Genomic DNA, 115,343 nt, shown 5'->3' with positions numbered 1-115,343 from the left:
TTAACATGAAAGCGACTACAAAAAAGAATGCGCTAACCTGGTTAAAAGAGGGCGGCATTTATGTCGTTCTGCTGGTATTGCTGGCTATTATTATTTTCCAGGATCCGACATTTTTAAGTTTGATGAACCTGAGTAATATTCTGACCCAATCTTCGGTGCGCATTATTATTGCACTGGGTGTGGCGGGTCTGATTGTGACCCAGGGTACTGACCTGTCAGCCGGACGTCAGGTTGGCTTAGCGGCGGTCGTTGCCGCAACGCTGTTGCAGGCGATGGATAACGCGAACAAAGTCTTCCCGACGCTGGATACCGTGCCGATTCCACTGGTTATCCTGACGGTGTGCATCATTGGCGGTGTAATTGGTCTGGTGAATGGTGTGATTATTGCTTACCTGAAGGTAACGCCATTTATCACCACGCTGGGCACCATGATTATCGTTTACGGTATCAACTCACTCTATTACGACTTTGTGGGTGCCTCACCGATTGCTGGCTTTGACGCAGGGTTCTCGAAATTTGCTCAGGGTTTCTTACGCTTTGGTGATTTTAAACTCTCGTTCATCACGTTCTACGCTGTGATTGCCATTATTTTCGTCTGGATTCTGTGGAACAAAACCCGCTTCGGCAAAAACATTTTTGCTATCGGCGGTAACCCGGAAGCGGCGAAAGTGTCAGGCGTGAACGTGCCTTTGAACCTGATCATGATTTATGCCCTGTCAGGTGTGTTCTACGCCTTTGGCGGGATGCTGGAGGCGGGTCGTATCGGTTCTGCCACCAACAACCTTGGCTTTATGTACGAGCTGGATGCGATTGCGGCCTGTGTGGTCGGCGGCGTTTCCTTCGCCGGTGGTGTGGGTAGTGTGGCGGGTGTCGTCACCGGTGTGCTGATCTTCACCGTTATCAACTACGGTCTGACCTATATCGGCGTGAACCCTTACTGGCAGTACATCATTAAGGGCGGCATCATTATCTTCGCCGTGGCGCTGGATTCCCTGAAATATTCTCGTAAGAAGTAAGTCTTATTCAACGCTAAAAAAGCGACCTTCGGGTCGCTTTTTTTATGGGGAGTGCTGGGGTTGTTGCTGTAAGACGGAGTCTGCGAAGGGAACACGGTCAGATCGGAAAGACGCAACAGCCGTCATCCATGACATGCTCGGCTCGCGCTGAGCCTTGCCTTAGAGAGCGTCTTTTACGTCTTTGCGAAAGGCGTATGCTCTCTGAGTCTTGTACCTTGCTGCCAGACTGCAGCTCAGCACATATAACAGTTTTCAGCACAGTTTCATTAAGCCGTTGAGCGCCAGCTATTTCCGCAGCTTCTGTTCCAGCTCCAGCAGCTGCTCCGGCGTCACCGCCGGATAACTCTGCGCGTCTTCAGGAACATCGTGTACGGCAGGAATTGGCACCAGCGGGCCTAAGAAACGGGGTTCACGCTTAAGCAGGAAGAGGTCCGCCAGTGCACCCAGCCGGGCACCGACCTCACGGAAGCGCACGCTCAGCATGTTTTTCGGTGAGGGCACCGCATAGCACTGGGCCTGAATGCCCAGTTGCAGGGCGATAAACAGCGCGCGCTCACAGTGGAAGCGCTGCGTGATAATAATGAAATCATTGGTATCAAACACTTTGCGGGTGCGCACAATCGAATCAAGCGTCCGGAACCCGGCATAATCGAGCACGATATCAGCCGGATCGACACCGGCTTTGATAAGATCGCGGCGCATCGTCATCGGCTCATTATAGCTTTGCAGCGCGTTGTCACCGCTCAGCAGCAGATAATTCACCTTGCCGCTGTTATAGGCATTAAGCGCGCCCTGCATACGATAGAGGTAATACTGATTGATAACGCCTGTACGATAATATTTCGCCGTCCCCAGGACCACACCTACCTGACGATGCGGCAATGAAGCGACATTTTCGTAGATAAAAGGCGCAGTTTTCCAGCTGATCCAGCGATCAAGGCCGAGCGCCGTTGCCACCATCAGTAAGATGATGAAAAGCAGACCAATGAGAACGCGTTTCAGCATGCGCCTGGAGACTCGATGTCAAAATAGTGAGATGGGACAAGGCTACTTGAGCAGCCGCAGCGAAGCAAGTGACTGCCGGCTGGCTGTACGTTTTTTGAACACTGCCGGACCAGAGGCGATCCGGCAGTGGGAAGATTAAATCGAGGTACGACGATAGTGACGATACTGCGGCAGCCAGAAGTTGTTGGCGATAGCCTGTGACAACACATCTTCAGAGGTCACCACGGCGACACCCGCCAGTTGAGCAGCTTTACCCACTTCCATCGCTATGATTTTCGACACGCCCTGGATATCTTTAATCTCAGGCAGTACCGGGCCTTCACCTTCATTCACCAGCGGAGAACAGTCAGCGAGCGCGCGGCTGGCGGTCATCAGCATGGTATCGGTAACGCGGCTGGCACCCGAAGCAATCACACCCAGACCAATGCCCGGGAAGATGTAGGAGTTGTTGCACTGCGCAATCGGATAGGTTTTACCGTTCCAGCTCACCGGCGAGAACGGGCTGCCGGTTGCGACCAGCGCGGCACCGTCAGTCCAGGCGATGATATCGGCTGGCGTCGCTTCCACGCGTGATGTCGGGTTCGACAGTGGCATCACAATAGGGCGCTGACAGTGCTTGTGCATCTCGCGGATGATCTCTTCGGTGAACAGGCCCGGCTGGCCAGAGACACCAATCAGAATATCGGGCTGCGCATTGCGCACCACGTCCAGCAGCGAGATGGAATCATTGGTGACATCCCACTGCTGCAGGTTTTCGCTCTTCTGCACCAGCTTGCTCTGGAAATCGAGCAGGTTAGGCAGCTTGTCCGTCAGCAGACCAAAGCGATCGACCATCATCACCCGGCCACGTGCTTCCTCGTCGCTCAGGCCTTCTGATTTCATCTGCGCGATGATCTGTTCAGCGATACCACAACCCGCGGAACCGGCACCCAGGAACACCACTTTCTGCTCGCACAGGCGGCTACCGGCTGCGCGGCTGGCGGCAATCAACGTACCTACCGTAACGGCTGCAGTGCCCTGAATATCGTCGTTAAAGCAGCAGACCTCATCGCGATAGCGGTTCAGCAGCGGCATGGCGTTCTTCTGGGCGAAATCTTCAAACTGCAGCAGAACTTTCGGCCAGCGGCGTTTAACGGCCTGGATAAATTCATTGACGAACTCGTCGTACTCTTCGCCGGTAATGCGCGGATGACGCCAGCCCATATAGAGCGGATCGTTCAGCAACTGCTGGTTATTGGTGCCGACATCCAGTACCACCGGCAAGGTGTAAGCCGGACTGATGCCACCACAGGCGGTATAGAGTGAAAGCTTACCAATCGGGATACCCATGCCGCCGATGCCCTGATCGCCGAGGCCCAGGATGCGCTCGCCATCGGTCACTACAATCACCTTCACATTCTGCTTGGTGGCGTTTTGCAGCATATCTTCGATGCGGTCACGGTTAGGGTAGGAGATGAACACGCCACGCGCACGACGGTAGATCTCAGAGAAGTGTTCGCAGGCTGCGCCCACAGTCGGGGTGTAGATAATCGGCATCATCTCTTCAAGATGATTATCCAGCAGGCGATAGAACAGCGTTTCGTTGGTGTCCTGGATGTTACGCAGGTAGACATGCTTATCGTTATTATTTTTGAAGTCCTGGAACTGACGCCAGGCACGCTGCGCCTGCTCTTCAATCGATTCCACTGCTTCTGGCAGCAAACCGTTGAGGTTGAATTCATTACGTTCTTCGATGCTAAAGGCGCTGCCTTTATTCAGCAGGGGAAATTCCAGCAAAATCGGGCCAGCATAAGGGATATACAGCGGGCGTTTACTTTCGTAGTCGAGTTCCATGCGGTAATGCTCCGGTTGCAGTGTTGTCTGGCGTCACGCCGGAAAGGTAGCGCCAGTTTTCTCACCCGTTATAGCTCAGACTGCAGGTCAGGCAGCGGCAGGGTAACCGCTGCGGAAACATTCACGACCGTGCTGCTATCCTGCAACCTGAATTATTCAGAGTAATTTGTAATTGCGTGAATTCTGGCGCCAGATCCTATGAAATTTCCCGCAGAAGTACAGCGTTTGTTCACAAAAGCTCACAAAACTGTGGCTTCTCTGACAGCGGGTTATGCTTTGTACAGCGTTACCTGCAGCAGCTCACCGCAACCAAATGTCTCAAGCGTCGCCTGCGTGGCGGCAAACTGGCTTAACGTGGCATTTTCCACTTCGGCCAGTACCGCTTTTTTTATCTGACGAACATCGCCGCCCTGCATGTTCAGCAAGACCAGTGCCGCCTGAAGCGGCGGGAAGCTCGGGTTAAACGCGGCATTTTCGGCATAGCGACCGGCGACAATCGCGCCATCCGTGGTCAGCAGCGCAACACCCGCGTGGGACTGGCTGTAAGGCGCGTGGCTGGCATTGGCAGCGGCAACCGCAGCCTGCACCAGTTCATCGCCTTCGGCCACATAGCCGTGGTCCACCTCGTCCATCAGGAAGGTCGTAATGTCCAGATCGCGCGGGCCAAAGGCATCCGGCAGATAATCGGCCAGGGTGCTGATTGCGCGTTGTGGCAGGCTGATGCGAATGTTGGTGCCGCTGTTCAGCTCGTTCATGAACTGACGGCAGTGACCGCACGGCGTGTAGTTAACGGTGATGGTCTCAAGCTGGCGCTCGCCGCGCAGCCACGCATGGGTAATAGCGCTCTGCTCAGCATGGACGGTCTGCTGCATGGGCGTGCCGACAAATTCCATGTTAGCCCCGAAGTACCAGTTGCCGCTGACGCCGCGGGCTATCGCCCCAACGTTAAAATGCGACACGGTAGGAACGGCACAGGAGGCCGCGAGGGGCAGCAGCGCCAGCGCCAGCGCATCGGCCTCCATTTGTGTCTGTTGTTGCAGTGAGGTGACCTGGTCGGCGCTGATCACCGCATGAAAGTCAGGATCGTTCAACAGGGGAGCAAGTGCAGTTTGCAGCGTTGACGGCAATGCCTCAAAAGCAGAAAGGAAACGGGAATGCATGTGAGCCTCATTAAATTCAGCAGGGCGATGTGCCAGTCACCGGTTTATATGTGATCCACATCGCTCTGACAATGTAACATGTGTTGCATGTTTCAACTTTGCGAGATCTCTCGCAAACTTTCAGCCAAACCAGTGCATCAGCAGCGGAAAAATAAACGGTGCCAGCAGAGAGGTGATGATGCCGCAGATCACCAGCGCCAGTGAGCTGAATGCTCCTTCCTGATAGTCCAGTTCCGCGGCACGCGCCGTGCCCAGCGCATGCGATGCATTGCCAATTGCCAGTCCGCGCGCCGCTTTCGATTTTACGCCCAGCAGATTCAGCAGCGTGTGTCCGAATACCGCACCCAGTACTCCGGCAATCAGCACGCAGATGGCGCTGATGGCGGGAATGCCGTGCAGCGAACCGGAGACGGCCATCGCGATGGGCGTGGTCACGGATTTAGGTACGATGGTGGCGGCAATTTCAGGTGTGGCACCCATCCACAGGGCAATAGCGGTGCCTGAGATCATGGCGGTCAGGCTGCCGATAAAGCAGACGCCAATAATCGATTTCCACCGGGCACGAATCTGATGCATCTGCTCATACAGCGGCAGTGCCAGCGCGACCACAGCCGGTTGCAGCAGCTGATTAAGAATCTGGCTGCCGGCGAAATAGCGCGAGTAAGGAAGCTGCAACAGCAGCAGTATCGGGATAATCATCCCCATGGCGACCAGTAGCGGATTAAGCAGCGAGATTTTCAGTCGTATCGCCAGCTTGCGCGCCAGAAAAAAGGCTGCCAGCGTCAGTGGCAGTGACCACCACATGTCACTCATCGGCTGACTCTCCGGCAGGACGGCGGCTGTGAAGCCGGTGGGCGCTGACGCCGACAATGGAGAGTACCAGGAAGGTACTGACAACACAGGAAACAACAATCGGGCCAAACTGGGCGGTGAGTATATCGGTGTAACTCATCACTCCGACGCTGATTGGCACAAACAGCAGCGCCATGTAGCGAATCAGCAGATGGCAGCCCGGTTTTACCCAGCTGACCGGCAGGATCTGCGACGCCAGCAGGCCGAACAGAATTAACATTCCCAGGATGCTGCCTGGCAGTTTAATGGGCAGCAGCGAAGCGATGCCGATGCCAGCGTATAAGCAGAGATAAATGATGATAAAGGCGCGAAGATAACGTCCGCAGACAGACAGCACGGTGAGCATGGCAGGCTCCTGTTTTCACTGAGCTTCATCATACGCATTAACCGCTTAGCGTGCTAGCGATCACATTTATGCCGCAGAGTAGCAGCAACGGGCAAAGCGTTTCAGCAGAAGGAAGCGGGGTAGTAGCGGTGAGAATGCAAAGGGGGAAAAATAACCCTTCGCGCCAGTGATACGGCGCGAAGGGTTGAGGACGGCACTTCGCTTAACCTGTTAAGCGTCGGCAGGCGATTACTTAACCGGCATACCCGGCACAGCACCGCTGTCGACGGAGAGCACGAACAGATCTTTGCCGCCCGGGCCCGCTGACAACACCATGCCTTCAGAGATACCAAAACGCATTTTACGCGGGGCGAGGTTAGCCACAATAATGGTCATTTTACCGACCAGCACGGCGGGATCAGGATAGGCGGCACGAATACCTGAGAAGATCTGACGCTTCTCACCGCCCAGGTCGAGTTGCAGACGCAGCAGCTTGTCCGAACCTTCCACCAGTTCCGCCTGCTCAATCAGCGCGACGCGCATATCCACTTTGGCGAAATCATCAATGGTAATGGTTTCACCGATCGGTGCATCGGCCAGCGGGCCCGTGGCGGGCGATGCACTGGCCGCAGCGGCATCCTCTTTCGAAGCCTCAATCAGTCCTTCGACTTTCGCCATTTCAATGCGGCTGTAGAGCGCTTTGAACGGTGCGACCTGATGATCCAGCAGCGGCTGCGCGATGGCATCCCAGCTCAGTTCACAGTTCAGGAAGCCTTCTGCGCGGGCGCTCAGTGACGGCAGTACCGGCTTCAGCCAGGTCATCAGAATGCGGAACAGGTTAATGCCCATGGAGCAGATTGCCTGCAGATCGGCATCACGGCCTTCCTGCTTCGCCACCACCCACGGAGCCTGCTCATCGACATAACGGTTCGCCAGGTCAGCCAGCGCCATGATTTCACGGATAGCACGGCTGTATTCACGACCCGCCCAGGCGTCACCAATCTTCTCTGACGCATCCACGAAGGTCTGATAGAGCGCCGGATCGGCCAGGTCTGCCGCCAGTTTGCCGTCAAAGCGTTTGGTAATGAAGCCCGCGTTACGTGACGCCAGGTTAACCACTTTGTTAACGATGTCAGCATTCACGCGCTGGACGAAATCTTCCAGATTCAGGTCGATATCGTCAATGCGTGAAGAGAGTTTCGCCGCGTAGTAGTAACGAAGGCTGTCGGCATCCAGATGCTGCAGCCAGGTGCTGGCTTTAATAAATGTGCCGCGCGACTTCGACATCTTGGCACCGTTGACGGTGACATAGCCGTGTACAAACAGGTTGTTTGGCTTGCGGAAGTGACTGCCTTCCAGCATCGCTGGCCAGAACAGGCTGTGGAAGTAGACGATATCTTTACCGATGAAGTGATACAGCTCGGTCGTCGAGTCTTTACGCCAGAATTCGTCGAAGTCGATGTCGCCACGCTTGTCGCACAGGTTCTTGAACGAGCCCATGTAACCGATAGGCGCATCCAGCCAGACGTAGAAATATTTGCCTGGCGCGTCCGGGATTTCAAAGCCGAAATAAGGCGCATCGCGGGAGATATCCCACTGCTGCAGGCCCGATTCAAACCACTCCTGCATTTTGTTCGCCACCTGATCCTGCAGCGCACCGGAGCGGGTCCAGGCCTGCAGCATGGCGCTGAAGGACGGCAGATCAAAGAAGAAGTGCTCGGAGTCGCGCAGGACTGGCGTCGCACCGGATACCACCGATTTCGGATCGATCAGCTCGGTCGGGCTGTAGGTCGCGCTGCAGACTTCACAGTTGTCGCCATACTGATCAGGTGATTTACATTTCGGGCAGGTGCCTTTCACAAAACGGTCCGGCAGGAACATCCCTTTTTCCGGATCGTAGAGCTGGGAGATGGTGCGGTTTTTAATAAAACCGTTCTCTTTCAGACGGCCGTAAATCAGCGCTGAAAGCTCACGGTTCTCGTCGCCGTGGGTCGAATGATAGTTGTCATAGCTGACATTAAAACCGGCAAAGTCGGCTTCATGCTCGCTTTTCATCTCTGCAATCATCTGCTCCGGTGCAATGCCCAGCTGCTGAGCTTTCAGCATGATCGGCGTGCCGTGCGCATCATCGGCGCAGATGAAATAAACCTGATTGCCACGCATTCGCTGATAACGCACCCAAATGTCTGCCTGGATATGCTCGAGCATGTGGCCGAGATGGATTGATCCGTTCGCGTAAGGCAGTGCGCACGTTACCAGAATTTTTTTAGCGACTTGAGTCATAGTTTGCGTAGCTTTCTGTTGATTGAAAAAACGGGCTTAGATGGTAACTGAAGGCTTCACCTGCGTAAACACAAGGGATTCACCCTGCCAGTCGCCGCAGATCCACGAGCATCTGATATCATTGACAATACATCGCTGAAACACAGCGTAAGCACAGCAGAAATAAGGAGCAGGGGATGACAGTACAATCCCGGGAACCGCATACGCCAGAAGGCCTGCGCGCCATCGTGGCAGGCGTATTGAGAAGCTTTGAGCATCCGACCCTTAAGCAGAATCTCACCGCCCTGAAGGCATTGCACCATGTGGCGCAGCTGGATGGAACGCTGCATGTGGAACTGGTGATGCCGTTTGCCTGGGCCAGCGGATTCGACGACCTGAAAGAGCAGGTCAGCGCCGAACTGCTGCGCCAGACCGGCGCACGCGCCATCGACTGGCGGCTCAGCCATGATATTGCCACCCTGAAGCGGGTAAAAAACCAGCCGGGCGTTAACGGCGTCAAAAACATTATTGCGGTCAGCTCCGGCAAAGGCGGCGTGGGAAAATCCAGCACCGCCGTAAACATGGCGCTTGCGCTGGCAGCAGAAGGCGCGCGGGTCGGGATTCTGGACGCCGATATCTACGGCCCGTCTGTGCCGAACATGCTCGGCACTCAGGATCAACGGCCAACCTCGCCAGATGGCACCCATATGGCACCGATCATGGCGCACGGGCTGGCCACCAACTCCATTGGTTATCTGGTCACGGATGACAATGCGATGGTGTGGCGCGGGCCGATGGCCAGCAAAGCGCTGATGCAACTGCTCAACGAAACGCTGTGGCCGGAGCTGGATTATCTGGTGCTGGATATGCCGCCCGGCACCGGCGACATTCAGCTGACGCTGGCGCAGAACGTGCCGGTCACCGGTGCGCTGGTGGTGACGACACCGCAGGACATCGCCCTGATTGATGCCCGCAAAGGGCTGGTGATGTTTGAAAAGGTCAATGTGCCGGTGCTCGGCGTGGTGGAAAACATGAGCCTGCATATCTGCAGTCAGTGTGGCTTCCACGAGCCCATCTTTGGCACCGGCGGCGCGCAGAAACTGGTGGAGGATTACCAGACACAGCTGCTGGCCCAGCTGCCGCTGCACATTGACCTGCGCGAAGATCTTGATGAAGGTGAACCGACGGTGATTCGTCGTCCCGACAGCGAATTTACCGCGCTCTATCGCCAGCTGGCCGGACGCGTTGCGGCTCAGCTTTACTGGCAGGGCGAAGTCATCCCCGGCGACATCGCCTTCCGCGCGCTTTAAGCCCGACCCGACCCGCTGGCATAGTGTGAGGCCAGCGGGTAATGCATCAACACGTAGCCGCCGTGCTCACCTTCGCCCTGTGAAATCATTTTCCAGCCGTGTTTCAGGTAAAACGCCTGTGCCGCTTTGTTCTTCTGCAGGCACTTCAGCGCGCCGGTTGAGGTAAAGCGCGCTTCGACTGCTTCCAGTAAAGCGCTGCCCACGCCGCGTCCCTGCCAGTCAGGATCGACATAAAGACTGTGCAGGAAGTTGTCGTTCTCCAGCAGCCCGGCAAATCCGACACGCTGCCCCTCTGCTTCCGCGACCAGCACGGTTTCGCCCAGAATCACGCCATCAAAATCTTCCAGCTGCCACTCGCTGCCGTCAAGCCAGCGCCAGTTGTGTCGTCGCGCCGCCAGAAACAGCGTGCGCAGGAAAGGACGATCGGCTTCCGTAAACGGACGAATCTCCACAGGTCAGCTCCCTTATAATCCGGTCTTACAAAACTAGCAGTGATTCGCGAAGACAGGCGAAAAGATAAAGCGGGTTAAATGTCACGAAAATCGCTGTACACTGCCTGCCGGGCCAGAGAGCATCAGGCTTTCAGCGTTTGATAGCTTTCGTTTATCAGATTGATAACGACCGCGTATTAGATGTTGGCCCGAAAATTATGTAACCTGCATCACATATTTTAACGGAGGCCACAGATGTCTATTATCAATACCAAAATCAAGCCGTTCAAAAACGCAGCATTCAAAAACGGCGAATTCATCGACGTAACCGAGAAAGACGTTGAAGGTAAATGGAGTGTGTTCTTCTTCTATCCAGCTGACTTCACCTTCGTCTGCCCGACCGAACTGGGCGACGTGGCTGACCACTACGAAGAATTCCAGAAACTGGGCGTAGATATCTACTCCGTTTCTACCGACACCCACTTTACCCACAAAGCCTGGCACGGTTCTTCAGACACCATCGCGAAAATTCAGTACGCGATGATTGGTGACCCGACTGGCGCGCTGACCCGTAACTTCGAAATCATGCGTGAAGACGAAGGTCTGGCTGACCGCGGTACGTTCATCGTTGACCCGGAAGGCGTTATCCAGGCCATCGAAATCACTGCTGAAGGCATTGGCCGTGACGCCTCTGACCTGCTGCGCAAAGTGAAAGCGGCTCAGTACGTGGCTTCTCACCCAGGTGAAGTGTGCCCGGCTAAATGGAAAGAAGGTGATGCAACTCTGGCTCCGTCTCTGGACCTGGTTGGCAAAATCTAATTCCGCTTCGCCCTTTCGACCATTCTCCAATCGGGTGCTGCGGCACCCGATTTTTTGACCAGGATATCACTATGCTCGACACAAATTTGAAGACGCAGCTCAAGGCTTACCTTGAGAAATTAACCAAACCTGTTGAGTTGATCGCCACCCTGGATGAGGGTGCAAAATCAACCGAGATTCGTGAACTGTTGGTTGATATCGCCGGCCTGTCTGACAAAGTCAGCTTCCGCGAAGAGAACGATCGTCAGGTGCGTAAGCCCTCATTTCTGATCACTAACCCAGGTTCGAACAGCGGCCCGCGTTTTGCCGGTTCCCCACTGGGTCACGAATTTACCTCACTGGTGCTGGCGCTGTTACAGACCGGTGGGCATCCGTCGAAAGAAGCACAGAGCCTGCTGGATCAGATCGCGGCGCTGGACAGTGACTTCCATTTCGAAACTTACTATTCACTCTCATGCCATAACTGCCCTGACGTCGTACAGGCGCTGAACCTTATGGCGGTGATTAATCCGCGCATCAGCCACACCGCTATCGACGGTGGCCTGTTCCAGAACGAGATTCAGGAACGTAACGTGATGGGCGTGCCAGCGGTTTACCTCAATGGTAAAGAGTTTGGTCAGGGTCGCATGAGCCTGGCGGAAATCGTCAGCAAAGTGGATACCAATGCGGATAAACGTGCGGCAGAAGAGCTGAACAAGCGTGACGCGTATGAAGTCCTGATTATCGGCAGTGGTCCGGCGGGCGCAGCGGCAGCCATCTACTCAGCACGTAAAGGCATCCGTACCGGCCTGCTGGGTGAGCGTTTTGGCGGCCAGGTGCTTGACACGGTCGATATCGAAAACTATATCTCCGTACCGAAAACCGAAGGGGCAAAACTGGCCGGTTCACTGCGCGCACACGTGGATGATTACAACGTGGACGTCATTGAAAGCCAGAGCGCCATCAAACTGATCCCGGCAGCGAAAGAGGGCGGAATGCACGCCATCGAAACCGCCTCCGGCGCAGTATTGAAATCCCGCAGCATCATCCTGGCGACCGGCGCACGCTGGCGTAACATGGGCGTGCCGGGTGAAGAAGAGTATCGCACAAAAGGCGTGACCTACTGCCCACACTGCGATGGTCCGCTGTTCAAAGGCAAACGCACAGCGGTGATCGGCGGCGGTAACTCCGGCGTGGAAGCGGCCATCGATCTGGCCGGTATCGTTGAACACGTTACGCTGCTGGAGTTTGCCGGTGAGATGCGCGCCGATCAGGTGCTGCAGGATAAGCTGCGCAGCCTGAAGAACGTTGATGTGATCCTGAACGCGCAGACCACTGAAGTGAAAGGCGACGGCACCAAAGTGACCGGCCTGCACTATATCGACCGTACGACGCAGACCACCCACGAGCTGCCGCTCTCCGGTATCTTCGTTCAGATCGGTCTGCTGCCGAACACCCCGTGGCTGGAAGGCGCGGTTGAGCGCAACAAAATGGGTGAGATCATCATCGATGGTAAATGCGAAACCAGCCTGAAGGGCGTGTTTGCTGCGGGCGACTGCACCACCGTGCCGTACAAACAGATCATCATCGCCAGTGGTGAAGGTGCTAAAGCCTCACTGAGCGCGTTTGACTATCTGATTCGTACCAAATCGGCTGAATAACATTTAGTTAGCCAGACAATAGCCCTTCAGCACGCCTGCTGAGGGGCTTTTTTTTAGCCTGTTAATAGCCCGCCAGTGTCATCAGCATCATCCATATCGGCGTCGTCACCGCCGCAAATACCGTTGAAAACAGCATACTCGCCGCCGCCGGGCCGGTAATGACATTGAACTTCTGCGACATCAGATAGACGTTAACCCCGACTGCCATCGATCCCAGCAGTACCACCACTTTACTCTCCAGCGGTGGCAAATCGGTCAGCCACGCGATAGCCCATACCGTCATCGGCTGCAGCACCAGCTTCAGCAGGCAGAGGGTATAGCTCTCTTTAAGTCCTTCCCGCACCCGATAATGCGCCAGGCTCATGCCCAGCGTCACCAGCGACAGGGGCGCGGCCAGTGAAGCCAGCATCTTTAACGGTTCTGCGGCCAGCATCGGCAAAGGACGCTGCAGAAAACTCCAGGCCGTCCCGCTGAGAATGCCGATGATGAGTGGATTCTTTACTACCCCAATCAGGGTGCGCCACACGCCTTCCAGCGAGAAGCTGCCCTGTTTCGCCCATTCGACCGAAACGGTGAGTAAGGTCCAGAGGATCAGGCTGTTAAATACCAGAACCAGCGCCACCGGGGGCAGGGCTTCTGGCCCCAGCAGTACTGTGGCCACCGGGATCCCCAGCATCACGTTATTGGAAAAGATGCCGCCCAGCGCAAAAACCGACGCCGCTACGCCATCCAGATTGAACAGCCTTGTTGCCAGCAGTCGCCCCACGATAAACACCAGCAGGCAACTGCCGAAGAAGGCCAGCAACAGGCGCGCATCCACCGGCGGACTTTGCGAGAAGGTGCTCATCACCCGAAACAGCATGCAGGGCAGCGCGACGTTAAACACAAAGCGGTTCATCCCTTCGCTGATGCTGGCGGGCCATTTTCCGAGGCGCGTCAGACAGTATCCCAGCAGGATCAGGATAAACAGCGGGGCTGACAGATAAATTTGATGGCTTAAGCTTTCAAACAGCAGTGGCATAGAGAGAGTCTGGTCAGGCGATCATTAGTTACCAGACTAACAAATTGCTAACTAACTGTTAACTTGAACTGTGTCTGGAATGACCGTTGCCCGGACACTAACCTAACCAGCGGCGTGCCTGTCTGTCACTGATATCCCGATAATAGACGCGATGAATAATTTCGCCACAGCCTGTGCAGCGGGCGGAAAGATAGGTGAAGAGGTACTGTCTGCCATTGGGTGCCACGGCACCCTTGCGTTCAATATTAATCTCCTGCCATCGATGACGGTGTGGAATAAGCGCTAAAAATCGCATCATACGTCCTGAATAGTATGAAGTTCCGCTTCAGAAGTTTTTTAACTCCATGAAATAACGTATTTTTTACGATAATGCTGCGAGCAGGTTAGTTATTATGGGGTCACCAGAGTCACTGCGGGAAATATTATTCCTCAGGGTAATAAACACTTCTACTTATAAAGAGGTATTCCGATAGCCCGCAGCATTAAGCCTTTTTTTGTACTGCTGAGAGTTGATCGGGATCATGTGAATTGTTTCAGTTCCGATTATTTTCCAGGCTTGCTTTAACAGTACGGCTTGCCTATGCTGCAAGCCGTAACACGACTCGGGGTGCCCTTCTTAAATGAAGGCTGAGAAATACCCGTATTACCTGATCTGGATAATGCCAGCGTAGGGAAGTCTGATGCCTGACCGCATTCGCCTTCTTGTTCGCCGGTTGGGAGCTACGATGACACATCAATCTCCACACCTTTCTGCTGCGCACTTCGCGCCCGTTCTGCACACTTTCCGCCGTCAGTCACCGCTGGTGCACTGCATGACCAATGACGTGGTCCAGAACTTCACTGCCAATGTGTTACTCGCGCTCAATGCCTCACCGGCAATGGTGATCGATGCTGACGAAGCGGCACAGTTCGGCCGCTTTGCCGATGCGTTGCTGATTAACGTGGGCACGTTAACCCGCGAGCGCCAGCAGGCGATGCAGGCTGCCGTTATCGCGGCTAATCAGGCGGGCACCCCCTGGACACTCGATCCGGTTGCCGTCGGCGCGCTGACGCTGCGCAGCGACTTCTGTCAGCAACTGCTCAGCCAGCAACCGGCGGTGATTCGGGGAAATGCGTCAGAGATTCTGGCGCTGGCACAACAGGCCGGCGGCGGGCGCGGTGTCGACACGCTGCATCAGGCGGATGCAGCACTCAATGCGGCCCAACAGCTCGCGGAAACCTGGAGCACGCTTGTGGTCGTCACCGGTGAAGTGGACTACGCCACCGACGGCCGGCGACTCCTTGCCATAACCGGTGGAAGCCCGTTAATGACGCGCGTGGTCGGAACCGGCTGCGCACTTTCTGCTGTAGTGGCGGGATTCACTGCTCTGCCAGGCGATCGGCTGATGAACGTGGCGGCGGCCTGTCAGATAATGGCCCTGTCGGGTGAAAAGGCAGCGGCGCAGGCAGCCGGACCCGGCAGCTTTGTCACGGCGTTTATTGATGCACTCTGGACGCTGGAGGTAGAGCATGAAGCGCATTAATGCTCTGACGATTGCCGGTACCGATCCCAGTGGCGGCGCGGGCATCCAGGCCGATCTGAAAACCTTCTCAGCTCTGGGTGCCTACGGCACCAGTGTGATTACCGCGCTGGTGGCACAAAACACCCAGGGCGTGCAGTCGGTTTATCGCATTGCGCCTGACTTTGTTGCCGCCCAGCTCGATTCGGTACTGGATGATGTGCGTATCGACAGCGCAAAAATCGGCATGCTGTCTGAAACGGCCATTGTGGAACAGGTTGCAGCCCGGCTGAGGCGTGCTGAGATCCCGTTTGTCGTGCTGGATACGGTCATGGTCGCGAAAAGTGGTGATGCGCTGCTTTCGCCAGACGCCGTGGCCAGCGTACGGGAGCAGTTATTACCGCAGATGTCGCTGATCACGCCAAATCTGCCGGAAGCGGCGGCGTTGCTGGATTGCGCTATCGCCACCAATGAGGCAGAGATGCGCGAGCAGGGGCGGGCCTTGCTGGCACTCGGCTGTCAGGCCGTGCTGATGAAGGGCGGTCATCTGGCGGCGTCGGAGAGTCCGGACTGGCTGATTACTCACTCAGCGGAACAGCGATTCAGCACGCCACGCGTGCATACCCGTCATACCCATGGCACCGGCTGCACGCTGTCGGCCGCCTTAGCCGCGTTACGTCCGCGCCATACTGACTGGGCAGAGACGATTGAGGAAGCGAAAAACTGGTTGCAGCAGGCGCTGTTACAGGCGGATTCGCTGGAGGTCGGGAACGGCATCGGACCGGTGCACCATTTTCATCAGTGGTGGTGACGGCGAAGGTCCGCATCGACCTGGTAATCAGGCGGTGCGGGCAGTTTCCGTTTCAGGGCGCTTCAAACCAGGCGCTGTTACGCTCGGCAATCGGGGTGATTGAGAAGATCATCTCCTGCAGGTGACGACGCATCGCCGCTTCGGCGGCATCGGCGTCATGGCGCTTCAGCGCGGCAAAAATCTCTTCATGCTGCTCAATCAGCCTCTCCGGTGGTGAGACTTCACTCAGCGTCAGAAACCGCACCCTGTCCATAGCCGCTTTTATGTTTTCCACCGTCTCCCAGGCGAGCTTGCAGTCAATGCTTTCAGCGATCAGGCGATGAAACTCATCGTCCAGAGTGAGGAAAGCCTGGCTGTCATGCCGCTCAGCGGCCATGCGCTGCAGCTGCAGATTATGTTCCAGTGCCATCAGGGCGGGATCGTCAATCTCCACCGCTGCCCGCCGCACTACCGACACTTCCACCGCCTCACGGATAAACCGGCCATCCGCGACACGTTTAGCGGAGATTTTGCGCACGAAGGTGCCGCGCTGCGGCAATACCTGTACCAGTCCGGCTTCAGCCAGCTTAATGAACGCTTCACGCACCGGCTGGCGTGAGACGTTGAAGCGTGCTGAGACCTCTTTTTCAGAGAGCAGCGAACCTGGCTGAATTGCGCAGGTAACAATATCTTTGCGCAGATAACGGTAAATCTGCTGATTTACCGGTTCGCTGGTAGTAATGGTATAGGCGATCGACATGCAGCAATATCCATATTACGGCTGACCGGGGCCAGCGCGATGGGAAAGTGTCAGTCTAATCAGCGCGCTGCGTCTGCGCCAGCGCTTTTAGCCGCGGTTGAGACACTGATGCACTGTGGCACGCGCGCCCTGGGTGGTGAGTTGCTGATACCAGACAGTCAGTCGGGCAACCACGTCGCTATTCTGCGCCAGATCCTCGCCGAATACTTCGCGGATGGCGAGCAATGCCCGCACGCGAGACTCACCTTCTTCACTGGTGGCAACGCACTCTGCGAGCTGCGCTTTCAGCGGATCGCGGATGTCGATCGGCTGACCCTGTTCATCGACGCCGCCGACATAGCGCATCCAGCCCGCTACGCCCAGCAGCAGCAGGTCGCAGTCGCTACCGCGCTGCAGGTGCCAGCGCAGGCTATCGAGCATACGCTGTGGCAGTTTCTGTGTGCCGTCAGTGGCAATCTGTCCGGTGCGATGTTTAATGGCGCGATTTTCATAACGCGCAATCAGTGAATCGGCATAGGCGTTGAGATCCACGCCCTGAGTGCGCAAAGTAGGAGCCTGCTCATCGATCATCAGTGAACGGGCGGCGGCGCGGAAATGGTGATCGGCCATGCAGTCGCTGATGTATTCATAACCGGCAAGGAAGCCGAGATAGGCCAGGAAAGAGTGGCTGCCATTCAGCATGCGCAGTTTCATCTCTTCATAGGGCAGAACGTCACTGACCAGTTCTGCGCCCGCGTTTTCCCACGCCGGACGACCATTGACGAAGTTATCTTCAATCACCCACTGGAAGAAGGGTTCCGCTTCAACCGCAACCGGGTCGCTGGAACCCAGGCGCGCGCTCAGGGCCGCAAACGCCGCATCGGTCATCGCCGGAACGATGCGATCGACCATGGTTGAGGGGAAGGTAATGTGCTGCTGAATGTACTCTGCCAGCGCCGGATCCTGCTGCCGCGCCAGTTGCACAATCACGTTGCGGGTGACATGACCATTTTCCGGCATGTTATCACAGGACATCACGCTGAAGGCAGGTAGCCCCTGGTCACGGCGGCGGCGGATCGCGGCCAGAATCAGACCTGGCAGCGAGCGTGGCGCATCCGGATGCTGCAGGTCATGGACGATATCGGGATGATCGGGATTTAAATTGCCACTGGCGGGCTGATGACAGTAGCCTTTTTCAGTGACGGTCATGGAGACAATCGCCACTTCAGGCTGACTCATGGCGTTAATCACCGCCTCAATACCGTCACTTTTACCGTGCAGCGCCTGGGTAATAACGCCAATTACCCGGGTATGCAGGGAATCATCAGCCATCTCGGTGAGGGTATAGAGCAGATGCTGCTCACGCAGAGCCTGAATCAGCGCGCCGCTGTTGAGGTTCACTTCGCAGTATCCCCAGTCGCTACCCTGTTCAGCCAGCCTGTCGCTGCAAAGTGCCTGATGAGCGCGATGAAAAGCACCAAAACCGATATGCACCATGCGGGTTTTTAACTGGCTGCGGTCGTAAGCGGGGCGCCGGACCTCAGCGGGGAGGCAATCAATCTGTAACATAGTCCGTCCTTATGGCAAACGGGGCGCAAAGCGCCCCAAAACATCGTTCTGTTAGCGGAACAACACTCAGACCGAAACCGGTTTATCCTCAGGTTTCGGACTGCGAATCACAAACAGCACCAGGAAAGCCCCCAGCGCGGCGACACAACCCGCCAGCACAAAGGCGCTATCGAATTTACCGGTATGCTGAACAATAAAGCCGGTGACGATCGGCCCGATGATGCCGGAAAGGCTCCCCACCAGATGGATAAAGCCGCTGATGCTGCCGATACGACTTTTGTGCACCACATCCTGAATAATCGCCCAGTAGATCGCGCCGGTGATGTAGAGGAAGAAAATCGACACAGACATCATAATTACCGCAGGCACCACATCTTTTATCGTACCCGCCAGCGCCACACAAATTGCGGCGGCCAGCAGTGAGACCACCAGCACAATTTTGCGGGACAACAACAGCTTGCCGGTGATGTTAAAGATCTTATCGGAGATCCAGCCACCCAGTGCCAGGCCAACGAAACCGACGATCCACGGGATCATGGTGGTGATGCTCATTGATTTGATATCCAGGCCGTGCGCCTGCACAAGGTAGGCCGGGAACCAGCTCAGGAAGAAGAACAGGATGTAGTTGTAGCAGAAGAAGGCAAATGCCGTGACCAGGATAATCGGCTGGCGCAGGTAGTAGCCAAACGGATGTGACGTTTCTGACAGGTCAACCTCATCATTCGGGCTGGTGGCTTTCAGGCGATCGATCAGCTGACGCTCTTTTTCGGTGACCAGTTTGCTCTTCGCCGGATTATCAGCGGCAAAGAAGAGCCAGAACGCCATCCATACCAGACCGATACAGCAGACGATCACAAAGGCCGGACGCCAGCCATAGGCCAGGGCCAGATAACCAATGATCGGGCCGGCGACTGCGCCACCTAAAGGTGACCCGGCACTAAGTAAACCCATCGCCGTGGCGGCCTGTTTCTTCGGGAACCAGCCATTAATCGCTTTGTTAGCCGAAGAGCAGATCGGGCCTTCAGCCATGCCGAACAGCACACGCAGGATCAGCAGCGACCAGAAGCCGGTGGCCAGCGCGGTCATGCCGCAGAAAATGGACCAGGCACCCACCGCCACGGCCAGTACGATTTTTGGACCATAGCGGTCAGTGGCAAGCCCGCCAAGGAAGTTAAACAGGGCATAGCCAAAGAAAAAGCTGCCGAAGATCATGCCAAACTGCTCAGCATTAATCGCCAGATCTTTCTCTACCAGCGGTACGGTCAGCGACAGGGCGACACGATCGAGGTAGTTAATCATGTAAACCAGGAACAGCAGCAAAACGAGGGTCCAGCGCAGATTCTTGAACATACAAACTCCGTGATCTGTTTTATCTTTATAGTCATGCCGGCGGGTACGCACCGGCTGAGGAGACCTGGTGTTCAGCGGATAATTAACCCATCTGAAGTATGACTTTGCAGCAGGTGCGCGGATCTTTTTCGAACAGGGTCATCGCGCGTTCAATTTCATGCAGCGGAAAGTAGTGAGTGACCAGCTTCTCTGGCTGGATTAACCCTTTTTCCATCCATTCGATCACCTGTGGGAAACGATTGCTGTTAAGACGTGAGGTAAACAGCGACAGCTCCTTACTGGTCAGGCTCTGCTGAGTAATGCTGCACGGCTCGCCGGAGAAGCCCAGCAGACCGATGCGCGCGGCGGGTGAGGCGAGGGCAGCTGCTTCAGCCAGAATGGTGGGATGGCACGCCGCGTCGATAATCAGCGTAGGCTGCACGCCCTCAAGTTGTGCCGCCAGCGGGATTTCGCTGTTATCGAACAGTTGATCGGCACCGCTCTGTTCTGCAAGTGCCAGCCTTTCCGGCAGGCGATCCACCACCATCACCTTTTTAACCTTATAGACGCCCTTCAGCACCTGAATCGCAGTAAGCCCCATCGGACCGGCGCCGTAAATCAGCGCCACATCGTCTGGCTGTGGCTTGAGAAACGCGGTGATATTGGCGGCAATAGTGAAAGGCTCAATCAGACTGGCGAGCCGATCGGGGATGCTGTCCGGCAGGGAAAAGGCATTTTTCGCCGGAGCCAGCGCAAACTCGCTGAAGCCGCCATCACGGTGCACGCCAATCACCTGCAGTGTGGTGCAGACATTGGGACGGCCTACCGAGCAGGGATAACAGCTGCCGCAGCTCACCACCGGATCCACCGCCACGCGGTCGCCCAGCCGGGCCGGATCAACACCGTCGCCCACCGCGTCAATCACGCCAAAAAACTCGTGACCAATCACTCGCGGATATTTGGCGAACGGGTTATGACCGTGCCAGATATGCACGTCCGATCCGCAGATGCTGGCATAGGCCACTTTAATACGGACTTCGCCCGCCGCGGGTTGTGGCCGTGGACGTTCAGCCACCACCAGTTCACCCGGCTGTTCAATAACAACGCTTTTCATCAGCTTCTCCTCACCAGTTCCACAGGGTGCCATCTTCAAGACGGGCAACCGGGAGATAGGCAGGTTCATAGGGATATTTCGACGCCAGTTTCTCGTTGAATTCAATGCCGAGACCGGGTTTGTCGCCTGGATGCATGTAGCCCTGGTCAAAGGTCCAGTTAGCCTCAAACAGCTCCATCATCTGTTCGGAGAAGCCCATGTACTCCTGCACACCGAAGTTCGGCACCCAGAGGTCAAAGTGCAGTGCAGCCGCCATGCAGATAGGGGAGAGATCAGAAGGACCGTGCGAGCCGGTGCGTACCTGATAGAGCGAGGCAAAATCAGCGATACGCCGCATACCGGTAATGCCGCCCGCATGCGTAATGGTGGTGCGGATGTAGTCGATCAGCTGTTCTTCAATCAGCTGCTTACAATCCCAGATGCTGTTGAACACTTCCCCCACGGCAATCGGCGTGACGGTATGCTGGCGGATCAGGCGGAAGCACTCCTGATTCTCAGCAGGCGTCGGATCTTCCATCCAGAACAGGCGATAATCTTCCACGCTCTTGCCAAAACGCGCCGCTTCGATTGGCGTCAGGCGATGATGCATGTCATGCAGCAAGTGCTCATCGAAACCAAACTTGTCACGGATGGCGGCGAACAGTTTCGGGGTGAAATCGAGGTATTTCTCGGTTGACCAGAGCTGCTCTTCGGGCCAGTTACCTTTAGTTGCAGGCTCATAGGCCAGACCTTTGCCTTTCGCCATGCCGTAGGTGGTTTTCATGCCCGGGACGCCGCACTGCGCGCGGATCGCTTTAAAGCCAAGCTCTTTGTGCTTCGCGTAGTCATCCATCACTTCATCAATGGAGTGGCCGGTGGTGTGGCAATAGACCATCACGCCGGTGCGTGATGCGCCACCCAGCAACTGATACACCGGCATATTGGCGGCTTTGCCTTTGATATCCCACAGTGCCATATCGACGGCCGAGATAGCGGACATGGTGACCGGGCCACGACGCCAGTAAGCGCCCTTGTAGAAATATTGCCAGATGTCTTCGATCTGATGCGCATCGCGGCCAATCAGCTGCGGGCAGACATGATCTTTCAGGTAGGAGGCGACCGGCAGCTCGCGGCCATTCAGCGTGGCATCACCCACGCCGGTCAGACCCTCATCGGTGGTGATTTTGAGCGTGACAAAGTTTCTGCCTGCGCAGGTTACAAATACTTCCGCCTTAACAATTTTCATCCTGGTTGCCTTTCAGTCAGCGTTCAATGACGAAAAAGTACGCGCTTTAATACTACCATACAAGTTAGTCTGGCAGAGTTGTGAAGCCAGTCACAGACTGTTTTCTGGGACGAAATGGGGTAATGAACTGGCGTATTATTTGGCGACAAAAAGGGCGGCGTGGTAGTAAAACGACGGGCGGCCAGCGTGAAAAAGGGGCTTTCGCCCTCTTAAGGTTATTGACAGCGTCTGCCCCTGCTGGCTGTAAGACCCAGCCGACGAAGGGAACACAGTCAGATCGGAAAGTCGCAAAAGCCGCCATCCCTGGCATGCTCGTCCCGCGCGATTACGCACCTCATCCCTGAGGTGCGCCCGTAACCGGGCCAACGCGTTGCGTTGTTCAAAAACGCTCCCGGCGTTTTTGTCCCTGACGCGGGACGCTTCCCTCCTCTGCCCGTGTTCCCTACGCTTTAAGCTAATGCGTTGCTGCTAAATTCGTACAGCTGTGAGTTTGTCAGTAATCTGAAGGGGCTTTCGCCCCCTGACCCATGCTCAGGAAAGGAGTTCACACTGTGGTGGCAGGCGACAGCTCAGCGCGCCCGCCATCACCTGAATCACGAATTCGCGCCCGGAGAGCGGTTCGCCATCAAGGTTAAAGGTCATCTCGTGCGGAGAGCGAATCGTAAGCGACTCCAGCTGCGTGGTGACGATGCCGGGATTGTCATCGTCGCCGGTCAGGGAGTGCAGCAGCGTCGGCAGCAGCTCCTGCGCGGTGACAACACTGACGTCCAGTCGGCCATCATTGATCAGGGCAGAAGGGCATAACCGCTGACCGCCGCCCGCCTGACGACCATTACCAATACCGATCACCAGCGCATCACCCTGCCAGGCGAAATCGGGGCCGCTGATCTCGCAGGTATCGGGTTTCAGGGTATCCATGCGCATCAGGCCGTGAATAAAGTAGGAGACGCCACCCAGCGCCGACTTCAGCTTTTCCGGCGTTTCAGTCGTGATACGGGTGCCAAACCCGCCGGTCGCCATATTGATGAAGTAGTGGCTCTGATTTACCCTGGCCAGATCGATGGCACTAGCTTTGCCCTGAATTGCCAGTCGCAGTGCCGGTTCCATCTCTTCCGGGATGCCGACGCTGGTGGCAAAATCGTTGGCGGTACCCAGCGGCAGGATGCCCAGCACCGGGCGATGATCCGCTTCAGAAGAAGCCAGCGCTGTCGCAATTTCATTGATGGTGCCATCGCCACCACCGGCCACCACGGTCGCGGCCTGCAGCGCAATGGCCTCTTTAACGTACCTGTCGCCGTCACCTTTTTCAAACGTGACACGCACCGCAATGTCGAAGCCTTCTTCACGCAGAGTCGTAATAGCTTCGCGCAGATCATCATTACCCGCGCCTTTCCCATTCAGGATGAGCAGCGTAAGCGGTTTATTATCCATTTTGCGTTCCTTGAAGATCTACAGAGTAAGAAGGGATTTATAACACAGCTGCCAGCAGTAAATTATTGGCGAAAGAGAGAAAAAAGAAAACCCGCACGGGGGAGCCGGGCGGGTAAATGAGGTGGTTCCTGGTAAATCTGCCGTTTGTTGTTACTCGTTAGCAGCAGGCGGGACTATAAAGCAGCGCTGCGCAGGGGTCTGTGATCCTGTTCTGATTTCCTCAACATGTTTCCGTTGGTAAACGATTATGAGGGTCCCGGGTATCTTCACCGTGATCAAAATTGCGCAGCAGCAGTGCAAAACGCAGATCCACCTCCTCGGGCACCCGCAGCCAGACGCGATGGCCATCGCCCGGCGCAACTTCAGTGGGTTCGCCGCGCGCATTCTGCAGCGCGTCCAGCTGGCAATTCAGATTCCCTTGGGGCGTCATGATCTCCACGCTGTCGTGCAGCATAAACTTATTCTTCACCGCTACTTCAGCCCATTCGCCCCGGCGTTCGCCGGTGAATTCGCCGACAAACTGCTGGCGGTCGGACACCGAAAAGCCCTGCTGATAATTCTGGTAACTGTCGTGAGTGTGGCGGCGCAGGAAACCTTCGGTGTAGCCACGATGGGCCAGGCCTTCCAGCGTTAACAGCAGTGAGGGATCAAACGGCTTACCGGCCGCGGCATCATCAATCGCCCGGCGATAAACCTGGGCAGTGCGGGCGCAGTAGTAGTAGGACTTGGTGCGTCCCTCAATCTTCAGTGAATGTACGCCCATCTCGCTGAGCCGCTCCACGTGCGCCACTGCGCGCAGATCCCGCGAGTTCATGATGTAGGTGCCGTGTTCATCTTCGAACGCACTCATCACCTCGCCGGGCTTCATCTTCTCTTCCAGCAGAAATACCTTGTCGGTGGGCTGACCGATGCCCAGCGTGGGCGTCACATCCTGTACCGGAATAGGCTCATGACTACCGACGATATTCCCCACTTCATCCTGCTGGCCTTCCGCCACTTTATACTCCCAGCGGCAGGCGTTGGTGCAGGTGCCCTGATTCGGATCGCGTTTGTTCATATAGCCCGACAGCAGACAGCGACCGGAATAGGCCATACAGAGCGCACCATGAACAAAGACTTCCAGCTCCATCTCCGGCACCTGCTGGCGGATCTCAGCGATCTCCTCCAGTGACAGCTCGCGTGACAGAATCACCCGGCTCAGCCCCATCTGCTGCCAGAATTTTACCGTGGCCCAGTTGACCGCATTGGCCTGCACCGACAGGTGAATCGGCATCGTCGGGAAAGCCTCACGTACCAGCATGATCAGGCCGGGATCGGACATGATCAGCGCGTCGGGCTGCATCGCCACCACCGGCGTTAAGTCACGAATAAAGGTTTTCAGCTTGGCGTTGTGGGGCGCAATGTTCACCACCACGTAGAATTTTTTACCCAGCGCGTGCGCTTCATTAATGCCCAGTGCGAGATTCTCGTGGGTAAATTCGTTGTTGCGCACGCGCAGGCTGTAGCGTGGCTGGCCGGCATAGACGGCATCGGCACCATAAGCAAAGGCGTAACGCATGTTCTTCAGCGTGCCGGCGGGGGAAAGCAGTTCGGGTTTCATGATGTTCTCACTGATGTCAGGTCAGTATGTCGCCTTAAGCGGCAGAAGCAGAGCCGTTAAGAGCCTATCCCATTCGGCTATTTTATTTGTCAGTCTGAACCTGGGCAGTGCTCACAATCCTCACGTACTACGTGTACGCTCCGGTTGTTCCGCGCTGTCCGTGTCCAGACTGCCTGCAACAATTACGCCTACTGGGATAGGCTCTAAGCCCTGCAAAAGGTGCGGAATTGTAGGCAGTGAGAAAAGGGAAGTAAATTGATCGGGATCAAACTAGATCAAATGACAGGCATCGGCTTCCCAGCGATAGCCCATGCCGTAAACGGCACGGATAAAGGGTTGCTCGCTGTCGAGATTCTCCAGCTTGCGCCGCAGATTCTTGATATGGCTGTCGATGGTGCGATCCGTGACCACGCGATAGTCATCATAGAGATGGTTGAGCAGCTGTTCGCGTGAAAAGACCTTGCCCGGCTCCAGCGACAGGGTTTTCAGCAGCCGGAACTCCGCCGGGGTAAGATCCAGCGGCTTTTCACGCCAGCTGGCGAAGAATCGGCTCTCATCAACCCGCAGTAACGAGGCGCTCTGCGGCTCCTCCGTCGACCGTTTTATCCGGCGCAGGATTGTTTTGACCCGCGCCACCACTTCACGCGGGCTGAAGGGTTTACAGATGTAGTCATCCGCGCCCAGCTCCAGCCCCAGCAGCCGATCAATCTCCTCGGTGCGGGCGGTGACCATAATAATCGGCAGCTCGGAATGGCGACGGATTTCACGGCACAGCGTTAAACCGTCGGTGCCTGGCAGCATTAAATCCAGCAGCATCAGGTCGGGTGGCGTCTGGCGCACGTAATCCAGTACCGCGTTGCCGTCGGCGATGTGATGGGTACGGTAGTTCGAAGCGTGCAGATAATCGATCATCAGCTGCGCCAGTTTCGGCTCATCTTCGACCACCAGAATCAGCGGGTCATGGTTTTCCTGGCTCATAAGCGTTTACACAGGGGGAACATAGCGCAAGTGTAGCGCGATTTTCAGTCCACCTAAATCAGAGTGCGTCGCATGAATATCGCCGCCGTGGGCGTCTGCGATATTTTTACAGATGGCCAGGCCCAGGCCCGAACCGCCGCTGGCGCGATTGCGCGAGCCTTCGGTGCGGAAAAAGCGCTCAAAAATCTGCACCTGATGTTCTCTGTCAACGCCGGGTGCGCTGTCATCAAACTCAATATGCCAGTGAGGGGCTTCATACTTCAGCGTCACTTCAACCCGGCCACCGCTGTCAGTGTAGCGCAGGCTGTTCTCCAGCAGATTCGTGAACAACTGCATCAGGCGGTCGGGATCGCCAAAGAAGGGAGCGTTGTCGGGCAAATTCAGCTTCAGCGTCAGGCCATGTGCGCGGTAGCGCTCGGCAAAGCTGCCCGCCGTTACTTCCAGCAGTTGCACCAGATCGGTCGCCTGCTTGCGGTAGGCGAGGGCACCCACGTCCGACAGCGACAGCTGATGCAGGTCTTCGACCAGCTTGGTCAGCACCACCACTTCACTCTGGAGTGAGGCGATCGCGTCTGGCGTCAGTTTGCGTACGCCATCCTGCATCGCTTCCAGTTCACCGCGCAGGATCGCCAGCGGCGTGCGCAGCTCGTGGGAGATATCGGCCATAAAGGCGCGGCGCATGCTTTCGTTTTTCTCCAGCGAACTGGCCAGCAGGTTAAAGTCACCGGCCAGCTGGCCAAGCTCATCCCGGCTGCTGACCTCAACGCGGGTGGCAAAATTACCAGCCGCCAGATGATGCGTGCCATCGACCAGCCGCTTGACCGGCGCCAGCAGGCCACGCGCCATCAGCCAGGTCGCCAGCGCCGCCAGCAGCGTTGACAGCCCCACGATAATCCAGCTGGTGCGCCGCTGCTGTTGATCAAAATTAATGTCGGTACTGCGCGTCAGCCGCTCCGGCGGCGAGCCGATGACCCAGCCGACCACTTTGCCGGTGCTGGTGGTAATGTTGCGGCGCGTCCCCTCCGGCGGCACCGGCGCACGCGGCCCGACCATCACTTTATATTGTTGATCGAGGATCCAGAACTGGGTGCGCCAGCCGTGTGGCGGCAGCTGGCTGTTGCTGTCGGGATTCTGCTCCAGTGAGCGCAGCATGGTGAAGACCAGCCGATCGTTGTGGCGTAAAAAATCCCAGTTCCCATGCTGCTCATACTGATCGGCCAGCGCATCGCTGAGCAGATTTAACCGCTGCTCATTGCCGCGCTTAATGTAGTCGACAAAGCCGTGTTCGAAACTGAGGCGAACGCCCCAGTGCATAGTGATCAGCACCAGCATGCAGGTGGCGAAAATCGCCATAAACAGTTTGGCCCCGATTCCCAGGCGCAGGTTAACACTCATTTTTTTCTCCGGCGTCGCAGATCAACGTTGGTACTCACCTGTGGCGGAACGCGCCAGAACACCAGCGCGGGCAGGATGATAATCAGCGACATGCAAAGGTAGGTATAAATAAACATCTGGTGTTCCGCTGGGCTGTTTGCCGTACTCTGCTGGGCAAACGCGCCCAGCAGCAGCCCGGCCACGGTGACGCCAATACTCATCGACAGCTGCATAATCATCGACAGCAGGCTGTTACCGCTGGAGGCCAGCTCATCGGGCAACTCCTTCAGCGTCAGGGTATTCATCGAAGAGAAGCGGATGGCGTTGACCATACCCTGCAGAAACAGCACCAGCGGCAGCAGCCAGACCCAACCCATGAGCGCCACCAGCGGGAACAACAGGACCACCAGCGCCAGCGCTACGGTCGACATCACCAGCACATTACGGTAGCCATAGAGATTGACGATGCGCACCACAATGCGCTTCATCCCCATATTCCCCAGCACCATCGGAATCATCATCAGACCGGCGTGAAACGGGCTGTAGCCCATGCCGAGCTGCAGAAAAATGGGCGTCATAAAGGGCAGCATGCCGCTGCCGATGCGGCCGGTAAAACTGCCGAGCAGGCCAATAGAGTAAACGCGATGATCAAACAACTTCAGGCTGAACAGGGCGTTATCATTTCCGCGCGCATGCATCAGGTAAAACAGCAGAGAGAAAATGCCAGTGAGGATCATGGCCCCCAGCAGCAACGGCGAACCGCCGCTGCTGCGCTGACCATCCAGCGCCAGTGTCAGGGTAGCCATACCGGCGGCCAGCAGAATAAAACCACCGAAATCAAAGCGGCGCGTCTGCATGCTGTAGTTGGGCATCAGCATCAGGGTGGCGATAGCGCCTGCGATACCGACCGGAATATTAATCAGAAAGATCCAGTGCCAGCTGGCGTACTCGACCAGCACACCGCCCAACGCCGGACCCAGCAGCGGACCAATCTGGCCAGGCAGGGTCACAAAGGTCATGGCGGACATATACTGTTCTCGCGGCACGATTTTCATCACCGTCAGGCGACCCACCGGCACCATCATGGCCCCGCCAATCCCCTGAACCACGCGCGACAGCACCAGCTGATCCAGCGTGCCGGACAGGGCGCACAGTAGCGAACCCAGGCTGAACAGCACAATCGCGCAGAAGAAGATGTTGCGCACGCCAAAGCGATCCGCCAGCCAGCCGCTGACCGGCAGCATCACGGCCACCGTCAGCACGTAATAGACGATCACCGAGTGCATGTGCAGCGGGCTGACGCCCAGGTCGTGTGCCATCGACGGGATCGCGGTATTGACGATGGTGGTATCCAGCGTCTGCATAAAGAAACCGATAGCAACAATCCACAGTTGCCAGCGGACGTTAGTGCTTTGCGTAGTCATCAATCCCCCCGATCAAGGCGTCACATTCCCCGTCTGTCGCCGCCAGACCCATTACGGCTGCTGCGCAGCGGCCAGCGGGCGTTTTCTGCGCCGCAGCTTATCCATCATTAAATAGACGACCGGCGTCGTGAAGAGCGTCAGCAGCTGACTCATCACCAGTCCGCCCGCGATGGTAATCCCCAGCGGCTGGCGCAGTTCAGCACCGTCGCCGCTGCTCAGCACCAGCGGTAGCGCGCCAAACAGCGCCGCCAGCGTGGTCATCATAATGGGCCGGAAGCGTAACAGGCAGGCCTGGAATATCGCCTCGCGCGCGCTGAGCTGGCCGTTTCGCTCTGCCTCCAGTGCAAAGTCGACCATCATGATGGCGTTCTTTTTCACAATGCCGATGAGCAGCAGAATCCCGATCAGCGCAATCAGGCTGAAGGGCGTATCAAACAGTTCCAGTGCCAGCAGCGCGCCGACACCCGCCGAAGGCAGGGTAGAGAGGATCGTCAGCGGATGGACATAGCTCTCATAGAGGATCCCCAGCACGATATAGACCGCCGCTATCGCCGCCAGCATCAGCCAGAGCTGGCTGCTCTGCGACTGCTGAAACACCTGCGCGGTTCCGGCAAAGCTGCCGCGCACGCTGGAGGGCACGCCAATCGCGGTCATGGTGCGTTCAATTGCCTCCGATGCCTGCGACAGCGACACACCTTCCGGCAGGTTGAATGAGATGGTCGAGGCGGCAGACAGCCCTTCATGATTGACCGAGAGTGGCGCATTCGCGGGCTGCCAGTGGGCGAACCACGACAGCGGAATCGCTTTACCTTCGCTGTTTATCACGAACATCTGCGACAGGGCGCTGATATCCTGGGTGTAGCGTGGATCGACCTCCATCACCACTTTGTACTGGTTAAGCGGCTGGTAGATGGTGGAGATCTGACGCTGACCAAAGGCGTTATTCAGCAGGGCATTGGCCTGAGAGACATCGATGCCGAGCCGCGCCATGCTTTCCCGGTCATAGGTCAGCGCCATCTCGCTGCCTTTATCCTGCTGATCGGAGTTCACATCCGCCAGCTGCGGCAGGGCAGAGAACGCCTCGCGAATTTTCGGCTCCCACGTCCGCAGCGCGGCGAGATCGTCCGATAGCAGCGAATACTGATAACCGGCATTCGACTCCCGGCCACCTGCGCGCAGATCCTGCACCGCATTCAGATAGAGGCTGGCACCCGGCTCTTTCGCCAGCTTTGTACGCAACCGGGCGATGATCTCCACGGCACTCTCTTTGCGCTCTGACAGCGGCTTCAGTGAGATAAACATGGAGCCACTGTTGGTGCGCATGCCACCGGTAAAGCCCACCACGCTGTCTACAGCGGGATCGGCACCGACGATCTCCATAAAATCCTGCAGTTTACTGCGCATCGCCTGAAACGAAATGCTCTGGTCAGCAGAGATAAAGCCGGAGAGTCGCCCGGTATCCTGTTCCGGCATAAAGGTTTTCGGGATATGAACAAACAGCCAGCCGGTCAGGAAGATGGTGGCGAAAAACAGCAGCATGACCCAGCGTGCATGGTTCAATACCACGTTAAGCGAACGACCATAACCCTGCTGAAGCGCCATCAGCAGCCGGCCCGCGCCGCGGCGACGGGGCTGGCTGCGCGGCCCGTGGGGCTTCAGCAGATACGCGCACATCATCGGTGTCAGGGTGATGGAGATAAACAGCGAGATGATGATAGACACCGACAGCGTAATGGCAAACTCAGAGAAGAAACGGCCAATCAGGCCGCCGATCATCAGCAGCGGCAGGAACACGGCAACCAGCGACAGGCTCATCGACAGCACGGTAAAGCCGACTTCCCGTACCCCTTTCAGAGCGGCGGCCAGCGGTTTCATGCCCGCTTCGACATGGCGGGCAATGTTCTCCAGCACTACGATTGCATCATCCACCACAAAGCCGGTGGCGATAGTGAGCGCCATCAGCGACAGGTTATTCAGGCTGAAGCCGCACAGGTACATCGCGGCAAAGGTGCCGATCAGCGAAACCGGCACGGCGACGGCGGGGATCAGCGTGGCACGCCCCGAGCGCAGGAAAACAAACACCACCAGGATCACCAGCGCCACGGCGATTAACAGAGACTGCTCCACTTCATGCAGCGAGGCGCGAATGGTGGGCGAGCGATCCTGAGCAATCTGCAGATCGATGGCGGCCGGGATCACCTCATGCAGCAGCGGCATTTCGGCACGGATCCGGTCAACCGTATCGATGACGTTGGCTTCAGGCGTTTTGCGGATCAGCAGCAGCACCGCGGGTTTACCGCGCGACATCCCGGCGTTACGCACGTCCTGCACCGAATCCTCGACGGTCGCCACATCGGACAGCTTCACCGCTGCACCGTTTTTGTAATGCACCACCAGCGGCTGATACTCACGGGCGGTCTGCAGCGCGTCATTGGTACGCAACTGCCAGCGCTGCTGCGCGTCATCCAGTGCGCCCTGCGGCCGACGCTGGTTGGCGTTCGAGATCGCGGTGCGCACCGCATCCAGCGACACGCCCTGATTAAACAGCGCCTGCGGATTGAGCGCCACACGCACCGCAGGCAACGAACTGCCGCCCACGGTGACGTCGCCCACGCCCTCGATCTGCGACAGCTTTTGTGCCAGCTGGGTCGAGGCGTAATCATAGAGCTGACCAGGATTGTAGGTATCCGAGGTCAGCGTCATGATCATAATTGGCGCATCAGAAGGATTTACTTTGCGATAGGTGGGACGCGACGGCATGCCTGTGGGCAGCAGGCTCTGCGCCGCATTGATCGCGGCCTGCACATCGCGCGCCGCGCCATTGATATCGCGATCAAAATCGAACACCAGAATGATGCGGGTGCTGCCCAGCGAACTGGTGGAGGTCATTTCACTGACGCCCGCGATGCGTCCCAGCGAGCGCTCCAGCGGCGTGGCCACCGACGACGCCATAATCTCCGGTGAGGCACCCGGCAGTGATGCCGAGATGACAATCACCGGGAAATCGACCTGCGGCAGCGGTGCTACCGGTAGCAGCCGGAAACCCAGCATGCCCGCCAGGGCGATGGCCAGCGTCAGCAGGGTCGTCGCGACGGGCCGGTTGATGAACAGGGCAAAAAACTTCACTCTGCGGCCTCCGTGCGGCCAAAGCGGCGACGGGTGGCGTGCGCCAGACGATCAAACAGCAGGTAGATCACCGGCGTGGTGAACAGCGTCAGCACCTGGCTCAGAATCAGCCCGCCGACCATGGCAATGCCCAGCGGATGGCGCAGCTCAGCACCGACGCCGGTGCTGAGCATCAGCGGCAGCGCGCCGAGCAGGGCGGCCAGCGTGGTCATCAGAATCGGGCGAAAGCGCAGCAGGCAGGCCTGATAGATGGCATCAACAGGCTTCATACCCTGTTCACGCTCCGCCGCCAGCGCAAAGTCGATCATCATGATGGCGTTCTTTTTCACGATGCCGATTAGCAGGATGATGCCGATAATCGCCACAATATCCAGTTCATTGCCGCTGAGCATCAGCGCCAGCAGCGCGCCAACACCCGCGGTAGGCAGCGTCGAGAGAATGGTGATCGGGTGAATAAAGCTCTCATAAAGCACGCCCAGCACGATGTACATCGCCACAATGGCCGCCACCATCAGCCAGACCGTGCTGCCGAGCGCCGCCTCAAAGGCCAGCGTGCTGCCCTGGAACTGGGTCATCAGTTCGGCAGGCATGCCAAGCTGCGCTTCTGCCTGTGAGACGGCTTTTACCGCATCTTCCAGCGAATAGCCGTCAGCCACGTTGAACGAGAAGGTCGCCGACGGGAACTGGTCGAGATGGTTAATACTCAGCGGCGTGTGGCGCTGCTCGATACGGGCAATGGCACTTAGCGGCACGCTGCCGCCGTCGCTGCTGTTCAGGCGAATAGCATCCAGACTCGCCAGCCCTGGCGTGGCGTTATTATCCTGCTCCAGCACTACACGATACTGATTCGCCTGCGTATAGATGGTTGAGATGAGCCGCTGCCCAAAGGCGTTATAGAGCGCGTTATCGACGTCCGCCATGCTGATGCCAAGCCGGCTGGCACTGTCGCGGTCCACGTTGACATAGGCTTCCAGCCCCTGATCCTGCCAGTCACTGCTGACATCGCGCAGCTGTGGCAGGGTGCTGAGCCGGGTCAGCAGGGCCGGAACCCAGGTGCTGAGCGACGATAGTGAACCCGATTGCAGCGTGAACTGATAAGGCGTGCGGCTCGCCTGGGTATCAATGGTGAGATCCTGCACCGCCTGCAGCCACAGCTGCACGCCCGGTACCTCACTGATCTGCTGTTGCAGGCGCTGCTGAATGGCAGGAATGCGGTCGTCGCGTTGATCCAGCGGTTTGAGGTTGATCTGCAGCCGCGCGCTGTTCAGCGAGGCATTGGTGCCATCTACGCCGACAAACGAGGTCATGCTCTCAACCGCCGGATCTTTCATGATAATGGAGGCAACATCGCGGGTGCGCTGCGCCATACTGGCGTAGGAGACCGACTGCGGAGCCTGGAGCGTACCCTGAATAATGCTGTTGTCCTGCTGCGGGAAGAAGCCTTTCGGGATCACCATCCACAGCAGCAGCGTCAGGACCAGCATGCCCAGCGCCACCGACAGCGTCAGCCAGGGGTGATTCAGCACCCGGCTCAGGCCACGACCGTAGGTGGCGACGATACGATCAAACATCGCTTCACTGGCCCGCGAAAAGCGGTTCTGTTTGCGCAGCGACTCCGCGCTCAGCATCCTGGCGCACATCATCGGCGTCAGGGTCAGTGACACCACCGCTGAAATCAGAATCGCCACCGCCAGCGTGACGGCAAATTCACGGAACAGGCGGCCAATGACGTCGCCCATAAACAGCAGCGGAATCAGCACCGCAATCAGTGAGAAGGTGAGGGAGATAATGGTAAAGCCAATTTCCCCGGCCCCTTTCAGTGCGGCGGTCAGCGGTTTTTCCCCTTTCTCGATATAGCGTGAGATGTTCTCAATCACCACGATGGCATCATCGACCACAAAGCCGGTGGCGATGGTCAGCGCCATCAGCGTCAGGTTGTTAATGGAAAAGCCAAGGAAGTACATCGCTGCAAAGGTACCGATCAGCGAAAGCGGTACGGCCACCGCCGGGATCAGCGTGGCGGGTACGTTGCGCAGAAACAGATAAATGATCATCACGACCAGCGCCATCGCCAGCATCAGCTCAAACTGTGTGTCGTTGACCGAAGCGCGAATATTGGTGGTGCGGTCGGTGAGCAGTTTAACGTCTACCGACTTTGGCAGGGCGGCGGTCAGGGCGGGCAACATGGCACGGATATTATCTGCCGTGGCGATGATATTGGCACCAGGCTGACGCTGAACGTTGAGCACAATCGCCGCATCGCGGTTGGCCCAGGCACCGAGCCAGCTGTTTTCTGCTCCCTGCTCAATGGTTGCCACATCCCCCAGTCGTACCGGCGCACCATTTTTATAGCTGATGATCAGCTGGCGATAATCTTCCGCCGACTTCATCTGGTCATTGGCTGACAGAGTGACGGAGCGGGTCGGGCCATCCAGGCTGCCTTTAGCCGAATTGACGTTGGCATTGCTGATCGCGGTCCGCACCGTTTCGCTGGTCAGACCCAGCGCCGCCAGCGCCTGCGCATTCATCTTCACCCGCACCGCCGGACGCTGACCGCCCGACAGCGTCACCAGTCCGACGCCGCTGACCTGAGAGATTTTCTGTGCGACGCGCGTTTCCACCATGTCCTGCACCTGCGTCAGCGGCATGCTGCGGGTGGTAACGGCCAGCGTCATGATCGGCGGATCGGCAGGGTTCACTTTGCTGTAGACCGGCGGATTAGGCAGATCGTTGGGCAGCAGATTGGTAGCTGAGTTAATGGCTGCCTGCACCTCCTGTTCTGCCACATCCAGCGGCAGCGTCAGCTGGAACTGCAGTGTCACTACCGAGGCACCGCCGGAGCTTTGCGACGCCATCTGTTTCAGGCCAGACATCTGACCAAACTGACGCTCAAGCGGGGCAGTAATCGATGAGGTGACCACATCCGGGCTGGCACCCGGATAGAGCGTGACGACCTGGATGGTCGGATAGTCGACTTCGGGCAGCGCCGAGACCGGCAGGAAGCGGTAGCCCAGTATCCCGGCCAGCAAAATCGCAATCATCAACAGCGTGGTGGCAACCGGGCGCAGAATAAACTGGCGTGACGGCCCGCCACTGTGATCGGGAGGCATGACCTGCATTACTCACGCTCTCCTTTTGACGGCAGGGTCGCGCGGGTGGCGCGCGGAGCATTGCTCTGCGGCGCGACCACCTCAACTTTCGCGCCTTCGGTCAGGCGATCCAGCCCGTCTGTCACTACGCGTTCACCCGCCTCCAGACCGGCGCTGATCACCACTTTCTCACTGTCCTGCAGACCAGCAATTACGCTTTTTTTGCTGACCTTATTGTCACTGTTCACCACCCAGACAAAGTGGCCTTCGTTGCCCATCTGCAATGCGGCAGGCGGAATGACCACTGCATCCTGCAGGGTGTTGACCTTCAGCCGCACATTGACGAACTGGTTAGGGAACAGCGTATCGTCCTGATTATCAAAACGCGCTTTGATTTTGATGGTGCCGGTGGTGACATCAATCTGGTTATCCAGGCTCAGCAGTTTGCCGCTGGCGATCAGATTCTGATTACTGCGATCCCAGGCCTCAACCAATAGCGGCAGGCCGCTTTTCTGCGCCTGCAGAATGGAACTGATGCTGTTTTCTGCCAGGGTAAAAACCACATCAATCGGGTGCGTCTGGGTGATCACCACGATACCGGAGGTGTCGCCGCTGGTGACATAGTTGCCAACATCCACCTGTTTCAGCCCGACCCGGCCAGCAATCGGCGCGGTGATCCGGCTGTAGGTCAGGTTGAGCTGCGCACTGGCAACGCCGCCCTCATCCGCTTTCAGGGTGCCGAGCGTTTCACTCACCAGTGAGCGCTGAGTGTCCAGCTCCTGTTGTGACACCAGCGAGGTTTTTGCCAGCTTCTCGAAGCGCGCCAGGTCACGACGGGCATTCGCCAGCGTCGCCTGATCTTTCGCCAGCTGGCCCTGAGCCTGGGTTAACGCCACCTGATAAGGCCGCGGGTCGACTTCTGCCAGGAGATCGCCTGCGTTCACCTGCTGGCCTTCGGTGAAGTGGATCGCCAGCAGGTCGCCATTGACCCGACTGCGCACCGTGGCGGTGTTAGCGGCGGTCACCGTTCCCAGTCCGCTGAGAAATTGCGGCACGCTCTGGCGAGTGGCGGTTGCGGCCTGAACCGGTGCGAGGGGACGACGCGCGCCATCACCGCCGCCTTTACCGCCACGTGGCGCTGGCGAATCCGTCTGGCTGCTGCTCTGCGGCTGGGCATTGCGTTGCCAGGCATAGTAGCCGCCAGCGGCCACGGCGATCAGGGCCAGCACGATCAGGGTTTTTTTCATAACAGGATGTCGGGTGCTCATGATTGTTGATGCTCTCCAGCAGTGACGTAGTCCCAGGCGCAGGCATGAAAGGGGTAGCCTGCAAACGACAGAGTGTAGTCGCCTCTGACGGGCAAAAGTTGAAGGAAATAAGGATATCTGTCAGGGCGGGGTAATTATGCCTGTTCCTTCATTAATCGCAGCACAATCGTCATAAAGGCGTGAAATGACTTTGCTATGCTGAAAAACAGACCGTTTGCAGGCAAATCAGGAGCAGATAATGAGTCAGAATCAAACCCGGCAGTTGGGTGACAGTGGTATTACGGTGCCGTTACTGACGTTTGGCGGCAATGTGTTTGGCTGGACGGTGGATCAATCCACCTCCTTTTCTCTGCTGGATGCGCTGGTGGATCGAGGGCTGTGGTTTATCGACACCGCGGATGTCTATTCCCGCTGGGCGCCGGGCAATAAAGGCGGTGAATCGGAAACCATTATTGGTGAGTGGCTGAAAAAAAGCGGCAAGCGCGATCGGGTTGTGCTGGCAACCAAAGTCGGTATGGAGCTGTCCCCGGAGAAAACCGGGCTGAAGCCGCAATATATCCGTCAGGCGGTCGAAGATTCACTGCGCCGGTTGCAGACCGACTACATCGACCTCTACCAGGCGCACCGTGACGATCAGGACACGCCACTGGCAGACACGCTGAGCACCTTTGACAGTCTGATCCGCGAGGGGAAAGTGCGGGCGATTGGTGCCTCGAATTACAGCGCGGCGCGGCTTGAGGAAGCATTAAAGATCAGTGAAACGGAGGGGCTGGCGCGTTACGAAACCCTGCAACCTGAATACAACCTTTATGACCGCCAGCCCTATGAGTCGGCGCTGGAGCCGGTGGTCAGGGCGCACGGTTTAGGTGTGATCAACTACTACTCACTCGCCAGCGGTTTTCTCAGTGGTAAATACCGTGATGCAGCGGATGCCAGTAAAAGCGCGCGGGGGCAGGGCGTGGTAGACAAATACCTCAACCCGCGCGGTTTGCGGATCCTGGACGCGCTGGATGCGATCAGCGATGCGCATCAGGTGACACCGACGCAGGTGGCGCTGGCCTGGCAGATTGCCCGGCCCGGTATTACCGCACCGATTGTCAGTGCTACCTCACTTAAACAGCTCGACGATCTGACTGGCGCCATGCAGCTGACGCTGACCCCGGCACAGATTGATCAACTGGATCAGGCCAGCCAGTAAACACAAGGGGCGATAGCGCCCCTTTTTACGCTGTATCTGTCAAAAAATACGCACCTCGCCCAGAGAATAACCAATCAGAGATCCCGATCACAAATGCGTTAATAAACGGATGTTACGGGTAATTATGCGCACGTATTTACAAAAAACAGAGGTTATCCAGCACTATCCTCTGCGCGTCATTTTCCGTAACTTATATAAGAATAAGCAAGATGAAAAACAGAAAAGCAGAGCAGCGTTTCCCGCTGCGCCGTGTGGCAACCGGCACCCTGATCCTGGCCATGTTTTCCGCGCAGGCGTTGGCCGCTGATGCTTTCAGCCCGGACTCCGAATGGATGTTTGGTGACTGGGGCGGGTACCGAACGCAGCTGCAGGACGACGGCATTAAGTTTGACGTTAACTACACCATGGAAAGCGCCGCGAATTTAGGCGGCGGAGCCGATACCAATACCACCATGCGCTACAGCGACCAGTGGACGTTCGGCACCAATTTCGATCTGCAGAAGCTGCTGGACTGGCAGGATGCCGAGTTTCAGATGACCGTCACCAGTCGTAACGGGCAGAATCTTTCCGATCAGGTCGCGGATCAACGCACCGGTATGCTCTCCTCAGTCCAGGAAGTTTATGGTCGCGGTCAGACCTGGCGTCTGACGCAGTTCTGGTTGCGCAAAGGGCTGTTCAACGATGTGGTTGATATTAAAGCCGGACGGGTAACGGTAGGTGAAGATTTCGATAATTTCGATGGCAATTTGTTCCAGAATCTGGCGCTGGGCAGCGGGCAGGCGGGTAACTGGCGTGGCGATCGCTGGTTCAACTGGCCGGTGTCGCAGTGGGGCGGCCGGGTTAAGTTTAATATCACGCCGGATGTCTTCTTCCAGGTCGGTTTCTATAATCAGAACCGTGCTAACTATGATCGCGGCGATGGCTTCCGTCTGGATACCAGCAATTCAGAAGGCAATCTGGTGCCGGTCGAACTGGGCTGGAAACCGACCTTCGGGCCGGAGAAATTACCGGGTAACTACCGCATCGGTTATTACTATTCGTCAGTGGATGGCGATGTCTATGGCAGCTGGCGCAACGGTGGTTATCAGGATCAGGCGCATTCCTACGGCGGCTATCTGTTATTGCAGCAACAGCTGACCGCGCAGGATGGCGATGTGAATCGCGGTCTGGGCGTGCGGGTTCAGGCGGTGATGAACGATCACAAGACCTCGAAGACCGATAACTACCAGTCTATCGCCTTTACCTGGACTGGACCGTTCGATGCCCGTCCGCAGGATGAGATCGGTGTGGGCGCATCGCGTATTCACGTGAACAGCGACTATACCCGCTCATTGCGTCAACAAAATCAGGCCAATGGCGAGAGCCGCTTTGACAGCCCGACTTATCTGCCGATTCAGGAAGGTTCAGAGTACAACTATGAGGTTTACTACAACGCCAAAGTGACGAACTGGATGTCACTGCGACCTAACCTGCAGTATGTGGTGGCACCAGGCGGGGTGAGCGAAGTGAAGGATGCGTTTATCGGCGGTATCAGCGCCAATATTGCATTCTGATTTACAATAAAAACGGCACCTAAACAGACGACTCCCAGACTTAAAGCGATGGGTGTATACGCCAGTAGCAAAGCATAGCGGGCCTGGGATGGCCCGCGCTGAGCCCGCCAGGGATGGCGGGTTTTGCGTCTTTGCGAAAGGCGTATGCTCTCTGAGCCTGCTCTCAGTGATCCGCAAACAAAAACAGCACCTTCAGGTGCCGTTTTTTTATTGCAGCGCAGCGTAGAGCAGAATTAACGGAACATCACTTCCGCCCAGCGGGCCAGCCCTGCGGTGACGGAGGCGAAATCATCGCCTCCCGCAATCGGCGTGTCCGGCAGCGTCTTCTGCAGCGCTGCGCGCAGCAACGGTGAGCGCGCACTGCCGCCGGTCAGATAAATCACATCGGGCTTAATCTGGCTGGTGGCCAGCGCGAGCTGCACCTGCTCCAGAATTTTCTCCAGCGGCTGACTGATGGCATCCTGCAGCTGATCCACGCCAATCTCTGTCTCTAATGCCGCGGCAATAAAGTCGAGAGAGGCGGTCTGCGCCGGGCTGGATGACAGCGCAATCTTGCTCTCTTCCGCGGCGCGCACCAGGCGATAACTGAGCTTCTGCTGCCACACTTTCAGCAGACGAGCCACAACATCACCCTGTTCCGCATCACGTACTAAATCCCGCAGCCACTTGCCGCAGGCGGGGCTATAAAAGTCGCTTTGCGCCGGAACATCATTAATCGCGATGGCGTTCCACCACGGCAGGGCAGGCAACGCGGTGCCTTTCAGGGTGTTACCGCCCAGGCCCAGTAACGGCATCAGAGTCTTAAACGTCAGCATAATATCCAGATCGTTACCGCCCACGCGGCAACCGCTGTGGCCCAGCAGGCTTTCCCGCCGGTCCGCCTTATCACGCCATTCTGGTCCCATCAGCAACATCGAGCAGTCGGTCGTACCGCCGCCGATATCCACCACCAGAACCGTCGTCTCCTGCTTCAGCGTCGCTTCGAAATCGAGCCCGGCGGCGACCGGCTCAAACTGAAACTCCACGTCGCGGAAACCGGCGCGGTGGGCGGCGCGCAGCAGAATGCCTTCCGCCTGCTGGTTAGACTCTTTGCTGCCTAAGCCCTGGAAGTTGACCGGCCGCCCGATCACCGCCTGATCGATGGGCTGATCAAGCTGGCTTTCACCCTGCTGGCGGATGTGCAGCATCATGGCGCAGACCAGATCTTCAAACAGGGCGATCTGCTGCGGCTTCAGGCCACTGGCACCGAGGAACGATTTGGGTGATTTAACGAACCAGACATCTTCGGGGTCGACCATGTAATGCTGCAGCGCGGTGAGGCCGAACTGCACGCTGTTGGGCTGGACCTCGATATCCTCTTCGCGGTTATAACGCATCGCACGCTGCAGCAGCGCCGTGGTTTCGCTGTCTGGTGTCGCCACCTGATGATGACGATAGAGCCATTCGCTGATCGACTCGCGGGTCGGCGCACAGATCATTGACGGCAGCAGGCGCTGATCATTTTCCAGCGTTAACAGACGTGGCGTGCCATTTTCGCTGACTGCAATGGCGCAGTTAGCCGTGCCGTAATCGAATCCTATGAACATTTTCGCCCCCATGCCGGAAAAAAGGGGGCGACTTTAGCGCAGCTTCAGCAGGGTGGCAAGCAGGCAGCGCGGGAATTAACGGATAGCGAAGATGCGATCTTCAGCCAGAGAACGCAACGGCTGACGCTCGGCTACGGCACTGCCCCAGACGCCATCCACATCAAGGGTCGCCAGCGTACTGAGTACGGCGGGTACTGAAATTGGCCCGGCCAGGACCGAGATATTGCGCTGTTTTGCCTGGCCCTGAATGATGGTCAGCAGCATCTCATCCATCAGATTGTTATGAACGTTAGCAACCAGTTCAGGCGCCAGCACCAGATAATCAACTACTTCGTCGCTCAGCAGATTGAAGGCATCCAGATTACGGCCAAAATGCTGCAACACGACACGACAGCCACACTGCCGCAGTTGCATTAGTGCGGCATAGAGCTGATCGCCTTTGCTGAGCACACTGGCTGCAGGGAAAGCGAAACCACAGCGGCTGTCGGAGAGACCCTCGGCAACAAAGCGCTGACAGAGTTGCTGCACACAGGCGGCATCGCTCAGAACCTGTGCATTGAGTGGCAGGATCACCGGAATGCCTTTGTTATTCAGCCTCTGCACATCGTGACGGAAAAAAGCATCCAGAATAGTGTTATCCAGCTGCCGCCGCAGCGTATCGTCAGACAGGTTATTGCGCAGCAACGTTTCATCCACCAGCAGCCCGTCAGCCGTTAACAGCTGAACCTCAAGCAGCCAGATAAAGGCTGCCTGCGGTGTTTTGGGCGGCGCAACGGCCCAGGCAGGCAGTTCGATCTGCAGCGCATCAATCATTGCTGCATCCATGCCCTGATGATTACCTGGCAGCGGTAACCGATGCTGTTCATAGATGACCAGCCGTCCGCGCCCGCTGCGTTTGGCGTTGTAACAGGCGATATCCGCCTGCGAAAGCACGTCGCCGCTCTGGCAGTTATCCGCTGAAATCTGCGTAACGCCCGCGCTGGCACCCACATGATAAAGGCGGCCCAGCCACTGAAACCGGTAATGATTGACCGCGGCGACGATGCGCTGCACCACGTCATGCGCCTGAGCGACTTCGCAATCTGGCATCAGCAGCGCAAACTCGTCACCGCCCAGCCGGGCCAGGAAATCGCTGCTTCGCAGATGTTGCTGCATTAAATCAGAGAGCTCACGCAATAACGCATCGCCTGCGGCGTGTCCGGCGCTGTCATTGACCGCTTTAAACTTATCCAGGTCGATAAACACCAGCACATGCTGATGCTGATGTTCAGCGGCATCAAACAGCAGACGTTTAAGCTGAAGCTCGAAACTGGCACGATTCGGCAGGCGGGTCAGGGTGTCATGCAGCGCGCTATAGCTCAGCCGCTTCATCAGTTTGCGGGATTCGCTGACATCCTGAATAACCATGACGGCACCCTGTTCCAGGCCCGCTTCGGAGCGCAGCGGTGTGATGCTGTAGTGAATATCGATATGGCCGCCTTCGGGCGTATGCAGCACCAGATCTTCCGCGAGCCCAGGGGTGATTTTTTCCGCCGGCAGCTGGCATAACAGCAGATTTTCGACTTCCGGGCCGTTACGCCCCTGAGTGATATGCAGCAGTTCACTCAGCGGCTGACCGGCTGCCTGTTCCTGCGAGAGGCCACTCATCTTTTCTGCTACCGGGTTCATAAAGGCGACGCGCATCTCTTTATCGGTGCTGATCACCGCTTCGCCGATGGAATCCAGGGTGATCGCCATGCGCTCTTTCTCCTGAAACAGTGCTTCATTCAGGTTGCGGAGTGGCGTGATGTCCTGGCAGATACCCAGCATGCGCTCAATGCGCCCCTCTTTGCTCAGTTGCCGGTTAGCCTGGGTACGTACCCAGCGCTGTCCTTCAGCATTGACTACGCGATACTCCATGTGGAACGCGCTGCGCAGTTCAATTGCCTGCTGTACCGTCATCGCGGCATATTCCCGATCGGCGGTGTGCAGCAGATGGATCCAGAGGTCATAGCTGGGCGACTCATGCGGCGCAAGGCCAAACAGGGCGTACATGCGCTTATCCCACAACATCTCGCCGGTCAGCAGGTTCCACTCCCACACGCCGATGCCGCCCGCCTCGTTGGCCAGCGTAATACGCTCCATTAGCCGGCGGTTCACCTGCTCACTCTGCTTCAGCTCTGAGATATCGATAATCTGCGCAATAAAGTAGAGCGGGGCATGACTGCTGTCGCGCACCAGCGAGACCGTCAGCCGCGCCCAGACAATTTCGCCATCCTTACGGAAATAGCGCTTTTCGAAGGTATAAGTATCAATCTCGCCTTCCAGCAGCCGGCTCACATGCTGCAAATCGAGTGAGAGATCGTCGGGATGGGTAATCTGCTGAAAGGTCAGACGCTTCAGCTCTTCTGCCGGATAACCCAGAGTCTGACACAGAGATCGATTCACCTGCAGCCAGTTGCCCTCAGGTGCGACGAGCGCCATACCGATGGCGGAGTACTCCATAGCATGCCGGAAGCGGGTTTCGCTGTCAGTAATATGAAGTTTTTCACGCCGGGACGCATCCATCACCAGCGACATAATATGGCTGGGGATTAACACCAGCAGAAATGGCAGCCAGCTGGAGACCGGGCCGAGGGCGCTGTTGTTATTGACCACGTTGACCAAATCAAAAGCCAGCAGCATTGAGATAAAACTGGCGTTCAGGAAGAACAGGACAAACGCCTGCAGCTTGGGCAGGCGAACTGCACACCAGAACAGGATTACCACAATAAAGGTAAAGGGCCACGGCAGGAAACGCAGTGCCAGATAACTGGCCCCGAGGGTAAGCAGCAGCGTCAGCAGCGATTCGGCCAGGCGCAGATCGCTGAACTGCGCGCGCCGCAGCGGCCAGGGCAGCAGAAGCAGCATCGGGCCTAACACCAGCATGCCGATGATCTCGGAGATTACCCAGGTATAGAAGAAGGGAAACGAGGCATGACCGCTGACCTGTAGCGTCCAGATCGCGAGCAGGCCGCCAAGCACCGGCGTCACGATGCCGACTGACAACACCATCCTGGCCCAGTCGTTGAGCGAATTCAGCGGCGCGCGCCGATTTAGCAGGGCGCGCAGCAGCATGCCACCTATGCCGGCCTGAATAAGATTAAGCAGCGCGAATTTAATATTAGAGAGAGCAGGTCCGATGATGATGGCATTAGCCCCCGCGGTGCCCAGCACACAAGCGGTCAACAGCAGCGGCAACTGTCGTGACGGGCAGCGGAAAACCACGACGGTCATTAAGGTGGTCGGGAACCAGAGCGGGGAAATCTTCCCACTGACAACAATCAGTTCAAGACAGAACAGGGTCAGGACAAACACCACGCAGCCAAGCACCAGGGCCGAGAGCCAGCGGTTTGGCATGTTATTTTGCGGGGACAGGATCTCTATCGTCATGCGGACTTCCGGCAGGGTGCAGGGCTCCGCAACGGCGAATCAGGCACCAGTCATTCTCTGACTGCATGCTAGCACATTCGGCAAAGAAAAAAGGGGTGAAATCAATATTGCCCGTTATTCGGCGAATTGACGGGCACGGTATAATTGATTGCCAGCGTGTTGATTACTGGCGGAAAAGATCGGCGCGGGTATAGGGTTTTTCCAGGCCCGCGAGGCTGGCAGAGAAGCGCTCCAGAAACTGCTGCGTCGTCGCGACGCGACCGTGACCCATCAATACAAACGGCACTAACAGCGCGGCACCCACCTGCGGCCAGCTGAAGCCTTTTAATGAGGTACGGCGCTGCGAAATCAGAAACGCGGTGCTCAGCGTAAAGCCCAGCAGCAGACCGGTAGCGACCTCACTTTTAGAGTGGGCGTGGATCACCAGGCGGGAGAAACCGACCATCAGGGGGATCAGGTAACCGACGCCTATCGCCGTAATGCGCCACAGGGCTTTCCAGCGCCCGGAAATCAGCCATAACATGACCGGCCACAGCGTGGCGGACATGGCGCTGTGACCGCTGAAACCAGTGAAATTAAAGCGGGCGCTGCCAATGCCAAATCCCAGAAACAGGATTTTCGAGAGGCTGACAGTCAGCCCAGCCAGGCCAAAGGCCACAATCCAGTAAAAGACCGTAAGACGATTGTCACTCTTCCACGGCAAAATCAGCGCAATAATCACCGCTGTCGGAATCAACAGCATGCTGTCGCCAAAATAGGTCAAAGTCTTCCAGTGCATACCACTCCTGATGCATCATTCGGTCGGAACGTTTGCGACACGCGTCGTCAGAACAGCGTGCCGCACAGGCCATTTTATTTATAGTATGGTGTGACGTTAGTTTATCGGTGAAATGAGTGGCGTCCAAAGGAGAAAGTCTGAAAAGTCGCCGACGCCATTTTTGTGGCATCAAAAGGCCGAAATCCCTATACTTAGCGCGAACACACCCTCTCCATTTCGGCCCGTCCACTGCCCGCGTAATGTGTGACCAGTGGCAGGCTCCAGTTATCAGGTCTCAAAAAAGTATGACTGACAAGTCTCATCAGTGCGTGATTGTAGGCATTGCCGGCGCTTCCGCATCCGGTAAAAGTTTAATTGCCAGCACGCTCTATCGTGAAATCCGTGATCAGGTAGGTGACGAGCACATCGGGGTTATCCCGGAAGATGCTTATTACAAAGATCAAAGTCACCTCACCATGGAAGAGAGGGTTAAAACCAATTATGACCATCCGAGTGCGATGGATCATGATTTGCTGTTGCAGCATCTGCAGGCGGTGAAAGCCGGTCAGGATATTGAGCTGCCGGTTTACAGCTATGTTGAACACACCCGCACCCAGCAAACGCAACACCTGAAGGCCAAAAAGGTCATTATCCTTGAAGGTATTCTGCTGTTAACCGATGCCCGTCTGCGCCAGGAACTCAACTTCTCTATCTTCGTGGACACGCCGCTCGACATCTGTCTGATGCGCCGCATGAAACGTGACGTCAATGAGCGTGGCCGTTCAATGGATTCGGTAATGAGTCAGTATCAGAAGACCGTGCGTCCGATGTTCCTGCAGTTTATCGAGCCATCAAAACAGTACGCCGATATTATTGTGCCGCGCGGCGGAAAAAACCGTATCGCCATCGATATCCTCAAGGCGAAAATCAACCAGTTTTTTGAATAATGCACGTCCGTCCGGACGTGGTGCAGACCGGCGGCAGCCACGCATGCCGGTTTGCTACACTTATGTCATGGAGTTACCGCAATGAGATTATGCGATCGCGATATCGAAGCCTGGCTGGACAATGGCAAACTGGCCATTGAGCCGCGCCCGCCGGTCGAGCGCATTAATGGTGCCACGGTCGATGTGCGTCTGGGTAATCAGTTCCGTACCTTCAGCGGTCATACCGCGGCCTTTATCGATCTGAGCGGCCCGAAACAGGAAGTGAGCGCGGCACTGGACCGGGTAATGAGCGATGAGATCGTGCTGCCTGATGGCGAAGCCTTTTTCCTTCATCCGGGTGAACTGGCGCTGGCGGTGACGCTGGAGTCCGTGACGCTGCCCGACGATCTGGTCGGCTGGCTGGATGGCCGCTCCTCGCTGGCGCGTCTTGGACTGATGGTTCATGTGACGGCTCACCGCATTGATCCAGGCTGGCAGGGCCGTATCGTGCTGGAGTTCTACAATTCAGGTAAACTGCCGCTGGCGCTGCGTCCCGGTATGTTAATTGGCGCGCTAAGTTTTGAACCGCTTTCAGGCCCGGCTGCGCGTCCCTACAACCGACGTGAAGATGCGAAATATCGCGGTCAGCAGGGCGCTGATGCCAGCCGTATCGATAAAGACTGATTTGAGGATGTAATGAAAAGAGTGATAACCACGCTGGCCATCCTGTTAGTGGTGGTCGTAACGGGAATGAGCGCGCTGGTGCTGCTGGTCAATCCCAACGACTTTCGTGCCTATATGGTGCAACAGGTCGAACAACGCAGTGGTTATCGCCTTGAAGTCAGCAGCGATCTGCGCTGGCACGTCTGGCCTCAGCTCAGTATCCTGGCAGGCCGGATGAGTCTCACCGCGCCGGGTGCCAGCCAGCCGCTGGTTTCGGCAGAAAACATGCGGCTTGATGTCGATCTCTGGCCACTCTTATCCCATCAGCTCAGCGTCAGTCAGGTACTGCTGAAAAATGCGATCGTGCGGGTCACGCCAGAGAGCAGTGCGCAGCGTGCTAAAAATGCGCCGCAGGGGCCGCGCGATGCGGAGCCAGCCGCGGCGTCCAGCGGCTGGTCATTTGATATTGCTAAGCTGCAGGTAGCCGACAGTCTGCTTATCTGGCAGCAGCCGGGCGGCGACGAATATAATTTTCGCGACCTCAATATTAATATGGAACAGGACGCGAATAAGCTGGCGACCCTGTCGCTGAGCACCAGTCTGATGCGCAATCAGCGCAACGCGACCCTGAATCTCAAAGGTCAGCTTGATGCCGCACAATATCCCCATCGTCTCAGCGGCCAGTTGCAGCAGCTTGATTACACCCTCTCCGGTGCCGATATTCCGGTTCAGGGAATCAAAGGCTCTCTGAGCCTGCAGGGCGAATGGAATGGTGACCGCCAGCAGTTCTCCTTCAGCAATCTGCAGCTCACCGCCAACGACAGTACACTGACCGGGCAGGGCAACGGACAGATTACTCCGCCACAGCAGCTGGCGCTGGATCTGAAAGCCAGCACGCTGAATCTTGATAATTTGCTCACCAGCACGCCGGTCTCTGAAACATCTGGCGTGCAGCATGCCACTGTGGCTCGTTCCCCGGTGATTGCTGCCCCACGGGAGCGCAGCAATGCCGACTCTCCGCTGAATGACCTGAACCTGGCGCTGAAATTACAGGCGGATAGTGTGATATGGCGCGGCCTCTCCCTGACCGGACTGGCGGTAAACGCCAGCAACCAGCAGGGACTGATGACACTGAACACGCTTAGCGGCAAACTGGGCAATGGCGGTTTCTCGGTTCCCGGCAGCATCGATATTCGTCAGCCGGAAACGCAGGCCAGCCTGAAACCGCAACTCCGGTTGATTGCCATTCAGCCACTGCTTAAAGCGTTTGACCTGCCGGAAAGCCTGCAGGGAAATCTGAGCCTTGATGGCGAGCTGTGGGGCAATACGCTGACGGTTGAGGCGGCAAAACGACGCTGGCAGGGCAGGGCGACCATCAGCGCCAGTAACCTTAAGCTGGCACAGCTTAATCTGCAGCAGATGGTGCAGCGTGCCGTGGCACGGGTCAGTGATAAAGTCAGCAGTCAGGAAGCCGCCGATGAAGGCATTGAGTCGATCAGTGGTCAGGTCGCGCTGAATAAAGGCGTTCTCAGCTTCAGCGATATCAATGGCAATGGTCAGAATCTGGGCCTGCAGGGCGCGGGTAAAGTCGACATGGTGCAGCAACAGTTGGACCTCACCCTGGGGCTGAAAATCAGCGGCTGGCATGGCGACGAGGCGCTGGTGAAGACGCTCTCCAGTCAGCCGGTTCCGCTGCGTATGTATGGTGACTGGAACAGCCTGCAATATTCTCTGCCGGTGGATGCCGTGCTGCGTGACCGTCTTCAGAGTGAAGCGAAGTCACGACTGAATCAGTGGATCGATCGTCAGAAAGAGGGCGAGAACAAAGAGAACCTGAAGAAAATCATGCGCCCATAGCGGGCGCATGCTGTCAAACCGGGTGAATGCTTACACCTCGTAATCGCTATCGGGCTGCAGCAGAATGTCGACTTTCTGAACCCGATGATTTTCCACCTGCAGGGTTCGCAGCAGATAATCCCCCAGCTGCAACACTTCCCCTTCCTGAGGGATATGTTGCAGCTTATCCATCAGTAATCCTGCCAGCGTATGATAATCACGCTGCTCGTCCAGCGGCAATTTCACATAGAGCGCCAGGTCTTCCAGCGGCATGTGGCCGTTGGCAATCCAGTGTCCCTCTCCCTGAATCTGAATATCGTAGCGGGCATCAATCTCTCCCGCCTCATTCGGCAGATTGCCCGCGATGGTTTCCATCACATCACTCAGGGTCACCACGCCCTCCACTGAACCAAACTCATCCACCACAAAAGCAAAGTGAGTATGGGCCTGCCGGAACTGTTCCAGCGCCTGCAGCAGCGTCAGACGTTCAGGAAAGACCAGCGGCTGCCGAATCAGGGCGCGCAGATCGAGTGAATTATGGTGCAGCGACTGGTGCAGCAAATCGATGACATGCACCACGCCCAGCGGTTCGCTGGAATTGTCCGTTATCAGAATGCGTGTGTGCTGGTTGCGGTCGAGGCGTGACATGATCTCTGCCGGGTCATCACTGAGATCGATATGTTCGACATCATGGCGTGAGGTCATGATGCTGTTAACGTGGCGCTGACCCATGCCCAGCACCCGGGCAATCATCACCCGCTCCTGGCGGTTGAACAGCATGCTGGCGTCGCTGTCAGCAATCAGCGACGAGGTTTTTGCATCCAGTTCCGCCGGTTCCGCTGCACCGCGCAGCATCCGTAACACCGCTTCCGCCGTGCGCTGGCGCAACGGGCGACCCGCCGACAGCACACGCCGACGGTTAAAGTGGGCCAGCTGGTTGAGTGCCTCAATGATTACCGAGAAGCCGATAGCCGCGTAGAGATAGCCTTTGGGAATGACAAAGCCAAAGCCCTCCGCCACCAGGCTGAAGCCAATCATCAGCAGGAAGCTTAAGCAGAGGATGACAATCGTAGGATGGTTATTCACAAAGCGGGTCAGCGGCTTGCTGGCGAGCAGCATCAGCAGAATGGCGATGGTGACCGCAATCATCATGACCGGCAATTCATTCACCATGCCGACGGCGGTAATTACCGCATCCAGCGAAAAGATGGCATCCAGCACCACAATTTGCGCCACCACCGGCCAGAATTTAGCGCCGCCTTTTTGTTGACCAGCATCGTCATCATGGCCTTCAAGGCGCGCGTTCAGCTCTGTTGTGGCTTTAAATAACAGGAAAATCCCGCCGGACAACAGCAGTAAGTCGCGCGCACTAAAGGGGTGACCGGCCAGCGTAACCCAGGGTTCTTTCAGCGTAACCAGCCAGGAAAGCGAAGCCAGCAGCAATAAGCGGCACACTAATGCCAGCAGCAGTCCGATTACGCGCGCGCGGTCGCGAAGGGGGCCGGGAAGCTTCTCAACCAGGATGGCAATGAAGATCAGATTGTCGATGCCTAAAACCAGTTCCAGAACGATTAGCGTTACTAATCCCGCCCAAAGCGAGGGATCTGCAATTACCTCCAGCATGTGTTGTTCACCTGAATGTCTTAAATTGGGTTTTCTCTGATGATAGTGGAGTGCGAAGCCGCGTACAAATGGCAGGGCAGGGAGGGATAACCAGCACAGCGCGATATATCGTGCAAAATATGAACATAACAGTGTGACGCTTTGATTAAATTCACAGGGTGTAGAGAAGACTATTCTGAGTCATTTTGTCACGGGAAAGTGATATTCACCTGCCGGGCTTATGAGATTTATCTCACCGGGAGTATGGCATTAATCCGAATTGTACAGAAAGGATTGCACTGCCTGTCAGGCATCAATACTAATTGCTGGTAGTCTTTTTCCTAAAATAGTCCAGGGATGGCGGGACCTGCTTGTAAACAAGCCAGTAATAACTAGTATAGCAACAAGTTAGCAAACCCTGTCCCAGAGTCGTAATTTGCGTGCCTATTCGACATTAATCGAAATGTGACGAATGAGTTATTCGCTAAAAAACGTCTGTATGATGCGCTGCGGTAACGTAAACGCATTACGGGGAGCAATATGAATGATGACAGCGATATTGGCAGCGACAGCCAAGGGCGGTAGCGTGCCTGAATCGCGTTTTTCGTTGATAAAATGAGCAGTGCTGGCGGTGCGTAAAGTCAGAGTAATCTGTTGGTATTCATCACAATATTATTGGTGTCATGGTTAAGATCACTGGCGTAAACGCCGCAGGAGCTCCCCTTAGAAACGGCTCAGTCTGGAAAGGTTTCATCGCTTAACGATTAAACAGGCGATAGCCGTTGCGGGTTTAAGGAAATAAAATAAAGAGTTAAATATGCGCGATACTGAATTTACGTTTAAAAGTCTTATTACCAAATTAATGCTGGCATGTTCAGATTTAATTTGTTTCAACGCAGCGTTATTTGTGGCGATGATGCTAATTAATGCTCAGTCAGGTTCGCCGCTGGCAGATATTTCTGAAAAAGAAATGAATTTAAAAATTGCCACACACATTTGCCTGTCGGTAATTTGTATTGGCTGGTTCTGGGTAAGGCTGCGTCACTACACTTACCGCAAACCTTTCTGGTTCGAATTAAAAGAAGTTTTTCGTACCATTCTTATATTTTCTGTTATCGACCTGTCGATTACCGCGCTGTCACAGTGGCAGATGTCGCGTTTCGTCTGGTTACTGACCTGGATTCTGGCGCTGATTTTAATTCCGACCTGTCGCGCGCTGGCTAAGCGTCTGCTGAATAAAAATGGCTTGTGGAAAAAACAGACCATTATTATCGGCAGCAGCAAAAATGCGCACGAAGCCTGGCAGGCGCTGCAAAGTGAAGAGGTCATGGGATTTGACGTCATCGCCTTCTATGACGTTGACGGAACCTGTCCTCAGGAGATCATGAACGGCGTACCGGTTCTGCGCGACGAGCAAGAGCTGTGGAGCCTGACTAACAGCGAAACCCAGTTTATCGTGGCAGTAGAATATGAGCAGAGTCAGTATCGCGATGTGTGGCTGAAATCGCTGGCGATGCACAACTGTCGTTCAGTTTCTGTCATCCCGACGCTACGCGGTGTACCGCTTTACGGTACTGATATGGCCTATATCTTCAGCCACGAAGTGATGATCCTGCGGGTTCAGAATAACCTGGCAAAACGCACTTCGCGTTTCCTGAAGCGAGCCTTTGATATCGTCGGTGCACTGTCGATTATTCTGATGCTGATGCCGGCACTGCTGGTCCTGGGCTTCCTGGTTGGCCGTGATGGCGGACCACCGATTTATGGTCACGAACGTGTCGGCATGAATGGCCGTAAATTCAAATGTCTGAAATTCCGTTCAATGGTGATTAATTCAAAAGAAGTGCTGGAAGAAGTGCTTCGTACTGATCCGATTGCGCGTGCGGAATGGGATAAAGATTTCAAACTCAAAAATGATCCACGTATTACTAAAGTGGGCCACTTCATCCGTAAAACAAGCCTCGATGAGTTGCCTCAGCTCTGGAACGTGGTGCGCGGTGATATGAGTCTGGTCGGGCCTCGTCCGGTCATTGAAGATGAACTCTGTCGTTATGCTGGTGATGTTGATTATTACCTGATGGCTAAACCAGGCATGACGGGATTGTGGCAGGTCAGCGGTCGTAATGATGTTGACTATGAAACCCGCGTCTATTTCGACTCATGGTACGTGAAAAACTGGTCACTGTGGAATGACATCGCCATTCTGTTTAAAACAGTGGGCGTGGTGTTGAAACGCGACGGTGCCTATTAATCGTGAGTCGGAATGAGCGTGCTCACGCGCGCTCCGAGGTGTTATGCCGTTGTCAGGCGTGTCGTTAATAGCGGCCATCATCAGGGATATCGCAGTGCATCTATAGTCCGCTATGATGCAAGGCGTTTCGGGTACACCCTGGTTGATGGCCACTACTTATAACAAGTGGAGCAAGGATAATGAACGACAGGTTCAGAGCTTAAGGCTTAAGTCAGCCAGGATTTACTTTTTGTTGGACGCTTACACAGCGGCGGTTTCGCCTCTATCAATAAATAACTGATAGCGAAGATCTAAATGATTACAATCAAAATGAAATTGATACCCTTGCTGGTATCCGCCACATTCCTTGTCGGGTGTACTGTCGAACCCGGTTCTCGTCTTTCTACATCAGGAAAAGATGTTATTGAGCAACAGGATAGCAACTTTGACATCGATAAATATGTCAACGTCTTCCCGTTAACGCCTTCACTGGTTGAGAAAATGCGTCCTAAGCCTCTGGTGGCTCAGGCGAACCCTTCACTGCAGAACGAAATTCAGAACTATGAATACCGTATCGGTGTGGGCGATGTCCTGACCGTGACGGTCTGGGATCACCCGGAACTGACGACACCTGCGGGCCAGTACCGTAGCGCCAGCGACACCGGCAACTGGGTACATTCTGACGGCACTATCTTCTATCCCTACATTGGCCGTGTGCGTGTAGCGGGCCGTACTGTTGGCGAAGTGCGTAACGAAGTAGCACGCCGCCTGGCACAGTACATTGAAAGCCCACAGGTTGATGTGAGCATCGCCTCGTTCAAATCACAGAAAACCTATGTCACCGGTTCGGTCACGACTTCAGGTCAGCAGCCGATCACTAACGTGCCATTGACGATTCTGGACGCGATTAACGCTGCTGGCGGCCTGGCCCCTGATGCTGACTGGCGTAACGTCGTGCTGACGCACAACGGTCGTGAACAGCGCGTCTCTCTGCAGGCACTGATGCAGAATGGCGACCTGAGTCAGAACCACCTCCTCTATCCGGGCGATATCCTTTACGTTCCGCGTAACGATGATCTGAAAATCTTCGTGATGGGTGAAGTGAAGCAGCAGGCGACCCTGAAAATGGACCGTAGCGGCATGACGCTGGCGGAAGCACTGGGCAACGCGGCCGGGATGGATCAAACCACCTCTGACGCCACCGGCGTCTTCGTTATCCGTCCACTGCGCGGCACCGATCGCAATAAGATTGCCAACATCTATCAGTTGAACACCAAAGATGCGGCATCCATGGTGATGGGAACCGAATTCCAGCTTCAGCCATATGACATCGTGTATGTCACCTCAACGCCGCTGACGCGCTGGAACCGTGTGATCTCGCAATTACTGCCAACCATTGCGGGTATCAACGATGTGAGCGAGAGCGCACTGCGTATCCGCAACTGGTCGAACTAAGGTCTGACCATGATTACGTCCGTGTTAGTCGTTTGCGTTGGCAACATCTGCCGCTCTCCGACCGGAGAGCGCCTGTTTAAACGTGCGCTGCCCGATTTAGATGTTCGCTCTGCCGGCCTGGGGGCGCTTGTCGGCCACCCGGCCGACAAAATGGCATCCTCTGTTGCCGAAGCGCAGGGTCTGTCGCTGGAAGGCCATCAGGCACAACAGTTAACAGCCGAAATGTGCCGCAACACTGACCTGATTCTGGTCATGGAGAAGCGACATATTGAACAGGTGAATCGCATCGACCCCGCCGCACGTGGCAAAACCATGTTGCTTGGGCACTGGCTCAATCAGAAAGAAATTGCGGATCCGTACCGAAAAAGCCGTGAGGCCTTTGAAGAGATTTACGGATTACTGGAAAACGCTACCCAGAAATGGGTCAACGTATTAAGCCGATAGTTGGGATTATCCATGAATATAAAAAATAAGGTCAGAACCGCGCCGGGCGAGGAGTCGAATGGATGGGATCTGGCACATCTTGTGGGACAGCTCATTGACCATCGCTGGATCATTGTTGCCGTTACTGCATTTTTCATGCTGGCGGGAACACTCTACACACTGTTTGCGACACCGATTTATAGCGCTGATGCATTAGTTCAGGTTGAGCAGAAGAATGCCAGCACCGTTCTGAACGAGATTGACAGCATTCTGCCACCGACACCTGCCTCTGATACGGAAATCGAGATTCTGGAATCCCGTATGGTCATCGGCAAAACCGTTGACGATCTGGGTCTGGATACCGTGGTTGAGCAGAACTACTTACCGGTCATCGGCAAGGGTCTGTCGCGCCTGATGGGCAACAAACCCGCCAGTATCGCGATTTCGCGTCTGGAAATCCCACGCACTATCGACAAACGTAACGTTGAACTGGAAGTGACCGGTCCGGATAGCTACACCGTCTCTAAAGATGGCGATGAGCTGTTCAAAGGTAAAGTCGGCCAGCTGGAGTCGCACGGCGACATCAGCATGCTGGTAAGCGAGATTCATGCCGATGAAGGCACCAGCTTCACCGTGACCAAGCTGAATGACCTGCAGGCGATCCGTTCTGTGCTCTCTAACCTGACCGTGGCAGACAAAGGTAAAGATACCGGCGTACTGGGTCTGGAGTATCTGGGTGAAGATCCGGAGCAGATCAGCAAAGTGCTGAACCAGATTGTGAACAACTATCTGTTACAGAACGTTGAACGCAAGTCAGAGCAGGCCGAGAAAAGCCTGGAGTTCTTACGCACGCAGCTGCCTGCCGTTCGCAGCAAGCTGGATGAAGCAGAGAACAAGCTGAATACCTTCCGTCGTCAGAACGAATCTGTTGACCTGTCACTGGAAGCGAAATCTGCCCTGGACTCCTCTGTCAGCGTGCAGAGTCAGTTGAACGAACTGACCTTCCGTGAAGCAGAAGTCTCCCAGCTGTTCACCAAAGATCACCCGACTTACCGCGCGCTGCTGGAAAAACGCAAAACGCTGGAAGGTGAGCAGGCTCAGCTGAACAAGAAAATTTCTGGCATGCCACAGACTCAGCAGGAAATCCTGCGTCTGACCCGTGACGTTCAGTCTGGTCAGGAGATCTACATGCAGTTGCTGAACCGTCAGCAGGAGCTGGGCATTAGCAAGGCGAGCACCGTGGGTGATGTCCGCATCATTGACAGCGCGCAGACCGCTAACTCACCGGTTGCACCGAAGAAGCTGCTGATCATTGCTGCGAGCCTGATTCTGGGTCTGTTCGTATCAGTAGGTCTGGTTCTGCTCAAAGCACTGCTGCATCACGGCATTGAGAATCCGGATCAGCTGGAAGAGCTGGGTATGAATGTCTATGCCAGCGTTCCACTGTCTGACTGGCAGCGTAAGAAGGATACCGAAGCACTGGCGCGCCGTGGCAGCAAGGTGAAAACCGATCCGCACGAAACGCTGCTGGCATTGGGTAATCCGACTGACCTCTCCATTGAAGCGATTCGTAGTCTGCGTACCAGCCTGCACTTCGCCATGATGGAAGCGAAAAACAACATCCTGATGATCACCGGTGCCAGCCCGGGTATCGGTAAAACCTTTATCTGTGCCAACCTGGCGACTCTGGTCGCGAAAGCAGGTCAGCGTGTTCTGTTTATCGATGGCGACATGCGTCGTGGTTATACCCACGAACTGCTGGGCGCGGATAACAAATCTGGCCTGTCAAACGTGCTGTCTGGCAAAACTGAGTTCAGTCCGGCGCTGATTCAGCAGGGCGTGTACGGTTTCGACTTCCTGCCACGTGGTCAGGTTCCGCCAAACCCGTCTGAGCTGCTGATGCATCGTCGCATGGGTGAGCTGCTGGAATGGGCGAGCAAGAACTACGACCTGGTGTTAATCGATACGCCACCCATCCTGGCCGTCACCGATGCCTCCATTATCGGTAAGCTGGCCGGCACCTCACTGATGGTGGCGCGTTTCGAAGCCAACACCACCAAAGAAGTGGACGTCAGCTTCAAGCGCTTTGCCCAGAACGGTATTGAGATTAAAGGTGTGATCCTCAACGCCGTGGTGCGTAAAGCTGCTAATTCATATGGCCATGGTTATGACTACTATGCCTATGACTACAGCAAGCCCGAAAAAAGCTGATCATTGAGTAATAAACAGGGGGCGGTCTGACCGCCCCTTTTTATCGTCCCTTTGAATGACGACACGCATCAATTTACACAGGTTATTCTGTCCAAACCCACGAAAGCGATACCTCTATAAATCGCATGGCGAGCGTCACTCAACAGAATTCATCACCAGCATGGCATCGCCTGCACGCAACTTGTGACCGTGCTATCAGACCCGGAAAAGCAAGCCGGGAAGGCGAAGCGTGATTATTGCTGGCATGAGAACTTGTGGAATTAAGGAATCACACCATGGCTCCATATTGGTATGTATCAGGCTTTTTACTGCTGCTTTCGCTGTTTGAAATATTGCTAAAAAAAGACGAACGCACCTCCCATATTCTGACTTATCTGCTCTGCATCGCGACCGTGACGCTGATTGTGTTCGGCGGTATCCGCGGACTTGGCACGGGCATGGATGATTATCAGTACCGCAGCTTCTTTGAAGATTTCGTCCGGCGCATCGAGGTCAACGGCTTCTTCAATACCGTAGCATTTTTCCGCTATGAACCGCTGATCTTTGCCATTGCCTGGCTGACCAGCCTGATTTCCCATAATGCCAGCGCCTTTCTGTTTGTCTTCTCGATCCTCGCGGTGGGGACGAACGCCATCTTCTTTAAAAAGATGTCACCTTATCCGGTGCTGGCACTGGCGCTCTATTCGGCCCATATCTTTATTAACAAAGATGTTAACCAGATCCGTTTTGGTCTGAGCTCGGCCTTTTTCCTGGGAGTAATCTGGACGCTTTATCTGAAGCGTTACTGGCTGGCGTTTGGCTTCTTTGTTCTCTCATTTATCAGCCACAATACTGCGGTCATGGTGGTCACGCTGATCCCCTTCCTGTTCCTGCGTGAACGTCGCTGGTTCCCGATTGCGATTATTGTGTTGAGTATTCCGGCTTCGAAAGTGGGTGGGATGGGCTTCGTTACAGCCATTGCCGGCCATCTGGGGGGATTAGGGGAGAGGGCCGCTGGCTACAACAATGACAACGCAGCGACAGCCAGTACCGGCAGTGTTTTCTCGGTTTCGAACCTGAAAAACGTGGCGCTGGTCTTTATTTTTGTCTACTTCATGCTGTCGAACCGCCTGAAGCGTGACAATTATGATGTCTGGCGACTGAATTACCTGCTGATTATTACCTTCGCAATCGGGGGGGCTATCAGGATCTTTTTCTACAACTACTCATCGGGCGCTCGTCTCTCAAACTACCTGCTGCAGGTAGAGCCAATAGTGCTGACGCTGTTGATCTACCAGTCTAAGAGAGCCTGGAAGCCCGCGATGTTTGCGATGTTTGTCTTCTTCCAGATGTACTACCTCTACTACAACACCATCTCGCTTAAACAGGCGGTTGTGGGGTATGAAGTGGCGCGTGAATTCAAGTTAGTTCACTAAGACGAGAGCTGAAAATGATTCGATTCCTCCCCCTGTTAGTGATTGCTGCGCCGTTAATGGTGCAGGCAGCCGATGCTCCGGCTGCGGTTGTTATCGCAGCCTATGGCGACTCGACGACCGCCGGTGTGACTTCTTCTGGCGGACGTAATGTCATCAGCAAAGAGAATGAAATGACTTATCTGCAGCAGATGCTGCAGGAAAAATATGGCCCGGACATCCGTATTGAGAATCATGGTTCGCCAGGCGCACAGGTTTCAGAACTGATTAACGCGAAAGAGAGCTGGGAACAGCGTATGGCGCAATCCGATGCCAGCATCATTCTCATCAACTATGGCATCAATGATGCGCGCGTCTTTTCAGGTAAAAACCACTCTCATGGCGCAGAAAGCCCGCAGGATTTTAACCGTATCCTGACGGACCTGGTGAAAACGGCGAAAGCGCATGGCAAACAGGTGGTGCTGCAGCAGCCTAATCCGCTGTGTGGCCGTGCAGAGCAATGGAATGTCTGGCCTTATGTCTATCAGATAAATGCGGTGGCCCGCGAACAGCAGGTCCCGGTAGTAAGACAGTATGAACTGATTAAGCAGCAGAAAACGTGGAACAGTCAGATGTCTCCTGACTGTATTCACCCGACGAAAGATCTTTATCAGTTAAAAGCGCAGCAGACGTTCGCGCTGCTGAGCCACGATTTTGATGCCGTTTTTAAATCGACTCACTAATTAAGTTATTTAAAAACAGAAGGAGCAGGGCGGTATGTACGTACTCATGATGGTGCTGTCATTAGTCATGGCACTGATGGTATTACGGTTATTTTCATTCCATCGCGGCGTTTATAACGGCAGCGGTATTAAAAGTATCTCGGGATTGCGTGCGCTGCTGGCCAGCATCGTCGCCTTTTCACACTTTGCGCATTACGTCTATTCACTCGACCATGAGTGGATCTTTGATAAAGACTATTTTGCATGGGTGTCGCAGGGAAACTTTTTTGCCAACTCCGGTAAATTCGGTGTCGCCCTGTTTTTCATGATCTCAGCTTTTCTGTTCTATCGCTGGCTGGACAACGACAAGCTGACCACCGCTGAACTGACACGCAAATTGCTGAAGTCACGCGTGCGACGCATTGTGCCGATGTTCTGGTTCTCTGCACTGCTGATCGTGGTCATTGGCTGGTTCAGTGGGGATGTGGTGGCGAGCGGCGCAATGCTGGTGGACGGGCTGCGCTGGTTCCTGTTTATCGGCAATTACCATATCGGTTCAATTCCGACGGCTAATATCAACGCGGGTGTCGAGTGGACGCTGCGACTGGAATGGCTGCTCTATCTGTCAATTCCGTTCATTTACCTGCTGAATCGTGCCACCGGTGGCCGCTTTAAGATGCTGCTGATCATGGGATCGATTGGCGGAATTCTGGCCGTCGCTATCGCGCTGCGTCTCTGGGGCACCGCCTATACCGATCCCCGTCCGGTGCTGGGCTTTGCAACCGGGTATCTGGCATGGCATTACCGCGACCGCTTTATGGCTTTCCGCTCCTCAGGTCTGGCGGCGGCAATGGCCATTGCTCTGGCCGTTATCGCGCTGTTCTTTACCAGTAGTACGTTCTACTACCTGATTTTCCTCTGCCTGCTGGCCGTGGTGTTTTTCATTATCAGCAGCGGCAATTCGCTGTTCGGCCTGCTGGAAAGTAAAACCCTGATGTCGGTCGGTGAGGTCAGCTACAGCCTCTATCTGATCCACGGCATCGTGCTCTATTTCATCAAGATGATTCCAGAATCATTGATTCAGCATAACTTTGTCTTCTACACCTTGCTTTCCACGCTGTTCTTTGTGGCCTCCTTCTATGTTGCCAGACTGACCTATCTCTGCGTTGAGAAGCCCTTTATCACCAGCAGTCAGAAGAAAAAAGAGGCGGCCAACGCTTCGGCAACAATTTAGGACATCACCGGTTACCCTGCCACGTCCTAACGTTATATATTTGAATTGTAAATGTTTTTAATGAGGTGCTGGCAATGAAGGACATTCGCTTCTCTATCGTGATCCCCGCTTACAATGCGTCAGAATCGATTGTAACTACGCTGGATTGCGTTAAGGCGCAGACGTATCGCAATTTTGAAGTCATCATCGTGGATGATAAATCGGCGGATGCCGCCGCGCTGGCGGAGGTGGTTCGCAGCGAACGCTACCAGGATCTCGACATCAATCTTGTGCTCTCTGAGGTTAAGCTCAACGGAGCCGGTGCGCGTAATAAAGGTATAGAGCTGGCGACCGGTGATTATGTCAGCTTCCTTGACGCCGATGATGAGTGGGCCGCGGACAAACTGCAGCAGGTGAACGAAAAAATTGCGCAGCTGGAAGCCCAGGGCAAAAAGAACGTCGTCATTTTCAGCCAGGTGAATATCTACCAGGATGGGACCTTCCTGAAAGTGATGCCGATGCAGCCACCGGGTAAAAATGAAACCGTTGCGGAATATCTGTTCGGCTGTTACGGCTTTATCCAGACCAGCACGATTGTGCTGAAGCGCGAAGACGCGGCGAAGATTCAGTTCGATACCCGCTACATCCGTCATCAGGATTATGATTTCTGCATTCGTGCCGACCGCATGGGCTATGACTTTGTCATGATCGCCGCACCGCTGGCGAACTACCACCTGGTCACGAAATTTGGCTCGAAACACAAAGGCGAATCGGTGAACTACTCGATGTTCTGGCTTGATAGCATGAAGCCGCATCTTACCCCGCGTGATATCCACACCTACAAAGCCTTTAAGCTGCCGCTGCGCTACAAAATGGATGGCAAGTCGCTGATGGCGAGCCTGAGCTTTGCGCGTTACTTCTTCCTCACCAATAAAGACAACCGTGCTTATTTTATGAACCGGGTTAAAGACAAGGTCAAAGCACGTTTCGGCGGTGAGAAAGCACACTCCTGACGCACGCCGCGCCTCGTTCTGCTCCTGACGCCAGGAGCACCTCTCTTTTCGTTTAATTCAGGGTTGAAGATGAATACTTCTGTTGGAACCGTTGGCATTGTCATGCCTATGTATAATGCACGTCAGACGGTATTACGCGCTGTGCAATCGGTTATCAATCAGCGCTATACCGACTGGCACCTCTATCTGGTTAATGATAAGTCCACCGATGACTCGCTGGAATTTGTGCGCGAGCATTGTCAGGACCCGCGCATTACTATTCTGGATAACGCCGTCAACATGGGTGCAGCAGAGACCCGCAACGTCGGGCTGCGCGCGGCGACTGAAGAGATTATCGCGTTTCTCGACAGCGACGATGAGTGGCATGCCGATAAACTGACCCAGCAGGTTGCGGCCATCGCGGCGGGTGATGATTTTGTGATTACCGAATATCACTATAAAACCCGCAAAGCTGAGCACGACATCACCTACGGCAAACCTTACCTGCAGCAGGAAAACTTTGTGAAGAAGCAGTATCGCGTCTGTTTCTCTTCTGTCTGTTTCCGCCGTCCACCGCAGGGTCTGTTCTTCCAGCGAAAAGGACACGAAGATTTTCTGTTTTTGTATGAATTATTCACCCGCTATAAGCAGGCACGCGTAATTCAGACGATTCTGGTCAACTATTACGAGTTAGGCGATTCCCTTTCGCGTAATAAGAACAAAGCGGCCCAGTGGCACCTTGAACTATTAAGAATTATCTATAAAAACAATCCGTTAAAAATCTATTACTATTACGCCTGGTATATGGTGAATGGTGTGCTATTTACCCTTAAGCATCGTTAAGCCTGTCGGCAGGATTGTCTTTAAAATTTGAGGTGGATAGCGTTTCATGAAAAAAATTGTCCTGGTGATCAAAGATGCTTATTCGTATGCGGGCACCGAGAACATCTGTAACTTTATGTCAGAGTGTCTTGGCGAAACGCATGACGTCACCATCTACTCGCTGGAAGGTAGCGGTAAAACCTTTTATCCGTTTGAGCATGTCAGAGAAATCGTCAGCTTCGAAGGGCAGAGCAACCCGATTAAAAGCGCGGTAGCGCGAATTAACGAAGAGGGTTTCGATACCGTCTTCCTGATCAGCATGGGTCGCCTGAGCGTGATGTTCGCCTTCTGGAATCTGCTGGCCATGAAGAAGAAGCGAGGCAAAGCCTACGCCTGCGAACATATCGCCATTAACTCCTTCAGCAAACCGATTAAGTTCCTCAAGTTTCTGCTGCTGCGCTACTACGATCGCGTGATTGTTCTGACCGAAAAAGATCATCAGGTGTTCAGCCGCTGGCGCATTCCCAGCAAGCCAATCCCCAACCCGGTGGTATACAAAGGCTATCAGCGTCAGACCCGTCATCGCCAGGCGCTGGCGGTGGGCCGTCTGGATAACCAGAAGGGCTTTGATCTGCTGCTGGATATCTGGCGCGACTTCTCCCGCACTCATGCCGACTGGACGCTGGTGATTGCCGGTGACGGCGAACTGCGTCAGCAACTGCATGACCAGGCGGCCGTGCTGGGCATTACCGACAGCGTGAAGTTTGTCGGCAAGGTCAGCAATATCAATGACTATTATCGCGACAGCGACATGGCGCTGATGACGTCGCGCTATGAAGGTTTGCCACTGGTGCTGCTGGAAGCGAAATCCTGGTCACTGCCGGTCGTCGCGTATGACTGCCCGACCGGGCCGCAGGAGATCATCAACCACGGTGAAGATGGATTCCTGGTCCCGATGAATGACAAAGCCACGTTTCTGGCCCGAATGGAGCAGCTTGCCACCGATGACGCGCTGTTCTATGCCATGAGCGAAAAAACCAGACAAACCGCGCTGAAATTTGACGGTAATCAGATTAAGCAAAGCTGGCTGTCATTGGTTTAACAGAAGCTGGAAAAGCTCACTTGCGACGTGCCTCAGGGACACCGCCATGGCCAATGGCCTTATTGACTACGGGAATTGATGCATGAAAAGAAGAGAAGTTTTACAGACCGCCGCCTCCGCTCTGGTGGGGGCTCTCTCCGTGAGCACCTTTTCCAGCTACGCTGCAAAAAGTAACGGCATTGCCCTGAAGCCGGTTGATGCGGCTGCTATCCCTAAAGGCGACGTGCCTATCCTGACGCCAGAGAATGTCTACGCCATGCCACCACAGTTCTGGCAGGGCTTTGAGGGCAAACTCTGGATTGGTAAAGCGGGTGTGGATGCCAGCAAACCGGGTAACCAGATTCCGGTCTTCCTGCGCGATGCCAGCGGTAAAGTGTCTGAGATTGCTCAGCCTATCGCGCTGAACAAGGGCAATTTTACCCAGTTTATTCAGGACAACGCTGCGCTGATTGCCGATCCTTCTCATTCGATGACGGTCGAGGACAACAACGGTCAGACCCTGTTTAATATCGCCGATGTCAGCCGTCCGGGCGCCGCTGATTTCAGTCAGCGTCTGGCTCAGCCGGCGGGTTATCAGCTGATTGGCGAGATCGCGTCTGTCGCGGAGTTACGCAAAACCCGTCCGCTGTTTGAAGGGGCCAAGGTTAAGCTCAAAAGCTGGCATGAAGGACGGGAAGTCGGCGGCGGTGAGTTTGTCGGTAGCTTCCAGTCCACTCAGAATGATGGCGGCGTAAACATTGCCGGTGAGGGCTTCTCATGGCGTCGTGTGGTAGACGATTTCAACCGTCTGACGCTGTTTGATTTCGGTGCGATTGCCGATGGCCAGACCGATACAGCCCCTGCCATTATGGCAATGTTCAATTGGTCACAGCAGGCTAACCAGCAGATCTGCGTCCAGTTCCCGGCCGGGACCTTTATGGTTTCCGCCTGTAATCTGGGCGAGAAGAATCTCAATCTATTCCGCATCTCAGGGGCGATGGTTAACTTCGGCTACTTCCCGGCGACCACGATTGTCTCTGATGGTAAGTCAGATTTTGTTTTTGAGATGAATGCCCGTCGGGTCGAGCTTTCTAACCTGATTTTTAACGGTAATAGCGATAAAAACCCGAATCAGCAGGGCTTTTTCCATAACACGTGTCCTGGCGGACAATTTTTCCGTGGGGCCTGCCTGCGCTTTACCGCAGTAGGCGGCACGGCCATCAGTCTGCAGGATACGCTCGATTGCAAAATCGATCAGTGGTACGCCTCACGCTGCAGCGGTGATGTGATCAAAGCAGGCTGGTCTGGTCAGAAGCAGGGCAACTGGGATCACAGTACCGCAATCGAGCTGTCAAACTTCAATGCGCAGCACTGTCGCGGCGGCAAGGTTCTTAACCTGGCGCGCTGCGCCCAGTCGATTATTCACAATGGCTGGATTGAGCACTGTGATAATCCAGGCGATATCTCCAACGGCCAGTGGATTATCGATGCATTAAGCCTGGAAGATTGTAAGAATCCGCTTATCGCCCATAACAGCCGCCTGAATATGCGTCAGACCAGCCTGCAGTCGGGCAGCTGGATAGATAACTCCATGCAGGGCGATCGTCTGCTCAGTATCTGGGAAATGGGCTCGACCCGTGTGGAGTCTTACGGCGTCGCGCTGGATGGCAGCCTGAATTATAACTACATCACCTCGCGCTGGCGTTTAGAGAACAATACGAACCAGGAGACCTGGTTTGACCTTGGCAGCCTCTACTCACCGACGGTGGGTGATTCGTGGGAGATCGAAATCTTCGGTCAGTCGCAGTTCAGTAACGGCAGTGGCGATAAGCCGCTGATGAACCTGATTGGCGACAAGACCACCGGCGGCCGCGCAGTGATCCACGTGCAGCGCAAGAAAGACCTGTCGGAAGCGAGCTGGTCGGCCGAAGGCAGCAGCCCGATTGTGGATGTGCGCTACGTGGCTGAGCATGACACCGATGTCCGTATCTTCGTCAAACTGGCGGGCTGGACGCCGTCGGCGGCCGTGCTGGTGAAAACCACCGGTAAAGATCGCTTTGTGACCGGTCGCTGTGCGCGGGTCAATGCAAAGATGGAGAAGGGCAATCCGCCATCGGGTGACGCGGCCAAACGCGCGCCGCAGCGTTTCAGCCTGCACAACGGCAAAGCGGGCGTGGGTGCCAACGAGCAGGGCGATCTGCTGATGGCTTCCCGTCCGCTCTCCGCCGGGCAGGTCGATACCAGTAAGCCGGAAGGCTTTGTTTCCGTGGTGATCAACGGTAAACAGGTTGCGTTGCCTTACTTCGCGATTAAGTCATAACCCCTTGTATCAGGGCCGCCAGAATGGAGGCGGCCGGTTTAACAGGAGCAGTACCTTTGGGTGCGTTATCCCGTAAAGCATGACTTTAAACAGCGTTCATTTTGCCCATTTCGGATCTGGGCGGCTTACAGAATTAAAAAAATTTATTCGGAGTTGTTATGAAAATTTTATTGGTGGGTAACCATACGTGTGGGAATCGCGGGGATGGCGCGATTCTTCGTGGACTAATCGATTCAATGAAGTCTGCACGCAGTGATTTAGACATTGATGTTATTAGCCGTTATCCAACCAGCTCCGGTTATCTGCTCCAGCAGGATATTCAGCAGGATGCGCTGTATCTGCACAACAGCAAATCAGGTAAAGGTCTGGTCGGTTCGTTTAAGCGTAAAGTGGCGAATCGTCTGATGCCCGATATCATGATGGCGCATCTGGGCAAGGGCGGGATCTTTAAGTCGTTCTCTGTGCCGCCTCACCTGAAGGCCTTTACCGAAAGCCTGGCAAAATATGATGCGATTATTCAGGTTGGCGGATCCTTCTTCGTCGATCTCTATGGCGTGACCCAGTTTGACCATGCGCTCTGTGCGCTGATGGCGAAAAAACCGATCTATCTGATCGGCCACTCAGTGGGACCTTTCCAGAACCCGCGCGTCAATGCGCTGGCAAATTTTGTTTTTGATCGGGTCGACAGCCTGGTGCTGCGTGAATCGGTCAGCCTTGATCTGATGAAACGCGATGGCGTGACCAGCTCTAAAGTGGCATCGGGTGTGGATACCGCTTTCCTGGTGCGTGCGCGTGAAGTCGAAAACCCGAGCCATAACTTGCTTTACTGGCAGGGCATTATCGATGGCCGTAAAACCATCGCGATTACCGTGCGTGAACTGGCGCCGTTTGATAAACGTCTGGGTGTCACACAGAAAGAGTATGAAGCGGCGTTTGGCCGGGTGATTAATGCCATGATTGCTGAGGGCTATCAGGTTGTGGCGTTCTCCACCTGTACCGGCATCGACAGCTATGCCAAAGATGACCGCATGGTGGCACTGACGCTGCGTGACCACGTGGCGCAGCCGGAACATTACCATGTCATCATGGACGAGTTTAATGACCTGGAGCTGGGCATTCTGCTGAGTCACTGCCATCTGACCATCGGTACCCGCCTGCACTCGGCGATTATCTCCATGAACTTTGGCACCCCGGCTGTGGCAATCAACTATGAGCACAAGTCGATGGGTGTAATGAACCAGTTGGGTCTGCCGCAGATGGCAACCGATGTGAAAAGCCTGATGGACGGCTCGCTGATCGACAAGGTGAAAACGGTTCTTGCCGATTACGACAACATTAAGCTTAAGGTCAATACGGCCGTTGCGAATGAAAGGGAAATTGGCAACCGGATCACTGAAGAGATTCTCAAAGTATTAGGGTAATGTGATGAAACTGACTTTTTTCACCATGCGTTTCCCGGTTGCCTCTGAGACATTCGTTCTAAATCAGGTGACCCATTTTATTGATGCCGGTTACGAGGTGGAGATTATTTCAGTCTTTCCCGGCGATTTAGTGAACCGGCATGCGGCGTTTGATGAGTATGGTCTGGCGGCGAAGACGCACTATCTGCTGCCGGAAGAGAAAGTCTCGATTGTTGATAAGCTGAACCAGCGTATCAAACTGGTGCTGCCAAAAGTAACGAAGCCGTCGCTGCTGCGTTCGCTGAATGTACGCCGTTATGGCGCGCAGTCCAGCAAACTGCTGCTGCCGTCGATTGTAGCGAATGCTAAGCAGACCTTTACCGCAGATGTGTTTCTGGTGCATTTCGGCTATGCCGGCGCACTGGCAAACAAACTGCGTGAACTGGGCGTGCTTAAGGGTAAACAGGCGACCGTGTTTCATGGCGCTGATATTTCCCGCCGTCACATTCTGGAAGAGCACAAACTCGACTACGTGAATCTGTTCCGCCAGAGTGAGCTGATGCTGCCCATCAGCCATCTGTGGGAGAACAAGCTGATTGAGATGGGGTGCCCGCCGGATAAAATTCACGTGACGCGTATGGGCATTGAGCCGGAGAAGTTTAACTTCCAGCCGCGCCAGGCGTTCCATACGCCGCTCCGTATCGTTTCGGTGGCGCGTCTGACCGAGAAAAAAGGCCTGGATGTGGCGGTGAAAGCCAGCGCCATCCTGAAGCAGCGTGGCGGTCAGTTTCAGTACACCATTATCGGCAACGGCGATCAGGATGAGATGATGCGTGATTTCATCGCCCGTGAGGGGATGGAAGATTGTGTCAGCATGCCGGGCTTTAAGCCGCAGGAGGAGATCCGTCGTGCGCTAAGCGAGGCTGACATCTTCCTGCTGCCGTCCAAAACCGCCGCAGATGGCGATATGGAGGGTATTCCGGTCGCACTGATGGAAGCGATGGCGGTTGGCCTGCCTGTGGTCTCTACCTTCCACAGCGGCATTCCGGAGCTGATTGAGAACAACGTTTCTGGCTGGCTGGTGGAAGAGGACGACCCCGAGGCGCTGGCGGAAACGCTGCTGAAGTTGTCTCAGGGCGAAGTCGATGTGGCGCCCGTGGTCGCGGCCGCCCGTCACAAAGTTGAGACTGAATTTAATCAGCATATCGCCTACGGCGAACTGGCACAGATTCTGGAGCGACTGGTGTGAGTGGATTTAAGTCACAGGCGATTTGGCTGTTCGGCAGTACCTGCTTTTCTGCGGTGCTGCAGGTTGCACAGCTGAGCTTTCTCGCCCGCAAACTGGAAACCCACGAGCTGGGCCTGTTAGCCATCATCAACGCCATCCTGGCGGTGGCGGGTGTGTTGCAGGATATGGGGATGAGCAGTTATCTGGTGCATCGCCAGAACATTACCCGTCGTGAGCAGAGCACCATCTACTGGGTGAACGTCTCGCTCAGCCTGTGTACCGGGTTGATCATGTTGCTGATCGCCTTCCCGGTCTCCTGGTTCTATCACCTGCCGGAGCTGACCGGGCTGATCATGCTGACCAGCCTGAACTTCCTGGTGCTGGGGCACCTGTCGCAATATCAGGCGCACTACATCAAAACCAAGCGGATGGTCTCGCTGGCGAAGATTGAGATGGGCACCAAACTGTTTGCCTTCCTCTGTGTCGTGGCGATGCTGGAGTTCACCTCGCTGACGGTGGCGGCGGCAATTCTGGGTCTGTTCATCAACGCCTTTACGCGCATCCTTTGCATGATTGCACTGGGTGAGAAGTCGTGGCGTCCGACCTGGGAGTTCGACAAAGCGACCTTCTTCGGCGCGATTCGCTACGGCAGCTATCAGCTCGGTTCGCAGACCATTAACCAGTTACGTACCCAGGCGGATGCGCTGGTGGTCGGTAAAGTCATGGGTGCTGAGATGCTGGGCGTTTACTCGCTGGCGAAAGAGCTGGTGCTGCAACCGCTGAAGCTTGTCACGCCGGTGATTAATCGTCTGGCACTGCCGCGCTTTGCTGAGAAACAGCACGATGCCGAGCAGCTGAAAAAGCTGTTCCTGAAAGGTACGCTGGGGATCATGCTGTTCAGCAGCGCCATGTATCTGGCCATTGGTATCTTCTCGCCGGTTATTGTGCGTGTGCTCTATGGCGCATCACATGAGCAGGTCTATCACCTGATCCCGCTGATGCTGCTGTTTGGTATGCTGCGGCCGATGGGGGGGCTGACCGGGGCAATTTCCCAGGCCAACGGACGGACCAACGTTGAGTTCTACTGGAACATCGTGGCGAGCATTGTGGTCCTGGCGGTACTGGCGACCACCTTTATCTGGCCAAACGTGCTCTACGTCGCGCTGACGCTCTCCATCTCGCAGATTCTGATCTCGGCACTGGCGCATCCATTCTTTATCAAGCCGGTGATTGGCATTCGGTTTATTCCTTATGCCCGGCAGTGGGTGGCCGTGTCGGTGGTATTTGTTGGCGTGATGCTGCTGGTAAATCACTTTAATCTGTTTGTGATGCCAGAGTGGTTTGAAGGCTGGCTCTGATTACAAAGCGTTATATCAACGGGCGGCCTCAGGGTCGCCCGTTTTCATTTATAGCTGGTCTCAGCCATGCAACGAAGAGTGCTGTAGGTCACAGTGGCAATATTCGATTACTGATTGTCTTTATTCAGTTTATGGTGTTGCTGGCAATGGGCAAAATGCCGAATTTCCAAGTTATGACAGAGAGTTACTGTCCGCTTTTCAGATAAAGATTATACTTGCTCTTCCGGCCGATCCTGCATAATCGACCCACATCTTCATTTTATTAAACGGAATAAATATGACCAAGCTTAAAGCAGTAATCCCGGTTGCGGGCCTCGGTATGCATATGCTCCCTGCGACTAAAGCCATTCCGAAAGAGATGCTGCCTGTCGTCGACAAACCGATGATTCAGTACATCATTGACGAGTGTGTTGCCGCGGGTATTAAAGAGATTGTGCTGGTCACGCATGCATCGAAAAATGCCGTAGAAAACCACTTCGACACCACTTATGAACTCGAAGCGCTGCTGGAAGCGCGCGTGAAGCGTCAGCTGCTGAGCGAAGTGCAGTCTATCTGCCCGCCAGGCGTCACCATCATGAACGTGCGTCAGGCACAGCCGCTGGGCCTGGGCCACTCGATTCTCTGTGCCCGTCCGATGATCGGTGATAACCCGTTCGTGGTCGTACTGCCAGACGTTCTGCTGGATGACTCAACGGCTGACCACATGCGTTATAACCTCGCTGCGATGGTTGCCCGTTTTGAAGAGACCGGCCACAGCCAGGTCCTGGCGCAACATATGCCCGCGTCCAATCTCACTGAGTACTCGGTAATCACCACTGCAGAGCCGATTGATCACCCTGGCGACATCAGCACCATTACCGATTTCGTTGAGAAGCCTGAAGATACCACCGGACTGAACTCTGACCTGGCCGCGGTTGGCCGCTATGTCCTTTCTGCTGATATCTGGGCAGAACTGGAACGCACGGAGCCAGGCGCCTGGGGCCGTATCCAACTGACCGATGCGATCGCCAGCCTGAGTAAGCACAAAACGGTTGATGTCTCTCTGCTGACCGGTCACAGTTTCGACTGCGGTCGTAAACTGGGTTACATGCAGGCGTTCGTCTCTTACGGACTGCGCAACAATGCGCAGGGTCGCGATTTCCGCGAAGCTATCCAGACGATTCTCGCAAAACAAAAGTAATTAAATCGCCGCGTCATGCGCGGCAGATTGAAAGGAGCTCACATGGCAATTTTAGTAACGGGTGGAGCAGGCTATATCGGCTCCCATACGGTACTGGCGCTGTTGCAGCGCGGTGATGATGTTGTGGTTCTGGATAACCTCTGCAACGCCTCACGCGAAGCCATTAACCGCGTGGAGAAACTGGCGGGTAAGAAAGCGACCTTCGTCGAGGGCGATATCCGTGACCGCGCCTGTCTGCGTGACCTGTTCGCAGCCAACAGCATTTCAGCCGTAATCCACTTCGCTGCGCTTAAAGCAGTCGGTGAATCTACGCGTATGCCGCTGGAGTACTACGAGAACAACGTCGCGGGCACAGTGGTACTGCTGGAAGAGATGCGTGATGCCGGCGTCTGGAACTTTATCTTCAGCTCATCAGCGACCGTCTACGGCGCAGATGCACCGGTTCCTTACGTTGAGACTACGCCAATTGGCGGCACCACCAGTCCGTACGGCACCTCCAAGCTGATGACCGAATTCGTCATGCGCGACTTCGCCAAAGCAGAGCCGAAGTTTAAAGCGATTGCCCTGCGTTACTTCAATCCGGTCGGCGCGCATGAGTCTGGTGAAATCGGTGAAGACCCGACCGGCATCCCGAACAACCTGCTGCCCTATATCGCGCAGGTCGCGATTGGTCGTCTGGAGAAGCTGGGCGTGTTTGGTGGCGATTACGATACGCCAGACGGCACCTGCCTGCGTGACTACATCCACGTGGTTGACCTGGCGGAAGGGCACCTGAAAGCGCTGGATCACCTGAGCAAAGTGGAAGGCTACACCGCCTTCAACCTGGGCGGCGGCAAAGGCTTCTCCGTGCTGGAGATGATTAAGGCATTCGAGAAGGCGTCCGGTAAAGCGATCCCGTTTGAGATCAAGCCACGCCGTGACGGTGACCTGCCTGCGTTCTGGGCCGATGCATCACTGGCGAACAGCGAGCTCGACTGGCGCGTGACGCGCGGAATCGATGAGATGATGCGCGATACGTGGAACTGGCAGAGTAAGAACCCGGATGGGTTTCGGTAATTGAAAAAAAGGCGAACTCCGGTTCGCCTTTTTAATATTTAAACTATCCGGCAGAGCCTTTGCTGTGGCGGATTAAATCTTTTCGTCGATCAGGTTTTGCAGATACTGACCATAAGACGTTTTTGACAGTAATTTAGCCTGAGTGGCTACTTCGTCATAATTCAGCCAGCCTTTGCGCCACGCAATTTCTTCGAGGCAGGCAACCTTCATACCCTGACGTTTCTCTATCGTATGGACAAACTGCGAGGCCTCAATCAGGCTGTCATGCGTTCCCGTATCCAGCCAGGCGAAACCACGTCCCAGCAGTTCAACGTTCAGCTGTCCTTTCTCCATATACATTTCATTCAGCGTAGTAATTTCCAGCTCACCACGAGCGGAAGGCTTAACCTGTTTAGCCATTTCTACAACGTTTTTGTCATAGAAATAGAGCCCGGTAACGGCCCAGTGAGATTTTGGCTTCAGGGGCTTTTCTTCGATAGACAGTGCGCGGAAGTTTTCATCGAATTCAACCACACCAAAACGTTCCGGATCCATGACCTGGTAACCGAATACAGTGGCGCCGCTTTTTAACTGCGCTGTGGACTCCAGCTTTTTACCGAAGCTCTGCCCAAAGAAAATATTGTCACCCAATACCAGGGCACAGGAATCACCGGCTATGAAATCTTCACCAATAATGAAAGCCTGAGCAAGGCCATCGGGAGAAGGCTGGACGGCATATTCCAGCTGAATCCCAAATTGACTTCCGTCATCCAGTAAACGCTTAAATGAAGGAAGATCGTCTGGGGTAGTGATAATCAGAATCTCTCTGATTCCTGACAGCATCAATACCGAAAGCGGATGATAGATCATCGGCTTATCGTAGATAGGCAGCAACTGTTTAGAAATGCCACGGGTGATAGGATACAGACGTGTTCCGGATCCTCCGGCTAAAACGATGCCTTTCATAAAATACCTTTTATTTGTGTAAACCGAGACGTTCGCCTGCGTAAGCGCCACTTTGAACGCGCTGCCACCATTCGCGATTATTCAGATACCATTCAACAGTTTTACGGATCCCAGTTTCAAACGTTTCCTGAGGCTTCCAGCCCAGTTCGAGAGCAATTTTGCTGGCGTCGATTGCGTAACGCATATCGTGGCCAGGACGATCGGTCACGTGAGTGATGAGATCAGCAAAGTGCTCAACGCCCTTAGGTTTGTCAGCGACCAGCTCATCCAGAATGGTGCAAATTGTTTTGACCACATCGATATTTTTGCGCTCGTTGTGACCGCCAATATTGTAAGTTTCGCCCACTTTCCCTTCGGAAACGACTTTGTAAAGAGCACGCGCGTGATCTTCAACATAAAGCCAGTCACGGATTTGCAGACCTTCGCCATAAACCGGCAGAGGTTTGCCCGCAAGCGCATTCAGGATTACCAGGGGAATCAGTTTTTCCGGGAAGTGATAAGGGCCATAATTGTTTGAGCAATTGGTAATCACTACCGGCAAACCATAAGTCCGGTTCCATGCACGCACCAGATGATCGCTTGCGGCTTTAGAAGCAGAGTAGGGGCTGCTTGGCGCATAAGGAGTGGTTTCCAGGAAAAGATCATCCGTACCGTGCAAATCGCCATAGACCTCATCGGTAGAGATATGGTGGAAACGGAAAGCCTGCTTCTCTTCAGCGGATAATGCGGACCAGTAAGCCCGGGCTGCTTCTAACAGCGTATAAGTACCTGTGATGTTGGTTTCGATAAAAGCCGCAGGGCCTTCAATAGAGCGGTCAACATGGCTTTCTGCCGCCAGATGCATCACGGCATCGGGTTGAAATTCTGTAAAGGCTTGCTTCATGTCGGCTGCATTACAGATGTCGGCCTGCATGAACTTAAAGTGCGGATTTTGTGCAACGGTAGTTAAAGATTCAAGATTGCCAGCATAGGTGAGGTTATCCACAACCAGTACTGTCGCCTGAATATCATTAATAAGATGCCTTACGACGGCAGAACCAATAAAACCTGCACCACCTGTAACAAGAATTTTCATGAATTAAAGCTCACCAATTTGCTATCGCGAAGTTATCCAGCATATCAAACCGCAGGATTAGAGATAATCTAACCACAGGTTAGGGGAGCAAATTATACCTGTAACCTTGGCTGCCTCAACTACTGAAGAGTAAAAAATGCGCATACAGCAACAGTTTCAGCTATTTTTTTCCTGCTCTACAACGTTCAGGCAGGATGATTAATCTCAACAAAACCTTATCGGAGCCCCTCCCTTCTGACAGCCTGAATTTAGCAGGATTAAATATTGTTCAAGTCAAGGTGATGTTACTCTTTTCTTGGGATTATGTTTTCAGTTACGCCTTAAAAAGTCTAAAAAGAATTATCGCCGCAGGGTTCAGCGCCAATCGGGTTAATGCTAAAATCAGGCACTTGAAACTGGATGCTCTGACTGCGCGAAAATGCCTGCCAAAAAAGTCAGCACCAGAAACATGTTTTAACAGACGACGAGCGGTGTGGTAATGAAAGTAACTGAGACGCGTGTACAGGGTGCTAAACTCATTGAACCAAAGGTGTTTGGCGATGAACGGGGCTTTTTTCTCGAAACTTTCCAGAAAGAGCGTTATCAGACGCTTCTGAATATTGATTTAGATTTTGTTCAGGACAATCATTCCCGTTCGTCTAAGAATGTTTTGAGAGGCCTGCACTTTCAGACTTCGAAACCACAGGGCAAACTGGTGCGTGTGGTTCGGGGAGAAGTTTTTGATGTGGCGGTCGATATACGTCCGCAATCTCCCACTTTTGGTCAATGGGCTGGCGTTTATCTTTCTGAAGAAAATAAAAACCAGTTCTGGGTTCCGCCCGGTCTGGCCCATGGGTTTGTTGTTATTTCAGAATTTGCCGATTTTGAATACAAGTGTACCGACTACTATGACCCGCAAAATGAGGGCTGCCTGTTGTGGAACGATCCGCACATTGATATCAAGTGGCCTGTCACCGAGCCGCTGCTGTCCGGTAAAGATGCACAAGGTATGCTATTCAGAGAGCTTTTCGAATGAAAGTACTTTTAACTGGCGCTTCGGGCCAGGTGGGGTCCTGTTTTAAGGATCTCGTCAAAGATAAATTTCCACAGGTCACGTTGCTGGCAACCGATCGTTCTCAGTTGGACATTACGGATGCAGTAGCTGTTAATCATGTCGTCGGGCATTTTAAGCCAGACGTCATTTTCAATGCTGCCGCTTATACTGCCGTGGATCGTGCTGAATCAGATCCTGAAGGTGCCTGGAAGGTAAACGTACAGGCTGTAGAGAATCTGGTACATGCTGCTCAGCATTATGATGTTTTTTTTGTACACATCTCAACCGATTATGTCTTCAACGGTGAGGCAGACACCCCGTGGGTTGAAGATCATCCCTGCGCGCCGCAAAGCGTCTACGGTTCCACTAAATTAGCGGGTGAAAAAGCAGCGCTTGCTTATGATCGCTCCATCGTGATGAGAACCTCATGGGTCTTCAGCGAGTATGGCAATAATTTTCTAAAAACTATGCTGCGTTTAGGAAAAGAACGTTCTGAGTTGAGCATCATCGACGATCAGCTTGGATGTCCTACTTATGCAGGCGACATCGCCAGTGCTGTGATGGAAATAATTCTTGCTGCTTCGCGCCTTACCGGGATTTATCATTATAGTGGTGCTGGAGAGGTCAGCTGGTTCGGTTTTGCAGATGCGATTCTGAAAAATGCCTGTACATCCGGACTCCTGGAAAAAATGCCTGAGCTAAAGGCTATACCGACTACCCAATTCCCAACGCCTGCCAAACGGCCAAAATATTCCGTCATGTCTACAGCAAAGATCGCTGCCGCAGGCATCAAGCCTGTCAGTTGGCTGCCACGCGTTGATTCAGTCTTGCAAAAGCTTAAAACAGGTCAGCCCTGACACGCTGACGTTTATACTGCATGCTAATCAGAAGAACAGTTAAGCACCCGGTATGGGTGCTCAATTCAGACAGATTTAACGATGAATGGTAACCCATATATGCAAATTGTCGCCTCAATCGTTCTGTATCGTCATACTCAGACAGACATTGAGCCAACACTGGCCTCTCTGTTAAGCGAGGAAACGATTGAGAAGATCGTACTGGTGGACAACGGTGGCGCTGACTGGGCTGCGAATCTGAATCATCCGCGTATAGAATATATTCAGGCAGGGAGTAACCTGGGCTTTGGCGCGGGACACAACATAGCCATAAAAAAATACCTGAGTCGGTCTGAGTATTTTTTAATCTGCAACCCTGACATACGTTTTCAGGAGGGTGCGGTTTCATCGTTGTATCAGGTAGCTAAAAAAAATAAATACAAATTTCTTTCGCCATCTATTGTCTATTCTGATGGTTCTAAACAGTTTAGTTGTCGACTTTTGCCTACTCCGGTCAACCTTTTTGCACGCAGGTTTATTCCAGCGTTGGCAAAAGATATGGATAAAAAATATGAGTTAAGGAATGCCGACTTTTCTAAGGTCTTTACTGTGCCTTCGGTGTCTGGGTGTTTCATGTTTTTAGAATCCGAACTTCTTGCCAGACTGGAAGGTTTCGACGACAGGTACTTTATGTATATGGAAGATATTGACCTCTGTCGGCGTGCGCTGAAATATACGGATATTATTTACTACTCAGATGTCACAATCACACATCTTTTCAAAAAGGGTTCGTATGAAAGCAAATACCTATTATTGCAACATATTTTGTCATCGATAAAATATTTCAATAAATGGGGATGGTTTTTCGATCCGCTAAGACGCTCGAAAAATAAAGAGTGTTTAAAATCGGTGCCAATCAAGGCCAATACGTAAATGCTGTTTTGAGGTATTGATAACATGTCCAAGATTTTTTTTGTTGAAGTTTCAGGCGGGTACAAGCAATGAGCAATCCTCATCTAAAACAACGGATCTCCGTAAGGGCGATGCTGGGCTCAATTTTTCGCCATAAACAGTTGATTTATCAGATGACAAAGCGAGAGGTTGTCGGCCGTTACAAAGGTTCTAGCATGGGGCTGGCTTGGTCCTTCCTGAACCCGTTGTTTATGCTGGCAGTGTACACTTTTGTCTTTTCTGTAGCGTTCAAAGCCCGCTGGTCAGTAGGCGGTGATGAGAGCAAAACTCAGTTTGCGCTTATTCTTTTTGTGGGAATGATAGTGCATGGCCTGTTTGCCGAGGTCATAAACAAGGCACCTACGATCATTTTAGGCAATATTAACTACGTAAAAAAAGTCGTCTATCCTCTTGAAACGCTTTCGGTTATCAGCCTGCTTTCAGCTATTTTTCATAGTGTGATCAGCTTGTTCGTACTCATGCTGGCCTTTTTCACCTTTAATGGCTACCTACACTGGACAAGCATTTTTCTGCCTGCCGTTTTAATACCTTTAATCATTTTTTGCCTGGGGTTGTCCTGGATTTTGTCTTCATTGGGTGTTTATATCCGTGATGTAGGACAAACCACCATGATTATTACTACCATCATGATGTTCCTTTCTCCTGTCTTCTTCCCGATAACAGCGATTCCTGAAAAGTTCCGTATTTGGATTATGCTCAATCCGCTGACATTCATTATTGAACAAGCACGTGAGGTATTAATTTGGGGACATGTACCTAACTGGAAAGGGTTATTGATCTATACCGGCTGTGCCTCTGTTATTGCCTGGCTTGGCTTTGCGTTCTTCCAGAAAACCAGAAAGGGATTCGCCGATGTCCTCTAATGATTTTGCCGTCCGCATTGAAGGACTGAGTAAGTGCTACCAGATTTACGATCGTCCCAGAGATCGATTGAAACAATTTTTCCTGCCGCGTGTACGGCGCATTGCAGGCAAAGACGCCCGGAGTTACTACAAAGAATTCTGGGCGCTGAGGAACGTCTCTTTTACCATTAACCGTGGTGAAACGGTGGGTATTATCGGTCGTAACGGTGCCGGTAAATCAACACTTTTGCAAATGATCTGCGGTACGCTTTCACCGACTGCTGGCAACGTGGAAATCCATGGTCGCGTTGCTGCCTTGCTGGAGCTGGGAGCAGGATTCAACCCGGAATTCACAGGGCGTGAAAATGTCTATCTAAATGCCAGTGTTTTAGGCATGAGTAAAACTGAAACGGACGCTAAACTTGACGACATTCTGAATTTTGCAGATATAGGTGATTTTATTGATCAGCCAGTCAAAACTTATTCCAGCGGTATGTATGTGCGATTAGCCTTTGCCGTGCAGGCGTGTGTTGATCCGGAAATATTGATTGTCGATGAAGCACTGGCAGTAGGTGATATCGGCTTCCAGTATAAATGTTTTAAGCGCATGGAAGCTCTGAAGAAAAAAGGCACAACCATTCTTATGGTAACTCACTCTACTGGCAGTATTCTGGAATATGCTGATCGGTGTATCGTGATGAAGAATGGCGAACTGATTGCCGACACTACCGATGTACTGGCCGCCGTGCTGGCTTATGAAAAAGGTATGATACTTTCTCAGGCCGAGCCGGTTGAAATCGCTCGCTCGCTAAGTGCAGGCACCGTCACTTCCGATTTCAGCGTGGCTGAACTCCAGCGTCTTCAGCAGGCGGGTATTCATCGTGACGTCGATGAGAAGCGGTTCGGTAGCGCTCGCGCTATCATAGATAAGATGGTCGTGATCAAATCCGATGGCACCCCTCTGGAAGAAAAGCCTATGGTTAAAGCTGGCGAAGCGCTGACGTTCAGCTTTACGTTACTGGTCGCAGAGGAAATCAAAGAAGCCGTGCTGGGGATTTCTCTTTCCCGATCGCAGGGCGGGGATGTATGGGGAGACAATAATATTGCAGCCGGTCAGCCTTTGCATCTTAAACCAGGTAAGTACTTTATCGACTATAAAGTGACATTACCGCTCAATGCGGGTGATTACTTAATTCATTGTGGACTAGCCTCACTGGACAAAGGAAACCGGGAAGAACTGGATCAGCGTCGTCCAATGCAGAAAGTAAAATACTGGGCTCCACGCGAACAGGGTGGTGTTATTTACGCTCCGGTTAAAGTCTTATTTAAAGAAGGGGAGGGCCTATGATCGTCGCCTACTTCCCCTCTTTTCCATTCAGGGGGCGTTCTGCCCCCTATCTATGGATATTTTATAAACTTTTAACTACCTACGGTGACCGGCTGCATTTTCTTACTGACGACCTGTATCGCCAGGATGTCGATATCTGGCGTCAGTATCAGCGCTGGGAATTGCTGGACGATTCACAGAAGCGACAAGGCTATCGTTTGCCTACATCGGCAGAACTGGCCACCATGAGTTTTACCCATTTCAACAGCGATTTCTTTGTTCGGATGTTAGCTGAACATGAGGGTAATCCTACCCGCGCTTTTTACGAATACTTAACCCAAAATGATGTTTCGCTGGAAAGGGATTTTTATGACGCGCTACAGTCAATTGGCAACGTTGAAGTTGTACTGAACTGGTGTAATTGCCCGTCGCTGTTCTCAGCATGTAAGCGGCTGAATATACCTGTCATGAATATGGAGTTAGGGCCGTTAAGACATCCGGAATACCTGTCAACAGGCTATCTCGACTTTAGTGGTGTCAACGGTAACACTGAAGCGAAAGCGCGTTATGCTGCTGCAGCTGAAGATTGCCAGCTTAACCTAACGCTTGAAGATCTTCGCGGTTTTTTTTCATCCACACCATTGCCGACGCTGACAAAACAATACAAATCAGGCATAGTACTGCAGGTTGAAAATGACTCGAACCTCATTGCTTACTCTAACGGATTCAACAATCAGGTTTTGCTGGATTATGCACAATTAAATTACGATGGTAATTTTCTTGTCCGTAGTCACCCCGGCAGTGCTTTCAGGTTAAAAGAAAACCTTTCCAATGTGGATCAATCGGCCACGAGCATCGATTTCATAGCGCGATGCGAAAAAATAGTGACCATTAATTCCAGCGTGGGTCTTGAAGCCTTGTTAATGGGGGTGCCCGTTATTGCCTTTGGGGATTCGTCATTCCGCTTCATTCTGGAAGCAGAGGAAGAAAAGGAGCGTATTAATCGCCTTGGCTTCTACCTGTTTGCTTATCTGGTGCCTTATGCTCTTATTTTTGATTTAGAATACATTCGCTTCAGGCTTTCCAGACCAGATGAAAAGTCAATTATAAAAAAACATCTTCAATTTTACGAAAGTGCAGGAAACATAACATGACTGACAGCGAAAAGGAAACACTAGCAACCGACATCGAAAATGGTGTCAAAGATCGTAAGATTAAGCAATTAACCGCGACCGTTGCTGAGTTGCAAAACAAGATTGCGGTGCTGGAAGCTGAAAATGGCCAGAAGGAAGCCGAACGTCTTTCTTTGACGGACAATCATAGCGTCCTGGAAGTGGAACATCAGGCGCTCAAAGAGCATGTCGCTGCGCTTGAAGCCAATGGTAAGGAAAAAGAAGCCGAGCGTCTTTCAAACGCTGATTATTACTCCGTCATGGAGGCGTTAAACCAGGCACTTAAAGAGCAGGTCGCCGTGCTTGAAGCTCAAAGTAGCCAGAATGAAGCCGAACGCCTGTCTTCTGCGGATATTCACACCGCACTCGAAGCAGAAAACCAGGCACTCAAAGAGCAGGTCGCTGCGCTCAGTAAGCAACTTGATGAAACCCAAACTACACAACACAGAGCCATTGTGCGTACAGAACTCGATTTATCTAAAACGGTTGATGTTATTGTTCCTGTCTATGCGGGTCTGGAAGAGACTCAGGAGTGCATTGAATCTGCCTTGGCTTCGATTCCGGACTGGGCTCAGTTGGTCGTTATTAACGATTGTTCACCTGAGCCTGAATTAACAGCGTGGTTACGTGAACGCTGCAGTAATAATGCTTTCATCCTGCTGGAAAACGAAACGAATCTGGGTTTTGTCGCTACTGTCAATCGTGGCATGCAACTGCATTTACGCAATGATGTGCTGTTACTGAACAGTGATGTTGAAGTAGCTAACGACTGGCTCGAACGAATTAAAGATGCAGCCTACAGCAAAGAGCGCGTAGGCAGCATTACGCCATTTTCAAACAATGCCACGATTTGTAGCTTCCCTAATTTCTGTGAAGACAACGAATTGCTGCTGGGACTTGATGTTAAAGTTTTGGACGACCATTTCGCCAGCTATGGCACGCAGGATAATCTGGTCGAGATCCCAACTGGGATTGGTTTCTGCATGTATATTCGCCGTGATTGTCTGAATCAGGTGGGATATTTCGATGTCGAGACATTTGGTCGTGGATATGGTGAAGAAAATGACTGGTGTCAGCGTGCAGATAAGCTGGGCTGGAAAAATTATCATCAGTTAAACGTTTTTGCCTACCATAAAGGCGGCGTCAGTTTTGCAGGTGAGCAGAGCCCACGCAAACTCAAAGCTATGGAGTTGCTGAACGGGTTGCATCCTAACTACACGGCAGATGTTATGTCCTTTATCGCTGCAGATCCGGCCAAAAAAGCCCGTCAGCAGATTATGGCGCGCATAATTGCAACCACCGACGTTCCAAAAGTGCTACTGGTCAGTCATAAAATGGGCGGCGGCGTCGTTACCCATTTAAATGAACTTATTGCTTATTATAAAAATAAAATTCATTTTTTACTGCTGGCACCCGGCGAAAAAGAAAATACTTATGCTCTTGCATTAACGGCGGAAGGTGCTGCCAATAAAGACAGGATAATTTTCGATCTGGAAAATGGTACAGATAAGTTAATTGACTTACTGATGTTTACTGGCGTCGGAAATGTGCACTATCACCATATTATGGGCTTTGATAAAGAAATTCTGGCACTGCATACCCGGCTTAAGTGTGGTTATGATATTACAGTCCATGACTATTTCTTGATTAACGGTAATCCAACGCTAACGAACCGCAACGGACGTTTCTGTGGTGATGATTTAACCACCATGGACCAGTACTGCATTGAGCATTATCCAGTGCCGATGTACATGCCGCTGGAGGAGTACCGAAAACATGTTGCTGACTGGTTGCATAATGCTCAGCGTGTCATTTTCCCTTCAATTGATACGCAGTCTCGTTATGCCAATATCTACGATGCCACACGTTACAATGCCATTAGTGCATGGCACATCGATCATCATGTCAAACCACAGGATACCCCGGTCATTGCTCCCCAGCCAGGCAGCCATTTGAATGTGCTTATTATTGGTGCTATCAGCAAAGAGAAGGGGGCGGTTCTCCTTGAAGAAACGGCCATCGCCTTAAGCGGACACCCGGTAAAATTCACTCTTATGGGATACGCTTTCCGTCCATTACACGGCGTTATCAACACATTGGGCGGTTATTCGGATGCGGATATTGAAAAAATCATCGCGGAAGTGAAGCCTGACGTTGTCTGGTATCCTGCGCAGTGGCCTGAGACCTATAGTTACACCCTTAGCATTGCGCTGGAAAATGGTTTACCGGTCATTGTACCTAACATTGGTGCTTTCCCGGAGCGGGTAAATAATCGCCAGTTCAGCAGAGTGATTCAATGGGATATGTCGGTCACAGCCCTGAAAGATTTATTCCTGTCACTGGCTGCAGAACCGTCATTGTTAAATAACGGTGAAAATAAGAGCAATATTCTAGACGATAAAGGCATTGTGCTGGATAAAGGCTTTTACAAGACGGAATACCTGAGTGCAGATTGGCAACGTAAAGGCGAGTTGGGCACCATTGATTATAAATCTCTGATCAATCATGTTGAAATCGATCGGGTAAGTAGTGAGCAGCTCTCGCAAAAGGAACTATACCTGTCAAAACTCTGGAAATTTATTCAGTTGCCCGGAGTGAGAACGATCACTCGGTTTGTTCCTTATCGCCTGCAACGCTATGTGAAAAGAAGATTGTCAAATCGTGCCATTCACGAAATTCTTAAATAGCATTTTCATGGTAGTTTGTTCAGGGATTTATTAAAGCTGCAGGTACAGAGGTCAATAGCTGCTTATATTCATTACACATACTTTATATGGGGTTGTTACTTGAATAAAACCTCGCGGGAGTAATAGTTGTGATAGCTTTGAATATTAATTTTGCTATGTACAACAGAATGAATAGTCTCTATGGTAGAGAAGCAGCTAAGAACCAGAACGAAAACAATGTAACCCATTGTTTTAAATGACAGGAGTATGTAATGTCCAAGCAACAGATCGGCGTTGTAGGTATGGCAGTGATGGGCCGCAATCTGGCTCTTAACATTGAGAGCCGCGGTTACACTGTTTCAATCTTCAACCGTTCACGCGAAAAGACTGATGAAGTCATCGCCGAGAACCAGGGCAAGAAGCTTGCTCCTTTTTACACCGTTGAAGAGTTTGTTGAATCGCTGGAAAAACCTCGTCGTATCCTGCTGATGGTTCAGGCGGGTGAAGCGACTGACAAGACTATCGCCTCACTGACTCCACACCTGGATAAAGGCGACATCCTGATTGATGGCGGTAACACCTTCTACAAAGACACCATCCGTCGTAACAAAGAACTGTCTGACCAGGGCTTCAACTTCATCGGTACCGGCGTTTCCGGCGGTGAAGAGGGCGCACTGAAAGGTCCATCCATCATGCCTGGTGGCCAGAAAGAAGCCTACGAGCTGGTTGCGCCGATTCTGGATAAGATCGCGGCGCGTGCGGAAGATGGCGAAGCCTGTGTGGCCTATATCGGTCCGGACGGCGCGGGCCACTACGTGAAGATGGTTCACAACGGCATCGAATATGGCGACATGCAGCTGATCGCAGAAGCCTATGCGCTGCTGAAAGGCGCACTGGGCCTGAACAACGAAGAGCTGGCTGAGACCTTCACCGACTGGAACAACGGCGAGCTGAGCAGCTACCTGATTGACATCACCAAAGATATCTTCACCAAGAAAGACGAAGACGGTAAATACCTGGTTGATGTGATTCTGGATGAAGCAGCAAACAAAGGCACCGGTAAATGGACCAGCCAGAGTTCACTGGATCTCGGTGAGCCTCTGTCACTGATCACCGAGTCTGTCTTTGCCCGTTATCTCTCCTCGCTGAAAACGCAGCGTGTTGCGGCCTCTAAAGTACTGAGCGGTCCACAGGCAAAAGCCTTCACTGGCGACAAAGCGGAGTTCATCGAGAAAGTTCGTCGCGCGCTGTACCTCGGTAAAATCGTCTCTTATGCGCAGGGCTTCTCACAGCTGCGTGCCGCGTCAGAAGAGAACAACTGGGATCTGCACTACGGGGAAATCGCGAAGATCTTCCGCGCTGGCTGCATCATCCGTGCCCAGTTCCTGCAGAAGATCACTGATGCTTATGAAGCCGATGCAGGCATCGCTAACCTGTTGCTGGCTCCGTACTTCAAAGATATCGCGGATCAGTATCAGCAGGCGCTGCGTGATGTCGTTTCTTATGCGATTCAGAACGGTATCCCGACGCCAACCTTCTCTGCGGCGATCGCTTACTATGACAGCTATCGTTCAGAAGTGCTGCCTGCTAACCTGATTCAGGCGCAGCGTGACTACTTTGGTGCGCATACCTACAAGCGCATTGATAAAGACGGTGTGTTCCACACCGAGTGGTTAGACTAATCACTAAAAAGGGCTTCCCGAGGGAAGCCCTTTTTTTATCCTACCAGCAAATCTCCGCTCCGAATCTCCCGCTCACCCGCCAGCCGCACAACCAGCATGCCTGCCGTCGCAAACCTTACCCAGTGCCTTGCATAGAGAATACCGCCATACTCTGCGACCAGCGGCGTAATATGGTCGGTCAGCGGATCAACAATCTCAGCCACCACTTCTCCCGGACGAATCAGTGCGCCCAGCGGTTTGCGATGCAAAATCAACCCTGAAACCGGCGAATGAATATATTCACAGCCCGCTAACGGCGTTGGTGGATTTTTCAGGGAAGGGGAGGCCGCCGACGATCCTTCGCTGTGACGTTCTTTAATCACGCCCGTCTCTCCCGGTGCTTCAGCAACGTCAGGTACGTTCAAACCAATCGGCCCGTCATTGATTGCTACCACATCATCGCCGCCCGCGCTCGCCGGGACCAGTTCATCGCCACCAATGACGGGCGCGGCCACCTCTACGGAAATTGAAGGTTCGCTGTAGCCGATATAGCCGCCTTCCTGCAGCGCTGAAATAATCGCCTCCGCGTCTTTCTCGGCCTGTTCAGGCGAAACATCACGCATGCCTCGCAACTCCAGTGTCACTGGCAGCAGTCCGCGTGGCATCGGGTAATCCTTACCAAATCGCTCTGCCAGCGTCAGCCAGGGTTCGCAGCAGGCTTCATCAAACGGCTCTCCACCGGAGATCTGCGCCAGCAGCTGTACTTCACTGCCTAACCAGCGCGCCAGCGGCTCAATGTCCGGCCAGGCGTGCGGCGTCGTGTAGAGGTGCGGCACGGCTTCCCAGTCACAGTGCAGGTCAATCATCAGATCGGCCTGACTGGCCATCCGCATCAGCGTAAAGCGCTGCGCATCCAGCTCGGTTTTTGGCACGGTATCGCGATAGTGGCGATCAATTGCCTCGCGGATCAGACTCTTATTCTGCGTTTCACTCTGGGTCAGACTTTCAGCCAGCCCGGCCGCCAGGGTTGCGCCCAGTGACGGGAAACGGCGGTTGAAGTCCTGGCCAGAGAGCGTATGGAATCGGCCCAGATGGGTGCCATGCCAGTGCTGTCCCAGCGCCAGTGGATTGGCAACTGGCACCAGGGTAAAGGCGGCTTTAAGTTGACCGGCGGACTCCAGCGCCTGTAGTCGCTGCTTTAAAAACCACGCCACCGCCATACCGGGCAGTTCGTCGCCATGCAGGGCAGCCTGGATATAAACCTGACGCTGGTAATCTTCACCGAAATGGAAACTGATGATTTCACGCTGGGTGCCTAAAGAGGCGCTTAACAGTGGATGATGTTGTTGATGCATACCGTGTTAATGTCCTTTAATCGGCAAAGGACGACAGCGCGCCGTCCCGAAAAAGTTAGAGTATAGTGCCGGATCGCGGTGAGGACGAAAAAGGATGACCGCGAGGTTACTGCTGGATAGAGATATCCGTGGCGAAGTAGCGCTTCTGAATCTGGTCAAAGGTGCCGTTCTTTTTGATTTCGGCAAAGGCATTATCCAGTGCGGTTTTCAGTTCGGTATCGCCTTTGCGCAGGCCAATAGCCGTGCCGGGGCCGATAATCGGATCCTGAATAATCGGCCCAGCCAGTTCAAAATCTTTGCCCTGCGGATGCTTCAGGAAACCGATGGCCGCCTGTGCCGCATCGGTGAATACCGCATCCAGTCGGCCTGAAACCAGATCGCTTTCAACCTGTGCCTGATCGCCATAAGGCACTACGGTCACACCGTGAGGCTGCCATTTTGCCAGCGCATAGCGCTCCTGAACCGTTCCCTGTTCTACGCCGACCGTTTTTCCTTTCAGGGATTCAACGGTGGGCAGGATGCCAGCGCCTTTACGGGCAATCAGCTGGGTGTGGGTGTCATAGAGTGGAACAGTGAAATCGATCTGCTTCAGGCGCTCTTCGGTAATGCCCATGTCAGACAGAATGGCATCAAATTTACGCGCTTTAAGGGCCGGGATCATGCCGTCAAACTGGCTTTCAACCCAGACACATTTTGCCTGCATCTGAGTACAGAGCGCATTGCCCAGATCAATATCAAAGCCGACCAGCTTGCCCTGTGGCGTTTTCGATTCGAAGGGCGGATAGGTCGGATCGACCGCGAAACGCACCTGTTCGATTTTTGCCTGCGCGCTAAAAGCGCAACCTGCCATAACCGCTACAGCCAGCGTCTGACGCAGGCGTTGAGTGAAAATGTTCATGATTTTGCTCTTATTCTGTCGTGATGAGTGATTATGCAGAGTATCGCCGGGCTGCCGGGATGGCAATTACTGCGTAATCTCCACCACGTCAGCCGCGCATAACGCGCGATAATCTTCGGTATTCAGGATCACTGAGCGTTCCAGCAGACCGGCGTTAAACGCGATCGCCGGATAACGTTCAAACAGCGCGGGGTCCACAATCAGCCTGAGGTCAGGATGAAAGCTGAACGGTGGTATCGCCCCGAATACGCAGCCGGTCAGCAGAGCGGTCTCCGCCGGGCTGGCGAGTGAAGCGCGTCGACCGCCTACTGCTGCCGCGACTTTGCCCAGATCGGCCTGCAGGTCGGCCGGTAATACCGCCAGCACATGCTGCTTAATGCCATTGCCTTTCACATGACAGACCAGCGCTTTCGCGCCCTGACCGATTTCGGTGCCGCGTATCGCCGCGACCGCTTCACATTTGCCGGTCGCCTCATGCTCCATCAGGCGATAACGCGCCTGGTGTTGCTCGAGCAGAGCGATTAACTTTTCATGGGTGGTCACGGTGCTCTCCTGCGGTCAGTTGCAGCATCAGTGTCTGCAGCATATGCGGCTGACGTGGCAATATGCCGGTTTTCAGACCCAGCGGTTTAAGCGCCCGGTTGAGGGTGCTCAGCGTGGTATTGTCCCTGTCCTGTTCAATATCTGACAGTGTGCGGCGGCTAATCCCGGCCAGCGCGGCATAACGTTCCTGAGAGAATCCCAGCACGTTTTTGCGAAGCTGCATCAGGAGCTCGCCCTGTGACAGTTTCTCTTCAGGAAACTGCTGAGTAAGGTTCAGCAGCATCGCTTCGCGTTCCAAAGGTGACAGCGTTTTTTTCATAGTTGCCAGCCTTTAATACGCTGATCAAGATAATCGTACGCAAGTAAGGCGGCGCTTTCACGGCCCTGGAGGGGATGCTGAATATTGAGTTGGGCGGCATTATACCAGCGGCCCTTAATAAATAGCTGGAGTGTGCGCATGGCAACACCTGTTGAGCAATATTATGCTCAACAATAGCGTTTAATTTTTGAGAAGGATTCTGCTCAGAATCCGCCTGTAAAACGAAATTCTGAGCAGCATATTGCACAATTACTTATGGCGGTTGCGCAGGTTGTTAATCACCGCGCTGAAGTCGAGATTCTGATCCTGTAACAACACCATCAGGTGATAGACAAGGTCTGAAGCTTCATTGGTCAGTTCATCCCGATCGTTGACGGTCGCCGCCAGCGCGGTCTCAACGCCTTCTTCACCCACTTTCTGCGCGATGCGCTTCGTGCCGCTGGCGTAGAGCCGTGCAGTGTAAGAGCTTTCAGGGTCAGCCGTTTTGCGCGACGCCAGCAGCTCTTCCAGCTGATAGAGGAAGGTCCATTCAGGCACAGCCGGAGAGAAGCAGCTGGTGGTGCCGAGATGGCAGGTCGGGCCAATCGGGTTCGCCAGTACCAGCAGTGTGTCGTTGTCGCAGTCAGGCGTGATGCTTACCACCTGCAGAAAGTTGCCGGAGGTCTCGCCTTTGGTCCACAAGCGGTTTTTGGTGCGGGAGAAAAAGGTGACATTGCCTTCTGCCAGGGTTTTTTCCAGCGCTGCCGGGTTCATGTAGCCATGCATCAGCACTTCGCCTGAGACGTTGTGCTGAACGATGACCGGCATCATGCCCTGTGTTTTATCCCAGTCGAGAAGGGCCTGTTGTTGTTGAGTTAGCACGCGCGAATCTCCACTCCGTTGTCGATCAGAAAGCTCTTCAGCTCACCAATATTAATAATCTGCTTATGGAATACCGAGGCGGCTAAAGCACCATCGACATTCGCCTCGGTAAACGCCTCCAGGAAGTGCTGCATGGTGCCTGCGCCGCCAGAGGCGATCAGGGGCACGTTGCAGACTTCACGCATTTTCTTCAGCTGCACCAGGTCATAGCCGTTACGCACGCCATCCTGATTCATCATGTTCAGCACGATCTCGCCTGCGCCCAGTTTCTGCACTTCCTGCACCCACTCCAGCGTTTCCCACTGCGTCACGCGGGTGCGTGCTTCGTCACCGGTATACTGATTCACCTGATACTTGCCGCTGGCCTCGTCAAACCAGGTATCGATGCCGACCACGATACACTGCACGCCAAACCGGTCTGCGAGGCGGGTGATGAGCGTGGGATCGGCAAGCGCCGGGGAGTTAATCGAGATCTTATCCGCACCAAACTCCAGAATACGTGCCGCGTCTTCAGGGGTTTTGATGCCGCCCGCGACGCAGAATGGAATATCGATCACTTCCGCAACGCGTGATACCCAGCTTTTGTCGACGACGCGGCCATCAGATGAGGCGGTGATGTCATAGAAGACCAGTTCGTCTGCTCCTTCAGCGGCGTAGCGCTGCGCCAGCGGCACGATGTCGCCGATGATTTCGTGATTGCGAAACTGTACGCCTTTGACCACCTGACCGTCACGTACATCCAGACAGGGAATTATCCGTTTTGCCAGCATGCGATCGCCTCCGAAACTGTGAATTTATTTTCCAGCAGCGCACGTCCGACAATCACGCCCTGAACGCCGCTGCCGCGCAGGGCGGCGATATCATTGAGGTCGCCAATGCCACCCGAGGACTGGAAAGCGATCGTCGGGAAGCGCGCCGTGACTTCCTGATAGAGCGCAACATTGGAACCGCTCAGGGTGCCGTCGCGGGAAATATCGGTGCACAGCACATGCTTCAGGCCCACCTGCTGAAAGTCGGTAACCACCTCTTCCAGGGTAACACCCGCCGCTTCCTGCCAGCCACTGATCGCCACTTCTTTGCGGTTACTGGCGTCAATGCGCACATCTAACGCCAGCACAATCGCCTCTGCGCCAAACTCCGCGAACCACCGTTTGACCTCTTCAGGCTCTTTCACAGCAGTGGAACCGACCACCACACGACTCGCACCCGCTTCCAGCAGCGCGTGCACATCGTCACGGCTGCGAATGCCGCCACCCACCTGCACCGTCACATCAACGCCGTCCAGCAGGGATTTCAGCAGCGTAATCTGGCGTTTCGCCGGATCTTTCGCGCCGGTTAAATCCACCAGATGCAGCACAGTCGCGCCCTGGCTTACGTAATCCTTCAGACGTGGCAGCGGCTCACTGCCGTAATCACGCTGCTGACCATAATCGCCCTGATGCAGACGAACCACTTTGCCGTCAATTAAATCTAACGCGGGGATAATCATTACATCTCCAGGAAGTTTTTCAGCAACTGCGCGCCCGCTTTGCCCGAGCGTTCCGGATGGAACTGGACGCCGAAGAAGTTATCTTTCTGCACCGCGGCGGTGAACGCTTCACCGTAGTGACACTGGGCGATGGTGCTGGCGTTGACCGGCATGGCATAGCTGTGGACGAAGTAGAAATAGGATCCTTCATCAATGCCGCGGAACAGATGATTGCCCGCCTGCGCGGTAATCTGGTTCCAGCCCATGTGCGGCAGCGGCAGGCCGTGGGTGTCCATGAGTGACACCGGCTCATCGATAATGCCCAGCGTCGGCACGCCGCCGTTTTCATCGCTGCCGCGTCCCAACAGCTGCATACCCAGACAGATCCCCAGCACCGGCTGGGTACAGGCTTTTACCAGATCGATCAGGTCACGCTCTTCCAGTTGCTTCATTGCCGCCTGCGCGGTGCCTACGCCTGGCAGAAACAGTTTGTCGGCGCGCAGCACCACATCGGAATCGCGGCTCACTTCCGGGGTATAGCCCAGACGTTCAATTGCCCATTTCACCGACGAGAGATTGGCGCAACCGGTATCCATGATCACCACGTTCATCACAGCACTCCCTTCGAACTCGGCAGGGTATTACCCTCAACGCGGATCGCCTGGCGCAGCGTACGACCAAAGGCTTTAAACAGGCTCTCGACGCGATGATGGTCATTCTTGCCTTTGGTTTTCAGATGCAGGGTGCTCATCATGGCGTAAGAGAGCGAGCTGAAGAAGTGCTCGACCATCTCAGTGCTGAGGTCGCCCACGCGTTGATAGTTGAACTCTGCTTTGAACTCGATGTGCGGACGGCCGGAGATATCCAGCGCGCAGCGCGCCAGGCATTCATCCATCGGCAGCACAAAGCCGAAACGGCCAATGCCACGCTTGTCGCCCAGCGCCTTCAGCAGCGCTTCGCCCAGTGCCAGACCGGTATCTTCCACCGTGTGGTGATCGTCAATATAGAGATCGCCTTTCACTTCAATGTTCATGCGGAAGCCGCCGTGTACGGCAATCTGGTCCAGCATGTGGTCGAAGAAACCCACGCCGGTATTAATCTTGCTGCCGCCTTCGCGATCCAGCCAGAGTTCGACCCGAACCTGCGTCTCTTTCGTGTTGCGCTGCACCAGCGCATGGCGGTCACGCTGGGTCAGACGCTGCTGAATGGTCTGCCAGTTCTCGCCGTCAGCGCCGTAGCGGATAGGCTGAATGCCCATGTTCTCCGCCAGCTGCACGTCGGTCAGACGATCGCCAATCACATAACTGTTGGCGGTATCCAGCGCGCCTTCTGCCAGCCAGGCTTCTACCATTTTCGTTTTCGGCTTGCGGCAGTCGCAATGATCGTCCGGCATGTGCGGGCAGATCAGCACATCGTCAAACGCGATGCCCTGCGAGGTCAGGACCTGCATCATCAGATTGTGCGGCCCATCAAAATCCGCCTGCGGGAAACTGGCGGTGCCAAGACCATCCTGGTTGGTAATCATCACCAGGCGATAACCGGCGGCCTGCAGCGCCAGCAGCGCCGGGATAACGTCTGGCTCAAATGCCAGTTTATCCAGTCTATCCACCTGGTAATCCTCAGGCGGCTCAGAGATTAACGTACCGTCGCGGTCAATAAAAAGGGTCTTCTGACTCATGCTTGCTCCAGAGAAAAGGCTTGCAGCGCGGCGATCGCTCGTTCGCACTCTTCACGCGTGCCGATGGAGATGCGCAGGCATCCCGACAGGCCCGGATTTTTGTTCTGATCACGCAGGATAATGCCCTGATCCCATAAGGTTTTGAAGACTTTTGGGGAATCGGTAAAGCGCGCCAGCACATAGTTGGTTTCGCTGGGAAAAACCTGCTCAACGCAGGCCAGCTGCGCCAGTTCAGCCAGCAGCCAGCTGCGATTGTCGTTCAGCTGGACCACATGCTCACGCATCAGCGCAATGCCTTGCTCGCTCAGCGCCTGACCCGCCACGTCCGCTACCGGCGTCGCCAGCGGGTAGGGCGCAATCACCTTTATCAGCAGGTCGATCACCGGCTTATTCGCCAGCGCAAACCCACAACGCAGGCCCGCCAGCGCAAAGGCTTTTGAAAGGGTACGCAGAATGACCAGATGCGGATAATCCTTCAGCCAGCCGGTCAGCGTCGCCTGCGGGCAGAATTCAATATAGGCTTCATCGGCTACCACCAGCGCTTTACCGGCGGTCATCGCCAGTAACTGGCGGATGTCGTCCTGATTAATCAGGTTGCCGGTCGGGTTGTTCGGGCTGCAAAGGTAAACGACTTTGACGCCATCAAGCTGTTCCGCGATAGCGGGCAGGTTGAGCTGCCAGTCGCTAAGCGCCGGAACGGTGCGATATTCAATGCCGATGGTTTCGGCGCTGACGCTGTACATGCCATAGGTCGGCGGACAGAAGAGAATCGCATCCTGTCCCGGCTCACAAAAGGCACGCATGATTAGTTCGATGGCTTCATCCGCGCCACGGCTGACCAGCACCTGCTCCGGCGTTAAACCTGCGTAAGCCGCATAGCGCTCAATAACCAGCTTTGGCTGACATTCGGGATAGCGGTTCAGCGTCTGTTGCGACAGCTCAAACGGCACCGGCAGCGGGAATTCGTTGGCATTGAGCCAGACATCACCGTTGCCACCCAGACGACGCGCCGACATATAAGGCGTCAGAGCGCGCACATTCGCGCGTGCCAGCTGCTCAATATCCTGACTCATGCTTGCTCCTTCAGTGCGGCAACGCGCAGGGTGACGGCATTCTTGTGGGCATCCAGCTGCTCAGCGGCGGCCAGGGTTTCAATCGTGGCGGCCAGATTCAGGAAGCCCTGCGGCGTCAGCTCCTGCACCGTCATGCGTTTCTGGAAGTCGGCCAGGCCCAGGCTGGAACAGGTCGACGTATAACCGTAGGTCGGTAACACGTGATTGGTGCCCGAAGCGTAATCGCCCGCGGACTCCGGCGACCAGTCGCCTAAGAAGACTGAACCGGCGCTGGTGATCGACTCCACCAGATCGCGCGGCTGACGGGTCTGCAGAATCAGGTGCTCAGGGCCGTAGAGATTGGAAATCTCAACGCATTGCTCAAGGTCGCGCGCCACGATCAGGCGGCTGCTCTCCAGCGCCTGACGCGCCGTGGCCGCACGCGGCAACTGTGCCAGTTGCTGCTCAACCGCGACCGCGACCGCCTCGGCCAGCTTTAATGAAGGCGTCAGCAGAATAACCTGCGAGTCGGGCCCATGCTCTGCCTGTGAGAGTAAATCAGACGCGACAAACGCGGGCGTGGCGCCTTCATCGGCAATCACCAGCACTTCAGACGGCCCGGCAGGCATATCAATCGCCGCGCCATCGAGTCGCTGACTTACCTGACGTTTCGCTTCGGTCACCCAGGCGTTGCCCGGGCCAAAAATCTTGTCCACGCGTGGCACGGTTTCAGTGCCGAAGGCCAGCGCGGCGATAGCCTGCGCGCCGCCCACCTGGAACACCTCTTCTACGCCGCACAGCTGCGCGGCATAGAGGATCTCATCTGCAATCGGCGGCGGCGAACAGAGCACCACGCGGCCACAACCGGCGATACGGGCCGGAGTCGCCAGCATCAGCACGGTGGAGAAGAGTGGGGCGGAACCACCAGGAATATAAAGTCCGACCGATTTCACCGGGCGGGTGATCTGCTGGCAGCGCACGCCGGGCTGGGTTTCCACATCCACTGGCGGCAAAATCTGCGCGTTGTGGAAGGTTTCGATATTGCCCACCGCGACGGCCATCGCCTGCTTCAGCTCGGCACTCAGTTGGGCGCTGGCGTCTGCGATTTGCTGCGGCGTCACACGCAGATTTTCAACCTGCGCCTTGTCGAAGCGGGCGCTGAACTCGCGCAGCGCGTCATCACCGTTCAGCTTTACCTGCTCCAGCACGTTACGCACTATCAGCGTGACGTTTTCAGAGGCGGCGATGGCAGGACGCAACAGCAGCGCCTGCTGCTGTTCGGAGGTACACTGCTGCCACTCAATCGGGGTAGTAAAGGCCATGGCTTACTCCATCATCTTCTCAATAGGCAGCACCAGAATTGAACTGGCACCCAACGCTTTCAGTTTTTCCATGGTTTCCCAGAACAGGGTTTCGCTGCTGACCATGTGCATTGCCACGCGACTGACATCGCCTGCCAGCGGCAGAACGGTCGGACGCTCCGCGCCAGGCAGCAGGCTGATTACTTCTTCCAGCCGCTCACTCGGCGCGTGCAGCATGATGTACTTCGATTCACGCGCTTTAATCACGCCCTGAATACGGGTCATCATCTTGTCGATCAGCTCCTGCTTGGCGGCTGGCATCTCGCCGTCGCGCTGGATCAGGACGGCTTTTGAGCGATAGATGACTTCCACTTCACGCAGGCCATTCGCTTCCAGCGTGGCACCGGTGGAGACCAGATCGCAGATGGCATCCGCCAGACCGGCGCGGGTCGCCACTTCAACAGAGCCATTCAGCATACAGGTTTTAAAGCTGACGCCTTTTTTGTCGAGGTACTGTTTGAGCAGGTGCGGATAAGAGGTAGCGATGCGGGATTTATCGAGGCATTCCGGGCCGGTGTACTCGGCGTCTGTCGCCATCGCCAGTGACAGACGGCAACCGCCGAAATCCAGGCGACGCAGCGTAAAATAGCGCGGGTCTTCGCCCTGGGCACGGCGCGAGAGTAATTCCTCTTCCAGCACGTTTTCACCGATGATGCCGAGATCGACCACACCGTCCATCACCAGGCCAGGGATATCGTCATCGCGCACGCGCAGGATGTCGATCGGCATGTTCTCCGCAAACGCAATCAGGCGCTGTTGCTGAAGGTTGATTTTAACGCCGCAGCGCGCCAGCAGTTCGCGTGAATCATCACTTAAACGGCCAGATTTCTGCATAGCTATGCGTAAACGGGTGTTATCTAACATGGTTCCTGTCCTCTTAATCCTGTCCTGAAAGTGTGGTTGCGTCAGCCCATAAAAAAACCCCCGGAAGACGATCTTCCGGGGGTTCTCTTGCGTTCACACCACTGGAAGATCTTGAAAGTCTTCCAGCACCAATCGCCTGAAAGACTAGTCAGGATGATGGTGGTGATGATGGTTAAACTGAACGCGTGTCATAATAATCTCGTCGATGAATGAGTATTCATTTGTGGGGTTTAACCTAGCGAAGATGGCAGCACTTGGCAACACTTTTTTAAACAGGCGCTTCGGAAAGCGCTGAAACAGGTTGTTCTTGTTTGCAATCCGGGGGCAAACTACGGTGAAGTCAGGGTTGATGTTTCACGTCAGGAGTCAAAATGAAGAAGGTCGCGATTGTGGGACTGGGCTGGCTGGGTATGCCGCTGGCCACGGCGTTAACGGCGCGAGGCTGGCAGGTCACCGGTAGCAAAACCACGCCAGACGGAGTTGAAGCCGCACGCCGCTGCGGCATTGAGGCGTTCCAGCTGGAACTGACGCCGGAACTGCTGTGTGATGCTGCCGATATCGAGCCGCTCTTTAACGTCGATGCATTGATTGTCACGTTACCTGCCAGCCGTACAGCGGAAGGCGGTGAAGCTTATCTGCAGGCGGTGCAGAATGTGGTCGATACCGCGCTGGTGTATAAAGTGCCGCGCATCATCTTTACCAGCTCAACGTCAGTCTATGGTGGCAGCTCTGGCATTAAACGGGAAAACAGCCCGCTGACCGCCGAAACGGTAGCCGGTAAAACCCTGGTTAAGCTGGAGAGCTGGCTGCACGATCTGCCAGGAACCAGCGTGGATATTGTGCGTTTGTCCGGTCTGGTCGGGCCAAAGCGTCATCCGGGACGCTTCCTCGCCGGTAAGCAGGATGTGGCAAATGGCTCGCAGGGCGTCAATCTGGTGCATCTGGATGACGTGGTTGAGGCGATTACGCTGCTGCTGCAGTCGCCAAAAGGGGGCCGGGTTTATAACCTTAGTGCGCCGAAACATCCGACGCGCGACACCTTCTATCCCGCCGTTACGCGCCAGCTTGGTCTGCAGCCGCCGCAGTTCGCGCCAGAGGCCGTAAAAGACAGCGGCAAGCTGATTGATGGGTCACGCATCTGTAGTGAACTCGGGTTTGAGTACCGCTATGACGACCCGGTGAAGATGCCGCTGGAGTGATACGCGGCTGGCGCTGTTGCGGGGGCTGAGTGCTCCCGCTCTGATATGTGAGGAGTCTGCTCTTCCTATAGTTACAACATACCAAAGCATTTTAAACAACAGAGCAGAATGTGCCCTGCTGCAGGACCTGTTTTCATCAGGCCAGGCAGCCAGGTCTGGCCCTCAGCCTCACACCCCCAGCCGATCCCTCAACGCATACCACACCGCCCCCATCGCCGTCAGCGGCACCTTAAACCGCCGCCCGCCGGGAAACGGCAGGTGAGGCAGACGAGCAAAGGCGTCGAACCGCTCCGCATCGCCGCGTAACACTTCGCTAATCAGCTTGCCGGAGAGATGGGTACTGGTGACGCCATGGCCGCTGTCGCCCTGCATAAAATAGACATTCTTCTCCATCCGGCCAAACTGCGGCATACGCGACAGCGTTAGCAGGAAATTGCCGCTCCAGCTGAAGTCCAGCTTCACGTTCTGCAATTGCGGGAAAGTACGGCGCAGCTTGGGCCGGATCAGCGCTTCAATATCGGCTGGTTCCCGCGCGCCGTAGACCACGCCGCCGCCATAGAGCAGCCGGTTGTCGGCGGTCAGACGGAAGTAATCCAGCAGATAGTTACAATCCTCCACACAGTAATTGTTCGGCATCAGCGACAGTGCCTGGTCGGGTGTCAGCGGTTCGGTTGCCACAATCTGCGAGCCGCATGGCATGCTTTTCCTGCTCAGGCGTGGCTCCAGCTGGGGTGACAGATAGGCATTACCGGCGAAGATCACAAATGTCGCACTGACTTCGCCCTGAGCGGTCTTCACCCGGTTAGGTGTGCCATAAACCACATCTGTCGCCGCGGACTGCTCATAAATGCGTCCACCATGTCGACGAATGGCTTCCGCTTCTCCCAGCGCCAGATTCAGCGGATGCAGATGGCCGCCACGTCGATCCAGTAGCCCGCCGACATAACGTTCGGTGGCAACTTCGCGGCGAATACCCCGTTCGTCCAGCAACTCCAGATCGTAATTGCCGTACTGCTGCCATAGCGTTTTCTGTTTTTGCAGATGTGCCATCTGACGTGCATTCAGCGCTGCAAAAATGCCGCCGGGCCGGTAGTCACAGTCAATTGCATACCGCTTAATGCGATCGCGGATAATCTCAGCGCCTTCAAACATCATACTGCCCAGCATGCGGGCGCTCTCTTTACCGTAGCGCTGCTCAATCACATCCACGTCGCGGCTGTAGGAGTTCACCACCTGACCGCCGTTTCGCCCGCTGGCACCGAAGCCGACCCGCGCCGCTTCCAGCACGACCACGTCATAGCCGACCTCGGTCAGATGCAGCGCCGCTGAAAGACCGGTGAAACCGCCACCAATTATGCAGACGTCACACTGAATGCTCTCCTGCAGGGTCGGCCAGGGCGCATGCGGATTGGCGGTCGCTGCGTAATAACTCTCCACATAATTCATAACAACCTCCGGGAAGCGCCTAAAAGTTGGCTGGCGTGTGGGCACTGACAATGCGGCAGGGGATTTCAGCCCTGTTGGTGAAGCTGTGCGGTAAACCGGTGTCAATCACATAGCTCTCGCCAGCGGAGAGATGAAACTGCTGTCCGTTGATGATCAGCGTAATTTCGCCTTCCAGCAGCGTACCGGTCTCTTCGCCTGGATGACGGAGCTTCTCGCCAGTGCTGGCACCGGGTTGATAGGTTTCCAGCAGCATGCCCAGCGTGCGCTGCGCACGGCCATTGTCGATCAGCTTCAGCGACACACCCTGGCTGCCAATCTCCAGCAGATCGCTGGGTCGGACAATCACTTTCGGCTCCGCATCCGGTTTGGGGTCGGAGAAGAATTCCGACAGCGACAGCCCATAGACCTTTAGCAGCTTCTGCAGGGTGCTGACCGCCGGGCTGACCTTATCCTGCTCAATGGTGCTGATAGCGCTGTGGGTCAGTCCGGCCAGTTCAGCAACGCGACGTTGCGACAATCCCATCGTCTGCCGGATCTGCGCCAGCCGTCGTCCCGGTGCCAGCGTGGCATCACTCATCTGCTTTTCCCCTGTGGTAACGACTCGCGGCCTGAATAAAGCCGCTGAACAGCGCCTGCGATCCCGCCGTGTTTTCCGGTTGCCATTCGGGATGCCACTGTACCGCCAGGGCGAAGGGATGATGACGCAGGCTCACCGCCTCAATCAGGCCATCCGGCGCGCGTGCCTCAACGCGCAGCTGCGGCCCCGGTTCGCGCACGCCCTGATGATGCAGTGAATTGACCGCAAGCGGCATATTACTGTCCAGCAGCGTTGCCAGCAGGCCATCCGGTTCGATAGTGATGGTATGCGCTGGCGCATACTGGTCATCAAATGGCAGTGTCTCATCTTCATGATGACGCTGAAATTTTGCCTGCTCACTGAGATTCCGCCACAGCGCGCCACCATTGGCCACCACCAGCTCCTGCAGTCCACGGCAGATGCCAAACATCGGCATTTTGTGGCTGGTGGCCCAGGTGATCAGCTGAAAGGCGAGACGGTCGCGGCCCGGATCGGCATGCGGCTCTTCACCGGCTTCGCCATAATGCCAGGGTTCGATGTTGCTGGGACTGCCGGTGAGGAGCAGGCCATCCAGCACAGCCATAGCGTTTTCTGATAGATGAGGCGCATTAGTAAGACTTTGGGGCAGGGCGAGAGGCACGCCACCCGCCAGGACGACCGCATCAATATACTTGTTATGCACCGTCTGAGTCGGATGGCCGCCCAGATCCTTCTGGCACATCACTACGCCAATCAACGGCTTGTCAAAAATAATGCCCATCTTACGTCCTCGCATTACTGGTCGAAATATCTACCGAAAGGGCACGTCTGGCGGTTAAGTGTGCAATATTTTTTCAATCTAGCAATGTGCTGTTTGTTCTTCAAACAGATTTGTTACATTTGCACACTTTTTATGTTGGCGCTATGTTAGTGGTGTGGCTGTTATTTTGAGCATTACGCAAACCTAATAGGGGCGGGTGAGATCATGACTAACCTGGTAGAAGTGGAAGACTTCACGCTTCACAGTGAAGAGAAACGAACCAGCGCGTTCCAGCTTGAGGTGAAAACCTGGCTGGAGCGCCATCCTGAAACGCAGTATGTCGACATCCTGTTAAATGATTTAAATGGTGTGTTCCGCGGTAAGCGTATTCCGGTCTCTGCGCTACCTAAGCTGGAAAAAGGATGTTATTTCCCCGCCTCAGTGTTTGCCATGGATATCCTCGGCAACACGGTGGAAGAAGCGGGACTCGGCCAGTCTCTTGGTGAACCCGATAATCTCTGTCTGCCCGTTAGCGGCACGTTAGTTCCCTCCGCCTCTGACCCTCAACACATTGCACAGCTGCTGTTAACCATGTGCAACCAAGATGGCACTCCCTTTGACGTTGAACCCCGAAATGTCCTCAACCGACTGTGGCAACAGTTGCGCAACCGAGGTCTGTTTCCGGTGGTAGCGGTAGAGCTGGAGTTCTATCTGGTGGACAAAAAGCGCGATGCTGAAGGCTTTATCCAGCCGCCCTGTTCGCCTGGCAGCGATGAACGCAATATGCAGAGCCAGGTCTACTCGGTCGATAATCTCGATCATTTCGCTGATGTCCTGCGCGATATTGACGATTTGGCCCGTCAGCAGGGCATACCGGCCGATGGCGCGCTGGCGGAAGCCTCGCCCGGACAGTTTGAGATCAACCTGCATCATACCCGTGACGTGCTGCGCGCCTGCGACCATGCGGTGCAGCTGAAGCGCCTGATTCGTCAGGTGGCAGAAAACCACGGTATGACCGCGACGTTTATGGCGAAGCCCTATGAGGAGTACGCGGGCAGCGGCATGCATGTGCATATCAGCATGCTGGATGCCGCCGATCACAACGCCTTTGCCTGCGATGACGGCAGCGATTCTCCGCTGATGAAACGGGCGCTGGCCGGGATGATCGATCTGATGCCCGCCTCAATGGCGCTGCTGGCACCCAATGTGAATGCCTATCGCCGCTTTGTCCCTGAAGCCTATGTGCCGTTACAGGCTTCGTGGGGTCATAACAACCGTACCGTTGCGCTGCGCGTGCCGTGCGGCGATATCGACAACCACCGTATTGAGTATCGGGTGGCAGGCGCTGATGCTAATCCCTATCTGGTCGTCTCGGCTATCCTGGCCGGGATGCTGCATGGGCTGGATACGCAGCTGCCATTGCCGCATCCGGTCACCGGCAACGGACACCATGCCGAGGGGCTGGCACTGCCGATCCGGCAGAGTGATGCGCTGTATGAGTTTGACAGCAGCTATCCGCTGCAGAAGTTACTGGGCGAACGCTTTGCCAGTGTCTGGCACAGCTGCAAGCATCATGAACTGATGCAGTTTGAACGACTGATTACGTCTACGGAAATAGACTGGATGCTGAAAAACGCCTGATGAGCTTTTCAGCGTTACTCTGTCGCGCTTTTTTTTGCATAAGGTGCCCCGACGGCTTGTAATACTGCCACGGGTTAGGGCAGAATACGCGGCCTGCAAAATCAGATGATAACCGACGCTTAACGCGCCGGTTATTTTTTTGCATCCAGTTTTAACAGAGCGTTTTTGCTGACTTAACCGAGGCCGGGCACGCACCCGGATAGATAAACACTGAAAACACGCGTAAGCGTGAGATTGAGGATTACAAAGATGGGGATGTTTTTCACTCTGCCAGCCAACGCTGGTACGCGTTTTCGTGATGACTACGGCGCCGCGTCAACCGCTAACCTTACTCCCTGTCGCTTAATGCGCAGTTGCCCTGTGACCCAGCCCAGCCAGGTTGTCGCACAGGGGGGACTGAAGCATGTCGCTTAATACCTCCGCCGCACCGCAGCGTGCGCAACTCAAAAAGACGCTTACGTTACTTCCGGTCGTCATGATGGGCTTAGCCTACATGCAGCCTATGACCCTGTTCGATACCTTTGGCATCGTTTCCGGTCTGACCGATGGTCACGTCGCCACCGCTTATGCTTTCGCACTGATTGCGATTCTGTTCACTGCCGTGAGTTACGGTAAGCTGGTACGCCGCTTCCCCTCTGCGGGCTCCGCTTATACCTACGCTCAGAAGGCGATCAGTCCGCACGTCGGCTTTATGGTCGGCTGGTCATCACTGCTGGACTACCTGTTCATGCCGATGATCAACATCCTGCTGGCTAAAAACTATTTCGAATCGCTGGTGCCGGGCATCCCGTCGTGGATCTTCGTGGTGTTGCTGGTCGGCTTTATGACGCTCTCTAACCTCAAGGGCATCAAAACCGTCGCCAACTTCAATAGTGTCATTGTAGTGCTGCAGGTCATTGTCATGGTCGGGATCACCGGCATGGTGATCTACGGTGTGGCAAGCGGCGTCGGTTCCGGTACCCTGGTGAGCAGCCGTCCGTTCTGGTCTGAGAATGCGCACGTGGTGCCGATGATTACCGGTGCGACCATACTCTGCTTCTCGTTCCTCGGCTTTGATGGCATCAGTTCGCTGTCGGAAGAGACCAAAGATGCAGAACGCACCATTCCACGCGCTATTTTCCTGACGGCGCTGATTGGCGGTGTGATCTTTATCGCGGCATCTTACTTCCTGCAGCTCTACTTCCCGGACATCACCCGTTTCCAGGATCCGGACTCCTCACAGCCTGAGATTATGCTGTTCGTAGCCGGTAAAGCGCTGCAGGTCGGTATCCTGATCTTCTCGGTGGTCACGGTACTGGCATCCGGTATGGCGGCGCACGCAGGCGTATCGCGTCTGATGTATGTGATGGGCCGTGATGGTGTATTCCCGGAGCGTTTCTTCGGTTACATCCATCCAAAATGGCGTACCCCGTCGCTCAACGTGCTGCTGGTCGGTGCGATTGCGCTGATGGCGATTAACTTTGACCTGGTCACCGCGACCGCGCTGATTAACTTCGGTGCGCTGGTGGCGTTTACCTTCGTGAACCTGTCGGTGATCGCACAGTTCTGGATCCGTGAGAAGCGTAACCGCACGCTGAAAGATCACGTTCAGTATCTGCTGCTGCCGCTGCTCGGCGCGATAACGGTCGGTGCGTTGTGGGTGAATCTGGAAGAGAGCTCTATGGTTCTGGGCCTGATCTGGGCCGCCATCGGGATTATCTACCTGGCATTCGTGACCCGCAGCTTCCGTAATCCGGTGCCGCAGTTCAGCGAAGAAGTTTAATCGTGCTCACGTTGCCGCCTTCCGGGCTTTATCGGGAAGGCGGCAACTGTTAACCGGCCAGCACCAGTTCCAGGTTGCCCGCACTTAACAGATCCCGCCCCGCATCACTCAGTTTGTTGTCCGTCACCACCTGATCAAACCTCTCCAGCGGTAACGCCAGAAACGTCGCTATTCTGTTGTACTTCGAACTGTCACTCAGTAAAACCCGTTTGCTGCTTACTTCGCTTACTGCCTGCTTCACCATCACTTTATCTTCATCCGGTGTAAACAAGCCACGTGGTCCCCAGCAGGAGGCGGAGATAAAGGCGATATCAATCGCCAGATTGCGCAGGCTGCGTGCTGCCGACTCGCCGACGCAGGAGCGGTTCTCCCGGCATACGGTGCCGCCCGTGTGGATCACCCGGCACTGACTCGCCTCCATCAGCAGATTCGCCACCATGAAATCATTGGTCACCACCAGTAAATCATCACGATCAACCACTTCCTGTGCCAGTGCTAACGTCGTGGTCCCGGCATCCAGATAGATGCAGCTGTTACGGGGAATGTGACGGGCAGCAGTGCGGCCAATAGCGCGCTTTTCATCGTTGTACAGGGTGCTTTTCGTCAGATGTGACGGTTCAGCTGCCAGTCGATCGGCAGAACGCACGCCGCCGGAAACCGACAGCACAGCACCTTGTTCCTCCAGTTTTTGCACATCCCGGCGGATGGTCATGTGTGACACGCCAAGCCGCTCAGTTAACTCAGCAATGCTCACCACGCCACGATCGGCCACCAGTGCCAGAATCTGTTGATGACGTTCAACCGGAATCATATCTGCTCCCTGATAATTACCATTTTTTCACATTATAAAGTATCTCCCAGTCAACCAGAACAAAAAATAACAGCTGATACAGGGCGGAGAACGGGAGTTACCGGGCTGATACAAGGTGCAGACAGTAAAATGCGCGATGTTAAAAATTGTTCACGTTCACATGATGGATGTTTTTTTGTGAGGAGTGGCACATTTTTACCGACCGGAAGCTGGCAGGATTAACAGTAACAAACAAATAATCACTTAATTTAACAGTGGAGGCGTAACGTGCCAGCTGAAAACATCTGCGTTATCGGGTTAGGTTCCATGGGTATGGGTGCGGCAAAGTCCTGTCTGCGCGCCGGACTCAACACCTGGGGGGTCGATTTGAATTCTGCAGCCCTGGAGAGCTTACGTCAGGCCGGCGCACGTGATGCGCAGACTTCCGCCTCTGCCTTTGCAGACCAGCTCGATGCCGTTTTGCTGCTGGTGGTCAATGCAAAGCAGGTTAACGCCATCCTGTTCGGTGAAGAGGGCCTGGCCGCAAAACTGCGTCCGGGCACGGTGGTGATGGTCTCATCCACACTCTCAGCGCAGGATGCACAGCTGATTGAACACCGGCTGGCTGAACATCAGTTGCTGATGCTGGATGCCCCGGTGTCGGGCGGCGCGGCCAAAGCGGCCAGCGGTGAAATGACGGTAATGGCATCCGGCAGTGATGCAGTCTTTGCACAACTGCAGCCGGTGCTGGATGCGGTCGCCGCCAAAGTCTATCGCGTGGGCAAGGAAATTGGCCTCGGGTCAACCGTCAAAATTATCCATCAGCTGCTGGCGGGCGTTCACATCGCGGTGGGTGCAGAAGCGATGGCGCTGGCGGCGCGAGCCGGTATTCCGCTGGAAACCATGTATGAAGTGGTCACCAATGCTGCGGGTAACTCGTGGATGTTCGAGAACCGTATGAAGCATGTGGTAGACGGCGACTACAGCCCGAAATCAGCCGTCGATATCTTTGTGAAAGATCTCAACCTGGTGGCCGATACCGCGAAGTCACTGCACTTCCCGCTGCCGCTGGCCTCGACCGCCCTCAACATGTTTACCGAAGCCAGCAACGCCGGTTATGGCCGGGAAGATGACAGTGCGGTGATTAAGATCTTCAGCGGCATCACGCTGCCGCAGGCAGGGGAGAGCAGCTGATGCGTCTTGGTGTCATAGCGGACGATTTTACCGGCGCAACGGATATCGCCAGTTTTCTGGTGCAGAACGGCCTGACGACCATTCAGTTCAACGGCATTCCCGCCAGCGAAGAGATGACAGAGGCGCAGGCGATTGTGATCAGCCTGAAAAGCCGTTCCTGCCCGGCAGATCAGGCGGTTTCGCAGTCGCTGGCCGCGCTGGCGTGGCTGCAAAAGCAGGGCTGCGAGCGCTTCTACTTCAAATATTGCTCTACCTTCGACAGTACCGCACAGGGCAATATCGGTCCGGTGACCGATGCGCTGCTGAATGCGCTTGGTGAGACGCAGACGGTCATCTGCCCGGCGTTGCCGGTGAACGGGCGCACCGTCTATCAGGGCTATCTGTTTGTCGGCGATCAACTGCTGTCCGATTCCGGCATGCGGCACCATCCGGTTACACCGATGCAGGACAGCAACCTGATGCGTCTGATGACCTCGCAGGCAACCGGCAAAGCCGGGCTAATCGCCGCAGCACAGATCGATCAGGGCGCGGAGTCAGTACGTCAGGCGCTGGACCAGCTGGCGGAGCAGGGCATCAGCTACGTCGTTACTGACACCCTGCATCAGGGGCATCTGTTGACCCTGGGTGAAGCACTCAGTGACAGGCGGCTGGTGACCGGCGGTTCCGGGCTGGCTATCGGTCTGGCACGACAGTGGACGACGGCCGGGACGGATGCAGAGGCGGAGCGGGCAGGCCGTCCGCACGGCGATCGCGCTGTAGTGCTCTCCGGTTCCTGTTCGCAGATGACCAATCGTCAGGTTGCCGCGTACCGCCAGCTGGCACCGGCCTGCGAAGTAGAGATTGAGCATTGTCTGGAAGATGCAGAAGGGTATGCCCGGCAGCTGTGCGACTGGGTGGAAGCCAACAGCCATCAGACGATGGCCCCGCTGCTTTTTGCCACCGCTGACGCGCAGCAACTGCAGGTGATTCAGCAGCGCTATGGTGCGCAGCGCAGCAGCGAAGCCGTTGAGCAGCTGTTCGCCGCCGTCACCCGTGAGCTGAAACAGCGTGGCTGGCAACGTTTTATTGTGGCGGGAGGGGAAACCTCCGGCGTGGTGGCGCAGAGCCTGGGCGTAACTGCCTTTCACATCGGCCCGACCATCTCGCCCGGCGTGCCCTGGGTGCGCGACATTCATCAGCCGCTCTCCCTGGCTCTGAAATCGGGCAATTTTGGCGACGAAGATTTCTTCCGCCGCGCGCAAACGGAGTTTACCGATGTCTGAATCTTTACTTTTAGCGGAGCAGCAGGCGCGTGACGAAATGGTACGTCTCGGTGCCTCGTTCTTTCAGCGCGGCTATGCCACCGGCTCAGCGGGCAACCTCTCAATGTTGCTGGCGGATGGCAACCTGCTGGCGACCCCTACCGGCTCCTGCCTCGGGGAATTACAGGGTGACCGGCTGTCGAAAGTGACGCCGGAGGGGGAATGGCTCTCCGGCGATAAACCCTCCAAAGAGATTGCGTTTCACCGCGCACTCTACCTGAATAACCCCGACTGCCGCGCAGTGGTGCATTTGCATAGCCACTACCTGACGGCGCTCTCCTGTTTACAGGGGCTGGATACGGACAACTGCATCCGTCCGTTTACCCCCTATGTGGTAATGCGCGTCGGTGATGTGCCTGTTGTGCCTTACTACAAGCCGGGCGATGGGCGTCTGGCCGAAGATCTGGCGGCGCTGGCGCCGCGCTACCGCGCCTTCCTGCTGGCGAATCACGGCCCGGTGGTGGTGGGGAAATCCTTACAGGAAGCGGCAGACAACACCGAAGAGCTGGAAGAGACTGCTCGTCTGATCTTTACCCTGGGCGACCGCCCGATCCGTTATCTCAGCGATGCCGAAGTGGCAGAACTCAGGAGCCGATAATGCCGAAGTTTGCTGCTAACCTCTCGACGCAGTTTACAGAATATCCCTTTGCTGAACGCTTTGCTGCAGCGGCGAAAGCCGGTTTCACGGCGGTCGAATTTCTGTTTCCTTATGACTATCCCGCCACGCAGATAAAACAGTGGCTCGATGTAAACCTGCTGCAACTGGTGCTGTTCAATACCGCGCCGGGCAATGTCGCCGCGGGTGAGTGGGGTGTTTCCGCCATCCCCGGACGGGAAGCGGAAGCAAAGGCGGATATCGACCGCGCCCTGAGTTATGCGCTGGCGCTGAACTGCCCGCAGGTTCACATCATGGCGGCGACGGTGCCGCCCGGTGCCGATCGTCAGCGTTACGTTGAGACCTTTATCAGCAACATGCGCTATGCGGCTGAGCGCTTTGCGCCGCACGGCATCAACCTGCTGATAGAAGCGCTTAACCCTGTAACCAAGCCCAACTATCTCTACGCCAGTCAGTATCAGACGCTGGAGATGGTTGAACAGATCGACCGGCCAAACGTGTTCACTCAGCTCGACCTGTTTCATGCACAGCGGGTAGACGGCAACCTCAGCCATCTGATTCGACACTATGCGGGACGTTATCGACACGTACAGATTGCGTCAGCGCCGGATCGCCATGAGCCGGATGAGGGGGAAGTTAACTATCCCTGGCTCTTCTCACTGCTGGATGAGGTTGGCTATTCCGGCTGGGTCGGCTGCGAATATATCCCGCGTGGTGACACCAACGCGGGCCTGGGCTGGTTTGCTCCCTGGAAATTAAAAGCCTGATTTAACGTGCTCTTAAACCGGTGTTTCAGCACCGGTTGGGTCAGGCTCGCCCTTTATCTGGCCCTGCACCTGCTGACCCTGTACGCCGATAACCCAAAAAATATAACAATTTCTGAGGTTTACTATGTCCACCGCACTGCTGTTAGCCATAGCGACCGCCAGCATCGTGATCCTGCTGCTGCTGGTCATCAAAGCCAAAGTTCATCCGTTTGTCGCCCTGCTGATTGTCAGCCTGCTGGTGGCTATCGCGACCGGCATTCCGGCTGAGAAAATCATGGAGACGATTATCACCGGAATGGGCGGGTTGCTCGGTCATATCACCATCATCATCGTGCTGGGTGCTATGCTCGGGGCAATTATTGAAGCCTCAGGGGGCGCTGAATCGCTGGCGCAACGCTTCAGTAAAACGCTGGGTCTGAAGCGGACCGTCGCCGCTTTAACCATGGCGGCTTTTATCCTGGGTATTCCGGTGTTTTTCGAAGTGGGCTTTATCATCGTCATCCCGCTGATTTATGGCTTCACTAAGGTAGCGCGTGTCTCACCGCTGAAGTTTGGCCTGCCGATGGCGGGCGTCATGCTGACGGTGCACGTGGCGCTGCCAACCCATCCGGGGGCCGCGGCCGCCGCCGGGATCCTGCACACGGACATGGGCTGGCTGATGATGCTGGGTATCGCGATTTCCGTGCCGGTCGGCATCATTGGCTACTACGTGGCGAAAGTGATGAACCGTCGCCATTATCATCTGTCGGTCGAGGTGCTGGAGCAGTTGCAGATGGCGAAGCCAGAGGGGCAGGAAAAGAAGCATGAACCTGCCCCACCGGGCGCGCTGACCATCAGCGGTCTGATTGTGGTCCCGATTGTATTGATCGTGCTGGGAACGCTGTCCCACACCCTGCTGGCTGAAGGCAGTCTGCTGCGTAACGTCATGACTGTGATTGGCACGCCGCCGATTGCCCTGCTGATTGCCTTAGGACTGGCGGCCTGGCTGCTGGGCGTCCGTCGTGGCTGGAGCAAAGACAAGCTGGAAGATCTGACCGGCCGGGCAATTCCCACCTCCGCCAGTGTGATTCTGGTGGCCGGTGCGGGTGGGGCATTTGGCAAAGTCCTGGTGGAATCAGGGGTCGGCAAAGCGCTGGCGGTGACGCTGGAAACACTGCATCTGCCGCTGGTGCCTGCTGCGTTTATCCTGTCACTGGCGCTGAGGGCGTCACAGGGTTCCGCCACGGTAGCCATTCTGACCACCAGCGGTCTGCTGACGCAGGCGGTAACCGGCGTGACGGATATGCAACGGGTACTGGTTACCCTGGCAGCCTGTTTTGGCGGCCTGGGGCTTTCACATGTCAATGATGCGGGCTTCTGGGTGGTCACCCGTTATCTCGGACTTTCCGTGGCCGACGGTTTACGCACCTGGACGGTGCTGACGACGATAATGGGATTAAGCGGTTTTGTGCTGACCTGGCTGGCGTGGATGGTGCTCTGATTGAGCAAGACAGGAAAGCCTGACCCGGCAGGGGATGCCGGGTCAGGCTTTCTCATGGGTTCAGGAAAACAGCTCCTGCGCATAAAGATAGAGCGCTTTGAGCTGCCCAACCTTTTCTGCATCAGCTTCATGCAGATTAGCTAGTCCTTCCAGTTCCTGCATAAACGCCTGCACCCGATCACCGTTCAGCACGTCACGGCGATGCTCCAGCCAGCGCTGTTGCTCGGCATCATCCAGCGTGCCGGGGAAATTACGCGCCCGATAGCGGAACAGCAGTTTCGCCACCCGCGCACTCTCAAAGCTCAGGTCAAGCGCAGGCAGATTGGCCGGCGCGGTCTGACGAATAATGTTCATCCCGGCGCGATCGGCATCGCTGAAGAATCCATCGTAGAGCTGCGTGTCCACATCCTCTGACGGTGTAAACGGCTCGGCTTCGGCAAACAGCGTAACCAGTTTTTCCCGCACGTCAGGCTGCTGACGCAACAGCGCCAGATTCGTCAGACAGTGCTGACGATCAATACCCAGACGGGCCGCATCTTCCGGACGCAGCGTACTGGCAGGTGCCAGCACCGGACACTTGTTGATATGCACCAGTTTAACCGGTACCGCAGGCAGATCGCCGAGGTCGTTTTTCGGCGTGTAAAGACGTTCACGCAGCGTGTCAGCATCCAGTTGCAGCAGCGGTGACATATCGCCTGCCAGATCCACCACGATCAGCGCATTCCGGTTATCGGGATGCCAGGCCAGCGGCACGATCCAGCTGGTGTTGCCGCGCGCGGCGCCGAACATGCCAGAGACATGGACCAGCGGTTTCATCTGCGGGATGTCGATCAGGTTCATCAGCTTGTTCTTGTTGCGATGGGTAAACAAAAACTCAAACAGTTTCGGCTGCTTCTCTTTTACCAGCTTTGCCATCGCCAGCGTGGCGTAAACATCGGACATTGCATCGTGCGCATTTTCATGGGCCACGCCGTTGGCTTTGGTCAGATGCTCCAGCCGGAAGCTGGGAAAGCCTTCTTCATTTTCCGGCCAGTTGATCCCGTCAGGCCGCAGCGCATAGCAGGCACGCATCACGTCGAGCAGGTCCCAGCGTGAGTTGCCGTTTTGCCAGGCCCAGCCATAAGGGTCATAAAAGTTGCGATAGAAGATATTACGCGTCACTTCATCATCGAAACGTACGTTGTTGTAGCCCACCACGCAGGTTTGTTCGGTGGTGAACAGCTTATGAATGCGTTCGGCAAACTCTGCTTCGATGACGCCGCGGCTCATCGCTATCTGCGGGGTGATGCCGGTAATCATTACCGCTTCGGGCTGTGGCAGATAGTCATCAGGCGGACGGCAGTAGAACACTTCAGGCTCGCCGACCGGATTAAACTCACTGTCGGTGCGCAGGCCGGCAAACTGGGCGGGCCGGTCACGAGAGGGGCTGGTACCGAAGGTCTCATAATCGTGAAACAGAAAAGTGGGCTGTACGCGGTCGTTATTCAAATTTCATATCCGTTCATTGCGTTTACTGGCGTAGAGAACAGAAAGCGTAAAGACCGCTCTCTGTCCGCTCTGAATTTTTGCGCCACAGAGGAGGGTAATCGTTGCGTCTGGTGCGCGCTGACTGTGCGTTCTGCCACAGAGCTATTATAGCGGATCAGGGGATCGTCTGACGCTCTCCCATATGGTAAACCATATTCCGGTACGTCTGAAGTTAAGGGTTCAGTCGGCCTGATGCTTCTCTTCAACCGTCAGACCTCTGCAATCACTGCAGCAGGCGTGCGAGCCTGTATCAGCGGACGCCATTTTCATCTCAAAAGCGGAATCCGCTACGCATTTTCGCAGCCTATGTATGCCGCTCTCAGCGCAGCGTATGAAATGACGCCTGCGCTTCCTCTGTTCTGCCCTGGCGGGCGAACCGCGTTACTTCGTCAGACGCGCACCCGCCTGGCGCCCGGTTCATACTTTTTTTCAATTTATTCAAACCTTCACAACGCTTTTGCCGTACAACGTGCGGCTGTTTCCGTTTCGTTTTTAGAAATTTTCTCTCCCGTGCAATTAAGGATGAAGTGTTGAAAAGGCGTCTGTTGTTCACCGTTACCGCTACTGTTTTTTGGGCCTCGCTGGCACAGGCTGATGCGATTCCCTTTCCTGTGACGCCTCCGGCGATTGATGCGGCTTCCTGGGTATTGATGGATGCCACTACCGGGCAGGTGCTGACCGCGGGCAATCCCGATGAACGCCGCAATCCCGCCAGCCTGACCAAACTGATGACCGGCTACGTGGTCGATCGCGCTATCGACCAGAAGAAAATCAGCCGGGACGACATGGTCACGGTTGGAAAAGATGCCTGGGGTGCAGGGAATCCGGTGTTTAAAGGGTCCTCCCTGATGTTCCTGAAGCCAGGTGATAAGCTGAGCGTCCGGGATTTAAGCCGCGGCGTGATCATCGACTCCGGCAATGACGCCTGCGTTGCGCTGGCGGATTACGTGGCGGGCAGCGAAGCGAACTTCGTCGGTATGATGAATCATTATGTTGAGAAGCTCGGCCTGCAGAATACGCATTTTGAAACGGTTCATGGTCTGGATGCGCCAGGTCAGTACTCCAGCGCGCTGGATATGGCGAAGCTGTCACGCGCCATCATCGATGGCGAGCCTGATTTTTATGCCATGTACAGTGAAAAGACCCTGACCTGGAATGGCATTACCCAGAACAACCGTAATGGTCTGCTATGGGATAATAATCTCCACGTTGATGGGCTGAAAACCGGTCACACTGAAACCGCGGGCTTTAATATCATCGCGTCAAATGTGGTGGGCAAACATCGCCTGATCGCTGTCGTCATGGGGGGGAAAAGTTCGAAAGGCCGGGAAGAGCAGGCGCGTAAACTGCTGGTCTGGGGCCAGAACACCTTCGATACCGTTCAGCTGTTCCATGCGGGTAAGAAGATTGGCAGCGAAAATGTCTGGTACGGCAATCCGCATCAGGTAGAGGTGGGAACGGCAGAAGATGTTTATCTGTCTCTGCCGCGCAGTGAAGTGCAGAACGTGAAGGCGAAATACGTCATCGATCGTAAAGATCTGGAAGCACCGCTGAAAGCCAATGAAGTGATCGGCGAGATTCAGGTGATGGATAAAGATCAGCAGATTGCTCACTATCCGCTGGTGGCACTGAGTGCGGTCGAGCCAGCAGGCGTGATTACTCGCCTGACGGACTATCTTAAACAGAAGTTCTGATTGTCGCCGGGCAGTACAGAAACGGGTAGCCTGCGGGCTGCCCGTTTTCACATTTATACCCTGAGCCTGTTACCGATACCTGATAAAGGTTAAAAAGCCGTATTAAGTTGTTCATGACTTCCGGTCAGGTATGTGAGGCGGATGTTGATAATTGTAAGCGAACGTCAAAACTGTTTTGAAATATCCGGCCCGCGCTAAGTCCAGGCCGCGTTCAGGGTTAAGATAGCCCCATCATGTTCCCGTAACCGGAAAGTCACTTTGCGTCCTGACAAGCCCATCTCGAAACTGGAGTTCTGGTTTTATCGCCATTACCGATCCGTCCACGGCGTGCGCATTGCCATCGCCTTTTTGCTCTGCTTTATTTTTGTCCGGGCAACCGGTATTCCGGAAGGCACCTGGCCGCTGATCACGCTGGTGGTGGTGATGGGGCCGATTTCCACCTGGGGAAATGTCTTTCCACGCGCCCTGCAGCGCATCTGCGGCACGGTGGCGGGCTCGATTTCCGGGCTGATTGCCCTGAAGCTGGAGCTTATTTCCATGCCGGTGATGCTGGCCTGGTGCGGCATCATCATGGTGATCAGCGGCTACCTGACGCTGGGCAAACATCCCTACATGGCGCTGCTGATCGGGATTACGCTGAGCGTGGTGGTGGGTGCGCCAACCGGCGATTTCACCGTGGCACTGTGGCGCGGTGGTGATGTCATTCTGGGATCGCTGATGGCGCTGCTGTTTACCGCTATCTGGGCGCAGCGCGCCTACACACACTGGCGCATTCAGCTCTCCGACACGCTGGCGGGCATGGCAAAAATCTATCACGCCGGCTTCTCGCCTAACCTGGTTGAAAAGCCGCGTCTCAATAAGCCGCTGGGCAAATTGCTGACCAGCGTGATCAAAATGCGGGCGCTGCTGGAGCCGTCGAGCAAAGAGACGCGCATTCCGAAGTCGGTGCTTGAAGCGATTCAGACCATAAACCGTAATATGGTTTACACCATTGAGATGCAGATTAATGCCTGGTGGGCCTCGCGTGAGAGCCACCTGATTATGCTTAACGCGCCTGCACTCCGCCGCACGCAGCAGATGACCGAGAATACGCTACGGGCGCTGTCGGTGATGGCGATTGAGGGTGAAACAGAAGAGGTGATTGCCAACAGCCATGAGCTGACCGAAATCAGTGGCGAACTGCGCAGACTGATCGCCGAAGCGGGCAGCGACGGGCTGGAAGAGACGCCAATCTACGGCTACGTCTGGCTGACGCTGGAACTGGCGAAACAGCTGGAGCGGATGACCGATCTGATGCGGATGGCGCTGCGCAAATAATCACCTCAGACAAGGACTTAATGTGAAACCGGGTTTCTTTGCGCTAAGATAAGAGCCAGTCTGAATTTAGCTGTGAAAATTGCTTACCTGGCGGGCTAGCCGCTAAGCTGATCGTTTTGACTCTCTCCCTGCGTCAGCAGGCTTAAAGAAAGGTGCCATCATGGAAAATGCCAAGCAGTCATTTCAGGACGTACTGGAGTTCGTGCGTATGTTCCGCCGCAAAAACAAACTGCAGCGTGAAATTGTCGATAATGAGAAGAAAATCCGCGATAACCAGAAGCGCGTACTGCTGCTCGACAACCTGAGCGAATATATCAAACCCGGCATGAGCGTTGAGGCCATTCAGGAAATCATCGCCAGCATGCGTGTGGATTATGAAGACCGCGTGGATGAGTACATCATCAAAAACGCCGACCTGTCTAAAGAGCGTCGCGAGCTGTCGAAAAAAATCAAAGCGATGGGCGTGGGCGAACACCCGAAAGCCTAAGAACAGAGCGCTTATGCGTTCTGTGTTCCCTGTGAACCCGCATTCACTCCGGTGGTGCGGGTTTTTTATTATCTGTCTCAGCGCAGAATTATTTACCCGCCAGCCTGCGGGCAATCTCCTGTAGCTGACGAGAGAGCGCCACTACATCGACCCGCTTATCCGCGGGCGGGGCGGTGGTCTCACGAATTACCAGCGTGGTTTTCAGCGCGTTGGCTGGTGCCTCTTCACCCTGAAGCCGCGCCAGCATTCGCTCAACACTTTGTGCGCCAAGATAGTGTAAATCCTGCCGCACCGTGGTCAGCGGCGGCTGATACCACGCGCTCTCGGCGGTATCGTCATAACCAATCACGGAGATCCCGGCAGGAATAGCGACGCCATACTGATGCAGCGCCCGCATTGCACCCAGCGCCATCTGATCGTTGGCGACCAGCAGCGCCTGCGGCAGGTCATCGGGCAACTGCGTCAGCAGCGCCTGATAACCCGACTGCGCGCTCCAGTCACCGCGCAGCGCGCAATGCGGCGTTAGCTGATGATCGGCCAGCGCCTGACGCCATGCGTTTTCGCGCTGACGGGCTGACACCGAGCGCAGCGGCCCGCTTAACAGGCCAATCTGACGATGCCCCAGCGCCACCAGATGTTCAACGGCGGCACGTGCGCCGGACTCATTGGGATACTGACACTGCGCCACCGCCGCCTGCGGTTCGACATCCAGAAACAGCACCGGCTTGCCGCCGCACAGCAGCTGGATCTGCTGCGCTTCATCGGCATCCAGCGGCAGGTTAATCAGCAGCCCATCGACCCGCTGAGCCAGCAGTTCATTCACGGTGGCGGCCGCATCGTGGCCGCTGTCCATCGCAATCACCAGATGATAACCCGCCCGCGCAGCACGCTGCTGAATCGCCGAGGCGATCTGCGCCGGTGCCATCAGGGCCAGGTCGCTGGTCGCGAGACCTAACGTGCGCGTCGCCTTGCCCGCCAGCTGCTGCGCCACCCGATTAGGCACATAATTGAGCTGCTGCATCGCCGCCTCAACCCTTTCCCGCGTGCGGGCTGACACCTGTTCAGAACGATTTAAAACACGTGAAACGGTTTGATATGAGACGCCGGCCAGTTGAGCGACATCATCAAGGGTCACGGAGCGGGAAGTCATTGAACTCTCCAATAGATGAAGCGACGAGTGTAACAAATTTTCATGCTGTGCTGCTGCCGGCCACCTGTTCACCACCATGCCAGCGGGGGAAAATGGCGGCACCCGACCCGCGGACGTTGCCGGTTGTTAACGCTGCTGCAGATAGACCTGCAGGTTCACATCCACCGCGTTCAGCAGCGGCGTGGCAAGCCCGTTTCGTTTCGCCCGCAGCAGCAGGTCACCGATGATCTGATCGGCTTCAATATCATAACCTTGAGTGAGATCGCGGTACATTGAGGAGGTCATCGGGGTCGCGGGATTGTTTAACAGCTCAAAAATGCGGGCCGTCACCGCCGGGCGCGGCTGATAGCCTTCGGCAGTAATGACGGACAGAATCTCCGTAAAGATCCCCTGTAGCAGCGCTTCGCCGCCGCGCGAGGTGAGGATCTGCCGGGTATCGCCGCGTGCCAGGCAGCAGACCGCGCCGAGCGTGCTGAGCAGCAGCCACTTCTCCCACAGCTCATCCATGATGTTATCGCTGAACAGGGTATCAACCTGACAGTCGCGCAGCGCGGCATCAACCCGTTGCAGCCGTTCATCATTATTGCCGTCCAGCGCGCCGTAAAAGATCTGATGCAGCGGTGTCATCTGGATGATTTCGCCCTGTTCGCCCAGCGTAGCGTTGATCTTGCACAGGCCGCCAATCACCTTATCTTCGCCGAAGCGCTGTTGCAGCGTCGCGATGTGCCGCATTCCGTTAAGAATCGGCATAATCAGCGTGTCCGGGCCGACCGCAGGTGCAATGTCCTCCATCACCTGTTCAAGGGCAAAGCTCTTCACCGTCACAATAATCAGATCATAGTGGCCCGTCAGGGTGCTGACCTGCGTCAGCTGCGGCTGTAACGTTTCGGTACCCTGCGGCGTCTGCAGCACCAGCCCGTTGTTTTGCAGCTGCTGATAACGGCGTTCACGCACCAGAAAAGTCACGTCCTGACCTGCCTGAGCCAGTCGTGCACCAAAGTATCCACCGGTCGCGCCGGCGCCTGCCATCAGAATCCGCATTCCACTCTCCCTTTGCTGAAAACCTTTACCTTAGAACGCCGCGAGCGTGCTTACCAGCGTTAGCCTCCGGCGTAGCGTTTCGGGGTGCGTGAAAAAACAGGCAGGGAAAGCATGAGCAGTGAGGCGAGAATGCAGAAAAATCAGATTTTCCCGGTCAGCAGGGCGAATTAGCGTGCGGCGTTAAAGCCGGGTGACGCCCAGCTCGGCAGCCTGCTGTTCCCACGCCAGCACGTCCTGATAATCGTCTCGCTGCACCGGGCTGAATCCACTGATGAGATTGTCGTCGCAGACGCTGCGAAAGGCGGGATCGTTTACCAGCTGATGCAGCGCTGTACGCAACGTCTCCAGCCGGGCGGCTGACGTTGAGGCGGCCGTGATCAGCGGCAATCCGGGTGCGGCGGGCGTCTCACCGATGATATGCAGGCCACACAGTTCATCCGGCGCATAGCGCGCCAGCAGCGCCCAGCTGACGCAGTCGACGGCCGCAATATCTGCCTGTGAATCACGCAGCGCCGCCAGCGACTGACGGTGTCCGCCACTTAGCAGTAGCTGTGAAAACGTCACGCCCTGGAGCGCCGCCACAAACCGCAGCGCGTTATAGCCGGAGTGCGAGTTCGTACTATTAGCTACGGCCCGCTGACCGTTGAAATCGGCCAGCGTCGCCTGTTTATTTCGCGCTACCAGCCAGCTGCGATAATGGCGCCCGCTACAGCCCGGTGCCTGATAGTGAAAGGTGCCAACCAGCTGAACCGCCGGTAACTGACTGACCAGCGGATAGCCGCAGGTCTGGCTCAGCAGCAACCGCGCATCCCGCCAGTGGGCCAGTAGATCGTCAGGCCAGACC

The 115,343-nt window shown here is 55.0% G+C and carries 95 protein-coding genes, 1 riboswitch and 1 other annotated feature (1 of these 97 cut by a window edge); of the genes, 46 read left to right on the top strand and 49 right to left on the bottom strand.

Annotated features, from left to right (window positions below):
* Window positions 1-5 precede the first annotated feature (5 nt).
* Entirely contained in the window at window positions 6-1,016 is a 1,011-nt protein-coding gene (mglC, locus tag N1689_RS11035; RefSeq protein WP_161732226.1) for a galactose/methyl galactoside ABC transporter permease MglC, read from the top strand.
* Window positions 1,017-1,301: 285 nt separating this feature from the next.
* Here the strand turns inward: mglC and sanA are convergent, their stop codons facing one another.
* From sanA to metG, 6 genes are all read right to left on the bottom strand, one after another.
* Window positions 1,302-2,021 carry an outer membrane permeability protein SanA gene (gene sanA, locus N1689_RS11030; RefSeq protein WP_013358504.1) on the bottom strand — a complete coding sequence of 240 codons (720 nt, stop codon included), beginning with the start codon at window positions 2,019-2,021 and terminating at the stop codon, window positions 1,302-1,304.
* A 135-nt stretch (window positions 2,022-2,156) separates the two neighbouring features.
* The gene (locus N1689_RS11025) at window positions 2,157-3,854 is read right to left on the bottom strand and encodes an NAD-dependent malic enzyme (protein WP_253419328.1); all 1,698 of its coding nucleotides are present in this window, start codon (window positions 3,852-3,854) and stop codon (window positions 2,157-2,159) included.
* A 269-nt stretch (window positions 3,855-4,123) separates the two neighbouring features.
* Window positions 4,124-5,014, bottom strand: coding sequence for a cytidine deaminase (gene cdd / locus N1689_RS11020; RefSeq protein ID WP_253419325.1), 891 nt, complete (start codon window positions 5,012-5,014; stop codon window positions 4,124-4,126).
* Window positions 5,015-5,134: 120 nt separating this feature from the next.
* Window positions 5,135-5,827 (bottom strand): CidB/LrgB family autolysis modulator, encoded by a 693-nt coding sequence (locus N1689_RS11015; RefSeq protein WP_222925222.1) that lies wholly within the window; start codon window positions 5,825-5,827, stop codon window positions 5,135-5,137.
* The gene (locus tag N1689_RS11010; RefSeq protein ID WP_222925223.1) at window positions 5,820-6,212 is read right to left on the bottom strand and encodes a CidA/LrgA family protein; all 393 of its coding nucleotides are present in this window, start codon (window positions 6,210-6,212) and stop codon (window positions 5,820-5,822) included. Before N1689_RS11010 ends, N1689_RS11015 begins: the two co-directional genes overlap by 8 nt.
* Window positions 6,213-6,440: 228 nt before the next feature.
* Window positions 6,441-8,474: a methionine--tRNA ligase gene (gene metG / locus N1689_RS11005; RefSeq protein WP_222925224.1), complete on the bottom strand. Its 2,034-nt coding sequence runs from the start codon at window positions 8,472-8,474 to the stop codon at window positions 6,441-6,443.
* 176 nt (window positions 8,475-8,650) lie between these two features.
* On the opposite strand from metG, the gene apbC reads away from it, so the two are divergent.
* Window positions 8,651-9,763, top strand: a complete 1,113-nt coding sequence (apbC, locus tag N1689_RS11000; protein WP_161732237.1) for an iron-sulfur cluster carrier protein ApbC — start codon at window positions 8,651-8,653, stop codon at window positions 9,761-9,763.
* Here apbC and N1689_RS10995 read toward each other — a convergent pair.
* A complete protein-coding gene (locus N1689_RS10995; RefSeq protein WP_161732239.1) occupies window positions 9,760-10,215 on the bottom strand; it encodes a GNAT family N-acetyltransferase in 456 nt (151 codons plus the stop codon). The two genes, apbC and N1689_RS10995, sit on opposite strands and share 4 nt — an antisense overlap.
* A 234-nt stretch (window positions 10,216-10,449) precedes the next feature.
* Between N1689_RS10995 and ahpC the strand changes: the two genes are divergently transcribed.
* Window positions 10,450-11,013: an alkyl hydroperoxide reductase subunit C gene (ahpC, locus tag N1689_RS10990; protein WP_013358496.1), complete on the top strand. Its 564-nt coding sequence runs from the start codon at window positions 10,450-10,452 to the stop codon at window positions 11,011-11,013.
* A 71-nt stretch (window positions 11,014-11,084) separates the two neighbouring features.
* Window positions 11,085-12,653, top strand: coding sequence for an alkyl hydroperoxide reductase subunit F (gene ahpF / locus N1689_RS10985; RefSeq protein ID WP_010248223.1), 1,569 nt, complete (start codon window positions 11,085-11,087; stop codon window positions 12,651-12,653).
* Window positions 12,654-12,714: 61 nt separating this feature from the next.
* On the opposite strand, the gene N1689_RS10980 is transcribed toward ahpF, so the two are convergent.
* On the bottom strand, window positions 12,715-13,674 hold the full coding sequence (locus N1689_RS10980; protein ID WP_222925225.1) for an AEC family transporter: 960 nt from the start codon (window positions 13,672-13,674) through the stop codon (window positions 12,715-12,717).
* A gap of 97 nt (window positions 13,675-13,771) precedes the next feature.
* Entirely contained in the window at window positions 13,772-13,969 is a 198-nt protein-coding gene (locus tag N1689_RS10975) for a hypothetical protein (protein ID WP_260058979.1), read from the bottom strand.
* Window positions 13,970-14,267: 298 nt separating this feature from the next.
* A riboswitch (TPP riboswitch) is annotated at window positions 14,268-14,365 on the top strand.
* A gap of 34 nt (window positions 14,366-14,399) precedes the next feature.
* Here N1689_RS10975 and thiM point away from each other — a divergent pair.
* A complete protein-coding gene (thiM, locus tag N1689_RS10970) occupies window positions 14,400-15,197 on the top strand; it encodes a hydroxyethylthiazole kinase (RefSeq protein WP_260058883.1) in 798 nt (265 codons plus the stop codon).
* A complete protein-coding gene (thiD, locus tag N1689_RS10965; protein WP_260058882.1) occupies window positions 15,184-15,984 on the top strand; it encodes a bifunctional hydroxymethylpyrimidine kinase/phosphomethylpyrimidine kinase in 801 nt (266 codons plus the stop codon). Before thiM ends, thiD begins: the two co-directional genes overlap by 14 nt.
* 52 nt (window positions 15,985-16,036) lie before the next feature.
* On the opposite strand, the gene N1689_RS10960 is transcribed toward thiD, so the two are convergent.
* From N1689_RS10960 to N1689_RS10900, 13 genes are all read right to left on the bottom strand, one after another.
* Window positions 16,037-16,723 (bottom strand): GntR family transcriptional regulator, encoded by a 687-nt coding sequence (locus N1689_RS10960; RefSeq protein WP_161732247.1) that lies wholly within the window; start codon window positions 16,721-16,723, stop codon window positions 16,037-16,039.
* Window positions 16,724-16,810: 87 nt separating this feature from the next.
* Complete coding sequence (locus N1689_RS10955) at window positions 16,811-18,271, bottom strand: mannitol dehydrogenase family protein (RefSeq protein ID WP_260058880.1); 1,461 nt, start codon at window positions 18,269-18,271, stop codon at window positions 16,811-16,813.
* Window positions 18,272-18,337: 66 nt separating this feature from the next.
* Window positions 18,338-19,621: an MFS transporter gene (locus N1689_RS10950; protein ID WP_222925228.1), complete on the bottom strand. Its 1,284-nt coding sequence runs from the start codon at window positions 19,619-19,621 to the stop codon at window positions 18,338-18,340.
* Window positions 19,622-19,703: 82 nt separating this feature from the next.
* The gene (locus N1689_RS10945; protein ID WP_222925229.1) at window positions 19,704-20,714 is read right to left on the bottom strand and encodes a Zn-dependent oxidoreductase; all 1,011 of its coding nucleotides are present in this window, start codon (window positions 20,712-20,714) and stop codon (window positions 19,704-19,706) included.
* Between the two features lie 10 nt (window positions 20,715-20,724).
* Entirely contained in the window at window positions 20,725-21,939 is a 1,215-nt protein-coding gene (gene manD / locus N1689_RS10940; protein ID WP_161732254.1) for a D-mannonate dehydratase ManD, read from the bottom strand.
* A gap of 531 nt (window positions 21,940-22,470) precedes the next feature.
* A complete protein-coding gene (gene yegS, locus N1689_RS10935; protein WP_161732256.1) occupies window positions 22,471-23,370 on the bottom strand; it encodes a lipid kinase YegS in 900 nt (299 codons plus the stop codon).
* Window positions 23,371-23,590: 220 nt separating this feature from the next.
* Complete coding sequence (yegQ, locus tag N1689_RS10930) at window positions 23,591-24,973, bottom strand: tRNA 5-hydroxyuridine modification protein YegQ (RefSeq protein ID WP_260058978.1); 1,383 nt, start codon at window positions 24,971-24,973, stop codon at window positions 23,591-23,593.
* Window positions 24,974-25,240: 267 nt separating this feature from the next.
* Window positions 25,241-25,948: a two-component system response regulator BaeR gene (gene baeR, locus N1689_RS10925; protein WP_161732258.1), complete on the bottom strand. Its 708-nt coding sequence runs from the start codon at window positions 25,946-25,948 to the stop codon at window positions 25,241-25,243.
* Between the two features lie 6 nt (window positions 25,949-25,954).
* Window positions 25,955-27,343 carry a two-component system sensor histidine kinase BaeS gene (baeS, locus tag N1689_RS10920; protein ID WP_161732260.1) on the bottom strand — a complete coding sequence of 463 codons (1,389 nt, stop codon included), beginning with the start codon at window positions 27,341-27,343 and terminating at the stop codon, window positions 25,955-25,957.
* Window positions 27,340-28,746, bottom strand: a complete 1,407-nt coding sequence (locus N1689_RS10915; RefSeq protein WP_222925230.1) for an MFS transporter — start codon at window positions 28,744-28,746, stop codon at window positions 27,340-27,342. Before N1689_RS10915 ends, baeS begins: the two co-directional genes overlap by 4 nt.
* Window positions 28,747-28,797: 51 nt before the next feature.
* Window positions 28,798-31,872: a multidrug efflux RND transporter permease subunit MdtC gene (gene mdtC, locus N1689_RS10910; protein ID WP_253419310.1), complete on the bottom strand. Its 3,075-nt coding sequence runs from the start codon at window positions 31,870-31,872 to the stop codon at window positions 28,798-28,800.
* Window positions 31,869-34,991, bottom strand: a complete 3,123-nt coding sequence (locus N1689_RS10905; protein ID WP_161732266.1) for an MdtB/MuxB family multidrug efflux RND transporter permease subunit — start codon at window positions 34,989-34,991, stop codon at window positions 31,869-31,871. Before N1689_RS10905 ends, mdtC begins: the two co-directional genes overlap by 4 nt.
* Window positions 34,991-36,229 (bottom strand): MdtA/MuxA family multidrug efflux RND transporter periplasmic adaptor subunit, encoded by a 1,239-nt coding sequence (locus N1689_RS10900; protein ID WP_161732268.1) that lies wholly within the window; start codon window positions 36,227-36,229, stop codon window positions 34,991-34,993. The genes N1689_RS10905 and N1689_RS10900 overlap by 1 nt, the downstream gene beginning before the upstream one ends.
* 238 nt (window positions 36,230-36,467) lie before the next feature.
* On the opposite strand from N1689_RS10900, the gene N1689_RS10895 reads away from it, so the two are divergent.
* Both N1689_RS10895 and N1689_RS10890 read left to right on the top strand, forming a co-directional pair.
* Window positions 36,468-37,427, top strand: coding sequence for an aldo/keto reductase (locus N1689_RS10895; RefSeq protein WP_253419301.1), 960 nt, complete (start codon window positions 36,468-36,470; stop codon window positions 37,425-37,427).
* 209 nt (window positions 37,428-37,636) lie between these two features.
* Window positions 37,637-38,980, top strand: a complete 1,344-nt coding sequence (locus N1689_RS10890) for a carbohydrate porin (protein WP_222925235.1) — start codon at window positions 37,637-37,639, stop codon at window positions 38,978-38,980.
* Window positions 38,981-39,213: 233 nt separating this feature from the next.
* Here N1689_RS10890 and yegD read toward each other — a convergent pair whose 3' ends face one another.
* The 3 genes from yegD to N1689_RS10875 all read right to left on the bottom strand — a co-directional run bounded on the left by yegD (window position 39,214) and on the right by N1689_RS10875 (window position 44,755).
* Window positions 39,214-40,566, bottom strand: a complete 1,353-nt coding sequence (gene yegD, locus N1689_RS10885) for a molecular chaperone (protein WP_161732274.1) — start codon at window positions 40,564-40,566, stop codon at window positions 39,214-39,216.
* Window positions 40,567-40,641: 75 nt separating this feature from the next.
* Window positions 40,642-43,977 (bottom strand): diguanylate cyclase, encoded by a 3,336-nt coding sequence (locus tag N1689_RS10880; protein ID WP_222925237.1) that lies wholly within the window; start codon window positions 43,975-43,977, stop codon window positions 40,642-40,644.
* A 163-nt stretch (window positions 43,978-44,140) separates the two neighbouring features.
* A complete protein-coding gene (locus tag N1689_RS10875) occupies window positions 44,141-44,755 on the bottom strand; it encodes a phosphatase PAP2 family protein (protein WP_222925238.1) in 615 nt (204 codons plus the stop codon).
* 284 nt (window positions 44,756-45,039) lie between these two features.
* On the opposite strand from N1689_RS10875, the gene udk reads away from it, so the two are divergent.
* From udk to asmA, 3 genes are all read left to right on the top strand, one after another.
* Window positions 45,040-45,681 carry a uridine kinase gene (gene udk, locus N1689_RS10870; protein ID WP_004571279.1) on the top strand — a complete coding sequence of 214 codons (642 nt, stop codon included), beginning with the start codon at window positions 45,040-45,042 and terminating at the stop codon, window positions 45,679-45,681.
* A gap of 81 nt (window positions 45,682-45,762) precedes the next feature.
* Window positions 45,763-46,344 carry a dCTP deaminase gene (dcd, locus tag N1689_RS10865; protein WP_004571280.1) on the top strand — a complete coding sequence of 194 codons (582 nt, stop codon included), beginning with the start codon at window positions 45,763-45,765 and terminating at the stop codon, window positions 46,342-46,344.
* Between the two features lie 12 nt (window positions 46,345-46,356).
* Window positions 46,357-48,180, top strand: coding sequence for an outer membrane assembly protein AsmA (gene asmA / locus N1689_RS10860; RefSeq protein WP_260058871.1), 1,824 nt, complete (start codon window positions 46,357-46,359; stop codon window positions 48,178-48,180).
* A gap of 30 nt (window positions 48,181-48,210) precedes the next feature.
* Here the strand turns inward: asmA and N1689_RS10855 are convergent, their stop codons facing one another.
* On the bottom strand, window positions 48,211-49,782 hold the full coding sequence (locus N1689_RS10855) for a TerC family protein (RefSeq protein ID WP_161732282.1): 1,572 nt from the start codon (window positions 49,780-49,782) through the stop codon (window positions 48,211-48,213).
* A 796-nt stretch (window positions 49,783-50,578) separates the two neighbouring features.
* Between N1689_RS10855 and wbaP the strand changes: the two genes are divergently transcribed.
* The 16 genes from wbaP (at window position 50,579) to galE (ending at window position 70,843) form a co-directional block, all read left to right on the top strand.
* Entirely contained in the window at window positions 50,579-52,012 is a 1,434-nt protein-coding gene (gene wbaP, locus N1689_RS10850) for an undecaprenyl-phosphate galactose phosphotransferase WbaP (RefSeq protein WP_222925241.1), read from the top strand.
* A gap of 294 nt (window positions 52,013-52,306) precedes the next feature.
* The gene (locus N1689_RS10845; protein WP_033733244.1) at window positions 52,307-53,446 is read left to right on the top strand and encodes a polysaccharide export protein; all 1,140 of its coding nucleotides are present in this window, start codon (window positions 52,307-52,309) and stop codon (window positions 53,444-53,446) included.
* Window positions 53,447-53,455: 9 nt separating this feature from the next.
* Window positions 53,456-53,890, top strand: a complete 435-nt coding sequence (locus tag N1689_RS10840; RefSeq protein ID WP_013358465.1) for a protein-tyrosine-phosphatase — start codon at window positions 53,456-53,458, stop codon at window positions 53,888-53,890.
* 12 nt (window positions 53,891-53,902) lie between these two features.
* Window positions 53,903-56,080 carry a tyrosine-protein kinase Wzc gene (wzc, locus tag N1689_RS10835; protein ID WP_161732286.1) on the top strand — a complete coding sequence of 726 codons (2,178 nt, stop codon included), beginning with the start codon at window positions 53,903-53,905 and terminating at the stop codon, window positions 56,078-56,080.
* Between the two features lie 275 nt (window positions 56,081-56,355).
* Window positions 56,356-57,495, top strand: a complete 1,140-nt coding sequence (locus tag N1689_RS10830; RefSeq protein WP_260058869.1) for an EpsG family protein — start codon at window positions 56,356-56,358, stop codon at window positions 57,493-57,495.
* A 14-nt stretch (window positions 57,496-57,509) separates the two neighbouring features.
* A complete protein-coding gene (locus N1689_RS10825; protein WP_161732290.1) occupies window positions 57,510-58,214 on the top strand; it encodes an SGNH/GDSL hydrolase family protein in 705 nt (234 codons plus the stop codon).
* A gap of 34 nt (window positions 58,215-58,248) precedes the next feature.
* Window positions 58,249-59,427 (top strand): acyltransferase, encoded by a 1,179-nt coding sequence (locus N1689_RS10820; RefSeq protein ID WP_161732292.1) that lies wholly within the window; start codon window positions 58,249-58,251, stop codon window positions 59,425-59,427.
* A 74-nt stretch (window positions 59,428-59,501) separates the two neighbouring features.
* Entirely contained in the window at window positions 59,502-60,419 is a 918-nt protein-coding gene (locus N1689_RS10815; RefSeq protein WP_253419287.1) for a glycosyltransferase, read from the top strand.
* A 69-nt stretch (window positions 60,420-60,488) separates the two neighbouring features.
* On the top strand, window positions 60,489-61,241 hold the full coding sequence (locus tag N1689_RS10810; RefSeq protein ID WP_260058867.1) for a glycosyltransferase family 2 protein: 753 nt from the start codon (window positions 60,489-60,491) through the stop codon (window positions 61,239-61,241).
* Between the two features lie 46 nt (window positions 61,242-61,287).
* The gene (locus N1689_RS10805; RefSeq protein ID WP_161732296.1) at window positions 61,288-62,322 is read left to right on the top strand and encodes a glycosyltransferase; all 1,035 of its coding nucleotides are present in this window, start codon (window positions 61,288-61,290) and stop codon (window positions 62,320-62,322) included.
* Between the two features lie 82 nt (window positions 62,323-62,404).
* Window positions 62,405-64,621: a phage tailspike protein gene (locus N1689_RS10800; protein ID WP_260058866.1), complete on the top strand. Its 2,217-nt coding sequence runs from the start codon at window positions 62,405-62,407 to the stop codon at window positions 64,619-64,621.
* A 158-nt stretch (window positions 64,622-64,779) separates the two neighbouring features.
* Window positions 64,780-66,042, top strand: coding sequence for a colanic acid biosynthesis pyruvyl transferase WcaK (gene wcaK, locus N1689_RS10795; protein ID WP_260058865.1), 1,263 nt, complete (start codon window positions 64,780-64,782; stop codon window positions 66,040-66,042).
* A 4-nt stretch (window positions 66,043-66,046) separates the two neighbouring features.
* A complete protein-coding gene (locus N1689_RS10790; RefSeq protein ID WP_161732302.1) occupies window positions 66,047-67,270 on the top strand; it encodes a glycosyltransferase in 1,224 nt (407 codons plus the stop codon).
* Complete coding sequence (locus N1689_RS10785; protein WP_033733234.1) at window positions 67,267-68,607, top strand: lipopolysaccharide biosynthesis protein; 1,341 nt, start codon at window positions 67,267-67,269, stop codon at window positions 68,605-68,607. The genes N1689_RS10790 and N1689_RS10785 overlap by 4 nt, the downstream gene beginning before the upstream one ends.
* A 277-nt stretch (window positions 68,608-68,884) precedes the next feature.
* Window positions 68,885-69,787, top strand: a complete 903-nt coding sequence (gene galF / locus N1689_RS10780; protein ID WP_161732304.1) for a UTP--glucose-1-phosphate uridylyltransferase GalF — start codon at window positions 68,885-68,887, stop codon at window positions 69,785-69,787.
* Window positions 69,788-69,829: 42 nt separating this feature from the next.
* On the top strand, window positions 69,830-70,843 hold the full coding sequence (gene galE / locus N1689_RS10775) for a UDP-glucose 4-epimerase GalE (RefSeq protein WP_161732306.1): 1,014 nt from the start codon (window positions 69,830-69,832) through the stop codon (window positions 70,841-70,843).
* A 72-nt stretch (window positions 70,844-70,915) separates the two neighbouring features.
* Here the strand turns inward: galE and rfbA are convergent, their stop codons facing one another.
* Both rfbA and rfbB read right to left on the bottom strand, forming a co-directional pair.
* A complete protein-coding gene (rfbA, locus tag N1689_RS10770) occupies window positions 70,916-71,788 on the bottom strand; it encodes a glucose-1-phosphate thymidylyltransferase RfbA (protein WP_161732327.1) in 873 nt (290 codons plus the stop codon).
* Between the two features lie 10 nt (window positions 71,789-71,798).
* Window positions 71,799-72,863, bottom strand: a complete 1,065-nt coding sequence (gene rfbB / locus N1689_RS10765; protein ID WP_260058862.1) for a dTDP-glucose 4,6-dehydratase — start codon at window positions 72,861-72,863, stop codon at window positions 71,799-71,801.
* Between the two features lie 478 nt (window positions 72,864-73,341).
* On the opposite strand from rfbB, the gene rfbC reads away from it, so the two are divergent.
* The 8 genes from rfbC to gndA all read left to right on the top strand — a co-directional run bounded on the left by rfbC (window position 73,342) and on the right by gndA (window position 83,393).
* A complete protein-coding gene (rfbC, locus tag N1689_RS10760; RefSeq protein WP_260058861.1) occupies window positions 73,342-73,878 on the top strand; it encodes a dTDP-4-dehydrorhamnose 3,5-epimerase in 537 nt (178 codons plus the stop codon).
* Window positions 73,875-74,753, top strand: a complete 879-nt coding sequence (gene rfbD, locus N1689_RS10755) for a dTDP-4-dehydrorhamnose reductase (RefSeq protein ID WP_260058859.1) — start codon at window positions 73,875-73,877, stop codon at window positions 74,751-74,753. Before rfbC ends, rfbD begins: the two co-directional genes overlap by 4 nt.
* A 99-nt stretch (window positions 74,754-74,852) precedes the next feature.
* Complete coding sequence (locus N1689_RS10750; protein ID WP_237566671.1) at window positions 74,853-75,665, top strand: glycosyltransferase; 813 nt, start codon at window positions 74,853-74,855, stop codon at window positions 75,663-75,665.
* Between the two features lie 68 nt (window positions 75,666-75,733).
* Window positions 75,734-76,567: an ABC transporter permease gene (locus N1689_RS10745; RefSeq protein WP_137244368.1), complete on the top strand. Its 834-nt coding sequence runs from the start codon at window positions 75,734-75,736 to the stop codon at window positions 76,565-76,567.
* Window positions 76,557-77,894 (top strand): ABC transporter ATP-binding protein, encoded by a 1,338-nt coding sequence (locus N1689_RS10740; RefSeq protein ID WP_260058854.1) that lies wholly within the window; start codon window positions 76,557-76,559, stop codon window positions 77,892-77,894. Before N1689_RS10745 ends, N1689_RS10740 begins: the two co-directional genes overlap by 11 nt.
* Window positions 77,891-79,027, top strand: a complete 1,137-nt coding sequence (locus N1689_RS10735) for a GT99 family glycosyltransferase N-terminal domain-containing protein (protein ID WP_260058852.1) — start codon at window positions 77,891-77,893, stop codon at window positions 79,025-79,027. The genes N1689_RS10740 and N1689_RS10735 overlap by 4 nt, the downstream gene beginning before the upstream one ends.
* A complete protein-coding gene (locus N1689_RS10730; RefSeq protein WP_260058850.1) occupies window positions 79,024-81,732 on the top strand; it encodes a glycosyltransferase in 2,709 nt (902 codons plus the stop codon). The genes N1689_RS10735 and N1689_RS10730 overlap by 4 nt, the downstream gene beginning before the upstream one ends.
* Before the next feature lie 251 nt (window positions 81,733-81,983).
* A complete protein-coding gene (gene gndA / locus N1689_RS10725; RefSeq protein WP_033733220.1) occupies window positions 81,984-83,393 on the top strand; it encodes an NADP-dependent phosphogluconate dehydrogenase in 1,410 nt (469 codons plus the stop codon).
* 35 nt (window positions 83,394-83,428) lie between these two features.
* On the opposite strand, the gene N1689_RS10720 is transcribed toward gndA, so the two are convergent.
* From N1689_RS10720 to hisL, 13 genes are all read right to left on the bottom strand, one after another.
* On the bottom strand, window positions 83,429-84,727 hold the full coding sequence (locus N1689_RS10720; RefSeq protein ID WP_260058848.1) for a succinylglutamate desuccinylase/aspartoacylase family protein: 1,299 nt from the start codon (window positions 84,725-84,727) through the stop codon (window positions 83,429-83,431).
* Window positions 84,728-84,833: 106 nt separating this feature from the next.
* Window positions 84,834-85,625: an ABC transporter substrate-binding protein gene (locus N1689_RS10715; protein ID WP_161734453.1), complete on the bottom strand. Its 792-nt coding sequence runs from the start codon at window positions 85,623-85,625 to the stop codon at window positions 84,834-84,836.
* A 66-nt stretch (window positions 85,626-85,691) separates the two neighbouring features.
* On the bottom strand, window positions 85,692-86,168 hold the full coding sequence (locus N1689_RS10710) for a YbaK/prolyl-tRNA synthetase associated domain-containing protein (protein WP_311202148.1): 477 nt from the start codon (window positions 86,166-86,168) through the stop codon (window positions 85,692-85,694).
* Window positions 86,155-86,487 carry a helix-turn-helix domain-containing protein gene (locus N1689_RS10705; RefSeq protein WP_161734449.1) on the bottom strand — a complete coding sequence of 111 codons (333 nt, stop codon included), beginning with the start codon at window positions 86,485-86,487 and terminating at the stop codon, window positions 86,155-86,157. Before N1689_RS10705 ends, N1689_RS10710 begins: the two co-directional genes overlap by 14 nt.
* A 249-nt stretch (window positions 86,488-86,736) precedes the next feature.
* The gene (hisIE, locus tag N1689_RS10700) at window positions 86,737-87,348 is read right to left on the bottom strand and encodes a bifunctional phosphoribosyl-AMP cyclohydrolase/phosphoribosyl-ATP diphosphatase HisIE (RefSeq protein ID WP_161734447.1); all 612 of its coding nucleotides are present in this window, start codon (window positions 87,346-87,348) and stop codon (window positions 86,737-86,739) included.
* Window positions 87,342-88,118 carry an imidazole glycerol phosphate synthase subunit HisF gene (gene hisF / locus N1689_RS10695; RefSeq protein ID WP_033783632.1) on the bottom strand — a complete coding sequence of 259 codons (777 nt, stop codon included), beginning with the start codon at window positions 88,116-88,118 and terminating at the stop codon, window positions 87,342-87,344. The genes hisIE and hisF overlap by 7 nt, the downstream gene beginning before the upstream one ends.
* The gene (gene hisA, locus N1689_RS10690) at window positions 88,100-88,837 is read right to left on the bottom strand and encodes a 1-(5-phosphoribosyl)-5-[(5-phosphoribosylamino)methylideneamino]imidazole-4-carboxamide isomerase (protein ID WP_161734446.1); all 738 of its coding nucleotides are present in this window, start codon (window positions 88,835-88,837) and stop codon (window positions 88,100-88,102) included. Before hisA ends, hisF begins: the two co-directional genes overlap by 19 nt.
* Window positions 88,837-89,427 (bottom strand): imidazole glycerol phosphate synthase subunit HisH, encoded by a 591-nt coding sequence (gene hisH / locus N1689_RS10685; protein WP_161734444.1) that lies wholly within the window; start codon window positions 89,425-89,427, stop codon window positions 88,837-88,839. The genes hisA and hisH overlap by 1 nt, the downstream gene beginning before the upstream one ends.
* A complete protein-coding gene (gene hisB / locus N1689_RS10680) occupies window positions 89,427-90,494 on the bottom strand; it encodes a bifunctional histidinol-phosphatase/imidazoleglycerol-phosphate dehydratase HisB (RefSeq protein WP_253419265.1) in 1,068 nt (355 codons plus the stop codon). Before hisB ends, hisH begins: the two co-directional genes overlap by 1 nt.
* Window positions 90,491-91,567 (bottom strand): histidinol-phosphate transaminase, encoded by a 1,077-nt coding sequence (gene hisC, locus N1689_RS10675; protein WP_260058844.1) that lies wholly within the window; start codon window positions 91,565-91,567, stop codon window positions 90,491-90,493. The genes hisB and hisC overlap by 4 nt, the downstream gene beginning before the upstream one ends.
* A complete protein-coding gene (gene hisD / locus N1689_RS10670; protein ID WP_260058842.1) occupies window positions 91,564-92,868 on the bottom strand; it encodes a histidinol dehydrogenase in 1,305 nt (434 codons plus the stop codon). Before hisD ends, hisC begins: the two co-directional genes overlap by 4 nt.
* A gap of 3 nt (window positions 92,869-92,871) precedes the next feature.
* Entirely contained in the window at window positions 92,872-93,771 is a 900-nt protein-coding gene (hisG, locus tag N1689_RS10665; RefSeq protein ID WP_061062857.1) for an ATP phosphoribosyltransferase, read from the bottom strand.
* A gap of 48 nt (window positions 93,772-93,819) precedes the next feature.
* Window positions 93,820-93,940, bottom strand: a sequence feature (His leader region).
* Window positions 93,916-93,963 carry a his operon leader peptide gene (gene hisL / locus N1689_RS10660; RefSeq protein WP_100396937.1) on the bottom strand — a complete coding sequence of 16 codons (48 nt, stop codon included), beginning with the start codon at window positions 93,961-93,963 and terminating at the stop codon, window positions 93,916-93,918. (Overlaps the previous feature by 25 nt.)
* A gap of 179 nt (window positions 93,964-94,142) precedes the next feature.
* Between hisL and N1689_RS10655 the strand changes: the two genes are divergently transcribed.
* Window positions 94,143-94,970, top strand: a complete 828-nt coding sequence (locus N1689_RS10655) for an SDR family oxidoreductase (protein WP_033783626.1) — start codon at window positions 94,143-94,145, stop codon at window positions 94,968-94,970.
* Window positions 94,971-95,138: 168 nt separating this feature from the next.
* On the opposite strand, the gene N1689_RS10650 is transcribed toward N1689_RS10655, so the two are convergent.
* Genes N1689_RS10650 through puuD form a run of 3 tightly spaced genes read right to left on the bottom strand, consistent with a single transcriptional unit; the run spans window position 95,139 to window position 97,753 of the window.
* Window positions 95,139-96,416 carry an FAD-binding oxidoreductase gene (locus N1689_RS10650; protein ID WP_161734434.1) on the bottom strand — a complete coding sequence of 426 codons (1,278 nt, stop codon included), beginning with the start codon at window positions 96,414-96,416 and terminating at the stop codon, window positions 95,139-95,141.
* 19 nt (window positions 96,417-96,435) lie between these two features.
* Window positions 96,436-96,993 (bottom strand): HTH-type transcriptional regulator PuuR, encoded by a 558-nt coding sequence (gene puuR, locus N1689_RS10645; RefSeq protein ID WP_161734432.1) that lies wholly within the window; start codon window positions 96,991-96,993, stop codon window positions 96,436-96,438.
* Window positions 96,986-97,753 carry a gamma-glutamyl-gamma-aminobutyrate hydrolase gene (gene puuD / locus N1689_RS10640; protein WP_161734430.1) on the bottom strand — a complete coding sequence of 256 codons (768 nt, stop codon included), beginning with the start codon at window positions 97,751-97,753 and terminating at the stop codon, window positions 96,986-96,988. The genes puuR and puuD overlap by 8 nt, the downstream gene beginning before the upstream one ends.
* A 204-nt stretch (window positions 97,754-97,957) precedes the next feature.
* On the opposite strand from puuD, the gene N1689_RS10635 reads away from it, so the two are divergent.
* Window positions 97,958-99,373, top strand: coding sequence for a glutamine synthetase family protein (locus tag N1689_RS10635; protein WP_161734428.1), 1,416 nt, complete (start codon window positions 97,958-97,960; stop codon window positions 99,371-99,373).
* Window positions 99,374-99,776: 403 nt separating this feature from the next.
* Window positions 99,777-101,135, top strand: coding sequence for an APC family permease (locus N1689_RS10630; RefSeq protein ID WP_161734426.1), 1,359 nt, complete (start codon window positions 99,777-99,779; stop codon window positions 101,133-101,135).
* Window positions 101,136-101,184: 49 nt separating this feature from the next.
* On the opposite strand, the gene ygbI is transcribed toward N1689_RS10630, so the two are convergent.
* Window positions 101,185-101,946 carry a DNA-binding transcriptional repressor YgbI gene (gene ygbI / locus N1689_RS10625; protein WP_161734424.1) on the bottom strand — a complete coding sequence of 254 codons (762 nt, stop codon included), beginning with the start codon at window positions 101,944-101,946 and terminating at the stop codon, window positions 101,185-101,187.
* Between the two features lie 267 nt (window positions 101,947-102,213).
* On the opposite strand from ygbI, the gene ltnD reads away from it, so the two are divergent.
* The 5 genes from ltnD to N1689_RS10600 all read left to right on the top strand — a co-directional run bounded on the left by ltnD (window position 102,214) and on the right by N1689_RS10600 (window position 107,283).
* Window positions 102,214-103,119, top strand: coding sequence for an L-threonate dehydrogenase (gene ltnD, locus N1689_RS10620; protein WP_260058838.1), 906 nt, complete (start codon window positions 102,214-102,216; stop codon window positions 103,117-103,119).
* Entirely contained in the window at window positions 103,119-104,381 is a 1,263-nt protein-coding gene (gene otnK, locus N1689_RS10615) for a 3-oxo-tetronate kinase (RefSeq protein WP_222925263.1), read from the top strand. Before ltnD ends, otnK begins: the two co-directional genes overlap by 1 nt.
* Window positions 104,374-105,018, top strand: coding sequence for an aldolase (locus N1689_RS10610; RefSeq protein WP_161734419.1), 645 nt, complete (start codon window positions 104,374-104,376; stop codon window positions 105,016-105,018). Before otnK ends, N1689_RS10610 begins: the two co-directional genes overlap by 8 nt.
* Window positions 105,018-105,803, top strand: a complete 786-nt coding sequence (locus N1689_RS10605) for an HPr family phosphocarrier protein (protein WP_161734417.1) — start codon at window positions 105,018-105,020, stop codon at window positions 105,801-105,803. Before N1689_RS10610 ends, N1689_RS10605 begins: the two co-directional genes overlap by 1 nt.
* Window positions 105,804-105,927: 124 nt before the next feature.
* Window positions 105,928-107,283 carry a GntP family transporter gene (locus N1689_RS10600; protein WP_161734415.1) on the top strand — a complete coding sequence of 452 codons (1,356 nt, stop codon included), beginning with the start codon at window positions 105,928-105,930 and terminating at the stop codon, window positions 107,281-107,283.
* A 60-nt stretch (window positions 107,284-107,343) separates the two neighbouring features.
* Here the strand turns inward: N1689_RS10600 and sbcB are convergent, their stop codons facing one another.
* Window positions 107,344-108,771, bottom strand: coding sequence for an exodeoxyribonuclease I (gene sbcB / locus N1689_RS10595; RefSeq protein ID WP_260058837.1), 1,428 nt, complete (start codon window positions 108,769-108,771; stop codon window positions 107,344-107,346).
* 569 nt (window positions 108,772-109,340) lie between these two features.
* Here sbcB and dacD point away from each other — a divergent pair.
* The 3 genes from dacD (at window position 109,341) to tmaR (ending at window position 112,308) form a co-directional block, all read left to right on the top strand.
* Window positions 109,341-110,504, top strand: a complete 1,164-nt coding sequence (gene dacD / locus N1689_RS10590) for a serine-type D-Ala-D-Ala carboxypeptidase DacD (RefSeq protein WP_202604973.1) — start codon at window positions 109,341-109,343, stop codon at window positions 110,502-110,504.
* 258 nt (window positions 110,505-110,762) lie between these two features.
* The gene (locus N1689_RS10585) at window positions 110,763-111,821 is read left to right on the top strand and encodes an FUSC family protein (RefSeq protein ID WP_033733196.1); all 1,059 of its coding nucleotides are present in this window, start codon (window positions 110,763-110,765) and stop codon (window positions 111,819-111,821) included.
* Between the two features lie 160 nt (window positions 111,822-111,981).
* A complete protein-coding gene (gene tmaR, locus N1689_RS10580; protein WP_004571340.1) occupies window positions 111,982-112,308 on the top strand; it encodes a PTS system regulator TmaR in 327 nt (108 codons plus the stop codon).
* Window positions 112,309-112,396: 88 nt separating this feature from the next.
* Here tmaR and N1689_RS10575 read toward each other — a convergent pair whose 3' ends face one another.
* The 3 genes from N1689_RS10575 to N1689_RS10565 all read right to left on the bottom strand — a co-directional run.
* Window positions 112,397-113,458, bottom strand: coding sequence for a LacI family DNA-binding transcriptional regulator (locus tag N1689_RS10575; RefSeq protein ID WP_222925266.1), 1,062 nt, complete (start codon window positions 113,456-113,458; stop codon window positions 112,397-112,399).
* A 126-nt stretch (window positions 113,459-113,584) separates the two neighbouring features.
* Window positions 113,585-114,499 carry a ketopantoate reductase family protein gene (locus N1689_RS10570; RefSeq protein WP_161734405.1) on the bottom strand — a complete coding sequence of 305 codons (915 nt, stop codon included), beginning with the start codon at window positions 114,497-114,499 and terminating at the stop codon, window positions 113,585-113,587.
* A gap of 180 nt (window positions 114,500-114,679) precedes the next feature.
* Window positions 114,680-115,343 carry the 3' portion of a phosphate/phosphite/phosphonate ABC transporter substrate-binding protein gene (locus tag N1689_RS10565; protein ID WP_260058834.1) on the bottom strand. The gene runs 110 nt beyond the window's last position, so 664 of the gene's 774 nt are visible here — the last part of the coding sequence; its start codon lies beyond the right edge, outside the window; it ends in the stop codon at window positions 114,680-114,682.

The organism is Pantoea sp. XY16 (genome assembly GCF_025153065.1).
Lineage (GTDB): Bacteria > Pseudomonadota > Gammaproteobacteria > Enterobacterales > Enterobacteriaceae > Pantoea > Pantoea alfalfae.
Note: the sequence above shows the minus strand (reverse complement) of the source record. Positions and strands in the feature narration are given on the sequence as shown.

What these genes read in the sequence shown, in the direction of transcription:
- mglC (WP_161732226.1), top strand. Translation starts at nt 6, where the DNA reads ATGAAAGCGACTACAAAAAAGAATGCGCTAACCTGGTTAAAAGAGGGC.
- sanA (WP_013358504.1), bottom strand. Translation starts at nt 2,021, where the DNA reads ATGCTGAAACGCGTTCTCATTGGTCTGCTTTTCATCATCTTACTGATG.
- N1689_RS11025 (WP_253419328.1), bottom strand. Translation starts at nt 3,854, where the DNA reads ATGGAACTCGACTACGAAAGTAAACGCCCGCTGTATATCCCTTATGCT.
- cdd (WP_253419325.1), bottom strand. Translation starts at nt 5,014, where the DNA reads ATGCATTCCCGTTTCCTTTCTGCTTTTGAGGCATTGCCGTCAACGCTG.
- N1689_RS11015 (WP_222925222.1), bottom strand. Translation starts at nt 5,827, where the DNA reads ATGAGTGACATGTGGTGGTCACTGCCACTGACGCTGGCAGCCTTTTTT.
- N1689_RS11010 (WP_222925223.1), bottom strand. Translation starts at nt 6,212, where the DNA reads ATGCTCACCGTGCTGTCTGTCTGCGGACGTTATCTTCGCGCCTTTATC.
- metG (WP_222925224.1), bottom strand. Translation starts at nt 8,474, where the DNA reads ATGACTCAAGTCGCTAAAAAAATTCTGGTAACGTGCGCACTGCCTTAC.
- apbC (WP_161732237.1), top strand. Translation starts at nt 8,651, where the DNA reads ATGACAGTACAATCCCGGGAACCGCATACGCCAGAAGGCCTGCGCGCC.
- ahpC (WP_013358496.1), top strand. Translation starts at nt 10,450, where the DNA reads ATGTCTATTATCAATACCAAAATCAAGCCGTTCAAAAACGCAGCATTC.
- ahpF (WP_010248223.1), top strand. Translation starts at nt 11,085, where the DNA reads ATGCTCGACACAAATTTGAAGACGCAGCTCAAGGCTTACCTTGAGAAA.
- N1689_RS10980 (WP_222925225.1), bottom strand. Translation starts at nt 13,674, where the DNA reads ATGCCACTGCTGTTTGAAAGCTTAAGCCATCAAATTTATCTGTCAGCC.
- N1689_RS10975 (WP_260058979.1), bottom strand. Translation starts at nt 13,969, where the DNA reads ATGCGATTTTTAGCGCTTATTCCACACCGTCATCGATGGCAGGAGATT.
- thiM (WP_260058883.1), top strand. Translation starts at nt 14,400, where the DNA reads ATGACACATCAATCTCCACACCTTTCTGCTGCGCACTTCGCGCCCGTT.
- thiD (WP_260058882.1), top strand. Translation starts at nt 15,184, where the DNA reads ATGAAGCGCATTAATGCTCTGACGATTGCCGGTACCGATCCCAGTGGC.
- N1689_RS10960 (WP_161732247.1), bottom strand. Translation starts at nt 16,723, where the DNA reads ATGTCGATCGCCTATACCATTACTACCAGCGAACCGGTAAATCAGCAG.
- N1689_RS10955 (WP_260058880.1), bottom strand. Translation starts at nt 18,271, where the DNA reads ATGTTACAGATTGATTGCCTCCCCGCTGAGGTCCGGCGCCCCGCTTAC.
- N1689_RS10950 (WP_222925228.1), bottom strand. Translation starts at nt 19,621, where the DNA reads ATGTTCAAGAATCTGCGCTGGACCCTCGTTTTGCTGCTGTTCCTGGTT.
- N1689_RS10945 (WP_222925229.1), bottom strand. Translation starts at nt 20,714, where the DNA reads ATGAAAAGCGTTGTTATTGAACAGCCGGGTGAACTGGTGGTGGCTGAA.
- manD (WP_161732254.1), bottom strand. Translation starts at nt 21,939, where the DNA reads ATGAAAATTGTTAAGGCGGAAGTATTTGTAACCTGCGCAGGCAGAAAC.
- yegS (WP_161732256.1), bottom strand. Translation starts at nt 23,370, where the DNA reads ATGGATAATAAACCGCTTACGCTGCTCATCCTGAATGGGAAAGGCGCG.
- baeR (WP_161732258.1), bottom strand. Translation starts at nt 25,948, where the DNA reads ATGAGCCAGGAAAACCATGACCCGCTGATTCTGGTGGTCGAAGATGAG.
- baeS (WP_161732260.1), bottom strand. Translation starts at nt 27,343, where the DNA reads ATGAGTGTTAACCTGCGCCTGGGAATCGGGGCCAAACTGTTTATGGCG.
- N1689_RS10915 (WP_222925230.1), bottom strand. Translation starts at nt 28,746, where the DNA reads ATGACTACGCAAAGCACTAACGTCCGCTGGCAACTGTGGATTGTTGCT.
- N1689_RS10905 (WP_161732266.1), bottom strand. Translation starts at nt 34,991, where the DNA reads ATGCAGGTCATGCCTCCCGATCACAGTGGCGGGCCGTCACGCCAGTTT.
- N1689_RS10900 (WP_161732268.1), bottom strand. Translation starts at nt 36,229, where the DNA reads ATGAGCACCCGACATCCTGTTATGAAAAAAACCCTGATCGTGCTGGCC.
- N1689_RS10895 (WP_253419301.1), top strand. Translation starts at nt 36,468, where the DNA reads ATGAGTCAGAATCAAACCCGGCAGTTGGGTGACAGTGGTATTACGGTG.
- N1689_RS10890 (WP_222925235.1), top strand. Translation starts at nt 37,637, where the DNA reads ATGAAAAACAGAAAAGCAGAGCAGCGTTTCCCGCTGCGCCGTGTGGCA.
- yegD (WP_161732274.1), bottom strand. Translation starts at nt 40,566, where the DNA reads ATGTTCATAGGATTCGATTACGGCACGGCTAACTGCGCCATTGCAGTC.
- N1689_RS10880 (WP_222925237.1), bottom strand. Translation starts at nt 43,977, where the DNA reads ATGACGATAGAGATCCTGTCCCCGCAAAATAACATGCCAAACCGCTGG.
- N1689_RS10875 (WP_222925238.1), bottom strand. Translation starts at nt 44,755, where the DNA reads ATGCACTGGAAGACTTTGACCTATTTTGGCGACAGCATGCTGTTGATT.
- udk (WP_004571279.1), top strand. Translation starts at nt 45,040, where the DNA reads ATGACTGACAAGTCTCATCAGTGCGTGATTGTAGGCATTGCCGGCGCT.
- dcd (WP_004571280.1), top strand. Translation starts at nt 45,763, where the DNA reads ATGAGATTATGCGATCGCGATATCGAAGCCTGGCTGGACAATGGCAAA.
- asmA (WP_260058871.1), top strand. Translation starts at nt 46,357, where the DNA reads ATGAAAAGAGTGATAACCACGCTGGCCATCCTGTTAGTGGTGGTCGTA.
- N1689_RS10855 (WP_161732282.1), bottom strand. Translation starts at nt 49,782, where the DNA reads ATGCTGGAGGTAATTGCAGATCCCTCGCTTTGGGCGGGATTAGTAACG.
- wbaP (WP_222925241.1), top strand. Translation starts at nt 50,579, where the DNA reads ATGCGCGATACTGAATTTACGTTTAAAAGTCTTATTACCAAATTAATG.
- N1689_RS10845 (WP_033733244.1), top strand. Translation starts at nt 52,307, where the DNA reads ATGATTACAATCAAAATGAAATTGATACCCTTGCTGGTATCCGCCACA.
- N1689_RS10840 (WP_013358465.1), top strand. Translation starts at nt 53,456, where the DNA reads ATGATTACGTCCGTGTTAGTCGTTTGCGTTGGCAACATCTGCCGCTCT.
- wzc (WP_161732286.1), top strand. Translation starts at nt 53,903, where the DNA reads ATGAATATAAAAAATAAGGTCAGAACCGCGCCGGGCGAGGAGTCGAAT.
- N1689_RS10830 (WP_260058869.1), top strand. Translation starts at nt 56,356, where the DNA reads ATGGCTCCATATTGGTATGTATCAGGCTTTTTACTGCTGCTTTCGCTG.
- N1689_RS10825 (WP_161732290.1), top strand. Translation starts at nt 57,510, where the DNA reads ATGATTCGATTCCTCCCCCTGTTAGTGATTGCTGCGCCGTTAATGGTG.
- N1689_RS10820 (WP_161732292.1), top strand. Translation starts at nt 58,249, where the DNA reads ATGTACGTACTCATGATGGTGCTGTCATTAGTCATGGCACTGATGGTA.
- N1689_RS10815 (WP_253419287.1), top strand. Translation starts at nt 59,502, where the DNA reads ATGAAGGACATTCGCTTCTCTATCGTGATCCCCGCTTACAATGCGTCA.
- N1689_RS10810 (WP_260058867.1), top strand. Translation starts at nt 60,489, where the DNA reads ATGAATACTTCTGTTGGAACCGTTGGCATTGTCATGCCTATGTATAAT.
- N1689_RS10805 (WP_161732296.1), top strand. Translation starts at nt 61,288, where the DNA reads ATGAAAAAAATTGTCCTGGTGATCAAAGATGCTTATTCGTATGCGGGC.
- N1689_RS10800 (WP_260058866.1), top strand. Translation starts at nt 62,405, where the DNA reads ATGAAAAGAAGAGAAGTTTTACAGACCGCCGCCTCCGCTCTGGTGGGG.
- wcaK (WP_260058865.1), top strand. Translation starts at nt 64,780, where the DNA reads ATGAAAATTTTATTGGTGGGTAACCATACGTGTGGGAATCGCGGGGAT.
- N1689_RS10790 (WP_161732302.1), top strand. Translation starts at nt 66,047, where the DNA reads ATGAAACTGACTTTTTTCACCATGCGTTTCCCGGTTGCCTCTGAGACA.
- galF (WP_161732304.1), top strand. Translation starts at nt 68,885, where the DNA reads ATGACCAAGCTTAAAGCAGTAATCCCGGTTGCGGGCCTCGGTATGCAT.
- galE (WP_161732306.1), top strand. Translation starts at nt 69,830, where the DNA reads ATGGCAATTTTAGTAACGGGTGGAGCAGGCTATATCGGCTCCCATACG.
- rfbA (WP_161732327.1), bottom strand. Translation starts at nt 71,788, where the DNA reads ATGAAAGGCATCGTTTTAGCCGGAGGATCCGGAACACGTCTGTATCCT.
- rfbB (WP_260058862.1), bottom strand. Translation starts at nt 72,863, where the DNA reads ATGAAAATTCTTGTTACAGGTGGTGCAGGTTTTATTGGTTCTGCCGTC.
- rfbC (WP_260058861.1), top strand. Translation starts at nt 73,342, where the DNA reads ATGAAAGTAACTGAGACGCGTGTACAGGGTGCTAAACTCATTGAACCA.
- rfbD (WP_260058859.1), top strand. Translation starts at nt 73,875, where the DNA reads ATGAAAGTACTTTTAACTGGCGCTTCGGGCCAGGTGGGGTCCTGTTTT.
- N1689_RS10750 (WP_237566671.1), top strand. Translation starts at nt 74,853, where the DNA reads ATGCAAATTGTCGCCTCAATCGTTCTGTATCGTCATACTCAGACAGAC.
- N1689_RS10745 (WP_137244368.1), top strand. Translation starts at nt 75,734, where the DNA reads ATGAGCAATCCTCATCTAAAACAACGGATCTCCGTAAGGGCGATGCTG.
- N1689_RS10740 (WP_260058854.1), top strand. Translation starts at nt 76,557, where the DNA reads ATGTCCTCTAATGATTTTGCCGTCCGCATTGAAGGACTGAGTAAGTGC.
- N1689_RS10735 (WP_260058852.1), top strand. Translation starts at nt 77,891, where the DNA reads ATGATCGTCGCCTACTTCCCCTCTTTTCCATTCAGGGGGCGTTCTGCC.
- N1689_RS10730 (WP_260058850.1), top strand. Translation starts at nt 79,024, where the DNA reads ATGACTGACAGCGAAAAGGAAACACTAGCAACCGACATCGAAAATGGT.
- gndA (WP_033733220.1), top strand. Translation starts at nt 81,984, where the DNA reads ATGTCCAAGCAACAGATCGGCGTTGTAGGTATGGCAGTGATGGGCCGC.
- N1689_RS10720 (WP_260058848.1), bottom strand. Translation starts at nt 84,727, where the DNA reads ATGCATCAACAACATCATCCACTGTTAAGCGCCTCTTTAGGCACCCAG.
- N1689_RS10715 (WP_161734453.1), bottom strand. Translation starts at nt 85,625, where the DNA reads ATGAACATTTTCACTCAACGCCTGCGTCAGACGCTGGCTGTAGCGGTT.
- N1689_RS10705 (WP_161734449.1), bottom strand. Translation starts at nt 86,487, where the DNA reads ATGAAAAAAACGCTGTCACCTTTGGAACGCGAAGCGATGCTGCTGAAC.
- hisF (WP_033783632.1), bottom strand. Translation starts at nt 88,118, where the DNA reads ATGCTGGCAAAACGGATAATTCCCTGTCTGGATGTACGTGACGGTCAG.
- hisA (WP_161734446.1), bottom strand. Translation starts at nt 88,837, where the DNA reads ATGATTATCCCCGCGTTAGATTTAATTGACGGCAAAGTGGTTCGTCTG.
- hisH (WP_161734444.1), bottom strand. Translation starts at nt 89,427, where the DNA reads ATGAACGTGGTGATCATGGATACCGGTTGCGCCAATCTCTCGTCGGTG.
- hisB (WP_253419265.1), bottom strand. Translation starts at nt 90,494, where the DNA reads ATGAGTCAGAAGACCCTTTTTATTGACCGCGACGGTACGTTAATCTCT.
- hisC (WP_260058844.1), bottom strand. Translation starts at nt 91,567, where the DNA reads ATGAGTCAGGATATTGAGCAGCTGGCACGCGCGAATGTGCGCGCTCTG.
- hisD (WP_260058842.1), bottom strand. Translation starts at nt 92,868, where the DNA reads ATGGCCTTTACTACCCCGATTGAGTGGCAGCAGTGTACCTCCGAACAG.
- hisG (WP_061062857.1), bottom strand. Translation starts at nt 93,771, where the DNA reads ATGTTAGATAACACCCGTTTACGCATAGCTATGCAGAAATCTGGCCGT.
- N1689_RS10655 (WP_033783626.1), top strand. Translation starts at nt 94,143, where the DNA reads ATGAAGAAGGTCGCGATTGTGGGACTGGGCTGGCTGGGTATGCCGCTG.
- N1689_RS10650 (WP_161734434.1), bottom strand. Translation starts at nt 96,416, where the DNA reads ATGAATTATGTGGAGAGTTATTACGCAGCGACCGCCAATCCGCATGCG.
- puuR (WP_161734432.1), bottom strand. Translation starts at nt 96,993, where the DNA reads ATGAGTGATGCCACGCTGGCACCGGGACGACGGCTGGCGCAGATCCGG.
- puuD (WP_161734430.1), bottom strand. Translation starts at nt 97,753, where the DNA reads ATGGGCATTATTTTTGACAAGCCGTTGATTGGCGTAGTGATGTGCCAG.
- N1689_RS10635 (WP_161734428.1), top strand. Translation starts at nt 97,958, where the DNA reads ATGACTAACCTGGTAGAAGTGGAAGACTTCACGCTTCACAGTGAAGAG.
- N1689_RS10630 (WP_161734426.1), top strand. Translation starts at nt 99,777, where the DNA reads ATGTCGCTTAATACCTCCGCCGCACCGCAGCGTGCGCAACTCAAAAAG.
- ygbI (WP_161734424.1), bottom strand. Translation starts at nt 101,946, where the DNA reads ATGATTCCGGTTGAACGTCATCAACAGATTCTGGCACTGGTGGCCGAT.
- otnK (WP_222925263.1), top strand. Translation starts at nt 103,119, where the DNA reads ATGCGTCTTGGTGTCATAGCGGACGATTTTACCGGCGCAACGGATATC.
- N1689_RS10610 (WP_161734419.1), top strand. Translation starts at nt 104,374, where the DNA reads ATGTCTGAATCTTTACTTTTAGCGGAGCAGCAGGCGCGTGACGAAATG.
- N1689_RS10605 (WP_161734417.1), top strand. Translation starts at nt 105,018, where the DNA reads ATGCCGAAGTTTGCTGCTAACCTCTCGACGCAGTTTACAGAATATCCC.
- N1689_RS10600 (WP_161734415.1), top strand. Translation starts at nt 105,928, where the DNA reads ATGTCCACCGCACTGCTGTTAGCCATAGCGACCGCCAGCATCGTGATC.
- tmaR (WP_004571340.1), top strand. Translation starts at nt 111,982, where the DNA reads ATGGAAAATGCCAAGCAGTCATTTCAGGACGTACTGGAGTTCGTGCGT.
- N1689_RS10575 (WP_222925266.1), bottom strand. Translation starts at nt 113,458, where the DNA reads ATGACTTCCCGCTCCGTGACCCTTGATGATGTCGCTCAACTGGCCGGC.
- N1689_RS10570 (WP_161734405.1), bottom strand. Translation starts at nt 114,499, where the DNA reads ATGCGGATTCTGATGGCAGGCGCCGGCGCGACCGGTGGATACTTTGGT.